119 protein-coding genes, 2 pseudogenes and 1 other annotated feature (2 of these 122 only partly in view) are annotated in these 115,343 nt (G+C 36.1%); of the genes and pseudogenes, 73 read left to right on the plus strand and 48 right to left on the minus strand.

Features of this window, described 5'->3' with window-relative positions:
• On the plus strand, positions 1-219 hold the 3' portion of the coding sequence (locus tag ACVWY7_RS05305) for a LacI family DNA-binding transcriptional regulator (RefSeq protein ID WP_073530670.1). Its footprint begins 795 nt before the window's first position; the window shows 219 of its 1,014 coding nt (coding positions 796-1,014); the start codon falls outside the window, past its left edge; it ends in the stop codon at positions 217-219.
• Positions 220-258: 39 nt separating this feature from the next.
• Here ACVWY7_RS05305 and yhfH read toward each other — a convergent pair whose 3' ends face one another.
• Complete coding sequence (gene yhfH, locus ACVWY7_RS05310) at positions 259-387, minus strand: protein YhfH (RefSeq protein WP_000567010.1); 129 nt, start codon at positions 385-387, stop codon at positions 259-261.
• 179 nt (positions 388-566) lie between these two features.
• On the opposite strand from yhfH, the gene ACVWY7_RS05315 reads away from it, so the two are divergent.
• The 6 genes from ACVWY7_RS05315 to ACVWY7_RS05340 all read left to right on the plus strand — a co-directional run bounded on the left by ACVWY7_RS05315 (position 567) and on the right by ACVWY7_RS05340 (position 6,153).
• Positions 567-1,301: an MBL fold metallo-hydrolase gene (locus tag ACVWY7_RS05315; protein WP_000784654.1), complete on the plus strand. Its 735-nt coding sequence runs from the start codon at positions 567-569 to the stop codon at positions 1,299-1,301.
• A 9-nt stretch (positions 1,302-1,310) separates the two neighbouring features.
• Positions 1,311-2,300, plus strand: a complete 990-nt coding sequence (locus ACVWY7_RS05320) for a lipoate--protein ligase (RefSeq protein ID WP_000897260.1) — start codon at positions 1,311-1,313, stop codon at positions 2,298-2,300.
• Between the two features lie 254 nt (positions 2,301-2,554).
• Positions 2,555-2,983 carry a hypothetical protein gene (locus tag ACVWY7_RS05325; RefSeq protein ID WP_000832621.1) on the plus strand — a complete coding sequence of 143 codons (429 nt, stop codon included), beginning with the start codon at positions 2,555-2,557 and terminating at the stop codon, positions 2,981-2,983.
• Between the two features lie 161 nt (positions 2,984-3,144).
• Complete coding sequence (locus ACVWY7_RS05330; RefSeq protein WP_001055160.1) at positions 3,145-4,677, plus strand: fatty acid--CoA ligase family protein; 1,533 nt, start codon at positions 3,145-3,147, stop codon at positions 4,675-4,677.
• A gap of 112 nt (positions 4,678-4,789) precedes the next feature.
• Positions 4,790-5,041 (plus strand): hypothetical protein, encoded by a 252-nt coding sequence (locus tag ACVWY7_RS05335; protein ID WP_000435474.1) that lies wholly within the window; start codon positions 4,790-4,792, stop codon positions 5,039-5,041.
• 89 nt (positions 5,042-5,130) lie between these two features.
• Positions 5,131-6,153 carry an S-layer homology domain-containing protein gene (locus ACVWY7_RS05340; RefSeq protein WP_033682346.1) on the plus strand — a complete coding sequence of 341 codons (1,023 nt, stop codon included), beginning with the start codon at positions 5,131-5,133 and terminating at the stop codon, positions 6,151-6,153.
• Positions 6,154-6,297: 144 nt separating this feature from the next.
• On the opposite strand, the gene cytK2 is transcribed toward ACVWY7_RS05340, so the two are convergent.
• Positions 6,298-7,308 carry a beta-channel forming cytolysin CytK2 gene (cytK2, locus tag ACVWY7_RS05345; protein WP_000830621.1) on the minus strand — a complete coding sequence of 337 codons (1,011 nt, stop codon included), beginning with the start codon at positions 7,306-7,308 and terminating at the stop codon, positions 6,298-6,300.
• Positions 7,309-7,622: 314 nt separating this feature from the next.
• Between cytK2 and ACVWY7_RS05350 the strand changes: the two genes are divergently transcribed.
• The gene (locus ACVWY7_RS05350; RefSeq protein WP_000793755.1) at positions 7,623-8,729 is read left to right on the plus strand and encodes a metallophosphoesterase; all 1,107 of its coding nucleotides are present in this window, start codon (positions 7,623-7,625) and stop codon (positions 8,727-8,729) included.
• Between the two features lie 41 nt (positions 8,730-8,770).
• Here ACVWY7_RS05350 and ACVWY7_RS05355 read toward each other — a convergent pair whose 3' ends face one another.
• Positions 8,771-9,124, minus strand: coding sequence for a DUF5412 family protein (locus tag ACVWY7_RS05355; RefSeq protein ID WP_000718000.1), 354 nt, complete (start codon positions 9,122-9,124; stop codon positions 8,771-8,773).
• A gap of 359 nt (positions 9,125-9,483) precedes the next feature.
• Here ACVWY7_RS05355 and ACVWY7_RS05360 point away from each other — a divergent pair, with 359 nt between their 5' ends.
• Complete coding sequence (locus ACVWY7_RS05360) at positions 9,484-10,461, plus strand: HD domain-containing protein (protein ID WP_105988975.1); 978 nt, start codon at positions 9,484-9,486, stop codon at positions 10,459-10,461.
• A 73-nt stretch (positions 10,462-10,534) separates the two neighbouring features.
• On the opposite strand, the gene ACVWY7_RS05365 is transcribed toward ACVWY7_RS05360, so the two are convergent.
• From ACVWY7_RS05365 to ACVWY7_RS05375, 3 genes are read right to left on the minus strand one after another with little or no spacing between them, the layout of a single operon-like run.
• Positions 10,535-11,995: an ABC transporter ATP-binding protein gene (locus tag ACVWY7_RS05365; protein WP_000631364.1), complete on the minus strand. Its 1,461-nt coding sequence runs from the start codon at positions 11,993-11,995 to the stop codon at positions 10,535-10,537.
• A 12-nt stretch (positions 11,996-12,007) separates the two neighbouring features.
• Positions 12,008-12,679 (minus strand): energy-coupling factor transporter transmembrane component T family protein, encoded by a 672-nt coding sequence (locus tag ACVWY7_RS05370; protein WP_000460688.1) that lies wholly within the window; start codon positions 12,677-12,679, stop codon positions 12,008-12,010.
• A gap of 19 nt (positions 12,680-12,698) precedes the next feature.
• Positions 12,699-13,304, minus strand: a complete 606-nt coding sequence (locus tag ACVWY7_RS05375) for an MptD family putative ECF transporter S component (RefSeq protein WP_001022102.1) — start codon at positions 13,302-13,304, stop codon at positions 12,699-12,701.
• A 147-nt stretch (positions 13,305-13,451) separates the two neighbouring features.
• Here ACVWY7_RS05375 and ACVWY7_RS05380 point away from each other — a divergent pair, with 147 nt between their 5' ends.
• On the plus strand, positions 13,452-14,348 hold the full coding sequence (locus ACVWY7_RS05380) for a helix-turn-helix transcriptional regulator (RefSeq protein ID WP_456523699.1): 897 nt from the start codon (positions 13,452-13,454) through the stop codon (positions 14,346-14,348).
• A gap of 263 nt (positions 14,349-14,611) precedes the next feature.
• Here ACVWY7_RS05380 and ACVWY7_RS05385 read toward each other — a convergent pair whose 3' ends face one another.
• Positions 14,612-14,941, minus strand: coding sequence for a winged helix-turn-helix transcriptional regulator (locus tag ACVWY7_RS05385; RefSeq protein WP_000432592.1), 330 nt, complete (start codon positions 14,939-14,941; stop codon positions 14,612-14,614).
• Positions 14,942-15,076: 135 nt separating this feature from the next.
• Here ACVWY7_RS05385 and ACVWY7_RS05390 point away from each other — a divergent pair, with 135 nt between their 5' ends.
• A complete protein-coding gene (locus ACVWY7_RS05390; protein ID WP_326969162.1) occupies positions 15,077-16,456 on the plus strand; it encodes an MFS transporter in 1,380 nt (459 codons plus the stop codon).
• A gap of 40 nt (positions 16,457-16,496) precedes the next feature.
• On the opposite strand, the gene ACVWY7_RS05395 is transcribed toward ACVWY7_RS05390, so the two are convergent.
• Both ACVWY7_RS05395 and ACVWY7_RS05400 read right to left on the minus strand, forming a co-directional pair.
• Positions 16,497-17,615, minus strand: a complete 1,119-nt coding sequence (locus ACVWY7_RS05395) for an anti-sigma factor (RefSeq protein ID WP_000501936.1) — start codon at positions 17,613-17,615, stop codon at positions 16,497-16,499.
• A 5-nt stretch (positions 17,616-17,620) separates the two neighbouring features.
• Positions 17,621-18,106, minus strand: a complete 486-nt coding sequence (locus ACVWY7_RS05400; protein ID WP_000824000.1) for an RNA polymerase sigma factor — start codon at positions 18,104-18,106, stop codon at positions 17,621-17,623.
• Positions 18,107-18,243: 137 nt separating this feature from the next.
• Between ACVWY7_RS05400 and ACVWY7_RS05405 the strand changes: the two genes are divergently transcribed.
• From ACVWY7_RS05405 to ACVWY7_RS05415, 3 genes and pseudogenes are all read left to right on the plus strand, one after another.
• A complete protein-coding gene (locus ACVWY7_RS05405) occupies positions 18,244-19,146 on the plus strand; it encodes an AraC family transcriptional regulator (RefSeq protein WP_073525473.1) in 903 nt (300 codons plus the stop codon).
• A gap of 59 nt (positions 19,147-19,205) precedes the next feature.
• Positions 19,206-19,572: pseudogene (locus ACVWY7_RS05410) on the plus strand (VOC family protein).
• A 177-nt stretch (positions 19,573-19,749) separates the two neighbouring features.
• Entirely contained in the window at positions 19,750-19,902 is a 153-nt protein-coding gene (locus ACVWY7_RS05415) for a hypothetical protein (protein ID WP_000394950.1), read from the plus strand.
• Positions 19,903-20,274: 372 nt separating this feature from the next.
• Here ACVWY7_RS05415 and ACVWY7_RS05420 read toward each other — a convergent pair whose 3' ends face one another.
• Together ACVWY7_RS05420 and ACVWY7_RS05425 are read right to left on the minus strand one after the other, a co-directional pair.
• Positions 20,275-22,017, minus strand: coding sequence for a sensor histidine kinase (locus ACVWY7_RS05420; RefSeq protein WP_001010471.1), 1,743 nt, complete (start codon positions 22,015-22,017; stop codon positions 20,275-20,277).
• Between the two features lie 9 nt (positions 22,018-22,026).
• A complete protein-coding gene (locus ACVWY7_RS05425) occupies positions 22,027-22,731 on the minus strand; it encodes a response regulator transcription factor (RefSeq protein WP_000272701.1) in 705 nt (234 codons plus the stop codon).
• A gap of 141 nt (positions 22,732-22,872) precedes the next feature.
• Between ACVWY7_RS05425 and ACVWY7_RS05430 the strand changes: the two genes are divergently transcribed.
• From ACVWY7_RS05430 to aceA, 13 genes and pseudogenes are all read left to right on the plus strand, one after another.
• Positions 22,873-23,721, plus strand: coding sequence for a CPBP family intramembrane glutamic endopeptidase (locus ACVWY7_RS05430; RefSeq protein ID WP_001067959.1), 849 nt, complete (start codon positions 22,873-22,875; stop codon positions 23,719-23,721).
• Between the two features lies 1 nt (position 23,722).
• Positions 23,723-24,079 (plus strand): hypothetical protein, encoded by a 357-nt coding sequence (locus tag ACVWY7_RS05435; RefSeq protein ID WP_000750875.1) that lies wholly within the window; start codon positions 23,723-23,725, stop codon positions 24,077-24,079.
• Between the two features lie 31 nt (positions 24,080-24,110).
• Positions 24,111-24,410, plus strand: a complete 300-nt coding sequence (locus ACVWY7_RS05440; RefSeq protein ID WP_001006052.1) for a hypothetical protein — start codon at positions 24,111-24,113, stop codon at positions 24,408-24,410.
• An 11-nt stretch (positions 24,411-24,421) separates the two neighbouring features.
• Complete coding sequence (locus ACVWY7_RS05445) at positions 24,422-24,610, plus strand: hypothetical protein (RefSeq protein WP_000949425.1); 189 nt, start codon at positions 24,422-24,424, stop codon at positions 24,608-24,610.
• Positions 24,611-24,744: 134 nt separating this feature from the next.
• A complete protein-coding gene (locus tag ACVWY7_RS05450; RefSeq protein WP_001233294.1) occupies positions 24,745-26,013 on the plus strand; it encodes a M48 family metallopeptidase in 1,269 nt (422 codons plus the stop codon).
• A 136-nt stretch (positions 26,014-26,149) separates the two neighbouring features.
• Positions 26,150-26,929: pseudogene (locus ACVWY7_RS05455) on the plus strand (MCP four helix bundle domain-containing protein); the annotation flags it as partial.
• A gap of 156 nt (positions 26,930-27,085) precedes the next feature.
• Complete coding sequence (locus ACVWY7_RS05460) at positions 27,086-27,877, plus strand: methyl-accepting chemotaxis protein (RefSeq protein ID WP_419146066.1); 792 nt, start codon at positions 27,086-27,088, stop codon at positions 27,875-27,877.
• 211 nt (positions 27,878-28,088) lie between these two features.
• The gene (locus ACVWY7_RS05465) at positions 28,089-28,991 is read left to right on the plus strand and encodes a DMT family transporter (protein ID WP_000482324.1); all 903 of its coding nucleotides are present in this window, start codon (positions 28,089-28,091) and stop codon (positions 28,989-28,991) included.
• Between the two features lie 93 nt (positions 28,992-29,084).
• Positions 29,085-29,747: an S-layer homology domain-containing protein gene (locus tag ACVWY7_RS05470; protein WP_000737525.1), complete on the plus strand. Its 663-nt coding sequence runs from the start codon at positions 29,085-29,087 to the stop codon at positions 29,745-29,747.
• A 411-nt stretch (positions 29,748-30,158) separates the two neighbouring features.
• Positions 30,159-30,815 (plus strand): S-layer homology domain-containing protein, encoded by a 657-nt coding sequence (locus tag ACVWY7_RS05475; protein ID WP_073526194.1) that lies wholly within the window; start codon positions 30,159-30,161, stop codon positions 30,813-30,815.
• Positions 30,816-31,275: 460 nt separating this feature from the next.
• Entirely contained in the window at positions 31,276-31,932 is a 657-nt protein-coding gene (locus ACVWY7_RS05480; protein WP_000731025.1) for an S-layer homology domain-containing protein, read from the plus strand.
• 183 nt (positions 31,933-32,115) lie between these two features.
• Complete coding sequence (aceB, locus tag ACVWY7_RS05485; protein ID WP_000107328.1) at positions 32,116-33,705, plus strand: malate synthase A; 1,590 nt, start codon at positions 32,116-32,118, stop codon at positions 33,703-33,705.
• 23 nt (positions 33,706-33,728) lie between these two features.
• Entirely contained in the window at positions 33,729-35,006 is a 1,278-nt protein-coding gene (aceA, locus tag ACVWY7_RS05490; protein ID WP_000787350.1) for an isocitrate lyase, read from the plus strand.
• A 173-nt stretch (positions 35,007-35,179) separates the two neighbouring features.
• On the opposite strand, the gene ACVWY7_RS05495 is transcribed toward aceA, so the two are convergent.
• Positions 35,180-35,971: a phosphotransferase gene (locus ACVWY7_RS05495; RefSeq protein ID WP_105988979.1), complete on the minus strand. Its 792-nt coding sequence runs from the start codon at positions 35,969-35,971 to the stop codon at positions 35,180-35,182.
• Between the two features lie 351 nt (positions 35,972-36,322).
• Between ACVWY7_RS05495 and cspA the strand changes: the two genes are divergently transcribed.
• A complete protein-coding gene (gene cspA / locus ACVWY7_RS05500) occupies positions 36,323-36,526 on the plus strand; it encodes an RNA chaperone/antiterminator CspA (RefSeq protein WP_000301518.1) in 204 nt (67 codons plus the stop codon).
• Positions 36,527-36,714: 188 nt separating this feature from the next.
• Here cspA and ACVWY7_RS05505 read toward each other — a convergent pair whose 3' ends face one another.
• Complete coding sequence (locus tag ACVWY7_RS05505; RefSeq protein WP_000412670.1) at positions 36,715-36,927, minus strand: hypothetical protein; 213 nt, start codon at positions 36,925-36,927, stop codon at positions 36,715-36,717.
• A 283-nt stretch (positions 36,928-37,210) separates the two neighbouring features.
• The gene (locus ACVWY7_RS05510; protein ID WP_000391435.1) at positions 37,211-37,396 is read right to left on the minus strand and encodes a hypothetical protein; all 186 of its coding nucleotides are present in this window, start codon (positions 37,394-37,396) and stop codon (positions 37,211-37,213) included.
• Between the two features lie 281 nt (positions 37,397-37,677).
• Here ACVWY7_RS05510 and ACVWY7_RS05515 point away from each other — a divergent pair, with 281 nt between their 5' ends.
• The 6 genes from ACVWY7_RS05515 to ACVWY7_RS05540 all read left to right on the plus strand — a co-directional run bounded on the left by ACVWY7_RS05515 (position 37,678) and on the right by ACVWY7_RS05540 (position 47,400).
• Positions 37,678-38,259, plus strand: coding sequence for a competence protein ComK (locus tag ACVWY7_RS05515; RefSeq protein WP_073526161.1), 582 nt, complete (start codon positions 37,678-37,680; stop codon positions 38,257-38,259).
• A gap of 273 nt (positions 38,260-38,532) precedes the next feature.
• On the plus strand, positions 38,533-39,126 hold the full coding sequence (locus tag ACVWY7_RS05520) for a TVP38/TMEM64 family protein (RefSeq protein ID WP_000347517.1): 594 nt from the start codon (positions 38,533-38,535) through the stop codon (positions 39,124-39,126).
• Positions 39,127-39,182: 56 nt separating this feature from the next.
• Positions 39,183-39,746 carry a signal peptidase I gene (lepB, locus tag ACVWY7_RS05525; protein WP_000751905.1) on the plus strand — a complete coding sequence of 188 codons (564 nt, stop codon included), beginning with the start codon at positions 39,183-39,185 and terminating at the stop codon, positions 39,744-39,746.
• Positions 39,747-39,862: 116 nt separating this feature from the next.
• Entirely contained in the window at positions 39,863-43,378 is a 3,516-nt protein-coding gene (gene addB / locus ACVWY7_RS05530) for a helicase-exonuclease AddAB subunit AddB (RefSeq protein ID WP_105988981.1), read from the plus strand.
• On the plus strand, positions 43,375-47,100 hold the full coding sequence (gene addA / locus ACVWY7_RS05535) for a helicase-exonuclease AddAB subunit AddA (protein WP_073526153.1): 3,726 nt from the start codon (positions 43,375-43,377) through the stop codon (positions 47,098-47,100). The genes addB and addA overlap by 4 nt, the downstream gene beginning before the upstream one ends.
• A 12-nt stretch (positions 47,101-47,112) precedes the next feature.
• Positions 47,113-47,400, plus strand: coding sequence for an RNA polymerase alpha subunit C-terminal domain-containing protein (locus ACVWY7_RS05540; protein WP_000179960.1), 288 nt, complete (start codon positions 47,113-47,115; stop codon positions 47,398-47,400).
• 36 nt (positions 47,401-47,436) lie between these two features.
• Here the strand turns inward: ACVWY7_RS05540 and gerPF are convergent, their stop codons facing one another.
• From gerPF to ACVWY7_RS05575, 7 genes are all read right to left on the minus strand, one after another.
• Complete coding sequence (gene gerPF / locus ACVWY7_RS05545; protein WP_001141566.1) at positions 47,437-47,652, minus strand: spore germination protein GerPF; 216 nt, start codon at positions 47,650-47,652, stop codon at positions 47,437-47,439.
• A 42-nt stretch (positions 47,653-47,694) separates the two neighbouring features.
• Positions 47,695-48,081, minus strand: a complete 387-nt coding sequence (locus ACVWY7_RS05550) for a spore germination protein GerPE (protein WP_000902315.1) — start codon at positions 48,079-48,081, stop codon at positions 47,695-47,697.
• Between the two features lie 15 nt (positions 48,082-48,096).
• Entirely contained in the window at positions 48,097-48,291 is a 195-nt protein-coding gene (gene gerPD, locus ACVWY7_RS05555) for a spore germination protein GerPD (protein ID WP_001052802.1), read from the minus strand.
• A 6-nt stretch (positions 48,292-48,297) separates the two neighbouring features.
• Positions 48,298-48,912, minus strand: coding sequence for a spore germination protein GerPC (gerPC, locus tag ACVWY7_RS05560; RefSeq protein WP_001070766.1), 615 nt, complete (start codon positions 48,910-48,912; stop codon positions 48,298-48,300).
• A 67-nt stretch (positions 48,913-48,979) separates the two neighbouring features.
• Positions 48,980-49,186: a spore germination protein GerPB gene (gerPB, locus tag ACVWY7_RS05565; RefSeq protein WP_001012512.1), complete on the minus strand. Its 207-nt coding sequence runs from the start codon at positions 49,184-49,186 to the stop codon at positions 48,980-48,982.
• Between the two features lie 14 nt (positions 49,187-49,200).
• On the minus strand, positions 49,201-49,422 hold the full coding sequence (gene gerPA, locus ACVWY7_RS05570; RefSeq protein WP_001111188.1) for a spore germination protein GerPA: 222 nt from the start codon (positions 49,420-49,422) through the stop codon (positions 49,201-49,203).
• A gap of 96 nt (positions 49,423-49,518) precedes the next feature.
• Positions 49,519-49,698 (minus strand): aspartyl-phosphate phosphatase Spo0E family protein, encoded by a 180-nt coding sequence (locus tag ACVWY7_RS05575; protein WP_000462851.1) that lies wholly within the window; start codon positions 49,696-49,698, stop codon positions 49,519-49,521.
• Between the two features lie 247 nt (positions 49,699-49,945).
• Between ACVWY7_RS05575 and ACVWY7_RS05580 the strand changes: the two genes are divergently transcribed.
• Positions 49,946-50,845: a fumarylacetoacetate hydrolase family protein gene (locus ACVWY7_RS05580; protein WP_001241726.1), complete on the plus strand. Its 900-nt coding sequence runs from the start codon at positions 49,946-49,948 to the stop codon at positions 50,843-50,845.
• A gap of 36 nt (positions 50,846-50,881) precedes the next feature.
• Here ACVWY7_RS05580 and ACVWY7_RS05585 read toward each other — a convergent pair whose 3' ends face one another.
• A complete protein-coding gene (locus tag ACVWY7_RS05585; protein WP_000925338.1) occupies positions 50,882-51,166 on the minus strand; it encodes a hypothetical protein in 285 nt (94 codons plus the stop codon).
• 104 nt (positions 51,167-51,270) lie between these two features.
• Positions 51,271-52,461: an ornithine aminotransferase gene (gene rocD / locus ACVWY7_RS05590; protein ID WP_000616652.1), complete on the minus strand. Its 1,191-nt coding sequence runs from the start codon at positions 52,459-52,461 to the stop codon at positions 51,271-51,273.
• A 150-nt stretch (positions 52,462-52,611) separates the two neighbouring features.
• Between rocD and ACVWY7_RS05595 the strand changes: the two genes are divergently transcribed.
• Positions 52,612-52,977 (plus strand): YisL family protein, encoded by a 366-nt coding sequence (locus ACVWY7_RS05595; protein WP_000233490.1) that lies wholly within the window; start codon positions 52,612-52,614, stop codon positions 52,975-52,977.
• A 58-nt stretch (positions 52,978-53,035) separates the two neighbouring features.
• On the opposite strand, the gene ACVWY7_RS05600 is transcribed toward ACVWY7_RS05595, so the two are convergent.
• Positions 53,036-53,590 (minus strand): DUF2777 domain-containing protein, encoded by a 555-nt coding sequence (locus tag ACVWY7_RS05600; protein ID WP_000616043.1) that lies wholly within the window; start codon positions 53,588-53,590, stop codon positions 53,036-53,038.
• A 238-nt stretch (positions 53,591-53,828) separates the two neighbouring features.
• Between ACVWY7_RS05600 and asnB the strand changes: the two genes are divergently transcribed.
• From asnB to katB, 3 genes are all read left to right on the plus strand, one after another.
• Positions 53,829-55,676, plus strand: coding sequence for an asparagine synthase (glutamine-hydrolyzing) (gene asnB / locus ACVWY7_RS05605; RefSeq protein ID WP_000333968.1), 1,848 nt, complete (start codon positions 53,829-53,831; stop codon positions 55,674-55,676).
• A gap of 188 nt (positions 55,677-55,864) precedes the next feature.
• Positions 55,865-56,824 (plus strand): ferrochelatase, encoded by a 960-nt coding sequence (gene hemH, locus ACVWY7_RS05610; RefSeq protein ID WP_000727360.1) that lies wholly within the window; start codon positions 55,865-55,867, stop codon positions 56,822-56,824.
• 59 nt (positions 56,825-56,883) lie between these two features.
• Positions 56,884-58,350 carry a catalase KatB gene (gene katB, locus ACVWY7_RS05615; RefSeq protein WP_105988983.1) on the plus strand — a complete coding sequence of 489 codons (1,467 nt, stop codon included), beginning with the start codon at positions 56,884-56,886 and terminating at the stop codon, positions 58,348-58,350.
• A gap of 275 nt (positions 58,351-58,625) precedes the next feature.
• Here the strand turns inward: katB and ACVWY7_RS05620 are convergent, their stop codons facing one another.
• The gene (locus ACVWY7_RS05620; RefSeq protein WP_001055843.1) at positions 58,626-59,858 is read right to left on the minus strand and encodes an ammonium transporter; all 1,233 of its coding nucleotides are present in this window, start codon (positions 59,856-59,858) and stop codon (positions 58,626-58,628) included.
• Positions 59,859-60,016: 158 nt separating this feature from the next.
• Here ACVWY7_RS05620 and ACVWY7_RS05625 point away from each other — a divergent pair, with 158 nt between their 5' ends.
• Together ACVWY7_RS05625 and ACVWY7_RS05630 are read left to right on the plus strand one after the other, a co-directional pair.
• Positions 60,017-61,372 (plus strand): alpha-amylase family glycosyl hydrolase, encoded by a 1,356-nt coding sequence (locus tag ACVWY7_RS05625; protein WP_142395509.1) that lies wholly within the window; start codon positions 60,017-60,019, stop codon positions 61,370-61,372.
• A 250-nt stretch (positions 61,373-61,622) separates the two neighbouring features.
• Positions 61,623-62,507 carry a helix-turn-helix domain-containing protein gene (locus tag ACVWY7_RS05630; protein WP_073526149.1) on the plus strand — a complete coding sequence of 295 codons (885 nt, stop codon included), beginning with the start codon at positions 61,623-61,625 and terminating at the stop codon, positions 62,505-62,507.
• Between the two features lie 837 nt (positions 62,508-63,344).
• Here the strand turns inward: ACVWY7_RS05630 and ACVWY7_RS05635 are convergent.
• On the minus strand, positions 63,345-63,836 hold the full coding sequence (locus ACVWY7_RS05635) for a YajQ family cyclic di-GMP-binding protein (protein ID WP_001040153.1): 492 nt from the start codon (positions 63,834-63,836) through the stop codon (positions 63,345-63,347).
• A 239-nt stretch (positions 63,837-64,075) separates the two neighbouring features.
• Between ACVWY7_RS05635 and ACVWY7_RS05640 the strand changes: the two genes are divergently transcribed.
• A complete protein-coding gene (locus ACVWY7_RS05640; protein WP_000281269.1) occupies positions 64,076-64,930 on the plus strand; it encodes a CvfB family protein in 855 nt (284 codons plus the stop codon).
• A 48-nt stretch (positions 64,931-64,978) separates the two neighbouring features.
• Here the strand turns inward: ACVWY7_RS05640 and prsA are convergent, their stop codons facing one another.
• On the minus strand, positions 64,979-65,836 hold the full coding sequence (gene prsA, locus ACVWY7_RS05645) for a peptidylprolyl isomerase PrsA (RefSeq protein WP_001214197.1): 858 nt from the start codon (positions 65,834-65,836) through the stop codon (positions 64,979-64,981).
• Positions 65,837-65,965: 129 nt separating this feature from the next.
• Complete coding sequence (locus ACVWY7_RS05650; protein ID WP_001120845.1) at positions 65,966-66,097, minus strand: DUF3941 domain-containing protein; 132 nt, start codon at positions 66,095-66,097, stop codon at positions 65,966-65,968.
• Between the two features lie 100 nt (positions 66,098-66,197).
• On the opposite strand from ACVWY7_RS05650, the gene ACVWY7_RS05655 reads away from it, so the two are divergent.
• The gene (locus ACVWY7_RS05655) at positions 66,198-67,055 is read left to right on the plus strand and encodes a YitT family protein (RefSeq protein WP_000364443.1); all 858 of its coding nucleotides are present in this window, start codon (positions 66,198-66,200) and stop codon (positions 67,053-67,055) included.
• A 25-nt stretch (positions 67,056-67,080) separates the two neighbouring features.
• Here the strand turns inward: ACVWY7_RS05655 and ACVWY7_RS05660 are convergent, their stop codons facing one another.
• The 3 genes from ACVWY7_RS05660 to ACVWY7_RS05670 form a co-directional block, all read right to left on the minus strand.
• Entirely contained in the window at positions 67,081-67,278 is a 198-nt protein-coding gene (locus ACVWY7_RS05660) for a DUF3813 domain-containing protein (protein WP_000527402.1), read from the minus strand.
• The gene (locus ACVWY7_RS05665) at positions 67,279-67,419 is read right to left on the minus strand and encodes a hypothetical protein (RefSeq protein ID WP_000516816.1); all 141 of its coding nucleotides are present in this window, start codon (positions 67,417-67,419) and stop codon (positions 67,279-67,281) included.
• A 105-nt stretch (positions 67,420-67,524) separates the two neighbouring features.
• Positions 67,525-68,334 (minus strand): Cof-type HAD-IIB family hydrolase, encoded by an 810-nt coding sequence (locus tag ACVWY7_RS05670; RefSeq protein ID WP_001041235.1) that lies wholly within the window; start codon positions 68,332-68,334, stop codon positions 67,525-67,527.
• 492 nt (positions 68,335-68,826) lie between these two features.
• Between ACVWY7_RS05670 and ACVWY7_RS05675 the strand changes: the two genes are divergently transcribed.
• Together ACVWY7_RS05675 and clpB are read left to right on the plus strand one after the other, a co-directional pair.
• Positions 68,827-69,006, plus strand: coding sequence for a YjzC family protein (locus tag ACVWY7_RS05675; RefSeq protein WP_000531418.1), 180 nt, complete (start codon positions 68,827-68,829; stop codon positions 69,004-69,006).
• A gap of 211 nt (positions 69,007-69,217) precedes the next feature.
• The gene (gene clpB, locus ACVWY7_RS05680; RefSeq protein WP_073526146.1) at positions 69,218-71,818 is read left to right on the plus strand and encodes an ATP-dependent chaperone ClpB; all 2,601 of its coding nucleotides are present in this window, start codon (positions 69,218-69,220) and stop codon (positions 71,816-71,818) included.
• A gap of 37 nt (positions 71,819-71,855) precedes the next feature.
• On the opposite strand, the gene ACVWY7_RS05685 is transcribed toward clpB, so the two are convergent.
• Positions 71,856-72,038, minus strand: a complete 183-nt coding sequence (locus ACVWY7_RS05685) for a YjzD family protein (RefSeq protein ID WP_001211116.1) — start codon at positions 72,036-72,038, stop codon at positions 71,856-71,858.
• A gap of 157 nt (positions 72,039-72,195) precedes the next feature.
• Here ACVWY7_RS05685 and ACVWY7_RS05690 point away from each other — a divergent pair, with 157 nt between their 5' ends.
• The 7 genes from ACVWY7_RS05690 (at position 72,196) to ACVWY7_RS05720 (ending at position 78,449) form a co-directional block, all read left to right on the plus strand.
• The gene (locus ACVWY7_RS05690) at positions 72,196-72,930 is read left to right on the plus strand and encodes a lipase family protein (protein WP_000028701.1); all 735 of its coding nucleotides are present in this window, start codon (positions 72,196-72,198) and stop codon (positions 72,928-72,930) included.
• A gap of 29 nt (positions 72,931-72,959) precedes the next feature.
• Positions 72,960-73,832 carry an NAD-dependent epimerase/dehydratase family protein gene (locus ACVWY7_RS05695; protein ID WP_033668777.1) on the plus strand — a complete coding sequence of 291 codons (873 nt, stop codon included), beginning with the start codon at positions 72,960-72,962 and terminating at the stop codon, positions 73,830-73,832.
• Between the two features lie 53 nt (positions 73,833-73,885).
• Positions 73,886-74,062, plus strand: coding sequence for a ComZ family protein (locus tag ACVWY7_RS05700; RefSeq protein ID WP_009879752.1), 177 nt, complete (start codon positions 73,886-73,888; stop codon positions 74,060-74,062).
• Positions 74,063-74,462: 400 nt separating this feature from the next.
• Entirely contained in the window at positions 74,463-75,395 is a 933-nt protein-coding gene (gene fabH / locus ACVWY7_RS05705) for a beta-ketoacyl-ACP synthase III (protein WP_001100539.1), read from the plus strand.
• Between the two features lie 31 nt (positions 75,396-75,426).
• Positions 75,427-76,665, plus strand: a complete 1,239-nt coding sequence (gene fabF / locus ACVWY7_RS05710; RefSeq protein ID WP_000412652.1) for a beta-ketoacyl-ACP synthase II — start codon at positions 75,427-75,429, stop codon at positions 76,663-76,665.
• A 105-nt stretch (positions 76,666-76,770) separates the two neighbouring features.
• A complete protein-coding gene (locus ACVWY7_RS05715; protein WP_073526144.1) occupies positions 76,771-77,559 on the plus strand; it encodes a DUF2268 domain-containing protein in 789 nt (262 codons plus the stop codon).
• A 143-nt stretch (positions 77,560-77,702) separates the two neighbouring features.
• Positions 77,703-78,449 (plus strand): YjbA family protein, encoded by a 747-nt coding sequence (locus ACVWY7_RS05720; RefSeq protein WP_000966134.1) that lies wholly within the window; start codon positions 77,703-77,705, stop codon positions 78,447-78,449.
• A 278-nt stretch (positions 78,450-78,727) separates the two neighbouring features.
• Here ACVWY7_RS05720 and trpS read toward each other — a convergent pair whose 3' ends face one another.
• Positions 78,728-79,717, minus strand: coding sequence for a tryptophan--tRNA ligase (trpS, locus tag ACVWY7_RS05725; protein WP_000110985.1), 990 nt, complete (start codon positions 79,715-79,717; stop codon positions 78,728-78,730).
• 76 nt (positions 79,718-79,793) lie between these two features.
• Positions 79,794-80,010: a binding site (T-box leader), on the minus strand.
• A 105-nt stretch (positions 80,011-80,115) separates the two neighbouring features.
• A complete protein-coding gene (locus ACVWY7_RS05730) occupies positions 80,116-80,496 on the minus strand; it encodes a DUF3899 domain-containing protein (RefSeq protein WP_001044990.1) in 381 nt (126 codons plus the stop codon).
• Between the two features lie 319 nt (positions 80,497-80,815).
• Here ACVWY7_RS05730 and ACVWY7_RS05735 point away from each other — a divergent pair, with 319 nt between their 5' ends.
• The 5 genes from ACVWY7_RS05735 to ACVWY7_RS05755 all read left to right on the plus strand — a co-directional run bounded on the left by ACVWY7_RS05735 (position 80,816) and on the right by ACVWY7_RS05755 (position 86,507).
• Entirely contained in the window at positions 80,816-82,447 is a 1,632-nt protein-coding gene (locus ACVWY7_RS05735) for a peptide ABC transporter substrate-binding protein (RefSeq protein ID WP_105988987.1), read from the plus strand.
• A gap of 127 nt (positions 82,448-82,574) precedes the next feature.
• On the plus strand, positions 82,575-83,504 hold the full coding sequence (opp3b, locus tag ACVWY7_RS05740; RefSeq protein ID WP_000534165.1) for an oligopeptide ABC transporter permease: 930 nt from the start codon (positions 82,575-82,577) through the stop codon (positions 83,502-83,504).
• A complete protein-coding gene (opp3C, locus tag ACVWY7_RS05745) occupies positions 83,501-84,517 on the plus strand; it encodes an oligopeptide ABC transporter permease (protein WP_000974102.1) in 1,017 nt (338 codons plus the stop codon). Before opp3b ends, opp3C begins: the two co-directional genes overlap by 4 nt.
• Positions 84,518-84,535: 18 nt before the next feature.
• The gene (locus ACVWY7_RS05750) at positions 84,536-85,579 is read left to right on the plus strand and encodes an ABC transporter ATP-binding protein (RefSeq protein ID WP_000854348.1); all 1,044 of its coding nucleotides are present in this window, start codon (positions 84,536-84,538) and stop codon (positions 85,577-85,579) included.
• Positions 85,572-86,507: an ABC transporter ATP-binding protein gene (locus ACVWY7_RS05755; RefSeq protein ID WP_000166346.1), complete on the plus strand. Its 936-nt coding sequence runs from the start codon at positions 85,572-85,574 to the stop codon at positions 86,505-86,507. Before ACVWY7_RS05750 ends, ACVWY7_RS05755 begins: the two co-directional genes overlap by 8 nt.
• A 149-nt stretch (positions 86,508-86,656) precedes the next feature.
• On the opposite strand, the gene ACVWY7_RS05760 is transcribed toward ACVWY7_RS05755, so the two are convergent.
• Positions 86,657-88,102, minus strand: a complete 1,446-nt coding sequence (locus tag ACVWY7_RS05760; RefSeq protein WP_142395510.1) for an MATE family efflux transporter — start codon at positions 88,100-88,102, stop codon at positions 86,657-86,659.
• Positions 88,103-88,454: 352 nt separating this feature from the next.
• Between ACVWY7_RS05760 and ACVWY7_RS05765 the strand changes: the two genes are divergently transcribed.
• Positions 88,455-90,101 (plus strand): peptide ABC transporter substrate-binding protein, encoded by a 1,647-nt coding sequence (locus ACVWY7_RS05765; RefSeq protein ID WP_088119295.1) that lies wholly within the window; start codon positions 88,455-88,457, stop codon positions 90,099-90,101.
• Positions 90,102-90,129: 28 nt separating this feature from the next.
• Here the strand turns inward: ACVWY7_RS05765 and ACVWY7_RS05770 are convergent, their stop codons facing one another.
• Positions 90,130-90,333: a hypothetical protein gene (locus tag ACVWY7_RS05770; protein WP_000559980.1), complete on the minus strand. Its 204-nt coding sequence runs from the start codon at positions 90,331-90,333 to the stop codon at positions 90,130-90,132.
• A gap of 592 nt (positions 90,334-90,925) precedes the next feature.
• On the opposite strand from ACVWY7_RS05770, the gene spx reads away from it, so the two are divergent.
• Positions 90,926-91,321, plus strand: coding sequence for a transcriptional regulator Spx (gene spx / locus ACVWY7_RS05775; protein WP_000258267.1), 396 nt, complete (start codon positions 90,926-90,928; stop codon positions 91,319-91,321).
• 49 nt (positions 91,322-91,370) lie between these two features.
• Here the strand turns inward: spx and ACVWY7_RS05780 are convergent, their stop codons facing one another.
• Positions 91,371-92,045, minus strand: a complete 675-nt coding sequence (locus ACVWY7_RS05780; protein WP_000362619.1) for a TerC family protein — start codon at positions 92,043-92,045, stop codon at positions 91,371-91,373.
• A 326-nt stretch (positions 92,046-92,371) separates the two neighbouring features.
• On the opposite strand from ACVWY7_RS05780, the gene mecA reads away from it, so the two are divergent.
• The 4 genes from mecA (at position 92,372) to pepF (ending at position 97,875) form a co-directional block, all read left to right on the plus strand.
• Complete coding sequence (gene mecA / locus ACVWY7_RS05785; RefSeq protein WP_000350710.1) at positions 92,372-93,055, plus strand: adaptor protein MecA; 684 nt, start codon at positions 92,372-92,374, stop codon at positions 93,053-93,055.
• A gap of 72 nt (positions 93,056-93,127) precedes the next feature.
• Positions 93,128-94,672 carry a cardiolipin synthase gene (locus tag ACVWY7_RS05790; RefSeq protein ID WP_000799204.1) on the plus strand — a complete coding sequence of 515 codons (1,545 nt, stop codon included), beginning with the start codon at positions 93,128-93,130 and terminating at the stop codon, positions 94,670-94,672.
• 81 nt (positions 94,673-94,753) lie between these two features.
• Positions 94,754-95,998, plus strand: a complete 1,245-nt coding sequence (locus ACVWY7_RS05795) for a competence protein CoiA (RefSeq protein ID WP_000612260.1) — start codon at positions 94,754-94,756, stop codon at positions 95,996-95,998.
• Positions 95,999-96,048: 50 nt separating this feature from the next.
• Positions 96,049-97,875, plus strand: coding sequence for an oligoendopeptidase F (gene pepF, locus ACVWY7_RS05800; protein WP_000003389.1), 1,827 nt, complete (start codon positions 96,049-96,051; stop codon positions 97,873-97,875).
• Positions 97,876-97,994: 119 nt separating this feature from the next.
• On the opposite strand, the gene ACVWY7_RS05805 is transcribed toward pepF, so the two are convergent.
• The 4 genes from ACVWY7_RS05805 to ACVWY7_RS05820 form a co-directional block, all read right to left on the minus strand.
• A complete protein-coding gene (locus ACVWY7_RS05805; RefSeq protein WP_002051510.1) occupies positions 97,995-98,168 on the minus strand; it encodes a hypothetical protein in 174 nt (57 codons plus the stop codon).
• 229 nt (positions 98,169-98,397) lie between these two features.
• Positions 98,398-99,291: a ClpXP adapter SpxH family protein gene (locus ACVWY7_RS05810; protein ID WP_000360639.1), complete on the minus strand. Its 894-nt coding sequence runs from the start codon at positions 99,289-99,291 to the stop codon at positions 98,398-98,400.
• Positions 99,291-99,689, minus strand: a complete 399-nt coding sequence (locus ACVWY7_RS05815) for a globin domain-containing protein (protein ID WP_000043381.1) — start codon at positions 99,687-99,689, stop codon at positions 99,291-99,293. Before ACVWY7_RS05815 ends, ACVWY7_RS05810 begins: the two co-directional genes overlap by 1 nt.
• 180 nt (positions 99,690-99,869) lie before the next feature.
• Positions 99,870-100,448, minus strand: a complete 579-nt coding sequence (locus ACVWY7_RS05820) for a CYTH domain-containing protein (RefSeq protein WP_000191105.1) — start codon at positions 100,446-100,448, stop codon at positions 99,870-99,872.
• Between the two features lie 146 nt (positions 100,449-100,594).
• Between ACVWY7_RS05820 and ACVWY7_RS05825 the strand changes: the two genes are divergently transcribed.
• The 4 genes from ACVWY7_RS05825 to ACVWY7_RS05840 are packed head-to-tail and all read left to right on the plus strand — an operon-like array spanning position 100,595 to position 103,360.
• Positions 100,595-100,966 carry a UPF0738 family protein gene (locus tag ACVWY7_RS05825; RefSeq protein WP_001180009.1) on the plus strand — a complete coding sequence of 124 codons (372 nt, stop codon included), beginning with the start codon at positions 100,595-100,597 and terminating at the stop codon, positions 100,964-100,966.
• Positions 100,967-100,996: 30 nt separating this feature from the next.
• Positions 100,997-101,635 (plus strand): GTP pyrophosphokinase, encoded by a 639-nt coding sequence (locus tag ACVWY7_RS05830; protein WP_001081482.1) that lies wholly within the window; start codon positions 100,997-100,999, stop codon positions 101,633-101,635.
• An 18-nt stretch (positions 101,636-101,653) separates the two neighbouring features.
• On the plus strand, positions 101,654-102,451 hold the full coding sequence (locus ACVWY7_RS05835; RefSeq protein ID WP_000673194.1) for an NAD kinase: 798 nt from the start codon (positions 101,654-101,656) through the stop codon (positions 102,449-102,451).
• Between the two features lie 15 nt (positions 102,452-102,466).
• On the plus strand, positions 102,467-103,360 hold the full coding sequence (locus ACVWY7_RS05840) for an RluA family pseudouridine synthase (protein ID WP_001079112.1): 894 nt from the start codon (positions 102,467-102,469) through the stop codon (positions 103,358-103,360).
• Between the two features lie 48 nt (positions 103,361-103,408).
• Here ACVWY7_RS05840 and ACVWY7_RS05845 read toward each other — a convergent pair whose 3' ends face one another.
• The 7 genes from ACVWY7_RS05845 to ACVWY7_RS05875 form a co-directional block, all read right to left on the minus strand.
• Positions 103,409-104,881, minus strand: coding sequence for a peptidase G2 autoproteolytic cleavage domain-containing protein (locus ACVWY7_RS05845; RefSeq protein ID WP_212113937.1), 1,473 nt, complete (start codon positions 104,879-104,881; stop codon positions 103,409-103,411).
• A 141-nt stretch (positions 104,882-105,022) separates the two neighbouring features.
• Positions 105,023-105,763 carry a bis(5'-nucleosyl)-tetraphosphatase PrpE gene (gene prpE, locus ACVWY7_RS05850; RefSeq protein WP_000872717.1) on the minus strand — a complete coding sequence of 247 codons (741 nt, stop codon included), beginning with the start codon at positions 105,761-105,763 and terminating at the stop codon, positions 105,023-105,025.
• A 74-nt stretch (positions 105,764-105,837) separates the two neighbouring features.
• Positions 105,838-106,998 (minus strand): FtsW/RodA/SpoVE family cell cycle protein, encoded by a 1,161-nt coding sequence (locus ACVWY7_RS05855; RefSeq protein WP_073526135.1) that lies wholly within the window; start codon positions 106,996-106,998, stop codon positions 105,838-105,840.
• 118 nt (positions 106,999-107,116) lie between these two features.
• Positions 107,117-108,043 (minus strand): glycosyltransferase family 2 protein, encoded by a 927-nt coding sequence (locus tag ACVWY7_RS05860; protein ID WP_033682378.1) that lies wholly within the window; start codon positions 108,041-108,043, stop codon positions 107,117-107,119.
• 13 nt (positions 108,044-108,056) lie between these two features.
• The gene (locus tag ACVWY7_RS05865; RefSeq protein ID WP_062922364.1) at positions 108,057-108,809 is read right to left on the minus strand and encodes a class I SAM-dependent methyltransferase; all 753 of its coding nucleotides are present in this window, start codon (positions 108,807-108,809) and stop codon (positions 108,057-108,059) included.
• Positions 108,810-109,023: 214 nt separating this feature from the next.
• On the minus strand, positions 109,024-109,869 hold the full coding sequence (locus tag ACVWY7_RS05870) for a TylF/MycF family methyltransferase (protein ID WP_000444380.1): 846 nt from the start codon (positions 109,867-109,869) through the stop codon (positions 109,024-109,026).
• A gap of 122 nt (positions 109,870-109,991) precedes the next feature.
• On the minus strand, positions 109,992-110,897 hold the full coding sequence (locus ACVWY7_RS05875) for a BclA C-terminal domain-containing protein (RefSeq protein WP_000069739.1): 906 nt from the start codon (positions 110,895-110,897) through the stop codon (positions 109,992-109,994).
• 165 nt (positions 110,898-111,062) lie between these two features.
• On the opposite strand from ACVWY7_RS05875, the gene ACVWY7_RS05880 reads away from it, so the two are divergent.
• The 6 genes from ACVWY7_RS05880 to rfbC all read left to right on the plus strand — a co-directional run.
• Positions 111,063-112,160, plus strand: coding sequence for a glycosyltransferase (locus tag ACVWY7_RS05880; protein ID WP_073526131.1), 1,098 nt, complete (start codon positions 111,063-111,065; stop codon positions 112,158-112,160).
• A 210-nt stretch (positions 112,161-112,370) separates the two neighbouring features.
• Positions 112,371-113,060 (plus strand): class I SAM-dependent methyltransferase, encoded by a 690-nt coding sequence (locus ACVWY7_RS05885; RefSeq protein ID WP_001078426.1) that lies wholly within the window; start codon positions 112,371-112,373, stop codon positions 113,058-113,060.
• Positions 113,057-113,743, plus strand: coding sequence for a glycosyltransferase family protein (locus ACVWY7_RS05890; protein ID WP_000100682.1), 687 nt, complete (start codon positions 113,057-113,059; stop codon positions 113,741-113,743). Before ACVWY7_RS05885 ends, ACVWY7_RS05890 begins: the two co-directional genes overlap by 4 nt.
• 14 nt (positions 113,744-113,757) lie before the next feature.
• Positions 113,758-114,438: a glycosyltransferase family protein gene (locus ACVWY7_RS05895; protein WP_000651527.1), complete on the plus strand. Its 681-nt coding sequence runs from the start codon at positions 113,758-113,760 to the stop codon at positions 114,436-114,438.
• Positions 114,439-114,452: 14 nt separating this feature from the next.
• Positions 114,453-115,190, plus strand: a complete 738-nt coding sequence (locus tag ACVWY7_RS05900) for a sugar phosphate nucleotidyltransferase (protein ID WP_000676176.1) — start codon at positions 114,453-114,455, stop codon at positions 115,188-115,190.
• Positions 115,191-115,198: 8 nt separating this feature from the next.
• Positions 115,199-115,343: the 5' portion of a dTDP-4-dehydrorhamnose 3,5-epimerase gene (gene rfbC / locus ACVWY7_RS05905; RefSeq protein WP_000864159.1), read on the plus strand. 401 nt of this gene lie beyond the right edge of the window; 145 of the gene's 546 nt are visible here — the first part of the coding sequence; it begins with the start codon at positions 115,199-115,201; its stop codon lies off the right edge, out of view.

The raw sequence follows: 115,343 nt of genomic DNA on the forward strand, positions 1-115,343 counted from the left end.
CTCGCTGTTATCGGTTTTGATAATCAAATTTTATCACAGATTACAGAACCAGGTATTACGACAATTGAACAGCCAATCGATGAGATGGCCCGAAAAGTTGTCGACCTAATGATGGATAAAATCCATACGAAAAATTATCGAAAAAAAGAATTGTATGAGTTTGAACTGGAGCTCTTGGTGAAAGGTTCAACGATGAAGGATACGATGTTATTAGCCTAGTAGACTATGTCTGCTAGGTTTTTTTCTGTTCACAAACTACTATTCTTCGTGAACGCAGTCATCACATTTGTTATGGTAAGCTTCGTGCTGCTCATCAATTTCTTTCCCGCAGTGCGCACAAGTTTTCGTCGGTAAATTTCTGAAAAACTCCATTGGTTGATCGATCATGTCAATCCCTCCATTTCCATTTCTTACTATCATTGTATTAGTACAAAAAATAAAAGTCAACAACTGTTTTATAACAAAATGAAAATTAATGAAAAAGTTTAGGAAATGGATTATAGTTAACAATGTAGGATGTAAGCAAAACATGCATTTCTACTCGGTTTTAGAAAGGATGGATACATATGAAAATGACTGTTGTCGGCTTTTGGGGCGGCTTTCCAGAAGCGGGAGAAGCAACGTCGGGGTATTTGTTTGAACACGATGGTTTTCGTTTACTTGTAGACTGTGGTAGTGGTGTACTAGCACAGCTTCAAAAATATATAACACCATCTGATATAGATGCAGTTGTACTTTCGCATTATCATCACGATCATGTTGCAGACATTGGGGTATTGCAATATGCGAGACTAATTACGAGTGCGACAAAGGGACAACTACCGGAACTACCAATATACGGTCATACATTTGATGAGAATGGATTCCATTCTTTAACGCATGAACCACATACGAAAGGAATCCCATACAATCCAGAAGAAACACTTCAAATTGGACCGTTCTCGATTTCATTCTTAAAAACTGTTCATCCTGTTACATGCTTTGCGATGCGTATTACAGCAGGTAATGATATCGTAGTGTACAGCGCTGATTCCAGTTATATTCCTGAATTTATTCCATTCACGAAAGATGCTGATTTGTTCATTTGTGAGTGTAATATGTATGCACATCAAGAGGCTGCAAAAGCGGGACATATGAATAGCACAGAAGTAGCAAGTATTGCGAAAGATGCAAATGTAAAAGAACTTTTATTAACGCACTTACCGCATACAGGCAATCCAGCTGATTTAGTAACAGAAGCAAAACAAATTTTCAGTGGCCATATTACGCTAGCGCATAGTGGCTACGTATGGAACTCATGAGGTGATATGATGTTATTTATTGATAATAAAGGGATTACAGATCCTAGAATAAACTTAGCAATTGAAGAATATTGTGTGAAGAATTTAGATATTAACGAAACGTATTTACTGTTCTATATTAATGAGCCTTCGATTATTATTGGTAAAAACCAAAACACAGTAGAAGAAATTAATGCAGATTACGTAAAAGAAAAAGGTATTCATGTCGTTCGTCGTCTATCAGGCGGAGGCGCAGTATATCATGATTTAGGAAACTTAAACTTCAGCTTTATTACGAAAGATGATGGGGACAGTTTCAGCAACTTCAAAAAATTCACAGAGCCTGTAACGAAAGCGCTTGGTAAATTAGGCGTAAATGCAGAACTAAGTGGTCGTAACGACATTTTAGCTGAAGGCAGAAAAATTTCAGGTAACGCACAGTTCTCAACGAAAGGCCGTATGTTCAGTCACGGTACGTTACTATTTGACTCTGAAATCGATCACGTTGTATCAGCACTTAAAGTGAAAATGGATAAAATTCAATCAAAAGGAATTAAATCAATTCGTAGCCGCGTTGCGAACATTACAGAGTTCCTAAACGAAGAAATGACGACAGAAGAGTTTAGACAACTTCTTCTAGAAACAATTTTCGAAGGAGAAACAGAAATCCCAACGTATGAATTAACAGAAGAGGATTGGAAAGAAATCCACAAACTTTCTGAAGAGCGCTACCGCAATTGGGACTGGAACTACGGAAAATCTCCGAAGTTCAACTTACAACATTCACACCGATTCCCAGTTGGACAAGTTGACGTTCGTCTTGAAGTGAAAAAAGGAACAGTAACAGAATGTAAAATTTACGGTGACTTCTTCGGTTCACTAGATGTACATGATATTGAAGAACGTCTAACAGGCGTACAATTTGATAAAGATGCATTCACTACAGCTTTAGAAGGCGTAGATATCGCACGTTATTTCGGTAACATTACAACAGAAGATTTCTTACATTTGTTCTTCTAAAAATAAGGGAGGCTACCGTAACTGGCAGCCTCTTTCTTTTTGCGTAGATTGCCATGTTTTGTCGGTAAGTTGATATATTTAAAAAATCGCTGATATATTTCGAGTTACGACCGATATATTTGGAAAATCGCTGATATATTTCGAGTTGCGCTGATATATCTGAAAAATCGCCGATATAATTTTATATACGATAAAATCACAGGACATCTGCCTCTTATAAAGGAATATATATATTCAAAAGGAGGCGGATCGAAATGAAAAGAGTAATGTACGTTGTATTATTGCTCAGCTTCGTCATTGGAATAGCAGCTTGTAACGATGAAACTTCCTCAAGTCGTACACTTTTATCTATTGGAAAACCAGCGAAAGATAATGTTATATATTTTACGCATACAGATAACAAGCGAAAGATACAGGAAATACAAGACATGTTTCAAAATAAGAAGTGGAAAAGAAATGAAACATTCAGCACGGTTAATAAAACACCAGATGTCGTCTTTTCAATAGATGAAGACAATACAGGGTTACCGGCACTATATGTTACGGTGTATTTTCATGAAGATGGAGCGGACGCGATCAACTTGTTTGGAGAGCATACGACGTTAAATAAAGAGGAACTTACTAAACTGAGAGAAAAGATGAGTGCATATTATCCTAAAATGATTTTTGGTCTAGTTTCATAAATTGCTTGTAAACAAAATTCATTTATCCTTTCAAAGTAAACGAAGAGGAGGTGATCTGTTTATATGCAGTTAATAGAATATCACTTGCCACTTTAATTTTCTTTTAATATAATTAATTTAGAATTTTTAAATATTCTAAATTTTATAAAGGTGGGGTTTGTGTGAATCTCGTTCAATCTTTGGCTGAAACGGCGAAAAAGAAGGGGGATAAACCGGCTTATATATTTATGGATCAGTCGGTCTCATATGACCAATTAAACAAAATGGTCACAAGGTTTTCTAGCAATTTAGCAGAAATGGGCATTGGAAAAGGGGACAATGTCGCATTAGTTGTTGGAAATTCACCACATTTTTTGGTCGGTTTATACGGAACAATGAAAGCGGGAGCAACTGTTATTCCAGTTAATCCAATTTATACAGCAGACGAAATGCATTACATTTTACAAAATGGAGATGTAAAAACAATCATCGTACTCGACGTCCTTCTACCTGTTATACAATCTCTTACAACAAGACTTCCTTCACTTGAGAACATCATCATATGCGAAACCTCATCAGATTTTAACCATACAGAAACTGAAAAAATGAAAACGTTTACCAGGATGATAGGGGCTGGAGATTTAACTTACGAAGGCCCAGAGCTAGATGAAGAAGATGTAGCGGTTATTCTATACACTTCGGGCACAACTGGAAAACCGAAAGGCGCTATGTTAACACATAAAAATTTATATAGTAATGCGAACGATGTAGCGTCGTATTTACAATACACGGCTGATGACCGCGTCGTTGCGGCATTGCCGATGTTCCACGTGTTCTGTTTAACAGTGGCGGTCAATGCACCAATTGTGAACGGAGCGACTATTTTAATGTTACCGAAATTTAGTCCGAAAGAAGTATTCCGTATTTGTCGCACGTATGAACCGACAATTTTTGCCGGTGTACCGACAATGTACAATTATTTATATTTATTCGAAGAAGCAAGCGCAGAAGATGTGAAGACACTTCGCCTTTGTATTTCAGGTGGTGCGTCAATGCCTGTTGCTCTTCTACAAAACTTTGAAAAACGTTTTGACGTAATTGTTTCAGAAGGATACGGTTTATCAGAAGCATCACCAGTTACTTGTTTTAACCCGCTAGATCGTCCGCGTAAGCCAGGATCAATCGGTACAAATATTTGGCATGTGGAAAATAAAATTGTAAATGAACTTGGGGAAGAAGTACCAGTCGGCGCAGTCGGTGAATTAATTGTTCGCGGGCCTAACGTTATGAAAGGATATTATAACGCGCCAGAAGATACAGCTGCGACATTGAAAGATGGCTGGCTGTATACAGGAGACTTAGCAAAAATGGACGAAGAAGGTTACTTCTATATCGTTGATCGTAAAAAGGATATCGTCTTAGTTGGCGGTTATAACGTATACCCTCGTGAAGTAGAAGAAGTATTGTACATGCACGAATCAGTGGCGGAAGTTGTCGTAATCGGTGTTCCTGATGAAAACTTAGGAGAAGCAGTGCGAGCGTACGTCGTTCTGAAACAAACGAACGTAACAGAAGAAGAACTGATGCATTACTGTACGTTACATTTAGCGAAATATAAAGTACCAAAGAGTATTGAGTTTTTAACAGAACTGCCGAAGAATACGACAGGCAAGTTGCTGAGAAGAGCTTTGAGAGAAAAAGCGATGCAAGTTTAAAAATAGGGGCAACCATCTTTATGAAGATGGTTGCCTTTCTATTTTTTAGCATTGGTTAAGCTATGGTGCCATATATTTAAACCGTAATATGACTAATAAGGAGGAGATATAAGTGGAACAGAAGGAATTACGTTTACGGCGAGTGCAGTATCTTATTTGTGATATTATGGATGAAATGAATGCTGAAAGTGAGAAGAACAACTTAGAAATACTGCAGCAAGTCATTGATCACCTTTCAGGAGCGATAGGTGATTTAGTTGATCCGTCAAGCTCGTATTCTATCGATTATTTAGAACGGAAAGTTCATACAGCGCATTATTTACTTTTTAAAAATGAGCGGAAAGCGTACTTATGTAGGAAATAATATTATTATTTTCATTTGACATTGATAATCATTATCAATATGATAGTTGTGTTAGGTATATTTATATAAAGGGAGATGTCATATTGATAATGATTAAGAAAAAATATATGAATGCATTCGTTATAGCAGCAACTTTAGCAGTTCCATTTAGTAGTATTATGGCACCGATTGCGAAGGCAGAAGCGGCGGTTGAAATGAAAGCAGCTAGCAAATTAGCAGATGGCACTTATGACGTTATTTTAAAGACTTATAAAGATAAAACGAATGATACATCAGTTGCGTCTACATATTTAAAAAATCCAAAAGTAACCATTCAAGGTGATAAAAAAATCGTTACGTTAACAGTTCAAGATAGTAGCTATTTCCAGTACCTTAGAGTAGAAGATACGAATAAAGTAGGGATATTCCATGATGTAAAAGTAATTTCCGAAGATAAAGCAAATAACGGTACGAAAGTTGTTCAATTTGAAATCGATGAGTTCTCGAAAAAATATAATATGCAAATGCATATATTAATTCCAGCAATTAAATATGATCATACATATCAAGTACAGTTTGAAATCGACGCGAGTGCAATTGAACAGAGGCCTAAATTCTCAGATGTACCAACTTGGGCACAAGAGTCAGTTCAATATTTAGTAGATAAAGAGGCAGTGCACGGTAAACCAGATGGTACGTTTGCTCCAGCTGAAAGTATTGATCGTAGTTCAGCTGCAAAAATATTAGCAACTGTTTTAGGATTAGAAATTAAGAAAGATGCAAAGCCATCATTCCCTGATGCACAAAACCACTGGGCAACTCCATATATTGCTGCTGTTGAAAAAGCAGGTATTGTAAAAGGTGATGAGAAGGGAAACTTTAATCCAAGCGGGTTAATTAACCGTGCATCAATGGCTTCTATGTTAGTAAATGCATATAAATTAGAAAGAAATGAAAATATAAAACTACCGAAAGAATTTGCTGACTTAAACAATCATTGGGGTGCGAAGTATGCCAATATTTTAATCCAAGAAAAGATTTCAATTGGAACAGATAATGGCTGGGCTCCAAATAAAGCGGTAAGCCGTGCGGAAGCAGCGCAATTTATTGCGAAGGCGGATAAGCTGAAGTAAAGTACCGACATTAGCTTTAAGTAGAAAGGCACATGAGTCTATTCATGAAATGAAAAAAGGTCTGTTTATGTTACCGAAAGAACTGAAAGATTTTTTATTTCAATAAAAAACCGAACCACCATCTAAATGGCAGTTCGGTTTTATTTATTTTTTCTCAACTAATTTCTTATTCTTCCAATCTAGTGTAAACGATTTATTAAATGTTTTTTGATCAACATCTTTTACGTTGTTTCCAACCCAGTTTGCAGTTCCAAATGTGTAGCCTGGACGAAGTTGGTAGTCGTCGGCATGTTTTGTATAAGCGACTTGTAGGTTAGATTGGTCTGTATTTTTTTCAGAGATAACAACAGCGATCATACCAGGAGAGAAACCACTATTTGTTAGCGCTGGAAGTTGATCCATCGGTATTAAATTACCTTTTGCATCAGATTCATATAAGTATGTGCGAGAGTACATGAACAGTTGGTTTCCATATAAAGAATGGTAGGAATCACGTGTGTAAATACCCCAGTTTTGATTATTATATCCGTTAAAGAATACGTTCCATTTTACGTTTTTATTTGTTTGGTCAATTAAGTTTGTTTTATAACTAGTTTGTTTATAGCTTACAGAGTCAGACCAAGTTACTTGACCAGTTGCGCCAGCTTCAGCGCTAGGGCCATTTGGCGTTGCAGAAGCTTTAACAGAACCACCAAGTTGATATGATACACTAGATGTTACAGTCGTTTCTTCTACAGCATTTGTAGGTGCTACGTTAAAGAAACGAGCGCTGTTATCTTGAAGATTAAAGGCAATATCATATTGTGAAGGATAGCGTAATGTTGCACTAGCGCCAGGGATTGGGTAGTTATCAATAGGCGCACTACTTATAGTAGGATTTGCTTTTAGAAAACTACCAGTTGTATTAATAACGGCAATCTGTTTATCAGCGCTTGGATCATCGATGAAAGTTACCTTTAAAGACATTGTCATATTATCAGTTTGATCATTATTAAATGTATTATAGCTCGTATGTGTTTTTGCATTTTGTCCGATATCTGTTACAACTTGTGACGTCGTTTGAGCGTAAGCAGCAGGTGTTGAGAGCACTAAAGCGCTACTAGCAAAAACAGCGGATAATGCTAAACATTTTAAATATGTTTTAGAACGTTTCATACGATCACTTCCTTTTATTTTTGTCGATATATGTCGTATTTCGTTTATATCGTAACATAAAAATAAAGCGGAAGGCATGATTATGCATAATTGCATAGGTGAGTTTTGGATAGTGAAATTTTATGAATCCTTCTCAAGGGAATCGCCGCTGTATTGTTTATATATTCCTCCTCATCAACTCCCCAACTTGCGTCGTAACAAACGCAACAACACTAAACAGTTAGAGGTTTTTATTGTGAAGATCATTGTGCTTAATATTTACGCTATAAGTGCATAACAAGTTATAATAGAAGAAATGAATAAGGAGGCTAGTTGTGAAGAATCTTCGTTATCTCAATATATTTACGATATTAATTATATACACACTACTTATGCTTTACATAGGCTGGAACGGCTGGGTTTGGCTTCATGCGGTATTTGGCTGGGAGTCTTGGGGATATTACGCTTTCATAGTTGGCTTCATTTCGTATGCGTACATTCTTGTGCAAGTGTTTAAGTTTTTGCCATTTCTACGAACGATAGGTTCGATTTGGTTTGCGGTCATCCAATACGCGCTTATGTTATTGCCGTTAGCTAATATTACAGTCTTTCTTTTACAGTTTTCAGTAAAGAAAGAAGCGGCAATTATTTGGACAGGGGTGGCTGTGTTAGCGGCATTTATTTTTATCTTTGCGTACGGAGTATTTAATGCATATAGCCCAGTAGTAAGAAAGTATGAGGTGCACATTCCGAAAAAAGTAGAGGGACGTAAAAGCTTACGCATTGCGATGGCTTCTGATATGCATTTCGGTAAATTATCTGGCGTTTCGCATTTGAAAAGGCTTGTTCGTCATGTAAATGAAATGGAGCCGGATATTATTTTACTGCCAGGTGATATTATCGATGATCATCCAGGGGTGTTCATTCAAAAAAATATGGGGCCAATTATGAAACAAATGAAAGCTCCATTAGGCGTATATGGTGTGTTAGGAAACCATGAATATTATGGACGGGCAGTTCCTGAATTTTTACAAGAGATGGATAAGATTGATATTCGTATTTTGTTAGATGAAGTGATCACAATTGAAGATGACTTTTACCTCGTTGGAAGAAGAGATAAAACAGAGCGAAATCGCCAAAGCTTTGAAAAACTTATGAGTACAGTGGATAAATCGATGCCAGTTATCGCAATGGATCACCAACCCTTTGAATTAAAACAAGCAGCGGATGCTGGTGTAGATTTACTATTATCCGGTCACACGCATCGCGGACAAATGGCACCAAATCATATTGTAACGAGAAGAATGTACGAACTAGACTGGGGCTACGCACAAAAAGGTGCATTCCACGCAATTGTTTCTTCTGGTTTCGGATTTTGGGGACCACCATTAAGACTTGGAAGTAGGTCGGAGATTGTACAGGTGGAGGTTACGTTTGAATAGTAGGATAAAGGGCCAACTAATAACAGTTGGCCCTTTCCTCTTTAGTTTTTTCTAAAATCATATGTGTCCGTCTCTACATTTAGTTTATGTTTATTAATTAGCACTGTATGATCGTCTAACCATTGTACAGTTGCAGTTTCTTCACGATAATTCCAGTATATATTTTTCTTATTTATAAACTTTTTATTATTTGCTACAAGCTCTCCTCTTATAGCATAGCTAGTCGTTGCTCCGCCATTATGCCTGTATATATGTAACGTATATGTTTTATTTGGTGAGTGTATGGTTTGAATTTCTTCACCGCCTGAAAGCCCAGATAAAGTGAAGAATTTCCAATATCCTAAACTAATTAATACAATAATGATTAATAGAATGGTAAAGAAAATCTTTTTCATATTTCCCCTCTTTCCCTTAATAGCTATATCTGTATTAAATCAAAAAAGAATGAAACTAACAATATTATCCTTTTTGAACTAGAATATGTATGTTCCCATTTTTAGCGTCCTGTTCACTATATAAATGAATCCTTTCTCGTGCTTGATTTGAATGAGATTCTTTATTTTTTTCAATAAAAAAAGGCTCCACATAAGGAGCACTCAATAAAAATAAATGAATTAAAACAAATAACAGACATGTATAATATACAACATTTATAATTTAATATCAATATATTTAGATTTAAAATATTAATTAGTTTCGATTTTATAAAAGAGGTATGATTATAAGAGACGGCTGAGATAAAGGGGGATTATAAGTGATCATATCAGATGTACTATACGGAGAATTTAAAGTCGATCCAGTAGTAGAAGAATTAATCTTAAGTAAGTCTGTGCAAAGACTAAAAGGTATTCATCAAACTGGCGCAAGTTATTTAGTGAACAAGGAATGGAATGTAACGCGCTTTGATCATTCAGTTGGTGTTATGTTGTTAGTTAAAAAACTAGGTGGTTCAGTAGAAGAGCAAATTGCAGGTTTACTGCACGACGTATCGCATACTGCTTTTTCTCATGTGATTGATTACGTTTTTGATAATAGAAATGAAAGTTATCATGAAGAGATATTTAGTTCTGTTGTGAAAAACTCAGAAATTCCAGCGATTCTTGCGAAGTATGCTTATAACTATGAAGATATTTTATTAGATGATTCGAAGTGGACGTTACTGGAACGGTCAGCGCCCGAATTATGCGCAGATCGAGTGGATTATACGTTACGAGATAGGTATACATATGGGTATATTTCTTTAGAAGAAGCTCACAGTTTTTTAGAGGATCTCATCGTAGTAAATGGGAAAATGATCCTTCAAAATATCGAAATGGCAGAGTGGTTTACAGAAACGTATTACAAAGAAGTCATTGATTTCTTTATGAAACCAATGAATATTTACGGAAATGATATGTTAGCGAAAACGCTAAAGTTAGCGCTACACAAAAAGGTTATTCATGTAGATGATTTCCTTCTTGAAGATGATGAGCTTATTTCGAAATTGCAGCAATGTAATAATCCAGAAGTACATGCTTTATTAAGCAAAGTTCATCCGAATGTAAAAGTAAAAGAAGATAGAAACGATTATGATTTACATCAGAACAATAAAGTACGCCTTATTGATCCTCCGTTACTTCGTGAAGGGGAAGTCGTCCCATCGTCTGTTGTGTCAGAAAACATAAGACGGATGAGTGATAGAGCTTATGAAAAAGCAGTGAGAGGGATGTATGTGAAAGTGATTTCGGATTAAATAGAAAAGGTTACCCTAAAATAGTGATGTAGCTATTTTGAGGGTAACTTTTTTTGTATTGTACTCTATTAATTTACTCAATTTCATACATAAAATCTACAAGTTCTCTATAAGAGAATGTACGAGTCAGGACATCAGTTGTAATCTTTCCATCTCTTAGTTTTAGAACGCGCTGACAAGCACCTGCAACGAGCTCGTGATCATGAGTAATGATAAGCACGTGACAGAATCGTTTGGCAAGTTGTTGAATTACTTTGATAACACGTCTTAAGTTCATCCCATCTAAACCTGAGGTCGGCTCATCTAGTATGAAAATAGAAGCTTCATTCATTAAACCGATTGCGAGAACGAGCCGTTGTTTTTCACCGCCTGATAAAGTGGCAGGATGATTGTCTCTCAAATGCCATAGATGGAGGGTCTTTAGAACATTTTCAGCCATTTCCTCCTGATTAGGGTGGTTGAGTAACACTTCATTCCATACGCTATCGGTAAATAGTTGGTAAACTGTATCTTGCATAACGAACCAAATTTTTTGCATTCGTTTATTGGCTTTTAGTCTCATGTTATCGATGTGGATGTTGCCTGCACATTCTTTTTTTAATCCTATTAATGTGCGAGCGAACGTCGTTTTACCTGCACCATTTTTTCCGATTAACGCCGTTACTTCATTTGCATAAAGTGTAATGTTTAAATTTTGCAGTATCCAATCTTTTGCACCTTTATGTTTGACGTGCAAGTCTTCAATTTGCAGTTTTTCTAATTTTGAAGGAGAAGTGAGGTTGTTCATTTTGCCTTTTTCAATAAAAGGAGAACGTAATCCTAATTCTTCTATTTCTTCGCAAGAGAGAGCGAGCAACTCATGTGGTGTATAAATGTTTTGGATTTCACCATTATCCATATAAATAATACGGTCTACAAGGTTCATTAAGTAATACAGTCGATGTTCTACAATGACAATTGTTTTCTTTTTTTCTCGTAAAGAGAGCAATTCTTCTTTGAGAATATTGGTTGCCTGTAAATCTAAATTTGCAGAAGGCTCATCCATTACGAACAAAGGCGGATTAATCAATTGCGCTGCTGCAATGGCAACTTTTTGTTTTTGTCCGCTAGAAAGACTCATGACGTGTTGATGTTGAATCGACACTAATTCCATTTGGTGTAACACATCTTGTAATCGTTGTTCAATTATACCTCGCTCTATTCCGTAATTTTCAAGTTCGAAAGCGAGTTCATCTTGAACGATAGAAGTGAAAAATTGAGATTTTGGATCTTGAAAGACACTACCAATCTTTTTACTAAGCTCCCATATTGGAATATCCTTCGTATGGACATTATCAATAATAATTTCACCTTGCAAATTTCCTTCATAAAAGTTTGGTATTAAACCATTTAATATTCGTCCTAGTGTCGTTTTTCCAGATCCTGAAGGACCGGTAATAAGAACGCATTCTCCTTCCTGAATTGTTAAATTGATATTTTTTAAAAGCGGTTTCCCCGCTTGGTATTCAAATTGAACATTTTTGAGTGTAATCATAGCCAATTCTCCTTATGAAATCCAAAGTGCGCCAAACATGCATAAACCGAGGAGAAGAGCAATGCTATCTTTCGGACAGAAGGCGATCGCATAGTGACTTGTTTTTTTGCATGGTGCATCAATTCCGCGAGTTGTTGCTGAGGCGCTCAAATCATCAGCCAGTCGAATTGTTCTCATCAATAAAGGGATAATTGCATATTCAAACACTTGATTTAAACGAATCCAATTTTTCGGGCTTTTTAATGAAATACCACGAATACGCACATTTTCTCTGATGATTTTGGACTCAGCACGTAAAATAGGAAAGAAACGCAAGGCAACTGTAAGAGTTAATAAAACACTTTCAGGAATTTTTAATTTTTGTAAACTTGCTAGTAGTTGTCCAGATGGAACTTTCGATAATCCAGATGCGATAATAAAAGTTGGTAATGTTTTTAAAGCAATGAGTAATACCAATAAAAGTGTGTTTAAAATGGGAGCATTCATATAAGTTGAAATGAAATGGTATGCTAAGAACAGACAACTGTATAGAATGAACCATTTGACACCTAAACGATATTGATTTTGACAAATGAGTAGAAGAACGGCGAACAACGCGAGTACGAGTGAGCCAGTGTTTGTAACAGAAATTGTCAGAAATCCACAAAGGATTAATAGAGTAAATTGTAAACGTACATCGAACATAAAAATCTCTCCTAATGTGTTACTTCATATATAAATAACCAGCTTTAACAAAGTGTTTTTGTAGTAATTTTGTTGCGAAGTAGCAACCTGATAAAGATAAAAGAAATCCGCCAATAAGACCTATTGTCATCCATTCAGGTGAATAAGCGAAATAAATTAATTCATTGATTGCTTCCTTTGAGTAACGCATTTTTTCTAATTGATTCCTACCAAGTAAGTAGATTGTGATATAGGAACCAATGCTGAAGAATGCACCGTACATACCGTATGCAATTGCTTGGCGGTGACGATTGTTATATTGTGTACCATCACCTTTTAGTAAAGTAAGTTCAGCGATGAAAGCAATTAGAATGCAATAAGGTAGAATAACAGGCGTTCCCATTAGTGCAAAGAAAATACCTGTTAATGTTCCCATTAACAACAGTGTGCCTCTCTTACTCACACGCAAGGCCATTAACATATAGACGATGCCACCAAAGAACATACCGATAGCTGGGGTAAGTGGTGGGGCAAATGTCAAGAATGGACTTGCGATGACAATGACAATAGACTGTACGATAAATAAGAGAACAGTATATAATCCAATTGTAATTAAATCTTTTGCTGCAAATTTTTTTATATTCATTCGATTCATCTCCTAGTGATTGATAATCCAAATGATAAACATTATCAGTAGTTATAACTACTCCAATATCGAAAAAATAGCCCGAAACCGTAATTTGAGGCGGAGGTGAAGAAAATGAAAAATATATTAAATACCTTTTTTACGGAAATGAAAAGAAGCAATGATGCTGTTCATCACGAAAGTTGGCTAGGAACGACGTATCATTTTGTAAATGGTAAAGTGAGGCGGTTGTATATTGAAGAAGGGGTCGAAATGCAGATTTTTGATAACTGTACATTCCAACGCCCCAAAATACCTATATTGAAAAAAATATTAGAGATTACAGTTATATTGGATGGACAAATTACAAAAAAGGGAAACACTTTATTAGCCACACAATATGACTCGAAAACTTTGTTGTTCTTTAATGAGATTGAAGAACAGCTTCAATATGATCAGCTCACAGGAATGAGTGTTTTTCTCGACTTAAATTGGTTGGAGCGGTATCTCATTCAAGAAAATCAGCTCCATATTTGGAAGGAAATCGAGCAGTTTTTTCTTCATTCAAGAAAAATTATTTTTCAAAAAGAGAGTGAGACGATTCATCGTTCTATTGCGCGTTATTTACAAAACGAATTTAAAGAAAATGCTATGAACCATTTATTAATTAAAGCAAAAGTTTTAGAGTTTTTAGCACATAGCCTTCAAAAAATTTGGCCAGAAGTTGTAGATCAACGAATAGAGGGGATACTTGATGTAATTCATCAGCAATTTCACCTACCGATTCAAGTACAGAACTTAGCTGAAATGGCGAATATGAGTGAATCAAGTATGCAAAGTTATTTTAAAGCGTCGTTTGGAATGTCAGTCTATCAATATATTCAGCGTAAACGTGTAGAGTACGCAGCGGAATTACTTATTCATACAAATGAGTCCATTACGGAAATTTCAATGCAGGTTGGATACGATAATCCAAGTAAGTTTGCAAAAATTTTCAAGAGAATTTACGGAGAAACGCCTTTGCATTATCGGAAGAAATATACGGAGTATAATCGATTTAAATAATGATATTGATTTAGGGGAATGGTTAACATTTATAACCTTGAAAAATTAATGATTATAAAGGGAGTTATAAGAGTAGAACGTGAGGGAGAGAAATGCAATTTCTGATATTGAAACGAAATGTTTGCGTATGGGAAAGTAACGTATTGCATGTTTTATTACAGGGTTCGGTTGGTAAAATATAAAATAAGTACGTAGTTTATAATATATGATAAGGGTTGCTAAGAAAATGCGGTGTTACTATTTTCTTAGCAACCTCTTTCATTTTACTCTAATATTTTCCACTTGTTTCCCCAATCCTTCATCGCGTCAAAAATAGGACGAAGTGTTTCGCCTTTTTTTGTTAGTGAGTATTCCACGTGAGGTGGCATAGTTGAGTAGATTGTTCTTTTTATAATATTTTCTTGTTCAAGTTCTTTTAAGCGAAGAGATAGGGTGCGTGGGCTAATACCGTTTAGGCATCTTTCAAGCTCAGCAAAACGTTTAGGACCATAGAACAAATCTCTTAAAATTAAAAAAGTCCACTTTCCACCTATTACAGACATTGTTTTTTCAATGGGGCATTTTAATAAAATTTCTTCATTTACATTTTCCATATAAACACTCCTTACTATATAAAAGTATAGGTACTATATAAAAAATCAGTACTTTTATAAATGAAGTACTTTATTTATTATAGTCCTAAAGGAATATATAGGTAAATCACTAGTTTTTGAAAGGGGAGTAAGCAAGTGAATGGGGTGGCTAGCAGAAATTTAGATGTTCAAACAGAAGAAAAATCAGGTATTATCATTTTAATCGCTTTGGCAATGGGATTTATTATGGCAACATTAGACGTAACAGTAGTAAATGTTGCAGTGGTAAATATTCAAGAAACATTAGGGCTGACATTATATAGTTCGACATGGATTGTTGACGGATATATTTTATCTTTTGCGGCATTATTATTAGCTGGAGGGGCGTTGGCCAATCGATTTGGAGCAAAAAGAATATATTTAATTGGTTTAATTATTTTTGTGTTCGCCTCTCTTTTATGTACGGTTGCTATAACGGGGAACACTCTTGTTATTGGGCGGATAATTCAAGGTGTTGGAGCAGCTTTATTTATGCCAAGTTCACTTAGTTTATTAGTAGTATCGTTTCCGGATGAAAAGAAGAGAGCTAAAATGTTTGGGATATGGTCCGCAATTGTCTCCATTGCTTCTGGTACGGGTCCTTTTATTGGTGGCCTTTTAGTAAATACATTTGGCTGGCGAAGCATTTTTATTATAAACCTTCCAATTGGGATGATTGGTATTTTAATGGCCTTTGTAATTATTCCAAACGTTTTACCGAAAAAGGAGAAAATAAACGTATTAAATCATTTAATCGGTATAATTGCAATAACATTATTGGCGTTTACTCTAATTGAAGGGCCAAGTTATGGATGGTCTTCGCCTCAAATTTTAGGCGGAGTAGTGGGGACGGTATTAACTACTATTCTCTTTGTTTATGCAGAACGAAAATCAAAAAACTCAGTTGTACCAAGAGTATTGTTACAAAACGAGACATTTATCTTGGCGAATATAGTTGGATTTCTAATAAACTTTTCGTTATTTGGCGGCATATTTATGTTTGGATTCTTTTTACAAAAAGCATATGGAGCAAGCCCATTTGTAGCAGGATTACAACTATTGCCGATGATGAGCGTATTTGTTATTGGGAATGTATTATTTGCAAAAATGGTGAGTAAGTTTAGCTCAAAATGGTTATTATTCATAGCGTTATTTATAGCTAGTATAGGATCTGTATTATTAATGCTTCTAGTAAATAATGTGAGTTATATAGGAATTTCAATCATTTATAGTGTTGTTAATCTTGGAATCGGTATAGCAGTACCTGCCATGACTACAATTGTAATGAAATCTGCCGGTCGTGAAAATGGGAATATGGCTGGAGCAACTTTAAATGTAAATCGTCAAATTGGTGCATTAGTTGGTATAGCAATTATGGGAATCATTTTAAATGAATCATCCAATTGGTACAAAGGGGCAAGCTATAGCTTTTTAGTTATTGGGCTTTCCTATCTATGTGCAGCATTTTTAGTTTGGAAGTTTGTGGGGAGGGAATAAAGAAGTAGAGCATCACTCCTAGATGCTCTACTTTTTCTCATTACTGATCAAACCAATTCCAAACCTCGATATCTCCAAGAGTCGCATAACGTACGTGAGGCGAGTTTTGTAACTTTAACAATTCTTTCGACGGCCCAGTAATGACGATTCCGTATACTCTCACACCGTTATCTTTTACATAATCATAGCGTTTATCTAAGTTCAGCTCTTTTTCAGGAGTCCAAGTAGTTTTACTTACAGTTTCTTTATGTTCAGAAAGAATGCGCATCATTTCGATTACTTCATCTTCTTTTGTCTTCGGTCGTTTTGCTTCATTATCAGGGAGATTTATATGTTCTGGAAATCCGATAACCTCTCCGCCATGTAGGATGAAATCTTCTTCATCTATTCTTTCTTGCCCTGTGTCTAAAGCGTACCATATAGGAGTTGGCGGCATTTCTTGTGCTTCAAATGCGCTATATAGAATGGATTCTAGTTCTTTTAACGTATATGGTTTGTCAAAAGAAATCGCTACTTCAGCAACGGTGCCCTCATGTATCTTTCCAAGTGTATCCCAAACTTTTTTAGATATTTCTTTCAAATGATCATCTTGCTTGATTCTCGGGTGAACAAAGGAAAGTTTGTTGGAATAGGGTTTATTTGCCCATGATTGATTTGTGTCAGTTACAGATGATAAGAAACTACGCGTTGTTACTGTGCCAATTGGAAGTTCTTTTTTGCCGACAGTTTTAACTAAATTCATTTCATTTTCTGTACGGAAAAAGGGTTTGATTTTTGTACTGCCTCCAGTGGAACGACTATTTGGAATTGTTGCTTCTAGTGCGAGTGCTGGAATCTCATTTACTTCGGCTAACTTTTTCATATTATAGAAGTAAAGAGAAGATGAAAAATGATCGACAAAATAGATTGCAATACAAACGGCAAGGACAAAACTAACGGTGTGCCAACGTTGTTTCCATTTTATTTTCCAAAATGGGACTTTCAGTTTTTGTGGTGGTAGTTTTTTCTTTATTGGTTCACTCTCCGAAAGCAATTGATCTAAGTAAGCTTCACATTCTTCACATGTCTCAATATGATTTTCTAACAGTTCTTGTTCATTATGCGTGAGCGTTCCGTTTTCGTATCTCTCCCATAGTTTTTTAAATTCTGTACAACCCATCCGTATCACTCCTTTATGCTTTTCATTTCTTTTCGACCACGGTGTAATTCAATTTTCACTTTTGCTAGTGAGAGACCAGTCATCACTGCTATTTCCTTATAAGAGAATCCGTAGTAATCTCGTAGTAACAGAACATTTCGTCTCTCGAGCGGAAGAGAAGATAAACTGTCTAACCAACTAGCAATCTCATGTTTTACGAAATAAGAGTGCTCTGTACTTGGCACGTTTGGTAAATGGAATTCTGTAATTGTCGTCGTTTTATATCTTTTTTCTTTTCGATACCAATCGATAAAGGCGTTGTAGGCAATTGTAAATAACCACGGCCTAATTTCTTCTCCTTTATAATAGTCAATATGGACGAGCATTCGGTAAAAGGTTTCTTGCATGAGATCTTCAGCAAAATGGGAATCGCCGGTTAGGGAGAGAAGATAGCGAAATAAATCTTGCATATGTTCTGAGTAAATTTCTTCTAATGATTGTTTACGTTTCACTACATTTCCCTCCCTTCATACATAACAACGAAATACATATAAAAAAGTTACAATTTTTTATGGAATTATAGTAAAAAACGTCAAGAATTGGATAAGATTCTCTTTTATCATAATACATATAAGGCGGGTGAACAGAGATGGAAAGCTATGAAACACAAATTCAAAGGTCCATTGATTATATTGAGGAAGATGTAATGGAAAAACAGACACTGCGTAATTTAGCTCGCATTGCAGGTTTTTCTGAGTCGCATTTTCATCGTGTATTCCAGGCGTTAGTAGGTGATACGGTAATGGAGTATGTTCGGAAGAGGAGGTTAGCCCGGGCAGCTTATCAACTTTCTCATACGGATGAAAAAATTATTGATATCGCATTTGAACATGGCTTTCAATCTCACGAAACGTTCACGAGAGCCTTTAAAAAATTATTTCAAATGACACCGAGTGAATATCGAAAGCAAGAAATAGAAACACCGATGTATTACAGCGTGAATGTAAAGCAAAGAAAATTAAATCCGTATTTAGGAGGCATACAAATGGAATATCGTATTGTAAATAAACCAGAATTTTTAATGGCGGGTTATGAACTGAAGACGACAAGTAAAGAAGGGAAGAACCATCAAGACATTCCAGCATTTTGGCAAGAATATTTACAAAAAGATCTTGGAACGACGATTCCAAATCGTAAAGATACGAGCCAATGGGTAGAGCTTGGATTATGTACTGATTTTAATTTAGAAACAGGGGAATTCACTTATATTATCGGAATGGAAGTTACAGACTTTGAAAATGTACCAAATGAAATTGCAAAGCGTACGTTCCCAGCAGCAACATATGCAGTATTTACAACGCCGAAAGTTCCTCATGAAGAAATGGTATCGTCTATTCACCAAACATGGAATGCAGTATTCTCAGAGTGGTTCCCGCATTCAGGATACGAACATTGCGGCGTTAATGAGTTTGAGCTATACGATGAGCGTTCCCATGCAGATAAAAGTGAGTTCGCTCAAATTGAACTTTGGATACCGGTGAAGAAGAAATAATAGATTGAGAGCGAGTCATTGAGAAATGGTTCGCTTTTTTATAAAGGGGGAGTGGGAATATGTTCCAAAAACTAGAATGTGTATCTATACATACGAAGGATATAGAAAAATCCGTTTCTTTTTATAAAGAAATGGGAATGGAGCAAAACTGGGTTATAAGAAAGAGAATTAGAAGAAGGGGCTATTTGGACGTTAATAGGATTGAAGTTTCCAGATGAGAAAAGTTCGGAGTTAGTAATAAGCAATCATCCGGATATTAATTTTATAGAAGTCGAAGTATTGGTAGAAGATGTGCAACAAACGTATGAAAGTTTAAAAGATAATAAAGATGTAAAATGGATTCGCGAACCATTTCCAACAGAATCAGGACACGTTGCGGTAATGGAAGTACCTGATGAGAATGTGTTTGTGTTGGTAGGAAAATAACTGAAATATGGAGTGACCTTTCATAGTGAGTTATGAACGGTTATTTTTTATGAGTGGATTGTTAAATTTGTATTGCTTTATCTGTAATACATTTGAAAATGGTAAAATGGCAATTAAATATTGCGGGTGGAAGGTTATGCCCTTTCTTCATTTGGTGAAGAAAGGAGATGTAATCGTATGGAATTTCTTTTGCAAATTTTGTTGGAAATCACAAAAACGATAGCTAGAGAAGGTATAGTTATGGGATTTAAGAAATTAACGGCAAAAAAGCGCAAAAAGAAGACGACCCGTCTGCCTGCGAAGCGTGGGAAGTCTTCTAAGCGCAAATAAGCTTTAGTTGCAACCTTCCACCTTGCGGTAATTAGTTGCAGTGACGGGGTGTTGGAAGCACCTCGTCTACTTCATTTTATGCAAAACTTAGTTAGTTTATACTTCTATTTATAGTATAACAGTTTAGAAATGTATTTGTTAATAGTTTTATTTTTACTTTGTATAGTAGAGGAAGTAGGTTATAGTTGTCGGTTTTTGTCGGTAAGTCGATATATTTAGAAAATCGCTGATATAATTTGAGTTGCGCCGATATATTCAAAAAATCGCCGATATAATTTCATATACCGCTAAAACACTTTAAAAAACGATCCGTATAATTTCATATACCGCTGAACTCTCCCCAAAAAGAAAAGACGCCACATAGCGCCTTTTCTACGAACGAAACGGAAACACAAGTATAATCGTCGTTCCTTTTCCTAGTTCACTATCAATAGAAATCGCTCCGTTATGAGCATGAACGAGTTGCTTTGTAATAGCGAGGCCAAGTCCAGTTCCGATGTTGCTTTCTTCTGTATTTGTTCCTCTGTAATATCGCTCAAATAGAAGCTCTTTCGTTTTATCATCCATTCCTTTTCCGTTATCTGAAATAGAGAGTGTGAATGAAGTAGCATTTTGTGAAAGCTTTACAATGACATTAGTTGTTTCATTATTATGTTTTACAGCGTTTACGAGTAAGTTTTCGATAATGCGTTGGAACCATTTTTCTTCAATGAAATATTGAATTTTGTTTGAGCTTGGTACGAATTCAATATTTTGATTTTGAAGTGTCGGATTATTAATGAATTGTAATAATACTTTTTGGACGAATTGATTCATTTCAATGTTTACGTGCTGCGCAGGAAGACTATTATTCTTTAATTGATACGTTAAGCTTAAGTCATCAATTAGTGTGGTCATATATTGAGATTTCTCTTTCATAACGCTGCCGAATTGCTGAATGTCACGATCAGTCCAGTTATACTGTTTTGATTCTAGTAATAATGCGTAGCCGTATATAGAACTTAGTGGTGTTTTTAAATCGTGCGTTAGACCAGTAATCCATTCTTCACGTGTTTGCTGCAGTACTTGCCTCATTGCATCATTTTTTTTGAGTGTAATAGAAAGGTGCTCTAGTGAATTTGTAACATCACTAAATAAGCGGAATGACCATTTTTCTTTACCCGATTTCCTGAACCTGATAGGTTTCCCTTTTTTACTAACAGGCTCTTCGTACTTTCCACCAGCAATATTTTTAAGCCAGCGCATCGCATGTAATAACGGTTTTCCAAATTTATTACCGTACCAAATAGAAAGAATGACTAAATAGACAAATACGATAAGAAGGATTAATCCGCATCCGATTAGAAACTTTTTAGTAAATACATCGTCTATTTCATCGTCTGGGTAGTAGTGCTCATTTTTTGCTGTTACAACAAGGAGATGATTGCTATTTGTGTCGTAAAAGCTAGACGTGTTTTCTTTATGATTCCACGGTTCCCTTTCATTAAGAGCAGCTTGTATAACAGAAAACGTTTTTTTCTTTCCGTTTGGATAGGAGAATACTTCATCGCCCTTACTATTAAAGATTTGAAGTGTTGCTTTTTCTTTAGAAAGTAACTGTTGTTCTTCTTCTGTTAATGTGAACGAATCGGTAGATACAGAAGGGTGCGCTTTCTGAATTGTTTTTAGTAGTGCATTGCTTTTTAACATGCCGCCGTAAATAACGAGTACGTTCTTTTCTTCTAATTCAATTTCCCAATATGTAAATGTATAAGGATTTTCTATATGATTTTGTATATACGAGAATAAAGATGCTTTCGTATAAGATGTTGGTACGTCACTAGGTGTATTAAAGTGATAGAGAACTTTTCCGTTTTCCTCGACAACTTGAATCCAATCATTTTTCTCTTTAATTAAGTCTTTTACTTCAGCTTTTAACGAAATATTGCCATCTTCTGAAGAGATGTATCTTGCAATCATAAAATTTTCAGCATCTGGAATGTTCGGTTCGTATGAAGTACTCGTAACAAGAAAAATTAAATACGTGAATGCAGCTACTACAGCAATCAGTAATGTAACTAAAACAAATACGTGTTGCATGATAAACTGGATAATAAGTCGTTTATTAAAGTTCATATCGTCACCCTACTTTGTAATGAACTTATAGCCAAGTCCGCGAACGGTTTTTATATATTCTGGTTTACTTGGGTCTTGTTCGATTTTTTCACGTAGTTTTCGAATGTGGACCATAACGGTATTGTCATCGCCATTGTAGGCAGGTGCTCCCCAAACTTTCTCGTATATTTCTTCTTTTGAAAATACGTAGTTCGGATTCTCGCAAAAGAAGAGTAATAGCTGAAATAGCTGGGCGGAACATTCGACAACACGCCCATTTACTGTAAGCTCTGCGGAATATCGATCAATTTCAAATCTGCCAAATGAACTAGAGTGTGCTTTTTGTTCGTGTGGCATGACTTGCTTCATATGTCTTCGGAGTTGTGCTTTCATACGAGCTACCACTTCAAGTGGATTAAATGGCTTCGTAATATAATCATCTGCACCGTGTGAAAATCCAGATATTTTATCTAAATCAGATGTTTTAGCTGTGAGGAAGAAGATAGGACAATCTGTTTTTTGACGAATGATTGGACAAATATCAAAACCAGATTGTCCAGGAAGCATGACATCTAAAATAATTAAATCGTAATCGTTTTGCTGAGTGAGAGATAAAGCCATTTCAGCTGATGTTGCAGTTGTAATATGAGAAAAACCTTCTTTTTCAAGAATGGTAGTTAGTAATTGTAAAATTGCTGTTTCATCATCAACGAGCAAAATATTTGCTTCATACATAAAAAATCCCTCCTAATTTCCTCGAATATCATATCATCTTTCTGTAACTTATGGAATTTTTAAGGAAATTTTAAGGTTTTCTTTCTCAAAAAATTAAGAATCAAATGATATGATAAAAGTAACATAGGGGAGGAGATGAGTGTGAATCCGTTTCAAACGATGCGAGCTAGATATTTTTTAATTGTATTTGCACTATTAACGTTAGTTGCAAGAGCCAGTAATGAATTGATAGAACATACATTTCATATGCAAAATTCTACTTTTATAAATATCCTTATATTCTATATCCTGCCGATGACGTGGATTTTTTTTGAGTATAGAAAATATCGTGTTTCATTTTCATTATTTATTAATAAAAATGAAACATTTAACTTGGTGCAAGTTTTATACATTACGATTATGTTATGCGTGTTTAGTTATGGATATCTTATTTTATACATGTATAGTTTTGCATGGATTACACCAGCATTTATTATGAACGCATTACGTGAACCGATCATAGATAGCACTGGGGGATATGTCTATCAAGTTATTATGGTCGTGTTCATCGCACCAATTATTGGTGAATTTGTTTTTCGAGGATTTTTACTACAACGCTTTGCAGCAAAATGGGGAACGAGTATAGCGATCATTGTAGTAGCGATATTATTTGCATTGTTACACGTTGATTTCCTAGGTGCAGTTGTATTTAGCGTTGTACTATCAATCGTATATATTCGTACGAATAGTTTACTCATGCCAATTGCTATTCACATGTTAAACAATGCATTTGTAATTGGCCTTTCTTTTTTAATAAATAAAGAAGAGATAATGAGTTTTGCAGATTTCTCAAATTATACGACGTTCTTTCCAGGGCTTATTATTTTTATAACAGGATTAAACTTAGTACTCATCTTCTTATTTGTTAACCGCAAATATTGGAGTAAAGAAATGCCCGCTATATATGTAGAGCAGGAAAAAAGCTTTTCAGACGTAGTGGGGAGTAAATGAGATGAAGAAGACGATTGAAAAAATATTGAAAGACATTATAGATGCTACATCTGTTACAGATATGTGTGATAGAAACGTTTGCCATTGGCTGCAACCTGTAGTAGATACGATTGTGTTTCCAGAGTATTATTTATTTTCTAGTACGCATGTAAAAGAAAATATTATTTCTCTTCTTATTGTGTTAGGGGTTTTACTAATATTTGGTCTAATTGTAGAAGAAATGATGAAGCGCATCTTCAGAAAGAATGAAGAGAAGTATATGTGGGTTCAAAAAATATTTGAGAAAGTAATAGTGGCTTTCCTTTTGTTTTATAGTATGAAAACAATCATTTACTTTATAGCTTTGAAACATCATTAATTCTAAATTTGAAAGGGATGTATAAAATTATATGAATGAAACGATATCATCAAATAAGTTTTTTTATTTGATTGTGCTTAGCATAGTACTAATAACAACAGTCAATGTTATTCTTCGCTGGGAGGAAGCTTATTTCTTTATGTATTTAGCACTCCATTTGTTAGGAATTCTATGTATTAGTGGCGGCGTAGTTGCTGAAAAAAAGAGTGAAGAAAGCATTAATTATATGTGTGTAACCGGCCTTATTTTACTTTTAGCTGTACAAGGGATTATGAAATATAGTTCTTTTTCTCTGCAAGATTTTAGCTTATTAATGGATGTACTTCCTTAAGGGGGCGCGTTATGTTGTCTAAGAAGCAAATAGGATACGTACTAGTTTTAGTCGGTTTTTTTACGCTTATTGTAACAACGTTATTTTTTCAGGACTATGAATATATACGCTATATAAAAGGTGCTGGTTTAATATGTTGGGTTGTAAGTATATTTCTTATCCCAGATTATGAACCGAATAAAGTGTCTAAAGGTAGGTAAAACTCTTCTTTATGTAGAAGAGTTTTTTTATGTAAATAGAGGGTTCTTGAGCAATTTGCATAATAAGCTTGTTCTAATTTAGCATGTACGAACTTACAATAATAATAGACAGGCAGCATAGAGGAGGGAATAGCGTGAGGAAGGTTATTGGGTGGTCGCTTTTTTTGTACGTTGGGTTTGCGTTATTTATATATTGGTATTTATTTGGATGGAGTCATGAACTGATTCCGGACATGTATAAAGGAACGAGTGCAGATCCAGAAACGTTTATGAATGCAAGAGAGCTTACGCTAAGCCAAGATTATTCGCGCGTGAAAAATTTATTGTACTTTTTAGCGACGCCTCTTGAATGGATTATATTATTATTTGTACTTGTGCTCGGTATTTCAAAAAAGTTTGAGAAATGGTCGAAGGAAACGACGAAAATAAGTGTCCTGCAAGTTGCGATTTATTTCTTTTATTTATCACTACTTACAACAGTTCTTGCCCTGCCGATGCAATGGATTAGCCGAAAAGTTTCCGTTGATTACGGCATTTCAACGCAAAGTACACAAAGCTGGATAAAAGATCATGTTATCGGTTTTTGGGAAAGTTATGCGACGATGTTAATCGTAGTTACCGTTCTGTTATGGCTTATCCGTAAATTCCCAAAGAGATGGTGGCTAGCAGGATGGGCGCTCTCTGTTCCGTTTACAATCTTTTTAACATTCATACAGCCTGTTGTGATTGATCCACTGTATGACGACTTCTCGACTCTGAAAAATAAAGAGTTAGAAACGAAAATTTTAGCGATGGCAGACAAAGCCGATATTCCGGCTAAACACGTATATGAAGTAAATATGTCGGAAAAAACGAATGCGTTAAATGCATATGTAACAGGAATAGGACCTAATTCACGTATTGTAATGTGGGATACAACGCTTAAGCAATTAAAAGATAAAGAGATTTTATTTATAATGGCCCATGAAATGGGGCATTATGTTATGAAACATATATATTGGGGCGTTGCGAGTTATGTATTGTTATCGTTTATAGGGATGTATCTCATTAGTCGTATTATAAATATGTGTATTCGAAAATGGGGAGATACGCTGCAAGTTTCAAAAGCAGCATGTTTCTCAATTTTACCTTTATTTTTCTTAATTTCTTCTGTACTCTCTTTTGCATCACAGCCAGCAACAAACTATGTTTCTCGTATAGAAGAACGAGCGGCAGATCAATATGCTTTAGACATGACGAAAGACGGGAAATCTGGTGTAAAGACGTTTCAATATTTATCAAAAACGAGTTTAAGCCAAGTAAATCCGCCTGCGTTAGTAAAGTTTTTCTTATATACACACCCACCAATTTTTGAAAGAATTCATGCGTTTGAACAATATAAGAAACAAAGCAAAAAGAAGTAGCTATTATGCTACTTCTTTTTTTATAGAGATATAAGTTTGATATTGGGAATATTTATCATTGCTTTTTATTGTGATTTTGTAAATAATAAGCTATAAAATTCTAAAAATCTATATATAAAGGAATAAAGGTGGAAAAATGTATTTTTTACAAAATTTAAAAGTGAAATATAAATTATTGTCACTTATTTCATTAGCAGTTTTAGGCATGGTAATTATGAGCTATGTAGCAATTCAGTCTATTAATAAGATTAAGCACAATACAGAGGTTGTAGTAGATGATTATCAATATTCTACAATTTTATTAGAAGGGATGCTTCGTACACAAAATTCACTAGAATATAACTTATTAGAATTAATTACGACATCACAAAATGAAGGGACAAATAAAGAGGAGATAATTGATAATATTGAAAAGGATCTTAAAAAATATGATTCTTTATTAAAAGAATATGATGATGGCTTTAATTTAAGTAAGCAAGAGGATGAACTGTTTCAGGAGATGAAGAAATCTTTGCCAATTTATATGGGTACATATAAAAAATTGTTTGAAAAGGCGAAGGTAAAAAACGAGTCACAAATGGTAAACGAATTTCAGAAGGAATTAAAACCGAGGGGAGTAGAGTTAGCTGGATATGCGGTGGATCTAGAATCGTATGTTTCAAACTTAGCTGATCAAGTATTTAATGATTCTCAAAAAATGATAGATCGGTCAGTTATTACTTTTATCATTCTCGTAGTAGTTACTACAATCGTTATATGTATAGTAAGTTATAGTATTAGCAGGCTTATAGTTGCTCCTTTACAAACGGTTAGTCGTATGATGGAAAGAGCAAAAAATGGGGATTTAACTGTACATGGTGAGTATAATGCTAAAGATGAATTAGGTGTATTAGTAAGTGATTTTAATGAAATGATTACAGGGCTAAGAACAAATATGAAAGAAGTAGATAATAACATTCAGCTTTTATTCCAACATGCAGACGGAGTAGTATCTGCATCAGAAGTATCTAGCAGTGCGGCGGAGAAAATAACGATGGATATTGAAGAAGTTGCAAATGGTGCAGAGAGCCAAATGCAAGCAATGGAACAAACTGCAGGTGCGATGGAAGAGTTGACACAGGGAATGCAGAGTATAGTGAATACATCATCATCTGTAAATGAATTGTCTGCTCAATCAGCATTAGATGCAGAGAGTGGTAATAAGTTAATGAAACAAATGATTCAACAGATGAATATAATCCAAAATTCAGTACATAGCGGTGTTAAACAAGTAGAGACTATGAAAGAACAATCAGAAGAAATTGTTAAAATCATTGATGTTATGCAAGGTATTGCCTCTCAGATTAACTTATTAGCATTAAATGCCGCAATTGAGGCTGCCCGTGCTGGGGAAAGTGGTAGAGGTTTTGCAATTGTCGCAGATGAAGTGCGGAAATTAGCGGAACAATCTAGTAATTCTGCAAAACAAATTGAGAAGCTTATTAATCAAGTTATGGGAACAACGAGCCATACGGTACATATGATGGAGAGAGTAGATAATGAGGTACAGGCAGGTACACAAGTGGTAATGGATACAGAAAAAGTATTTGGAAAAATTACAGAAAAAGTACATCAAGTATCTGAGCAAATTCAAACGGTATCTATGTCTACAGATGAAATTGCAGCAAGTAGTGAGGAGATTTCGGCTTCGGCAGAAGACATGGCTCAAATTTCCCAAAGATCATCTGACCGAACTGATAGGGTAAAAGAGTCTATTCAACAGCAAGAAAAATCTGTTCAAGAGATCTCGACTTCAATTGAACATGTGCATAACGCAGCAGGAAAACTAAAACAAATAGTTGCCCAATTTACTCTTCAAAAGTAGTAGTATATTTCAGTTTTAATATAGAGAAATTCCTCTCAATAAATAAAAAAATCATCCCATGTAAAAAGGATGATTTTTTTATGGAAATTTTGTACGGTTATTACTTATTATATTCTAATTTTTTACAATTTTCCGATTGTAATATATAATAATACGTAATGTTTTGGAGATTTTTCGTTTGTAAAAGATTGATTTTAGGAGGAGAGAAAGGGTGTTCAATAAAAAATCAATGCCGGCTATAAAAATGATCCTTTCGATGTCTATTTTCGGATCAATTGGATTTTTTTCTGTTCAAACAGGTTTACCGTCTTTCGAATTAGTATTCGTTCGTTGTATTTGTGCGACTATATTTTTAGCATTATGTTGGCTTGTAACAGGACAGTATAAAACTGAAAAATGGAATAAAAAAGAAGTTATACAAATATTAGCATGCGGTATATTTCTCGTTTTTAACTGGGTATTTTTATTTAAAGCGTTTGAAGTTATGTCGATTACAATTGCGATTTCAGTTTACCATCTTGCACCCATTATTGTATTAATGATTGGTAGTATCGTATTTAAAGAGAGACTTACAATGTTTGCTGTTCTGTCTATTGTCATTTGTTTTATCGGTACAGTTTTAGTAGCTGGTGTAGATGGAAATGTATCGCTTGAGAAACTGATGTCATCTGGTATGGTATGGGCACTTCTTGCGGCACTATTTTATGCTTTTACTACTTTACTAGGAAAGGGGATTCAGCATACGAGCGCATATGCGATGACATTTTTACAAACATTTTTAGGTATATTTTTATTGCTACCATTCGTAGACTTTGGCAAGTTTCAAGGGTTAACAGAGATGAACTGGATGATGATTACAGCGACAGGTCTTATACATACTGGATTTGTATATTACTTATTTTTTGACAGTTTAAGAGATTTATCTACTAGAATGATTTCTGTGTTAGTATTTTTAGATCCTGCTGTTGCGATATTATTAGATACAGTCTTTACTGGATTTAGACCGACTAGTATGCAAGTAGTAGGGATTATTCTTATATTTGTAGGAATGGCCTTTACTTTTCGAAAAACGAAGGATGAGGAAATAGCAGTAAAAGAAAAATTGTATTCGTAATTGTAAATAATTAGATAATATTCTATTGATAATTTTCTTATTTTTTGTACAATATAATCTGTAGGAAAATAAAGGAAAAGGCAGGTGAGAGAGATGAAAAAACTAGTAAAGATCGCGACAGCACTAACTTTAATGGGGGGAATATTTGTAAGTGCAAATGGTGTGTCTGCAAATACAGATGTTGTCCAAAAATCTAGTCCTGATATTATGATAAAGTTTGATGATGTAACAACAGATCATTGGGCATATGATGAAATTACAAATTTAGTATATCATCGCATTATGTATGGCTATGGAAATGGTAAGTTTGGGACAGAAGATAATATAACACGTGAACAAGCGGCAGCAGTTCTATATCGTGCACTTGGTTTAAAAAGAAGTGCATTTAATGAGAATCCATATGGAGATATTAGTGGGAAATCAACAATGTTTCCTTACGAAATTTTACACTTAACAAAGATTGGTATTTTTAAAGGCGACGAAAATGGAAATTTCCGTCCGAAAGATACACTGACTCGTGGAGAATTAGCACAAGTTTTAACGAAAGCATATGAATTGAAAACAAAGCGTCCGCATACATTTACAGATATACCAGAAAACTATTGGGCAAGGGATGCAATTAGCGCATTGCAGTCTAATAAAGTAGCGGTAGGAACGGGAGATGGCAAGTTCCAGCCTGAAATGCTCGTTACACGCGGACAATTTGCGAAGTTTTTACAACGATCAATTGATAATTCTCCAGGGAAAATGGAATAGATAGAGAGAAAGCTCATAATGTGTAGAAGAGGTATCTTCCGCTTATTATGAGCTTTTATTAATAGAGAGATTACTATTGTCGTATGTTGTAGGTAAGTCGATATAATTGCATTTTTTGTCTAGAAAATGAACTTTTAAAATGTGAAGGATTTCTTTTGCAAAAAGTAGAATATTTAATGTATAGAAACACCTTTAAATGACTAAAAGAAAGGGAAATGATTTGCGTACAATTCGGTATAAAAATTGAAATTGAGAGCGAATTGGCTCTCCTTTAGTAGTGATTTTCACAATAATAGATTTTTTAAATGTAATATATTGCATAATGGGTTCGAAGGAAACATATGTAATATTGGAAAGGATTTCAGTCTATTATTTTCCGTTTTTTCAAATGGAGGTAAAGGGGAGAGGGCAATGAAGAAGAACATGTTACGTATAATGGCAACGGTAACTATTATGGGCGGCTTGCTTGCAAGTACGAATGTTCCAAGCGTAAAAGCAGAAGAATATCCAGAAATGATTGTGTTTGATGATGTTCCAGTAAACTACTGGGCATATGACGATATAATGGACGTAGTATACAACAAAGTAATGCTAGGGTATGGAAATGGTAAGTTTGGTGTAGGTGATAATGTAACACGAGAACAAGTAGCAGCAGTGCTGTATCGTACATTGAATTTGAAAAAGGAAGGACCTTTAAAAAATCCATACAAAGATATTTCTGAAAGAGCAACAATGTTTTTAGATGAAATTTTAGTATTAACAAAGCATGGTATTTTTAAAGGTGATGAAAAAGGAAACTTTAGACCAGCCGCACCAGTAACACGCGCAGAAATGGCGCAAATTCTTACGAATGCATTTACATTTGAAGTGAAGAAGAACCATACATTTAAAGATGTACCAAATAATCATTGGGCAAAAAATGCGATTAGTGCACTGCAGTCTAATCATGTCATAGTAGGAACAGGAAAAGGGAATTTTGAACCGAATACAGTTGTAACACGTGAGCAATATGCAACGTTTTTAAATAGAGCTGTTATTAATTTTAATTTGAAAGATGAAGATTATTAAAATACAAAAACCGTTTAATTTAATATTAGGTTATAATTAATATTTTGATATAACGAATAAAGAGGGGGATGTGATTTTTTACATTCCTCCTCTTTATTTTTAATCTATATTATGTGTTTTTATAATTATATGTATAATGGAGTACCATTTGAAATAATCGGGTGTTGACGGGGAGTTGATCTTCAAGTCATCTCGCGTATTCTCCGGTTTTTTTTGTCGGAATTTTATTGCAGCCAAATAGCGGGAGAAAGGAAAAAAAGCGTGAAAATTAATTTTTTATATACTTATTTTATACGTAAAAAAGTATGCTGTAGTACCTTGATTATCAATGAAGTGTAAAGAGAAGTAAGTGAAATATGATTCACAATTTGGACATAATTCAACTGAATAAATGTATTGTTACTCTTTTGCTAATTCTTTATATTAGAAAAAAATAAGTTTTAATTAGGGAGAGAATACTTTGAAGAAAAAAGTTTTAAAAGTAGCAACAGCTTTAACAATTATGGGGGGAGTAGCATTTAGTGCTGAAGGGACTACAGCAAAAGCTGAATTAGCTGCAAAGCCACAACAAGCAAGTCAGGCAATCTTTAAAGATGTGCCAGCAGGACATTGGTCTTATGAAGCAATTCAAACTTTAGCAGAACAAGAAATTATGCTTGGTTATGGAAATGGTGTGTTCGGTTTTGGACATAATGTAACTCGTGAACAAGTAGCTGCTTTAATTTATCGTGCACTTGATCTTGATGAAGAATTTGGTGAAGATGAGGAATTAGAAAGCCCGTATAATGATATTGTTGATGATAACTCAACGATGTTTCCTTTCGAAGTGTTAGCAGTAACAGAATTAGGTATCTTTACAGGTGACGAGAAAGGAAACTTCAGACCAAAAGATACGTTAACACGTGCAGAAATGGCGCAAGTTCTTACGAGAGCATTTGGATTACAGGTACAAGGACTAGCAGGATTTAAAGATGTACCAAAGGGACATTGGGCAGAAAATGCGATTAATGCAGTAGGTTCAAATGGTATTTCAGTGGGAGATGGGAATGGTAACTTCGCTCCGAACATGAAAGTAACACGTGAACAATATGCGCAGTTCTTATTTAGAGCGCTTTAATAAAAAGGGGTCAGTGTTGTATAACACTGGCCTTTTTTTTATGTGCAATGCCGGTGGCAGGATACAGTTTTATAAAAAATCAATTAAATTTTCAAAAAAAACTTCCTTTTCTGAAGATTTGTTATATAATATAAAACATAAAATCAAATCTGTTATAAGACAGTTTAAGAAGGGGATGCTAATATGTCGACGCAAACTTCACGGGTTACACTCGTGGGAGAAATGTTACCAGCGTACAACGAAATATTGACACCTGAGGCGCTTAGTTTTTTAAAGGAACTACATGAAAATTTTAATGAGCGCCGCATAGAACTTTTACAAAAACGTGTGAAAAAACAACAGAAAATTGATGCAGGAGAGTTTCCGAAGTTTTTAGAAGAAACAAAGCGTATACGTGAAGCGGATTGGACAATTGCTAAATTGCCAAAAGATTTAGAGGATCGCCGCGTAGAGATTACTGGCCCAGTAGATAGAAAGATGGTTATTAACGCTTTAAATTCAGGAGCACATCTTTTTATGGCGGATTTTGAAGATTCGAATTCACCAACTTGGGAAAATGCGATTGAAGGTCAAATAAACTTACGAGATGCAGTAAAGGGAACGATTTCACATAAAAATGAAAACGGAAAAGAATATCGTTTAAATAGTAAAACAGCTGTATTAATTGTGCGTCCAAGGGGATGGCATTTAGAAGAAAAACATATGCAAGTTGACGGAAAGAATATGTCTGGTAGCTTAGTAGATTTCGGACTTTACTTTTTCCATAATGCGAAAGCTCTTTTAGAAAAAGGAAGCGGTCCATACTTTTACTTACCGAAAATGGAAAGCTATTTAGAAGCAAGATTATGGAATGATGTTTTCGTATTTGCTCAAAAATATATCGGTATTCCAAATGGAACGATCAAAGCAACGGTGTTACTGGAAACGATTCACGCTTCGTTTGAAATGGATGAAATTTTGTATGAGCTTAAAGATCATTCTGCTGGATTAAATTGCGGAAGATGGGATTATATTTTTAGCTTTCTAAAGGGTTTTCGTAATCATAATGAATTTTTACTTCCAGATAGAGCGCAAGTTACGATGACGGCGCCGTTTATGCGTGCTTATTCTTTGAAAGTCATTCAAACTTGTCATCGCCGTAATGCACCAGCTATTGGAGGGATGGCGGCACAAATTCCGATTAAAAACAATCCTGAAGCGAATGAAGCTGCTTTTGAAAAAGTGCGTGCTGATAAGGAGCGAGAAGCTTTAGACGGTCATGACGGGACTTGGGTTGCCCACCCGGGACTTGTACCAGTCGCAATGGAAGTATTTAATCACATTATGAAAACACCGAATCAAATTTTTAGAAAACGAGAAGAAATACATGTTACAGAAAAGGATTTATTAGAAGTACCAGTGGGAACGATTACAGAAGAGGGTCTTCGTATGAATATTAGTGTAGGTATTCAATATATTGCATCTTGGTTAAGCGGACGGGGAGCAGCGCCAATTTATAACTTAATGGAAGATGCGGCAACAGCTGAAATCTCAAGAGCACAAGTATGGCAATGGATTCGTCATGAAGGTGGAAAACTAAATGATGGTCGTAATATTACGCTTGAATTAATGGAAGAGTTAAAAGAAGAAGAATTAGCAAAAATAGAAAGAGAGATTGGTAAGGAAGCCTTTAAGAAAGGGAGATTCCAAGAGGCGACAACGTTGTTTATAAATCTCGTTCGAAATGATGAATTCGTACCATTTTTAACATTACCGGGTTATGAAATTTTATAAAAAGTGAAAAGGGGATGGAACAAATGAAAAACGAAAGAATCGAGAAATTACAAGAGAGCTGGGAATTAGATACGCGTTGGAAAGGGATTACACGTCCATATTCGGCAGAAGATGTAATTCGCCTGCGCGGATCAATTGATATCGAGCATACATTAGCGTGCCGCGGTGCTGAAAAGCTTTGGGCGTCGCTTCATACAGAAGATTACATTAACGCACTTGGGGCATTAACAGGAAACCAAGCGATGCAACAAGTAAAAGCTGGGTTAAAAGCAATTTATTTAAGTGGATGGCAAGTAGCGGCCGATGCAAACCTGTCTGGACATATGTATCCAGACCAAAGTTTATATCCAGCGAACAGCGTACCTGCTGTCGTAAAACGAATTAATCAAACACTTCAACGTGCGGATCAAATTCAGCATATGGAAGGAAGCGGTGATACAGATTACTTCGTGCCGATTGTAGCAGATGCAGAAGCTGGGTTTGGCGGACAATTAAACGTATTTGAACTGATGAAAGGTATGATTGAAGCGGGTGCGTCTGGCGTGCACTTTGAAGATCAATTATCTTCAGAGAAGAAATGCGGTCATTTAGGCGGAAAAGTATTACTACCAACGCAAACAGCAGTGCGTAATTTAATTTCGGCACGCCTTGCGGCAGACGTAATGGGAGTGCCGACAATTATCGTTGCAAGAACAGATGCGGATGCAGCAGATTTAATTACGAGCGATATCGATCCTGTTGATAAAGCGTTTATTACAGGCGAAAGAACACCAGAAGGATTTTACCGTACGAAAGCAGGTCTTGACCAAGCGATTGCACGTGGTTTAGCATACGCTCCTTACGCAGACCTCGTTTGGTGTGAAACATCTGAACCAAATTTAGAAGATGCAAAACGATTTGCGGACGCAATTCATAAAGAGCATCCAGGGAAATTGCTTGCATATAACTGTTCACCTTCATTTAACTGGAAACAAAAACTAGATGAGAAAACAATTGCGAGCTTCCAAAAAGAAATCGCATCTTACGGTTATAAGTTCCAGTTCGTAACACTTGCTGGATTCCATTCATTAAACTACGGCATGTTCGAATTAGCACGCGGCTATAAAGAGCGCGGCATGGCAGCGTACTCTGAACTACAACAAGCAGAATTCGCAGCAGAAAAACATGGCTACTCTGCAACTCGTCACCAACGAGAAGTAGGAACAGGTTACTTTGATGAAGTAGCACAAGTCATTACAGGCGGTACTTCATCAACAACAGCGCTAAAAGGATCTACGGAAGAAGCACAGTTTACGAAATAAAAGGAAGGGGCACCTTTTGAAATGGTGCCCCTTGTTATTTTTTGAACGATGCGAGAGTAAGTGAAATGATATCAACGATTTTTTCGATATATCTACCGTAACTTAAAGTATATCAACGATTCGACAAAGGATATCGACTTACCGACACAAAATGACAATATCATCATAGCTTATCAAATCCACTCAGCTCTATGCTCACGAATAAACTTCATATCTTTCTCATAATGCTCTAAATGTCCTTCATCAATCATTCTTTTAAAATTTACGTCGCCTTCGTTTGCTTTTCTTTTCATATATGTACATAATGCTTCTAATCGTAGTAACACCATTCCTAAGTAATCTTCGTCCATACTTTTACCGTAGGACTGGACAAATAATTTCACTCTTTCTTTTATAGAGTCAGCATGTTGTGCCGATTCATAATGAATTGCCTCGCCTGATTCTGTATAATACACTCTACTTAAAGGCACACAAGTATACAATGTATAAGCGATATCCCAAATTCTTGGTCCAGGAGCAGCAACATCGAAATCAATAATGCCTACTGATTTCTCGTCATTAAAAATAATGTTATATATAGCAAAATCGTTATGGCATAAAACTTCAATGTTATTTGGGGTATGATCCATCGGTTTCCAATCATCTAATAACGGAAAGTCACTTACAGCATCATGGTACAGCCGAAGCATCTTTGATATTTCTTTTAACACATTATTAGACCACATATATTCTTTTAAAGGATAATTCCCGGCTTCTCCTTCAATAAAAGATAAAATCTCTCTATTTTTCTCATCAATACCTAAAAACTTTGGTGCGTAATGAAAACCTTTGTTTTCTAAGTGCTGTAATACCTTGTGAATTTTTGCACTGTCTGGCTTCAATTCTCGCCGAACAGTATTTTTAGAACGATATACGTTTGAGACGTTTCCCCCTGTAAGCTTTTCTTCGTTTGTGTAGTTTGACATTTCATCCCCTCCAGTAAGTACTGTCAGATTACATTTTAACACTTAGAAGAAGGAGTATAGTGGCATTCGAAAGATTTGTTTATTTTTATTCAAATAAGATATTGATAATTGCATACGTGATTTAATTTGTCAGTTATTTTCAAAAAAGATTGTACATTTTATTTTAATGTGCTATGATAATGTCAGTTGAATAGTTAAATTAAGCAATCCATATGTTATCAAGTGCTGAAAACGAACGAGAAAAAGTATGTGAGAATTAGTTTATGTTTCGTATTTGATAATGTGTGGATTCTTTTTTTAGATAGGAAAACTAAAAATTTAAAAAAATGTTTTTCTTAGGAGGAAATAATTATGGCAGTAACAGGACAAGTAAAATGGTTTAACAACGAAAAAGGCTTCGGTTTCATCGAAGTTCCAGGCGAAAACGATGTATTCGTACATTTCTCTGCAATCGAAACTGACGGTTTCAAATCTCTAGAAGAAGGTCAAAAAGTTAGCTTCGAAATCGAAGACGGTAACCGTGGACCTCAAGCTAAAAACGTAATCAAACTATAATTTTATAGTTTATTATGAAAAAAAGGATGGCAGCTGCCATCCTTTTTTTTGTTGTGGAGAAAGTCTTTCTATCTTAAAATTCGGCGGGAGACCAACTGCTTGTTAAAGCTCAATTATTGAGGGCTGAATAAAGTTTTACTTTCTAAATGAGAAAGTAAAACTTTATTTGTTCTTAATTTTTTTGCAATTCATTTTTTATTTGTTGTTCTGTCTACATCTGAAATGGGTAAATCTGCGCCATATAGGCTTTGATTCATATCTTTTTTGTTAGCATTGTTGTTAGAATTTTGTTCGTCTTGAGATGATGTTTCTAACATTTGTTCTTGCTCCTTACTCGGAGTATTCAGAGCATCTGATGGGGCGCTATTAATCTGTTGGCTTAATAGACTTTTTTTCTCCATATTATACGGCTCCTTTTTGGAATGAAATAAAAAACGAATGTAATCATAAATAATCACTTACATATTTTGTGTTTTGAAGTGGAATTATATACAAAACTTATATTGCAGATTTAACAATTAAAAAGTTGAAGATCTTACTAAAAAATAAAAACGGGTAACACGTACAAGTACTTTTTAACGTAGTGGATCATTTTTTTATGTAATAATCTTTTAAAAATGGGATATATGGACACTAGGAAGAAAACATGAAAAGAGTAAAAGACCTTCCAAAGTGGAAGGTCTTTTACTCTTCTTTTTCAACCTTTTTCTTCTCACGTTTTTTACATTCAGAGCATTTCGATTTACGAAAAGGTTTTGCAAAGAATAATAGTATGAAACATAAGCCGATTATAATACTAGCTGGATTTTTCACGATCACAATGCTACTATTTTTCATTTGAATCGTTGGTTGCATTTCCTTTTCTTCCATAGTGGACCTCCATATATTGGTTTTTTATTTTTATTATAGCAAAGTTAATTGCCGTAATGATGCGGAATGAGGAAGCGATTGTAAATATTTATAGGTAGTATAAATATATTTTACGTATAGATTATTTATTAATTACTATATTATTGTTTTTGAATTTGAAAGATATTTGATAAATAATAAAGTATTGTAAAAAAGCGGAATCTGTAAGCCATTTCCTTTTCATAGATGCTAAAATTATACATGCAGCTGCTAATATAAATAGAAAAAGGAGATAGTGGAATATGGAGAATAAAGTGGAACGCTACGTCGAAAACTATGTGGTAAATAAAAATACAATGGCCTTACTTCCTGTAATTCTCAGTGAAAAGAAAATTGTCACGCGAGTTGTTGAAGTGCAAGACTCTTTTTTCGTATTTCAAAAGCCTCTAGATATTATAGAAAGAAGTTGTCGCAAGCATGGTTCTAGTTTTTTAGGTAGAAAAGAAGGAACGAAAGAGTTAACTCATATTACCCATAAAGCTCCAATTGCGATTAGTCCAACCGATCAGCTTTATTTTTTCCCTACTTATTCTTATTCTAGAAAAGAATGCGCGTGGCTGTCTCATTTTTATATTGAAAGCAATAAAGAATTAAAAGATGGAAACCTTATTATTCGATTTATAAATGGCTTTGCGGTGAAGTTAGAGATATCGAAAACTAGCTTTGAAAATCAACAAAATCGTACAGCAAAATTGCGTACTGAGTATGAAGATCGTAGGAAAAAACAAGGGAATCCTTGTTTTAAAGAGGTTGATAAAAAGGAAGAATCTAGATTAAAACCAGCATATGAGAGTGTGTATTTTGTGAAAGAAGACGAGGTGTGAAAGGATGGGGAACCCCCATCCTTTTTATTTGTTAGTAAGTGGATATATTGGAGAAATCGCAAATGCAAAAAAATGCCATTCCCTAAATAACCAAATTCACGACACGTCCTGTCGAATATTGATAGATTATCATAGCATAATAATGAAGGAATTCTTATGAAAGGTATGGAAACTTAATAATTACATCTCCATATGTCGTATCTACCATTTCCTCTTTCATATAGGCAATGATACAGTAGAGGTAGTACTTAGAGTAAAGGGGTAAAGTGTAGAATGGATTTTCAGACGATCAAAGAGTATTTTTCACCAGAAAATATGGATCATATTGTTGAAAGCTATAAAGCGTTCGGACCACTTCTTGGTATTGGGTTACCGATGATAGAGGCGCTAATTCCAGCATTGCCACTCATCGTATTTGTACTGGCGAATGCTGTTGCATTTGGATTTTGGCTCGGTTTTCTTTATTCTTGGCTTGGATCAGTAATGGGTGCCTTACTTGTCTTTTTCATTATCCGCCATTTTGGCCGAAGTCGTTTCTTTTCTTTTGTAAATAAGCATGAGAGAGTACGAAAGGCAATGGGGTGGATTGAAAGGAAAGGGTTCGCGCCGATTTTCGTCATATTTTGTTTTCCGTTTACACCGTCTGCGCTTATAAATGTTGTTGCTGGTCTATCTCGCATTAGTGTAAAACAGTTTGGCCTTGCGCTCGCGTTCGGAAAACTTGTGATGATTTTTATTTTAACGTATATCGGTCATGATTTAATGTCATTTATTCATAATCCGGTGAAATCAGTCATTGTAGCAATTGGTATTTTTATTTTATGGTATGTTGGTAAGAAAATCGAAGTAAAATTAGAACTACATTAAGAATAGTCTTCTTTGTAAAGGAAAGCTTCATTATTAAAGGAGAAGGGGAGAAGCGGATGAAGAAAACTTTGAAAAAAGAAGGCATAGAGTGGATACGAACAATTTTAATTGGTGTATTATTAGCTGTATTTTTTCGAACGTTTTTCTTTTCAACGTACGTTGTAGAGGGGAAGTCAATGATGCCGACATTACAAGATGGCAATATGCTCGTTGTAAATAAGGTGAGTTATCAAGTAGGGGACTTGAATAGATTTGACGTTGTTGTGTTTCATGCGAACAAAAAAGAGGATTACGTAAAACGAATTATCGGTTTACCTGGGGATCATATTGAATATAAGCATGATAAGCTATATGTAAATGGACAATTCGTAGATGAACCTTATTTAGAGACGTATAAGAAAGAGATAGATGGACGACAACTAACAGGCGATTTTAAACTAGAAGAGTTAACGAAGGAAAAATCGGTGCCACCTGGATATATTTTTGTAGTGGGTGATAACCGTCTCGGAAGCTGGGATAGTAGACACTTTGGGTTTGTAAAAGCTGATACAGTTGTCGGTAAAGTTGATTTACGATATTGGCCAATTCAAGAGGTACAAACGAATTTTTCAAAAGGTTGATATAATAGGTAGAAGTATAGAAAAAGACAAACTACTCTGTTTGTCTTTTTTCGTGTCCTATAATACAATTATAGTAGCAAACTAACGTTCGTTATGTAAGTGAAAGGTGGGGTTACATGTCACTTCGATTTGTGATTGGTAGAGCGGGAAGTGGAAAAAGTACACTTTGTTTACACGAAGTGCAGGAAGAGTTAAAACAGCGTCCAAGAGGGGAAACAATATTATATCTTGTGCCAGAACAGATGACATTCCAGACGCAGCAGGCGTTAATTGGCAGTGAGGATGTTAGAGGTTCTATTCGGGCACAAGTTTTTAGTTTTTCACGATTAGCGTGGAAGGTATTGCAAGAAGTTGGCGGAGCGAGTCGTCTTCACATTGATGAAGCGGGCGTTCATATGTTACTTCGTAAAATTGTAGAGTCTCGTAAAGATGGATTATCGGTGTTCCAAAAAGCAGCGGAACAAAACGGCTTCTTTGAACATCTCGGCAGTATGATTGCAGAGTTTAAACGATATAACGTGACGCCATCAAACGTATATGAAATGTGGCAACAATTAGATGCGCATAGTAGCAGTGCAGAACAAAAGTTACTAGCGAATAAAGTGTATGATTTACAACTACTATATGATGATTTTGAGCGTGCTTTAATCGGAAAATATTTAGATTCAGAAGACTACCTGCAATTGCTAGTCGAAAAGCTTCCTCAATCTGAATATGTAAAGGGAGCTGAAGTTTATATAGATGGATTTCACTCATTTTCACCGCAAGAGTTAGAAATTGTAAGACAGCTTATGATTTGCGGAGCGAGAGTTACGATCACGTTAACGATAGATGAAAAAACGTTAGCGCAGCCAGTAAATGAATTAGATTTATTTTATGAAACGACATTAACGTATGAAAAAATAAAACAAGTAGCGCGTGAAGAGAAAATAGAAATTGAAAAAACGATTCCACTTATGGAACAGCCGCGTTTTCATTCTCCGGCATTAGCGCATTTAGAAATGCATTACGAAGCGCGTCCAAATGAAAAGTTTCACGGTGAAGCAAGTGTAACGATTCATACAGCAGCTAATTTACGAGCGGAAGTAGAAGGCGTTGCTCGTGAAATTCGTAGACTTGTGGCTGAAGAAAACTATCGTTACCGAGATATTGCGGTTCTTCTTCGTAACGGGGAAAGTTATTACGATGTAATGCGGACACTATTTACAGATTATAATATCCCGCACTTCATCGATGAAAAACGCCCGATGTCACATCATCCGTTAGTAGAATGCATTCGTTCTGCACTCGAGATTATTAGCGGGAATTGGCGTTATGATGCAGTCTTTCGCTGCGTGAAAACAGAGCTTTTATATCCACTAGACGTAAGAAAAGAAACGATGCGCGAAGAGATGGATGAGTTTGAAAACTATTGCTTAGCATACGGTGTACAAGGGAAGAGATGGACTTCTGAGGATCCGTGGATGTATCGTCGCTATCGTTCTCTTGACGATACGAACGGGATGATCACAGACAGTGAACGTGAAATGGAAGAGAAAATAAATCGATTGCGTGACGTTGTAAGAACGCCAGTTATTCGTATGCAAAAAAGACTGAAGCGCGCGGGAACAGTTATGCAAATGTGCGAAGCTGTTTACTTATTTTTAGAAGAGCTGGACGTTCCAAAAAAATTAGAAGCATTACGTATTCGTGCAGAAGAGAGTGGGGATTTCTTATTTGCGACAGATCATGAACAAGTATGGGAAGAAGTTATGAGTCTTCTTGATACGTTCGTTGAGATGCTTGGCGAAGAGAAAATGTCACTTTCTATGTTCACAGACGTTATGTCGACAGGTCTTGAGGCGCTTCAATTCGCAAACATTCCGCCGTCATTAGACCAAGTGTTGATTGCTAATATTGATCGTTCAAGATTATCAAATGTGAAAGCAACATTTGTTATTGGCGTGAATGAAGGTGTCATTCCAGCAGCACCGATGGATGAAGGTATGCTTTCTGATGAGGAAAGAGATGTTTTGAGCGCTGCAGGTATTGAACTCGCACCAACGACGAGACAAACTTTATTAGAAGAACAGTTCGTTATGTACCAAATGGTAACGAGAGCAACTGAGAAATTATATATTTCATGCCCGCTTGCAGATGAGGAAGGGAAGACGTTACTTGCGTCTAGCTTTATTAAGAAAATAAAAAGAATGTTCCCTGATGTGAAAGATACATTTATTACGAATGACGTAAATGATTTATCACGTTCGGAACAAATTTCATACGTAGCAACGCCGGAAGTAACACTGTCATATGTTATGCAGCAACTTCAAACGTGGAAGCGATATGGATTTGAAGGGAATTTAGACTTTTGGTGGGATGTATATAATTTCTACGTAACTTCGGATGAATGGAAGCAAAAAAGTAGCCGCGTATTATCAAGTTTATTCTACCGAAATCGTGCGCAAAAGCTAAGTACAGCTGTAAGTAGAGATTTATACGGAGACAAAATAAAAGGAAGCGTTTCTCGTATGGAACTATTTAATCGTTGTGCGTACGCTCATTTTGCACAGCACGGTTTATCGTTAAGAGAGCGTGATATTTTTAAACTTGATGCGCCAGATATCGGGGAGCTTTTCCATGCAGCGCTGAAGAGAATTGCAGACAGGCTATTACGTGAAAATCGTACTTGGGCAGATTTATCAATAAAAGAGTGTGAGCATCTTTCTACTGTAGTAATAGAAGAGATTGCACCGTTATTACAAAGGCAAATTTTATTAAGTTCAAATCGTCATTTCTATTTAAAACAAAAACTACAACAAATTATTTTCCGTACGTCAATCATTCTTCGTGAGCACGCGAAATCGAGTGGTTTCGTACCAGTTGATTTAGAAGTACCATTCGGTATGGGCGGTACAGGATCCCTTCCGCCGATGGAATTCTCATTACCAAATGGTGTGAAGATGGAAGTAGTTGGCCGTATTGACCGCGTTGATAAGGCAGAAGATGAAAACGGAACATTCCTACGTATTATTGACTATAAATCAAGTTCAAAAGCGTTAGACTTAACGGAAGTGTATTACGGATTAGCACTTCAAATGTTAACGTATTTAGATGTTGTTACTTCAAATGCACAGACGTGGATGAAAAAAGGCCACGCAGCATCACCAGCTGGTGTACTGTACTTCCACATTCATAACCCGATTGTTGAGGTGAAAGGTGACGCATCTGAAGCAGAAATTGAAAAGGAAATTTTAAAGAAATTCAAAATGAAAGGTCTCGTACTAGGAGATGCTGACGTTGTTCGTTTAATGGATAACAAACTTTCAACAGGGAGCTCTGATATTATTTCTGCTGGTCTGAAAAAAGACGGTAGCTTTAGTGCGCGTTCAAGTATTGCCAGTGAACAAGAGTTTAACGTCCTGCAAAAATACGTACACCATACGTTTGAAAATATTGGAAAAGATATTACAGAAGGCGTTATCGATATTGCTCCTTACAAAAAGGGAAATAAAGCGGCATGTACGTTCTGTAACTTCAAAGCAGTTTGTCAGTTCGATGAATCACTTGAAGATAACCAATTCCGTACGCTAAAAGATATGAAAGATAGTGAAGCGATGGAGAAAATTAGAGAGGAGGTTGGCGGAGAATGATTGAAAATTGGCCTAAAAAACCAGAAGGTAGTCAGTGGACAGATGATCAGTGGAAAGCGGTTGTAGCGAACGGACGTGATATTTTAGTCGCAGCAGCAGCTGGATCAGGGAAAACAGCAGTATTAGTTGAACGTATTATTAAAAAGATTATAAATGAAGAAAATCCAGTCGATGTCGACCGCCTGCTCGTTGTAACATTTACGAATGCAGCGGCGCAAGAGATGAAAAACAGAATTGGGGAAGCGTTAGAAAAAGTATTAATTGATGAACCAGGATCTCAGCACATTAGAAAGCAGCTGAGCTTATTAAATAAAGCTTCCATTTCAACGATCCATTCATTTTGTTTACAAGTTATTAGAGGATACTATTACATGCTTGATGTTGATCCTCGTTTCCGCATTGCGAATCAAACAGAAAATGAATTATTAAAAGAAGAAGTGTTAGATGACATATTAGAAGAAGAGTATGGAATAGAAGATAATACGATATTCTTTGAACTCGTTGATCGTTATACGAGTGACCGTAGTGACGATGATTTACAACGTATGATTTTAGCGCTTCATACAGAATCAAGAGCGCATCCAAATCCGGAAAAATGGCTCGATAAATTAGTAGAAGCATATGACGTCGAAGGAAAGACAATTGAAGATTTAGTGTACGCCTCTTACTTATTAGAAGATGTGAAATTCCAGCTTGAAACAGCGGAACAGCATATTCGTAAAGCAACGGAGCTCGCAATGCTTCCTGACGGTCCGGCGCCTCGCGTTGAAACGCTGCAAGCAGATTTAGCTTTACTTGGAACGTTATCATCAGCTGCTCGTGAGTCGTGGACAAGCGTGTATGAAGCGATGCAAAACGTATCGTGGCAAACGTTAAAGCGCATTAAGAAAAGCGATTATAACGAGGATATTGTAAAACAAGTAGACTCTCTTCGTAATAAAGCAAAAGATGAAGTGAAGAAATTACAAGAAGAGCTATTTAGCCGCAGGCCTGAAAGTTTCTTACGAGATTTTCAAGATATGCATCCTGTATTAGAAAAGCTCGTTCAACTTGTAAAAGTATTTACAGAGCGTTTCCAAGCGATGAAGCGAGATAAAGGCATGGTCGATTTCACAGATTTAGAGCATTTCTGTTTACAAATTTTAAGTGAACAAAGTGAAGATGGTGAAATGAAGCCATCAGCAGTAGCACTTCAATATCGTAATAAATTTGCTGAAGTATTAGTCGATGAATATCAAGATACGAACTTCGTACAAGAATCAATTATTAAATTCGTAACGAAAGATTCTGAGAGTAAAGGAAACTTATTCATGGTTGGTGACGTGAAGCAGTCGATTTATCGTTTCCGACTAGCAGAACCAGGATTATTCTTAGGAAAGTATAAACGTTTCACACAAGAAGGATTAGGCGGCGGAATGAAAATTGACTTAGCGAAAAACTTCCGTAGTCGTCATGAAGTGTTAGCGGGTACAAACTTTATCTTCAAACAAATTATGGGCGAAGAAGTTGGGGAAATTGATTACGATGCTGACGCTGAATTAAAGCTAGGTGCTAGCTATCCAGAAGGTGAAGATGTAGCAGCTGAACTATTGTGCATTCAGCAAACAGAAGAAGAAGTAATAGACGGTGAAGAAGGTGCGGAAGTAGAAAAAGCACAGCTTGAAGCACGTCTTATGGCGCAGCGCATTAAAGCGATGGTTGATTCAGGTTATGAAGTGTATGATCGTAAAACGGATAGTATGCGCCCTGTACAATACCGTGACTTTGTTATTTTACTTCGCTCCATGCCATGGGCACCGCAAATTATGGAAGAGTTAAAATTGCAAGGAATTCCAGTATACGCTGACCTTGCCACTGGTTACTTTGAAGCGACAGAAGTAAATATTATGATGAACGTATTCCGCGTTATTGATAATCCGATGCAAGATATTCCGCTTGCAGCAGTACTTCGTTCCCCAATCGTTGGATTAAATGATGAAGAACTTGCAACACTTCGTGCTCACGGGAAGAAAGGCTCGTTTTATGAAGTAATGAGCTCATTCTTAAAAGGAGCACCGCTTGAAGAAGAAAAAGAACTACATGATAAATTAGAATGGTTCTATAACTTACTGCAAGGATGGCGTGAATTCGCGCGCCAACAGTCTCTTTCTGATTTAATTTGGAAAGTGTACGGTGAGACAGGTTATTATGACTTTGTCGGTGGTTTACCAGCTGGAAAGCAAAGGCAAGCAAACCTGCGTGTGCTATATGACCGCGCAAGACAATATGAAGCAACATCGTTTAGAGGACTATTCCGCTTCTTACGCTTTATTGAGCGTATTTTAGAACGCGGTGATGATATGGGTACGGCGAGAGCTTTAGGTGAACAAGAAGATGTCGTTCGCATTATGACAATTCATAAAAGTAAAGGACTTGAGTTCCCAGTCGTATTTGTCGCTGGACTTGGTCGTCGTTTTAATATGCAAGACTTAATGAAACGTTTCTTACTTCATAAAGACCTCGGTTTCGGTTCGCAATTTATCGATCCGCGTAAACGAATTAAATATACGACATTATCACAACTTGCAATTAAGCGTAAAATGAAAATGGAATTAATTGCGGAAGAAATGCGCGTCTTATACGTAGCGTTAACACGGGCAAAAGAGAAGTTAATTTTAATTGGAACGGTTAAGGATGCAACTAAGGAAATGGAAAAATGGCTGGATGCGAGGGAGCATAGTGAATGGTTATTACCAGATCATATACGTGCCGGAGCATCTTGTTATTTAGACTGGATTGCACCTTCCTTATATAGACATCGTGATAGTGAGATGCTTCTTGAATTAGGACAAGGAAGCATTCCAGATGAAATTTATGGGTATGACACTAGCTGGAAAGTAGAAGTTGTTGATGGTAACACGTTACTTGCGCCAGAACCCGTTCAAGAAGAGAAACAAGAATTGTTAGAAGCACTTCGTGAGAAAAAGGCTGTTCCGTTAGAGAGTGAACGGAAAGAAGAAGTGTACGATAGATTAATGTGGAAGTACGGATATGGAGAAGCGACATCTCATCGTGCGAAGCAATCTGTTACAGAAATAAAGAGAAATTATCAATCTGAAGAAGGTAGCGATAACGCCTTTATTAAAAAACTACGTGCACCAATTAGAACACGTCCTCGTTTTATGGAGAAAAAAGGGTTAACGTACGCAGAGCGCGGAACAGCAGTCCATGCCGTTATGCAGCATGTTGATTTGAAGAAACCGATTACGGTTGAAGTTCTTCAAGAGCAAATTGCAGGAATGGTAAATAAGGAATTATTAACATTTGAACAAGCAGAAGAAATAGCAATTGAAAAAGTGATTTCATTCTTTGACAGTGACCTAGGTAAAAGGGTATTAGCGGCGAAAAGTGTTGAGCGTGAAGTGCCATTTACGATGATGCTTGCAGCAGAAGAAGCGTATCAAGATTGGCAAGGGCAGAGCGGGGAATCAATTCTTGTCCAAGGGGTTATCGACTGCATGATTGAAGAGGAAGATGGTATTACTTTAATCGACTTTAAAACGGATACGATTGAAGGGAAGTTCCCAGGTGGATTTGATCAAGCGAAACCAATTTTAGAAGAGCGATATAAAGTGCAGCTTTCGTTATATGCAAAGGCACTTGAGAAAAGCTTACAACATCCTGTGAAAGAGAAATGTTTATACTTCTTTGATGGTAATCATGTTATAAAAGTTGAGGAATAGAGGGGCTTGCAAATGGCAACGGAAAAAACGTTAAGAACTTGTGAAAAAGGACATGAGTACTATAAAAGTAGCGATTGTCCAACTTGCCCAACCTGTGAGAAAGAGAGAACGCCAAAAGAAGGGTTTCTTTCACTTCTTTCAGCACCAGCAAGAAGAGCGCTAGAGCATCATGGAATTCATACTGTAGAAGAACTCTCAAAGTATAGCGAGAAAGAAATTTTAAAGCTACATGGTATGGGACCGGCATCTTTGCCTAAATTGAGAGCGGCTCTAGAGAAAAAAGGATTATCATTTAAATAAAATAAAAGAAAAAGTAGGAGATATCTCCTACTTTTTTTACGCTGTTCCAATTTGATCTTGATCGGCTACATCAGAATCAAACGTATTTGTTGCACTAACACCGTTAAACGTATTCACGACAAATCCAACATTAGAGGCTCCGGATCCATTATACGCTTTCGTGTTTTCTTTCGGAGACACGTTATAAAAATCTCCTAAATTGAAAGAACCGTTACTGTTTTGAACGACGAGATTTCCAACAACGGAAGGCATACCATCCACCTACTTTACTAAGCTTTTTAATTACTATATGAATTATTGTGCGGAAGGTTCATCCGTAATATATTGGCGAATTTGCATAATACGAGAGTTATTAAAAACATAATCCACATTTCCAATTTGAAATCCACCAGAGTTTAAAAGTGTGCGCAATTCAACGTTATTCACTTCAATAAAAGGACATTCATTTACAATGTTTAATTTTACATCTGTCGTTCGTTTCGGGATTGTGATGTATTCATCTGTAAAGATTTCAAATGCATCTAAGCGGCCTTCGTCTTTTATATAACAAGGGAATTCCCGGTGGACGGCAAGAGCTCGACTTTTTAATTCCATTTGATTGGCATCTCCAACTTGAAACACAGCAGCAATTCCTAACGAAACAATAGAAACATTTTGGACAGCAGACACATGATGTAACATAATTTATCAGTCTCCTTAACCTGGAGTAGGAGGGACATCTGTTACTAATGGTACAAATGGCCCCTCTGTAACAGTTTCGAATGGTGTATCAAGAATAGAAGATAGTATGAGGAAATTTGCATCCCCAATTAAAAAGAGTGCAGACGATGATACACCGTTCATTTTAATCTGTCCGACTTTGAACTCGCGATTTACAACGTTAAGGTTCATACATACTTACTCCTTTCGGAAATTGCCCGGTATGTGTTGAATAAAAGATAGAAAGGCTTTGTCGATATCATGTTTCATTGCTTGGATAATGATATCTCGTAAATAATCTGGATCCGTTGAAATCCCTTCATATGATTGTGCTTGTGATAAGTAATAAGGAAGTCGATGCTCCATCTGTTTTTTTATGTCATCAACCATCATTTGTCGATACATTTCATCGAGTGGCGTTCTCTCTTCTTGTTCAAAATGGAGAATTCGATTATATGCTTCTTCATCTAAGTAACGATGCATTTCCTGAAGGATACCTTGGTAAAAGTCTGGGTTTGTATCTGTTTCAGGATTGACCTTCAAAGTTTCTGTATCAACTTGAAAATCCTCAATTTGTTGCTCTTTTGTTGAAAATGGATTTAATCCAATATTTAAAGTGCCATTTAAATTTTCTACTTTTAATTGATCGAATTTGTATTCCACTTTTCCTATAGAAGAGGAGGGGCGATTTTTTAATTCATTAAGCTCTTCTTGTAATTGACGAACTTGATCTTCTAAGTTAAGAATAGTTGCTTGTTGTACTTGAAGAGCTTGTTGAAGTTGGTGTAAGTAAGTATATATATCTTGATTCATTTGTGAAACCTCCTTTTCAATAGGGAGGGTAAATATATTCCTACTATATATTTATGACAAGGATGTCTTAAGAAGAACTAGTTGATGGTTTGATAGAAATAATTTGTCCTTTCGCCTGTAATGGGCGAAGGGGCTCTGTAAATCCGCCAGTATTTGAGAATTTAGATAGGGATTTAATACTTCCAGCAGTACCAATTTGGAATACAGAAGACGTTGTAATGCTATCAATTTTAATGCTGTTAATGATGATGCTTTGGTTTACGTAAAAATTCAATACAATCGCCCCCTTTAAGTTGAACCAATTATCGCTTGATCGACGACATCTGAATCATTAACAGTCGTTGCACTTTGATAATTGTAGACAGAAACGTTATCTCCAACGTTAAAAGAGCCGGCCCCCGCGAAAGCGCGTGAATAACTAATAGGCCTAATCGCAAATACATCTCCAATATGAAAAATACCACTTGATCCAATATTGACGATACGAATATGTCCGACCATAGCTGGCATACAAAACACCTTTCGTTTTTAAAGTTTTCTTTTCTATTATTGTATGGGCGTTTTCAATAAAATGTGTGTTTTTTTGAAATAAAAGAAACACACACGTTATTGCGTGTGCGTATCGAGTGTTTGGTTAGGGTGAACATCCGTATGTACATGCCAAATTACATTTAAGAGCCTGTCCAGTTCTTGGCTACAATCCACTGTTTTTTGAGAAGTCATTCCATAGCGTTCAGCAAAATAAATCATTTTTTCACGTTTTTTTTCAATCGCTTGCTCAAACATTGAAATCGGCTCCATCTCTAAATGAAATTTTTTGTATATATGTAGTACATATTATACAAAAACTTCATAAAAAAGAAATGCCTTCGCTAAAAAAAGTAAAATTTCTACATTTTATGCCAAATGATAAAGGAGTAACGAATAGGGTATGAGAAGAATATTGTAAAAATTAGCGTGTATGAGAAGGTTTTTTTCTTACGGATGCGAATACAATTAAAAGGTATGAGTTTTAGGATGGAGAGTGGAAATATTGCGTTTGGTAACGGCGAAAAAAGAAGAAAAGGTATTTGTAGGTATTGTGGATGAAGAGGAAGAAAAGGTATTGCACTTAAGAGAAGCGCAAAGGCAAAAGGGAGAAAAGGTTACAATCCCCATTACAATGTTAGAGTGTATTGAAAGAGGAACCGAATGTTTTGAAAAAATATGTGATATTGTAAATTGGGCGAAGGAAAATGGAGAGACGGCGTACTATCCGTTAACTGAAGTGAAAATATTAGCTCCAATTCCAAGGCCAAGAAAAAATATTTTGTGCGTTGGAAAAAACTATCGTGAGCATGCGATAGAAATGGGCGGAGTAGAGTCAATTCCAGAAAATATAATGATCTTTACGAAAGCGCCAACGACAGTTATTGGAATGGATGAAAAAATTAATAGTCATCCCCACGCAACAAATGAATTAGACTATGAAGGAGAATTAGCTATCGTTATTGGTAAGCGAGGGAAACAAATAAAAAAAGAAAAAGCGCTTGAGCATGTTTTTGGTTATACCATTATAAATGATATAACTGCTCGCGACATTCAAAGGAAGCATAAACAATTTTTCCTTGGAAAAAGTTTCGATACATTTTGTCCGATGGGACCGTATTTAATTCATAAATCGATAGTTAATGCGCCAAATGCGTTACACATTGAAACGATAGTAAATGGGGAAGTAAGGCAAACTTCAAATACAAATAAAATGATTTTTTCAATAGAAGAAATCATTTCAACGATAAGTAAAGGAATGACATTAGAACCTGGAGATATTATCGCAACAGGAACCCCAGCTGGTGTCGGAAAAGGTTTCACACCACCGAAGTTTTTACATGCGGGTGATGAAGTGGTCATTACGGTAGAAGGAATTGGTACTTTGCGAAATGTAGTGAAGTGAAGAAAAGAGCTATCTTATTACTAGATAGCTCTTTTTTTATGGCTGTGGGATATTGAAAAAATCTAAAATAGCAACAATATATAATCCGATGAGTATTAATGTACAAATTCCGATTAGTATAACGGCAAGAGAGCTTCTTTCGCGACCAAACCCGATAGCTGTAAGGAAAACGGCAGCCCAAAATGAAATTTTAAGTAGCATGAATGTATGAGGCGTTGAGTAGTGACTGAGTAATGTTGTGGATAATAGGAATCCGATGAATGTAATGGAAATAAGAATAGTAGCTAAATAGTTAATATGTTTGCCGTATTTCAAAAGCATATAACTACCCCTTTCGTAAAAAGACAGAATATTAAATTTATTTTACGATAAACTACTAAAAAAAGAAAGAGTCTGTCCTAACGTGTAGGACAGACTCTCTATTATTACGATAATACCGCTTTAATTTTTTGGAACGCCCACTCTAAATCTTCTTCAGAGATTACTAGTGGTGGTGCGATACGAATTACATTTTCGTGTGTTTCTTTACATAATAGACCAGCTGCTTTTAGTTGTTCACAGTAAGGACGAGCTGGCTCGTTTAATTCGATACCGATGAATAAACCTTTACCGCGAACTTCAGTGATCATTGGGTTATCAATCTCTTTTAATTGCCCAACTAATTTTTCACCTAATTGAAGAGAACGCTCTGTTAATTTTTCTTCTTCTAACACTTCAAGAGCTGCGATAGAAACAGCACATGCAAGTGGGTTACCACCGAATGTAGAACCGTGAGAACCTGGCTCGAATACGCCTAAAATGTCGCGGTTTGCTGCTACGCAAGAGATTGGGAATACGCCGCCGCCAAGTGCTTTACCAAGTATGTACATGTCAGGAGTTACATTGTCCCAATCACAAGCAAATACTTTACCAGTACGGCCTAAACCTGTTTGGATCTCATCTGCTACGAATAAAACGTTTTCTTTTTTACATACTTCAAGAGCTTCTTTTAAGAAACCAGCTGGTGGGATGTTAATTCCTGCTTCACCTTGGATTGGCTCTAAAATGAATGCAGCTGTGTTTGGTGTAATAGCAGCTTTTAACGCTTCTAAATCACCGTAAGGAATTACGATAATGCCAGGAAGCATTGGACCGAATCCACGCTTGTACTCTTCGTTTGAAGACATAGAAACAGCACCCATCGTACGTCCGTGGAAATTATCTTCACAAACGATAATCTCAGCACGATTTGCTTCTACTTTCTTCACATCATAAGCCCAGCGGCGAGCTGTTTTAATTGCAGTTTCAACAGCTTCTGCACCTGTATTCATTGGAAGTACCATTTCTTTATTAGTTAGTTTCGCAACTTTTTCGTACCAAGGACCTAATTGATCGCTATGGAAAGCACGAGAAGTTAACGTAACACGATTAGCTTGGTCAATTAAAGCGTTAATAATTTTTGGGTGACGATGACCTTGGTTTACTGCCGAATATGCACTTAATAAGTCCATATAGCGGTTTCCTTCAGGATCTTCTACCCAAACGCCTTCTGCTTTAGAAATAACGATTGGAAGTGGGTGATAGTTATTTGCCCCGTATGTGTCTGTAAGTTCGATGATATCCTTAGTTTGAATCATGATTGTTCCCCCTTTTGTTATTACAAGAAGTTTGTAAATACTCTAAATATTATATCATTTAAATGTAAAAAAGCGAAACATTTCCTGAAAATAAATGAACATGTTATCATATAGAGTGAAAAAGTGTGAAAAGAGGAGGTAAGGGATACGATGGTACATATGCATATTACAGCATGGGCGTTAGGTTTAATTTTATTCTTTGTTGCGTATTCACTTTATTCAGCAGGAAGAAAAGGTAAAGGTGTACATATGGGGCTTCGTCTTATGTACATTATCATTATTGTGACAGGTTTCATGTTGTACATGGGTATTATGAAGACTGCAACAAGTAACATGCACATGTGGTATGGTTTAAAAATGATAGCTGGTATTTTAGTTATCGGTGGAATGGAAATGGTTCTTGTGAAAATGAGCAAGAACAAAGCAACAGGGGCAGTTTGGGGGCTATTTATTGTTGCACTAGTAGCAGTATTTTACCTTGGACTGAAATTACCGATTGGTTGGCAAGTATTCTAATAAAAAATAAAACCACCTTATAATCTCAAATGTTTGGGAGATAAGGTGGTTTTTTATTTTAGGTTGCATCGATATGCAACTCTTCTCCGTTTACTTTCGTAAAACGGAACATATTTTTGTTTGAAGAAGAGTGACGGACGAAATGGTGCTGCAGTGAACAAATCATTTCTTCGTTATCGAATAAAAGAATATTTACTCCTTCACATGTTTCCTCTTTCGGTAAGAAGGATAAATAATTATGACAATACATGCAATCATATAAAGAGTAATGAAGGGATTGCAATGATTCTGTTAATAAGGTAAAAACAGAATCAGGTAACTCCTCAAGCCATTCCTTATAGCTAAGAAGTAATTTTTTTCGAATTCGTATCATTTCCCCGTTTTGTAAATGATGCTGTTCGTCGGCGATTTGTAATACATCTTGTTCATAGAAACGCGCTGGTAGCCAGTTGTTGTTATATAAAATCTCAAAGCCATCTTCGGCAATCTCTTCTAATAAAAATGCTTCCTCATTTTCGTCATCAAAGAATATCCATTCATTGTTTATATATTCTACATTACCGACTGTATGAGCGCGGGGCTGGTTATATAAAATATGTTTACGTTGTATCATACACGATTTCTCCTTTATGAAAAGTAGTTATCTCTGTTATAGACAGTTCGTGCATTCTTTATAACTAGACACATCCGGACATAGGTGGGCATACAATAAAACACGTTTTACTGAGTGAAAATGCTATTCCGTATGTGGATAGTAGGTTATCGTCAAGTTTGTCATTTTTTTGATCCGCACTTTTAGAGTGGGGTTACTGTACGTTCAAGAAAAGAAATAAGATGGAAGGATGATTTATATGTGCGGGATTACAGGATGGGTGGATTATAAACGCTCATTAGAAGGAGAACGGGACGTCGTTACGAAGATGGCTGAGACGTTAGCGAAGCGTGGCCCGGATGATAATAAAGTTTGGATTAAAGGCAATGTCGCATTTGGGCATAAACGGTTAATCGTTGTTGATCCTGAAGGTGGTAAACAGCCGATGACTTGTTTAAAGGATGAAGCAAATTATGCAATTTGCTATAACGGCGAACTGTATAACACGGAAGACATTCGAAAGGAACTATTAAGAAGAGGATATACGTTCAAAGGTCACTCTGATACGGAAGTATTATTAGCTTCTTATATCGAATGGAAAGAAGAATGTGTCGATCATTTAAACGGTATATATGCGTTTGCTGTATGGGATGAACAGAAAGAACAAGTGTTTATTGCGCGCGATCGATTAGGGGTAAAACCACTATTTTATAAATATGACAGTGGGCGATTACTATTTGGCTCAGAGTTAAAAGCGATATTGGCGCATCCAGATGTGAAGGCGGAAGTGACGTTAGAAGGATTATCTGAAATATTTGGCCTTGGACCATCTAGAACGCCTGGTCACGGTATTTATGCTGGTATAAAAGAATTACGTCCAGGTCATGCGATGACATTTTCGAAGAACGGTTTATGTATATGGAGATATTGGAATGTAGAAAGTAAAAAGCATGAAGATTCTTTTGAAGAAACAGTAGAAAAAACACGCTTTTTATTACAAGATGCGATTACAAGGCAGCTCGTTTCTGATGTACCATTATGCACTTTTTTATCAGGTGGTGTAGATTCAAGCGCTATAACAGCAATTGCTGCGAAAGAATACGAAAAATCGGGAAAAGGTCAATTACACACGTATTCGGTTGATTACGAAGATAATGACAAATACTTTAAAGCAAATGCGTTTCAGCCAAATTCAGATGCACCATTTATTCATTTGATGACTGAGACGTTTCAAACGATCCATCATCGCTGCGTCATTTCAAATGAACAATTAGCGCAGTATTTAACAGAAGCAGTACTCGTTCGTGATTTGCCTGGTATGGCAGATATTGATTCGTCATTATTATGGTTTTGCCGCGAAATTAAAAAAGATTTTGTCGTCGGTTTATCTGGGGAATGTGCAGATGAAATATTTGGTGGTTATCCATGGTTTTATAGAGAAGATGATTTACAATCGAGTGCATTTCCGTGGATGCGTTCTACAGAAGCGCGTGAACAATTGCTAAAGAAAGAATGGAGAAATAAATTAAATTTACAACAATATGTACAGCAGCGCTATGAAGAATCCATTCAAGAAGTTCCTATTTTAGATGGGGAAAGTCCGCTAGAAGCAAAAAGACGCCAATTATTTTATTTAAATATGGTATGGTTTATGACAACATTATTAGACAGAAAAGACCGCATGAGTATGGGGGCAAGCTTAGAAGTGCGCGTTCCATTTGCGGATCACCGACTTGTCGAATATGCGTGGAATATTCCTTGGGAAATGAAAATGTATAAAAACCGCGAAAAAGGTCTATTGCGTAAAGCGTTAGAAGGGTTACTTCCAAATGAGATCTTATATAGAAAGAAGAGCCCGTATCCAAAAACACATAATCCGCACTATACGAAAGCAGTAACAGTATGGATAAAAGATTTATTAACGGATAAAGGCTCAATTTTACACGAGCTATTTGATAAAGAACAGCTGAGTGGATTAATTGAGTCAGGCGGCAGTGCATTCCAAACGCCATGGTATGGTCAATTAATGACTGGGCCACAGCTTTTAGCTCATTTAGCGCAAATTCATGTTTGGTTTAAAGAATATGGAGTAAATATTAAAGAATAGGAGAAAAGCGACTTACTTTATAAGTAAGTCGCTTTTTATTAAATAAATTGTCATATAAAATTCAAAATCATATTAGAAAAAATACTTATTTAGAATAATTATCTTTACGTACTTATTATTAGTTGTTATAATTGGAAACAAATGTTCTTGAAAAAGATTCTCATTTATAAAATTGAGGTGTTATATAGATGAAAAAGAAAAAAATAGGTTTACTCGTAATGGCGTATGGAACGCCGGATTCATTAGATGAAGTAGAAGCATATTATACACATATTCGTCATGGGCGTAAGCCATCCGAAGAAGCGCTCCAAGATTTAATCGGGCGCTATAAAGCAATTGGCGGAATTTCACCGCTTGCAAAAATTACGAAAGAGCAAGCGCATAAATTAACAGACTCAATGAATAATATGTTTACAGAGTATGAATTTAATTGTTACTTAGGCTTAAAACATACTGCGCCGTTTATAGAAGATGCAGTAGAAGAGATGAAGCGCGATGGAATTGAGCAAGCGATTAGTATCGTATTAGCGCCGCATTATTCTACCTTTAGCATTAAGGCATATAACGAGCGTGCAATTCGTCTTTCGGAGGAAATAGGTGGTCCTGTTATTGAGCCGATTGACCAATGGTACGATGAACCGAAGTTTATTTCGTATTGGGCAGATCAAATAAAAGAAACATTTACAAAAATTGAAGATAAAGAGAAAGCGATCGTAATTTTTTCAGCGCATAGTTTACCAGAAAAAATTATTGCAGCAGGTGACCCTTATGTGGAGCAATTGCAGCATACAGCGGATTTAATCGCAGCAGCTGCAAATATTCAAAACTATACAATTGGTTGGCAAAGTGCCGGAAATACATCTGATCCATGGATTGGACCGGATGTACAAGATTTAACGAGAGATTTATTTGAAGAGCATAGATATGAATCTTTCATATATTGTCCAGTCGGTTTTGTGGCAGAGCATTTAGAAGTTTTATATGACAACGATTACGAGTGTAAAGTTGTGACGGATGAATTAAATGCTGCGTATTTTAGACCAAATATGCCGAATGCACAATCTTCATTTATTGATTGTTTAGCTACAATTGTTTCCAAAAAAATGAAAGAAATAGTTGACAAAGAACTAATTTTGAATAATAATTAATTTATAATAATTTTAAATAAATAATAATTACTATGAAAGAAAGAGGAGGATCCCCCTAGATGAATCCAAATAATCGCTTAACAACAAACCAAGGTGCTCCGGTCGGAGATAACCAAAATTCTCGTACAGCTGGTCGCCGTGGACCAGTATTATTAGAAGACTATCATTTAGTAGAAAAACTAGCTCACTTTGATCGTGAACGTATTCCAGAGCGTGTTGTGCATGCACGTGGTGCAGGTGCTCACGGTGTATTCGTAACGAAAAACAGCATGAAGAAATATACGAAAGCAGCATTTTTACAAAATGAAGGAACTGAAACACCTGTGTTTGTTCGTTTTTCAACGGTTATTCATGGTCAAGGTTCTCCTGAAACAGCACGTGATCCACGCGGTTTCGCTGTTAAATTTTATACAGAAGAAGGAAATTACGATATTGTAGGTAACCATTTACCAGTCTTCTTCATTCGTGATGCAATTAAATTCCCTGATATGGTGCATTCTTTAAAACCAGCACCTGATACAAATATTCAAACACCAGATCGTTACTGGGATTTCATGACGTTAAGTCCAGAATCTACACATATGATGACATGGGTATTTTCTGATTACGGTACACCAGCAAGCTATCGTGAAATGGAAGGTTTCGGTGTACATTCATTTAAATGGATTAATGCAGAAGGTAAAATCGTCTACATTAAATATCACTGGAAACCACAGCAAGGTGTACGTAACTTAAGTGCAAAAGAGGTGCAAGAAGTACAAGGAAAAGACTTCAACCATGCAACTCGTGACTTGTTCGATGCAATCGAAAAAGGAAATTACCCGAAATGGGATTTACACGTACAAGTAATGCAATTAGAGGAAACAGATTCTTTAGATTTCGATCCGTTAGATCCGACGAAAGTATGGCCAGAAGATCGCTTCCCATTAATGGAAGTAGGAACAATGACGTTAAATCGTAACCCGAAAAACTTCTTCGCAGAAGTAGAACAAGTAGCGTTCTCTCCAAGTGCAACTGTAAATGGTATTGAACCATCTGAAGATAAATTATTACAAGGTCGTTTATTCTCTTATCCAGATACACAGCGTTACCGTCTTGGTGTGAACTACTTACAAATTCCTGTAAACTGCCCGTACGCAGCTGTTCATAATCAACAACGTGATGGTGCGATGCAAATCAATCAAAACCCATCTACAATTAACTACGAACCGAGCCGTCATACTGAAAATCCAGTTGAAGACCCAACTTACCGCGATTCAACTATGAAAGTAGAAGGCTATGTATCTCGTGAAAAAATTGACAAACCAAATGATTTCAAACAAGCAGGTGAGCGTTACCGTTCATTCTCTAAAGAAGAGCAAGACAACTTAATTGCAAACTTAACAAGTGACTTAAAAGACGTAAATGAACGTACGAAATTACTAGCTGTATGTAACTTCTTCCGTGCAGATCAAGAGTACGGTATGCGTTTAGCGCAAGCATTAAACGTTGATATTACGCAATATGTAGGAAATGCTCCGAAATAAATAGGAAAAGACGACTGTTATGAAACGGTCGTCTTTTTTTAAGTGTAAAGTTACAAGCGGGTATTCTTCATTTTCTTTATGTCGGAATTTGGTGGTAAATCGATATCTTGTGTCGAAACGTCGATATATTGAAATAATCGCTGATATATTTGAAAAATCGTCGATATATCCGAAGAATCGCTGATATATTTACAGTAATACCGCTTAGGGTATGCAGTGCCGACAAATGCAAAAAAAGAGATGCAATCTATTATCAATAGATTGCATCTCTTTTTTTAGTTCACTCGCTCAGTATACTCATAAGCTTTCTCCCCATGCATCGAAATATCAAGTCCCATATGTTCCTCATGCTCATCGACCCGGACAGGGAGGAAGAAGTTGATTGCTTTAATAATGGCGTACGTCATTATAATTGTGAATGCATATGTTGCGCCGATTGCTACAAGTTGTTTAAATAGCAACGCGGCGTTTCCGTAAAATAATCCGTTAGCGCCATCGCCGTTTACGGCAGTAGTTGCAAATAGTCCTGTCGCAATTCCGCCCCAAGTTCCGCCGATGCCGTGACATCCGAATGCATCGAGTGTATCGTCGTATCCGAATTTTGTTTTTAAGAAAAAGACTGCCCCGAAGCATAATACGCCGCCAATCGCTCCGATAAGAAGAGCGGAAAAAGGTGTAACGAACCCGCAAGCTGGTGTAATAGCGACTAGACCGGAAACGGCGCCACAGGCAGCTCCCATCGCAGTCGGTTTTGATTGAAAGAACCACTCTGAAAGCATCCAAGTTAATGCGGAGGCAGCAGCGGCTATATTCGTATTAATAAATGCTGTTAAAGCTACATCATTTAAAGATAATGCGCTTCCGACGTTAAAACCGAACCAACCGAACCATAGCAGCCCAGCGCCTAGCATCGTAAATGGTAAATGATGAGGAGAAGTACCGTTTATGTTTTTTCGTTTTCCAAGGAAAATAGCTAATACGAGGCCAGCCACACCAGATGTAATATGAACGACATTACCGCCAGCGAAGTCTAACGCGCCCAGTTCTCTTAGCCATCCGCCAACGCCCCATACCCAATGAGCGACAGGATTGTAAACGATCGTTGTCCATAGAAGGATGAAAATAAGGAAAGCTGAAAATCGCATTCTTTCGGCAAATGCACCTGAAATTAAAGCAGGAGTTAAAATAGCGAACATGAGTTGAAACATCATAAATAAATTGTGAGGAATAGTAGATGAATAGTCTGGATTTGGTGCGTAGGTAACTCCATTTAAACCGAACCAATCGAGTGTGCCGATAAGTCCATGCCAATCTGGTCCGAATGATAAAGAATAACCAATTACAATCCATTGAATCGAAACGATAGCCATCGCGCTATAACTATGCATTGTCGTACTGAGTACGTTTTTACTGCGAACCATCCCTCCATAAAAAAGTGCTAATCCTGGTGTCATTAACATGACCATTACTGTCGCTACAAACATAAAAACCGTATCTCCCATATTCATTCTCTCTCCTCCTGTAATGTTAGAAAAAATAACATCAATTTGTTATGTTTCATATCATATTCGAAGTGAAAAGAAAAATCAACTAAAAATTCAGAAAATTTCATGTGTTATGTCAGAAAATCTAACGTGTATTAATTTAATAAGAATGAAATCAACGTATGCGATTCGTTCGGATAATTGGTATAATATTCTTACAATTAAAAACGTGGGGGATGCGTGTGGGGAAAATACATACTAGGAAACTATTCATTTGTTTTTGTTTAGCTGTCGTTTTGTTTGTACCAATACATACATTTGCAGACGAAAAAAGAGAGTGGCGAGATGAAGTTATATATTCCATTATGATTGATCGTTTCAATAATGGGGAACCGAAAAATGACAAACAGTTAGAAGTTGGTAATTTAGAAGGATATCAGGGCGGAGATATAAGAGGCATTATAAAAAGACTGGATTACATAAAAGAAATAGGATTTACCACTGTTATGCTTTCGCCGCTGTTTGAAAGTGTAAAATACGATGGAGTAGACGTGCGCAATTTTCAGAAGGTAAATGAACATTTCGGAACAGAAAATGATGTAAAAGAACTTGTGCAAGAAGCTCATGCAAAAGGAATGAAAGTTATACTTCAATTTCCGCTTGGAGAAAACGAACAACAAGTAATCGACTCGATGAAATGGTGGGTCAAAGAAGTTGATTTAGATGCAAGTTATGTAATGCATAGTGAAAAAAAGTCTCCTGCTTTTTGGGATGATGTGCAAAAAGATATGCAAGTGATAAAAAAAGATTTTCGAGTTATGACAAAAGAAGATAGTGAATACAACGAAAAAATAGTAGAATCGTTTTCTAAAGCGGACGTATCGGTAAAATCTTTATATGATGTGAGTAAAAAAGACGAGGAATTCATTACATTTTTAGATAATCAAGATACAAAAAGATTTGCTCGTATTGTAAAGGAAAATATGAATTATCCGCCATCGCGTTTGAAACTAGCTCTTACATATTTATTGACATCACCAGGCATTCCGAATTTTTATTACGGGACTGAAATTGCATTAGATGGAGGGGATACTCCAGATAATAGACGATTAATGGATTTCAAATCGGATGAAAAGTTTATGCAGCATATAACAAAACTTGGTGAACTCAGACAAACGAGACCATCTTTACGACGCGGTACATTTGAACTCTTATACGATAAAAATGGAATGAGTGTACTAAAACGAAAGTATAAAGGTGAAGTCACATTAGTAGCGATTAATAATACGAAAGAGACGCAAAAAGTTGCTTTACCTGCAAGTACGATTGGTGAAAAACAAGAGTTAAGAGGATTGTTAGAAGATGAAATTATAAGAGAAGAAAATGGAAAGTTTTATCTCGTTTTAAAGCGTGAAGAATCAAATGTGTATAAAGTTAATAGAGAAACAGGTGTGAATTGGTTATTTATCTCCTTAATAGTTGGTGTGAACGTATTATTTATTACTTTTTTAATTGCGGTTAAAAAGAGACGGAAATGAGTGACGATTTTCTTTAGTAGATCGTCTTCAGTTTAAGGTAAGGCGTTGCTCCTAAGATCAGGTTAAAGAGAAGACTTTCTCCTTAACCTGTTTTTCTGTGAAGTAAGACTCGCGCCTCGAAATGCATCTGAGCAAAGAAGTGAAAAGAACATATAGAAGAAACAATAATTGCAACTATACTAATTTTACATTACATTAAAAGATGAAAAATAATTTTATACTCATTAAGGGTTATATTTGAGGAGAGAAAATGGAATTTTACGATTTGGGTATTACCATTAAAGAACTTAGAATTAAAAAAAATATATCACAATCCGAATTATGTCATGGAATATGTTCACAAAGTCAAATTAGCAAGATTGAAAAAGGTGTGATTTATCCATCTAGTATATTGTTATATCAATTATCAGAAAGGCTTGGTATTGATCCAAATAATATATTTGCACTAACTCAAAACAAAAAATTAAAATATATAGAAAATGCAAAATGCGTAATGAAAGACTGTATAAGACAACATCAATATAAAGAGCTTTATGAAATAGTAACAAAAGAAAAAAACTTAAATAATTTTCGAATGAAAGAAGATAAACAATTTCTAATATGGCATGAAGCAATTGCTATATATCGTATGAATAACTCAATAAAAACAGCTTTAACTCTTTTGAATAATGCATTAAAAATAACTGTAACGAATATTGATTTTTTAACAGAGAGAGAAATAGATATTATGCAGACAATGGCTATATTTCATGCAGAAAATAAAGAATATAAAGAGAGTATTAATATATTAAAAAGATGTTTAAATAATTTTGATAAGTTAGATTTTCCTAGAGATAAAGAAATTAAATTAAAAATTATTTATAATTTAGCAAAATGTTTAAATTACACATATCAATACGAAGAAGCAAAAAAATACATTGATAAGGGTATCAAATTAGCTATTAATCTAAATACTTTATACTTATTGGGTGAACTATACTATGAAAAAGGTTCGAATTTATTAAAGCTTGAACAATCTAATAAAGAAGAAGTTGCTGATAACATGAAAACAGCGTTATTTATATTTGAATTAACAAAAAACGAAAAAAAATTACAAATAATTAAAGAAGGATATTTCGAAAAACATAATTGCTAAATAACTACTTATAGTACAATAAAACCTACAGGAAAAGTTCCTGTAGGTTTTACACTTATAAACCTCTTAATATTTTTTATAAACTTAATTCTAAAATATTATTACTTAATATGAATTTTTTAATGAAAGTTTACTTAACGTACTTTCTATTTTGAAATCTGCATCCTTATTAACACTTTATACTTCTTTTCCTTCCATATTAAAGTTAAGATGGTTCAAGTAAGAGGAAGGCAACTTAAAGTGTGTTTTTTTTATGAGCTTTATCATCAACTATTTAGTGTTTCTTTAAATTATTACATAACGTAGTTTTTTTGTACCAAGCTTTGTGAATGCAATTAGATTTATCCTTTGGTGTAGTTATATTATTAGAACATCCTGTCATATTTAGAGAGAGTATAGCCAATAAAAAACATAATATTAACTTCTTCAAATAACCACTTCTAACTCTTTTATAATTAACTTTTTTTACGGAATAAGATTCCTTATTAATTTTACATTACATTGAAGGGTGGAAAATATTCTTATACTCATAAATTGTTACGCTTGAGTAGGAAGAGGGATTTTGGTTTGGGATTCAATTGATAAAGAAAGTGCTTCAAGTTGAAGGGAAATGTTCTAAGGTGTCTTTTCCTTATTTTTAAAAGGACATGCTCAATTCCATGTATAAAAAAATTCTACAATGAGACCTAGCCTAACGACGCGGTCACCTGTAAGATATTCGCATGAATAAACATTGTTCACTCAGCAATTTTCACCACAAATACCTTCTTGTCCTCGTCATATTGTTTCTACCCGCTAAAAAGAAAAACATCCTCTGTGCAGAGGATGTTTTTCTTTTTAGCGGTAGTTAATAAATTGTACGTCAATCGGTAAATCAGCGCTGCGAACTGCTGCGATAACTGCTTGTAAGTCATCGCGGCTTTTTGCTGTAACACGTACTTGATCATCTTGTACTTGTGTTTTTACTTTTAATTTCATTTCTTTAATGATGTTGTTAATTTTTTTCGCGTTATCTTTATCGATACCTTGTTGAAGTGTTGCGCGTTGGCGAACAGTGTTACCAGCTGCCGCTTCAACTTTTCCGTAATCTAAGTTCTTAATTGGAACGTTACGTTTTACAAGTTTAGAAATTAGAACGTCTTTTACTTGCTCTAATTTGAACTCGTCGTCAGAAGTTAAAACAAGTACTTCTTTTTCAAGTTTAATATCACTTTTACTTCCTTTAAAGTCATATCGATTTTGGATTTCTTTTAATGCAGTGTTAATTGCGTTTGTTACTTCAGGTAATTCTACTTTCGAAACGATGTCAAAAGAACTATCTTTTGCCATAGTTAGCACCTCCAAATAAATTTCTAATCTTTTTATGTATTGTACATACTAAAGTATAGCTGAAAACGAGCTTAGACTTAAGTGTTTTCGTACTTATAATGATGTAACCTCATTTTATTATAGTGAATTTTGGGCAGTTGGACAAATAAAGGAAAAATCGTGTTATAATTAACTTTTGTTTGGAATGATAAAAAGATAAAAAAGTTAATTTTATATATATAGAAGGGAATTAAAAAAATATGTATTTACAAATAGGATCGATTGAACAGGTAACTGTTTTACGCGAAACGGAAATTGGATATATGGTTGGAAATGAAGAAGAAGAAATTTTCCTACATAAAAATGAAGTAGCTGGAGAAATTGAAGAAGGCGATACGATTGATGTATTCTTATACCTTGACCACCAAAATCGTATTTCGGCAACAATGAAGGAGCCAATTATTACGACGTATGATTGGAACTGGGTAAAGGTTGTAGAAGTTATTCCTAGTTTAGGTGTGTTTGTTGATATTGGTGTATCAAAAGATATACTAATTCCAGCTGATGAATTCCCAATTTATATGCCAGTATGGCCAGAAGTTGGAGATGAATTATATTGTACGTTAAAATTAACGAATCGTGATCGTTTAATTGCTCTTCCGGCAAGAGATAGTGATATGCAAGAAATCGTTGTAGAGGCGACGCCATCTATGCGTAATAAAAATGTAAATGGACGTGTGTATCGTTCACTTCAAGTTGGTTCATTCGTATTAACAGATGAGCATTTCCGTGCATTTTTACACCATACAGAAAGAAAAGAACAAGTCCGCATCGGCCAGCGCGTAACAGGTCGTATTATTGACGTAAAAGATGACGGTACAATTAACATTTCGCTTCTTCCTCGTAAAGAAGAAGGAATGGAAGATGATGCTGCAGTGATTTATGCATATATGGAAGAACGAGGCGGAGCAATGCCGTTTTGGGATAAGAGCTATCCAGAAGACATTAAAGAACGTTTCAATATGAGTAAAGCTGCATTTAAGCGTGCGCTTGGTAAGTTGATGAAAGAAGAAAAGGTTTACCAAGAAGAAGGTTGGACGTACTTTAAGAAATAAAGGAAATAAAAAGCACAACCTTATTTAAAAAGATAAGGTTGTGCTTTTTTAATTTCCTTGCGAAGAAACAATAGTAAATGTATCTTCCAACTCACTATCGTTTATTTTAATATTTGCCTTTTTTAATTCCTTTTGTAGTAATTTGTGACTGAATGTAGGATCAGCAATACGTTCTTCTTCTAAGTTTTTACGAATAGAGTCTTTCACTTCATCATAGGGCTTTAACTCTTTTTTATCAGTTAATTTAATAATATGATAACCGTTTGGTGATGTAACGGGATTGCTAATTTGTCCGACCTTTAGTTTATAGGCAGCAGTTTCAAATTCAGGTGCCATTCTACCTGAATTAAAATATCCAAGGTCTCCGCCTTTTTCTTTTGATAGTAGGTCTTGCGATTCTTGTTTTGCTAGTTCTTCAAATGATGCACCCGCATCTAATTTTTTCTTTATTTCTTTTGCTTCATTTTCGTCACTTACTAAAATGTGGCTCGCTTTAATTTCTGGTTTGTAGTGGTCTTTCACGTCTTTTTCTGTAACACTTTTTTTAATTGCTTCATTCATAGCAAGTTTGAACTTAATTTGTTTTTTAAAATCAGCTTCATCTTTTAAACGATTGTTTTCTAGTACAGCTGTGAATTGATCTCCGTATTGATTTTTCACTTTTTGTACTTCTTTCTCTACATCATCGTCAGATACTTTATATTTTTTCGTGATAACGTCTTGCGCTATCATTTCGTATAACATGTCTTTTCCGTAACGATCTTTCAACTGTTTTTCGAAGTCGCTCTTCGTAATGGTTGAGTCTGTTGCCGTAGCGACTGTAGCCGAGCTATTTTTTTGCCCGCAAGCAGCTAGCATTAATATACTTATTAGTGCAGTAATAATGAAAATGTGTTTCCCTCTCATGCTAACACCTCATCCGAATATGTTATCGCTATTGTAGAATATAGAAGTGAACATGAAGTGAATTTTCAATGTTTTTTCCTGTAAAATGTAAAAAAAGTACATCAACAATATTGTTGATGTACGATGGGATCAAAGGTGATCGGTCTTTTTAGAATAAGCACGCTTACCTTGTTCTATATTCTTTTGTTCTTGCTCATTTTTTTGCGCACGCTTTGCATTGTTATCGCGTGCTTTTTTGTCGTTATCACTTGTATGTGGCATATGTATCAACTCCATTTCTAAACGTTGTACGTTTATCATTTCCTTTTTCGTAAAGACTATGTATAGCAGTGTATTCATGAATAATAAGGGTGGATTGGAAATGGATTTGAAGTTGAATTATACCGAACTTATAAAGAAGTTAATCGTTGTAATCATCGCAGGTTTGTTAAACGCGATTGGAATGAATTTATTTTTAACGCCAGCGAAAGTGTATGCGAGTGGCTTTGCTGGATTGTCTCAATTGTTATCGCAAATATTAGGTGATTTTTTATCCATTCATATATCAACGGGGGTATTGTTTAGTTTGTTTAATATTCCTGTCGTTATTTTAGCGTGGAAAAAGGTCGGGAAGGCTTTTACTTTCTTTAGTTTTCTTTGTGTTATATTTATGACTTTGTTTTTAGAAATTATCCCAGTTCGGGCTGTTTCGAACGATATCATATTAAATGCGATTTTTGGCGGGCTTATTTCGGCAATTGGGGTAGGGATTGCGTTAAAGTGGGGGGCTTCTACAGGTGGTTTAGATATTATTGCTATGATTTTGTCAAAGATTAAAGACAAGCCTGTCGGTACGTATTTTTTCTTCTTTAATGCACTGATTATTATCGCCGCTGGTTATGTGTATGGATGGGAAAAAGCATTATATACTTTGGTGACTTTGTATGTTTCAACGCGAATCATCGATGCGATTCATACGCGTCATGTGAAGATTACGGCGTTAATCGTTACGAAGAATGGGGCGGATGTACGAAAGGCGATTCACTCACGCTTAGTGAGGGGGATTACAACTCTACCGGCAACGGGTGCTTATACGAATGAAAATAAGGAAATGTTAATGATTGTTATTACTCGTTACGAACTGTATGAATTAGAGAGGGTTATTAAACAAGTGGACCCAGGTGCATTTACAAATGTACTGCAAACGGTTGGGGTATTTGGATTGTTTCGAAAAGATTAAAGAGGACCAAAGTTGGTCCTCTTTTTTAATGTAAATTCGTAATAGTTTGCAACTGCTCCTGCATTTCACGTAGCTGAACTTTTTCAGCAGTTGAAGAATTTGCGTAAGCGGATTGCAAAGCATTTTTTGCTCTATATACGAGATCTTGTTGCTCGACGCCGCTCGAACAAGATACGGCATTTGCAACAGCATCTCTAGCTTGTTGAAATAGTAAGTTCCCCATTTAGACCCCTCCAAAAGAAGAGTTACTTCTCGCTTTTTCTGCCTCAGCTAATGTACCTCTGTACGGGAATCTTGCATCATGCTTCATAACAGCATCGGCTCCTTGTTGGATAAAACGTTTTGATTTGTTCTTTTTACCCATTCGAAAAACCCCCTTTATTTAGCTGAAAACAATCGACGCGCTGACTTGTGCGTCTAATCATAGTATGAGCGTTTGGCGAGAAACTATAAGCAGGGAATTTTTAGATTACAACCCAAGAACCTCTTCTAAATATAGTGCAATACCATCTTCTTCGTTCGTTAGCGTCGTATGGTTTGCGAGTGATTTTAATTCAGGAATGGCATTTCCCATTGCGATGCCGTGACCAGCAAATTCAATCATTTCAAAGTCGTTATCTTCATCACCGAAAGCGATAATTCGCTCTTGTGGAATGTTGTAATGGCTAGAAATTTTTTGTAGTCCAACAGCTTTATTTAATCCGCTTTTTACAATTTCAATAATTGGCCAAGGTGCGCCCCATTTTCTATGGTCGATTACTTCAGCGTGCATATCAGTTAAATGTTGACGTATTGCACTGGAATGCTCGTCATGTGCGTCAATTAATAAGCAAGTTGGATGATCGTTTAAAATATTTAATAAGTCTCCTGTAAAAATATTTGGAGAACCGAATTCGAAAATATGTTTTTTATCTTCATCAATTTCACGAACATACACATCGTCCATTACTTCAGCGTATATATTTTTTACGCCAAAATCAAAGCAAGCTCGGACAATTTCTTGCGCTGTTGCTAGCTCAAGAGGAGAGTGATGTGTGCCCCATTTTGAATCAAGAGGGTGATGTACGTAAGCGCCATTAAAGTTTACGATTGGTGTATTTAGACCAAGTTCTTTATAGTAATCATAACTAGCGCGGAATGGACGTCCTGTTGAAATAACGACAATATGTCCTTGTTCCTTTGCTTTTGCAATTGTATGTTTCGTTCGAGTGGAAATTATTTTGTTGTCTGTTAATAAAGTGCCGTCTAAGTCTAGTGCGATTAAATGTTGTTTGTTCATAATTTCACCTCTTATAATATTTTTTTGTTTTTATCTGTATTTCCGTTTTTTATATGCAGAAATAAGAGGTTAGACTGGGTGAGACCACCAAAGATGGAAAGTTCACTATATATCCATCTTACGTCGCAAAGTGCTGCGGTGTCTACTATTTCTCGCTGGAAATTAAGAAAAGTCAACATCTTTTTAGAAAGTTCAAACAATGTTTCTTTCATTATGTACAAATTGTGAAAAGGGTTACATTGCTCGTGTGATGAGGCTTATAATGAACATGTAATCTTCTCGTATATGTTTGACTCTCCTTTGAAACTGGCCTATAGTAGGTTGGTTTCTTTTTTTTCTACAAATAGGAACGAAATCCCTGCTTTAAGCTTGTGTCATTCATGTATATGTACAAGAACGGAATGTAGTACTTGTTTCCTAAACATGACAGAAAAGCTTTCTTTTAAAATGGATATACTAATGAGGCAAAGACGTCATGGAAGGAGAATGGAAATGGGACAAAATCGCAGGTTTCGTTCTGGACAAAAAGCGCCGAATGATGGCATTTACGTGGAAATTGGTGAAACGGGAAGTATGGTGAAAGATCCGCAAATGGTGAAACTAACTGCTGGTGACAAGTTTCCAGATAACACGAATCATAACCGTCAGTGGACGTATAAAAGAAAACCGTAACAGGAGCCGCAATCGTTATTGCGGCTTTTTTTCATTACGCATTATAATTTCATTTACCGTATTGTTTTGAACTGCATCAATGCATGTTCCTGTTTTCTTTTTCTAATAATAAGTTTGAAAATACATAAGCAAAATTATTGTATAAAAAAGTCAGTTGGCGTATAATCAAATCAAAGGTCAAAGAAAGTCAAACATTTGGAGGACTGTAAAGATGGACTTAAATCAAATGACAACAAAAACACAAGAGGCGATTATGAGTGCCCAATCTTTAGCGGTATCTCATCACCATCAAGAAGTAGATACTGTTCATCTCTTGTTTACATTATTAGAAGAGCAAGATGGGCTAGCAGTACGTATTTTTCAAAAAATGAATGTCGATATAGAAGCATTAAAACAAGGCGTAGAAAATTTAATTAAGAAAAAGCCTTCCGTAACGGGAAGCGGTGCAGAAGCAGGTAAATTATATATAACAGGTGCCCTGCAACAACTGCTTGTAAGAGCAGGAAAAGAAGCAGAGAAATTGCAAGATGATTACATTTCAGTTGAACATGTATTGCTTGCTTTTACTGAAGAAAAAGGCGATATAAGCCAATTATTCACAAGATTTCATATTACGAAAGACAACTTATTACAGTCTTTAATGACAGTTCGGGGGAATCAAAGAGTGACTAGTCAAAATCCAGAAGCAACTTATGAAGCGTTAGAAAAATATGGTCGTGATTTAGTGGCAGAAGTGAAAGCAGGGAAAATTGACCCTGTTATCGGCCGCGATAGTGAAATCCGCCGCGTGATCCGCATTCTTTCACGTAAAACGAAAAACAACCCTGTTTTAATTGGTGAGCCAGGTGTTGGTAAAACAGCAATCGTTGAAGGGTTAGCACAGCGTATTGTGAAGAAGGATGTACCTGAAGGGTTAAAAGATAGAACAATTTTTGCGTTAGATATGAGTGCGCTTGTAGCCGGTGCGAAATTCCGCGGTGAGTTTGAAGAGCGTTTGCAAGCTGTATTAAATGAAATTAAAAAGAGTGAAGGTCGCATTTTATTATTCATTGATGAACTTCACACAATCGTCGGTGCTGGAAAAACAGAAGGTGCGATGGATGCAGGGAATATGTTAAAACCGATGCTTGCGCGTGGTGAACTGCATTGTATCGGGGCGACAACACTAGATGAATATCGTAAATATATTGAGAAAGATCCAGCACTAGAAAGACGTTTCCAACAAGTATTAGCAGAAGAACCAACTGTTGAAGATACCATTTCTATTTTACGTGGTTTAAAAGAGCGTTTTGAAATTTATCATGGTGTAAATATTCATGACCGCGCAATTGTAGCGGCATCCGTTTTATCAGATCGATATATTTCGGATCGTTTCTTACCGGATAAAGCAATTGATCTTGTTGACGAAGCGTGCGCAACAATTCGTACAGAAATTGATTCTATGCCGACAGAATTAGATGAAGTAACGCGCCGTATTATGCAGCTGGAAATTGAAGAAGCGGCTCTTGGAAAAGAGAAGGACTTTGGTAGCCAAGAACGCCTCAAAACATTGCAACGTGAATTATCGGATTTAAAAGAAGTGGCAAGTAGCATGAGAGCGAAATGGGAGAAAGAAAAAGAAGATATTCACAAAGTTCGTGACTTACGTGAACATTTAGAGCGTCTGCGCCGTGAATTAGAAGAAGCAGAAGGTAATTACGATTTAAATAGAGCAGCGGAACTTCGCCACGGAAAAATTCCTGCAATTGAAAAAGAGTTAAAAGAAGCAGAAGAAATGGGCGCAAATAATAAACAAGAAAATCGTTTATTACGTGAGGAAGTAAGTGAAGAAGAGATTGCTGATATTGTTTCACGCTGGACTGGTATTCCTGTTGCTAAACTTGTTGAAGGTGAACGCGAGAAATTATTACGCTTAGAGCAAATCTTATCAGAGCGTGTCATTGGACAAGAGGAAGCAGTAAGCTTAGTGTCAGACGCGGTTCTTCGTGCTCGCGCTGGTATTAAAGATCCGAACCGTCCAATTGGTTCCTTCATCTTCTTAGGACCGACAGGGGTTGGTAAAACAGAGCTTGCCAAAACGTTAGCGCAGTCTTTATTTGATAGTGAAGAGCAAATGATTCGTATTGATATGTCTGAGTATATGGAGAAACACGCTGTGTCACGCTTAATTGGTGCCCCTCCTGGATATGTTGGATATGAAGAGGGCGGTCAATTAACAGAAGCAGTAAGACGTAAACCGTATTCCGTTATTTTATTAGACGAAATCGAAAAAGCACATCCAGAAGTATTCAACATTTTATTACAAATGTTAGATGATGGACGCATTACAGATTCGCAAGGTCGTACAGTGGACTTTAAAAATACAGTTATTATTATGACTTCAAATATTGGATCTGCTCATTTACTAGATGGATTAGAAGAAGATGGTTCGATTAAAGAGGAATCAAGAGACCTTGTAATGGGGCAATTGAGAGGACATTTCCGACCAGAGTTCTTAAACCGCGTCGACGAAATTATTTTATTCAAACCTCTTACAACGAATGAAATTAAAGGTATTGTTGATAAAATTGTAAAAGAATTACAAGGTCGTTTAGCTGACCGTCATATTACGGTACAATTAACAGAAGCAGCGAAAGAATTTGTTGTAGAAGCCGGCTTTGATCCGATGTATGGAGCTCGCCCGTTAAAACGATATGTACAGCGTCAAGTGGAAACGAAATTAGCGAGAGAATTAATTGCAGGTACGATTACTGACAATAGTCATGTAGTGGTTGATGTAGAAAATAACGAATTAGTCGTTCATGTGAAGTAAAATAAAAAAGAGTTCGGATAAAATCCGGACTCTTTTTTTAGTGCTGTTCTACTGGCTCGTTTGGAATTGCAGCTGAAATCGCTAGTACTAATACTGCAAGAACAACTGAGAAAATAGACGCTTGGTTAAAATCGTATGTACCGCCAGTCATAGAGCCGATTACGTAGCTCATCATATGTACAAGCAAGAACGACCAAATTAATGCCCAAATGAAACGCATATTTTACACCTCTATTCGTTCAATCTGTCCTTATTGTAACACAATTGAAAAAAGAATATAGAAAAATATTTGTAGATTTTTCAACGCAAATTTGCATTCTGTTCATACATTATAAAAGAGTACTTTTTATACGTTTAGAAAATAAGGCGGGGGAAAAATGAGTATTACGGAACGTTTTTTTTACTTAGAAAAAGAACCATGCGTTATTTATTTACCGGAGAAGCCAAATGGATTTTCTGTCATGCTTCTTGGGGATTACAACTACTTTATTGAGAATGGTACAAGTTTATGGACACAACATGCGGGTAGATCTTATTTTTTACACGGCCTTATTGAGGAAGGCTATACGGTCTTTTCTTCTAATTTATACGGAAGACATTGGGGAAACGATCAATCTGTTCGTCTAGCAAAACGCCTATATGACGTTGTTTTGAGAAAAGAGACATTAAATGCAAAAATGCACATTATGGCAGATGGTATGGGGGCACTTGTAGCGCTTGAAATGATGAACAAATACCCTGAATGTATACGTTCTGTCATTATGTTAAATCCGTGTTTAGATTTACCAGAATATGTGGAGTTTGAGAAAGAGCATAAGTTTTTTTATAAGAGACTCTTGAAGGAATTAAGTTTGGCGTATGATTCCAAAGAAGAAGAATTAGAAGCAAAAATAAATAAGAAATCATTTACGCTTCTTCCGTCTTGTGTACCTGTTAAAATTTTTGTATCAACACAAGAAAAAAGAGGAAGAAAACAGTTGTTACGTAAATACGAGAAAATGAGGCAATTGAATCAATGTGATACTTCTGTTTTATTCCATCTGCAAGATGTGAAATATAAAATGGTTAGGCAAACGACTGATTTCTTTAAAAAATATGAAGAAGAATTGTGAAGCTCCCATATACATAAATGAGGAGCTATTTGTTTCAAGGAGAAAGGGTGGGTGGTATGGAACGCGTGCTAATTATAGGTGCACTTACGTTTGTAGGTTATCACCTTGTGAATAAAATGATTGCAGAAGAAGTAGAAGTATATGGTCTTGATTTTGATGAATTTGATAGTATGACAAAAATTAATGAAGAGAAGTTATTGTTAATTGGGCGAAATGCGTTATTTACGTATTATTCAATAAGAGATGAAGACGGATGGAGATCCGTAGAGGAAGAGAAATTTGATGCCGTTTACTTTTGTCTGTATGAGCCTAACCAACAAAGTGGCTTTCGAAATGAAAGAGTTATATTACAGTATTTAAAGCGAATCATAAGACTGTGTGAAGAACATAAAGTGAAGTTAAATCTAATTTCTTCTATTGAAGTAGGAAACGCAGATGAGTCCGAAAATAAACGTTTATTTGCGAAAGTGGAAGAAGGATTGAAAAAAGGAGAGGTACAATATAGTGTATTTCGAGTTCCTACATTATATGGGCCATGGCAACCATCTTTTATGATGTATCATCAGCTCATTTTATCAGAGCTAGGTGAGAAAGAGTGCCATTATGCCAGCGAGGAAAACGGAAGTGATCTACTGTACGTTGAAGATGTATGTGAATACTTATGGGAAAATGGAATGAACGAGGAGCAACTCGGCATATATAATTTACTTAGTGGTAAAAAGTCATTATGGAAAAAGGGTATGAACCTTTTACGTGCAGAGGATAAAGTGAATAAAGAGAATGCGGAAGAAAGAGATGGGGCGGCCGAGGATATTTCGATAAAAAGAAATACCCCGTTAGAATACGGTTTAAATAAACAATTGGCACATATGAAAAAATATAAAGAGTTATACGAAGGATAGCGAGCGTGTTACACTATGTATGTGAAAGTTTTAATGGAGAGGAAGAACGTAATATGAATGAGAAAAGCATGCAATTTTTACAAATCGCAATGAAGCATTTACCAGAAGCAAAGGCCATTTTAGATGATAATGGAATTGCGCTTGATATGGAGAAAGCTCAACCAGTATTAGAGTTATTGATGAAAGTTATGAATGAAGCATATGAGCTTGGGAAAGCAGATCAAGAATAAAAGAATAGAAAGCATCTTTTAAGATGGAAGAGAGGCCCGAACCGTGGATAGAAGCGGTCAGGGCCTTTTTTTATTCTCGCCTGGGGGAAAACCAGAGATATGAAGAGGATAAAGGAAAAGTAGTGAGGAGAACTCTCTAGTTTAGAAGGAAAGCATAAAAAGAATAAAAAGCATCTTTTAAGATGGAAGAGAGGCCCGAACCGTAAGTAGAAACGGTTCGAGCCTTTTTGTATTTCGAAAGAAACAGGGAAAGGTATGTTTCCGTTTCATTTCATAAACAATAAGGTGAATAATGCGCTAGCTTTATGTTTTAGCTGAAATATATTCTAGACAAAAATACATTTATGTTTTAAAATTAGTACCAAGTCATAATAATTGATATAAAACGGAGGGCTGCGATGTGAACGTGGGCATTTTAGGGATCGGAAGATATGTGCCGGAAAAAGTAGTCACAAATCACGATTTAGAAAAAATAATGGATACATCCGATGAATGGATTCGTACGAGAACAGGTATTGCGGAAAGACGCATTGCCGATGATACAATAGATACTTCATATATGGCCGTAGAGGCTTCTAAAAAAGCACTTGAAGATGCAGGGATTAGCGGAGAGGATATCGATCTTATTTTAGTAGCAACAGTAACGCCGGATCGTGCTTTTCCAGCAGTAGCTTGTGTCATTCAAGAAGCAATTGGCGCAAAACATGCAGCTGCAATGGATTTAAGTGCAGCGTGTGCTGGTTTTATGTACGGAATGATTACAGCGCAGCAATTTATTCAAACGGGAACTTATAAAAATGTACTAGTAGTTGGTAGTGATAAGCTATCTAAAATTGTAGACTGGAACGATCGAAATACAGCAGTACTATTTGGAGACGGAGCTGGTGCTATCGTAATGGGGGCTGTTTCAGAAGGTAAAGGCGTTCTATCTTTCGAATTAGGAGCGGACGGAAGTGGTGGTAAGCATCTTTATCAAGACGAGTATGTTATGATGAATGGCAGAGAAGTCTTTAAATTTGCCGTTCGTCAACTTGGGGATTCTTGTCTTCGCGTTTTAGATAAAGCTGGTCTTACGAAAGAAGATGTGGATTTCTTAGTACCGCATCAAGCGAACATTCGTATTATGGAATCTGCAAGAGAGAGATTAAATTTACCACAAGAAAAAATGAGTATGACAATTGAGAAGTTCGGTAATACATCAGCTTCTTCCATTCCGATTGCAATGGTAGAGGAATTGCAAAATGGACGTATTCAAGATGGTGATTTAATTATACTTGTTGGTTTTGGCGGTGGATTAACATGGGGAGCAGTCGCTCTTCGTTGGGGTAAATAAGGACTGAGAGAAAAAAAGGAGTGTATTTTGTATGGAAAAAAAGAGGGTCGTAATTACAGGACTAGGAGCTGTTACACCGGTCGGTACAGATGTTGAAACAGCGTGGGAAAACATTAAAAAGGGTGTATCTGGAATCGGACGACTTACAAGAATTGATCCGGAACTATTTCCAGCAAAAGTAGCAGCAGAAATTAACGACTTTGAAGTCGAGAAATATATTGATAAAAAAGAAGCGCGCCGTATGGATCGCTTTACACAATATGCAGTAGCAGCAGCGAAAATGGCAGTTGCAGATGCAAAGCTTGAGATTACAGAAGAAAACGGACCTCGAATTGGTGTATGGATTGGTTCTGGTATTGGCGGTATGGAAACATACGAAGAACAATTTAAAATTTTTACTGAGAAAGGCCCGCGCCGCGTGAGCCCATTCTTCGTACCGATGATGATTCCAGATATGGCAGCAGGCCAAGTATCAATCGCAACAGGAGCAAAAGGAATTAACACTTGTTCTGTAACGGCTTGTGCATCTGGTGCAAACTCAATTGGTGATGCATTTAAAGCGATTCAGCGTGGGGATGCTGATGCAATGATTACAGGTGGAGCAGAGGCACCGTTAACAAGTATGGCATTCGCAGGATTTAGCTCAGCGAAAGCATTAACATTCAATGAAGACCCAGCAACAGCTTGCCGTCCATTTGATAAAAACCGTAGCGGTTTCGTAATGGGTGAAGGTTCAGGTATTTTAATTCTTGAAGAATTAGAGCACGCATTAGCTCGTGGTGCTCATATTTATGCGGAAATCGCTGGTTACGGTGCAACTGGTGATGCATTCCATATTACAATGCCTGCTCCTGGCGGTGAAGGCGGCGTGCGCGCAATGCGTCAAGCTTTAGCGGATGCAGGTCTACAGCCAGAAGATATTGATTACATTAATGCGCATGGTACAAGTACGGATGCGAATGAAAAGTATGAAACGATGGCAATTAAAGAAACGTTCGGTGAGCACGCGTATAAAGTAGCGATCAGCTCAACGAAATCAATGACAGGTCACTTATTAGGAGCAGCAGGTGCTGTTGAAGCGATCTTCTCTATTAAATCAATTACAGATGGAGTAATTCCTCCAACAATTAACTATGAAACACCAGATCCAGAATGTGACTTAGATTACGTACCAAATAACGCGAGACATCAAGAAGTAAACGCAGTGTTAAGTAATTCATTAGGATTCGGTGGTCATAACGCAGTATTAGTATTTAAATCGTATAAATAATAGATAAAATAAGGAGTTTTTTCGCAACATATTGCGAAAAACTCCTTATTTATTTTTACGCCTTTTTCTCCTTTTGCATATACATAAGAAAAAGGAGGGATAAAGATGGGGATTGTTGAAACTGCTGAATGGTTACATCTATATTATGGACGGCCAGAAAAGCTGTGTGAGAAGTTTACGAAATATATCCCGCTGCCAAAAGAAAGGTTGTATCGCTTTTTAATTTCTAAAGGTATGTATCGCCCTGTTATACGAGGAGAACGAGAAATTAAAGAGTTAGAGAAAAAGGAAGTTTGGAAAGAGTTACGTGCGGAGTATGAGAAACTGAAAAATTGGTTAAAAGGTCCGGATGTCCCTGTCTTTATTTTATTATCAGACTCCTATAATCGAACGGTACAAGAAGAGTATAATGGCAGGGCTGGATTATCTATGCGCCACGTTATTTTCTTATTCGTATGTGGACGGAATTCGGTGGAAGAATTAAAAGTGCTATTGGCGCATGAATATCATCACATATGCAGGTTACATCAAATTGAGACGAAAGAAACAGAATATACATTACTTGATACGATGATTATGGAAGGATTAGCTGAGCAAGCGGTAACGGAAAGATATTCAGAAAAAAACAATGCACCGTGGACGACGTATCTTTCAAAGGAAGAGGCTATATATTATTGGAAAAATGTTGTACATGAAAGAATAAGTATAAAGCGAGGAACAAGGGAGCATGACATCTTATTAAATGGATTTCACTCTTATCCGAAGTTGCTTGGCTATGCGCTTGGATTTCATATTGTCAAAGATTGTGTAACTTTGCAAGGAGAAGATACACTTTCTTTATTGCCTATAGATGCGAAAGAAATATTAAATAAAGCCAATACATTTCATATATAAAAAAACAGGAGCTCTCTTTCCTGTTTTTTTAGTATTAATAGAAGAAAAAATAATAATTAGAATATATTTCCTTAGGTGGAATAAAGTTAAGAAAAATTGAACATAATGATGGATACAAACAGTAGTGAAGTGAGGGGTAGTGAATGTTATATCTACATGATGTATGGGTAAATTGGTTTGAAGGTGAAGAAAATGGGTATAACGTTTGTCATTTTTACGAATGGCGGAAAGATGATACGATTGAGCTATTAGATCAAGTGCCATTATTAAAAGTAGATTCCACATTATATCATTACATCGAGAACGAATTGTTAGAGCTTCCGCAAAAATTGTTGGAAGACGTACATCATAAGGCTTATATTCGTAAAAATCATGAACGTTTGCAGCAAGAGTATTGCTTTGTAGTTACAGATGGAAAAGGAATTATTGCGATCGATACAATTGGTTACAATGTACCGATTCGAAAAAGTAGACTTATACCGCGCCAAGAGCAGATGGTATATGAGATGGTAGAAAACGTACAAGCAGAAAAGTATGAGTTCCAAGTAGAAGAAATGGAAAAAGAACATCATATTTTATCACCATCGCCTTTCGTTATGAATGGCTTAACTCGTAAAGAAAGACAGCTTAAACAATTATTATTTATGGCGTTAGATCAATTACATACAACGAAAAACACAGCAGAAATTCGCTATTGGTTCACAGAGTGGGATCCATCAGCATACGGAATGGTTCAACATATGGAATTTGAAGATATTTGGGCTAAGCTGTATGATGAAGCGAAAACAGGTTGGTCTGAGAAGCACGAACAATTATGCGAGCGTCTCGTAAAAGGACAGCCATTTTTTGAAAAGTTATGGGAAATGGAAAACGAGCAAAAGGTAAATTAAAAAACCGCCGATTGGCGGTTTTTTTTATTTGTTGTAGTCTAGCTCCAGCGGCAAGCTCTTTGTGTCTAAGAACCTTCCCCACGAGAAGGTAAAAAGCACCTTCTGTGGGAAAGAACCTTAGCCGTCAGGCCTAAACAGCCGCCTCCGCTTTATATGAAATCCAGCTCCAGCGGCAAGAATGTTCGGTGGCTTCGCGCCTTCCTGCGAGGCAAAAAACGCCTCTACGTCAGGAGCTCCATCCCCCTCACATTCTAAGCGAGCCGCTTCCGCTTTATAAGTTACCTACGTTTTCTACTTAGTCCCATTGCGTTTTCTACTTTGCGTAGTTGTTTGAATGCAACGCGGTTTGCTTTTTCGGCACCTTTGTCTAGAATTTCGTCTAGTTCTGGTGAGTTGATTAGTTCGTTATATTTGTCTTGGATTGGACGAATTGCCTCTACGACTACTTGCGCTAAGTCGCCTTTAAAGTCGCCGTATCCTTTTCCTTCGTACATTGCTTCAATTTCTTCAACTGTTTTTCCAGAGAATGAAGAGTAGATTGTTAATAAGTTAGAGATGCCAGGTTTGTTTTCTTTATCAAATTTCACGATACCTTCAGAATCAGTTACAGCACTCTTAATTTTCTTTTCAATTGTTTTTGGTTCGTCAAGCATGCTGATCATTGATTTTGGATTCGGATCAGATTTGCTCATTTTTTTCGTAGGCTCTGTTAGTGACATAACGCGAGCTCCTACTTTTGGAATGCGGATTTCAGGAATTGTGAATACTTCACGGAAGCGTTTGTTGAAACGCTCTGCTAGGTCACGTGTTAATTCCATATGTTGCTTTTGGTCATCACCAACAGGCACGATCTCAGTGTTGTAAAGTAAAATATCAGCAGCCATTAATGGTGGGTAAGTTAGTAATCCAGCTGGAACTGAATCTCTACCTGATGCTTTATCTTTATATTGCGTCATACGCTCTAATTCTCCAACGTAAGCAACGGATTGCATAATCCATCCTAGTTGAGCGTGTGCTGGTACTTCTGACTGTACAAATAAAGTAGCTTTTTCAGGATCGATACCGCATGCTACATAAAGTGCAGCAAGACTGCGGATGTTTTTACGAAGCCCGACGGGATCTTGAGGTACTGTAATCGCATGTTGATTTACAATACAGAAATAACAGTCGTGTTCGTTCTGAAGCTCTGTAAATTGCTTCATAGCTCCTAAATAGTTTCCAAGTGTAATCGTTCCACTCGGCTGAATACCAGAAAAGATAACTGACATAAGTAATTCCTCCTAAATTTGAATGCGTGATAGGGAAGAGAAAGCAAACAAAAAAAGCCCATTCATCCCAAAAAACTATAGGGACGAATGGACCGCGGTACCACCCTAATTATTTCACTACTGTGAAATCTCTCTAATCCATAATAACGTTTGGATATAACGCCAAAGCCTACTACTTTCGGTTCGGTTTGGAGCTCAAAAGCCCATTCCATACTGTACAATTACTTGTTCACACCAGCCACAAGCTCTCTGAAATTGCCTCAATATGTACTCTTCTTTATCATCGCATACATATAAATTTATTTATTGTTACCTGAGCTCTTTAAATATGAAAGAACTAAAGTTTTATAACAAAATGTTTTGCTGATTATTATATCATATGGGATAGTGTTTGCAAACTACATCAAAATAGTAAAGCTAATGAAGGTCGAGAACAACCCAAGAACGATACCGGTAATGCAAATTGGATACGTCCATTTGAATGAATATGTTTTATAAATACGTTCTTTCTTATCGATAGGTTCCTCTACTTCTTCAATTAAAGAGTCGATTTTTTTATTCGTACCAAATACTCTTTGGAAGGCGTAAATTGTTACATTAAAAAATCCATTTTGAAATATGAATAAAAAACCGCCTATAAGAATAAAAAATAGTGCGATATAGAACGAGATGTTGACAAAATTCAACAAAAACTGCGATGAAACAAGGAATGCACCAATACTAGAAGCAATTATCGCTATGAAAATTAGTATACAAGTATGAAAAAAAACTTTATTCAAAATGTTCCCCTCCGTCAAAATATTACTAGAATTATTATACTATAAAAGCTATAATATGTACTAGAATTAATTTTTTGAAAATTATACGCAATTAAAGGTCTGATTGCAAGATGATGGTAGCAATGTTAACGTATCCCTTTACAAAAAAATAAAAATATAAACATTTTATTAAAAATTTTAACAAAAAAACAAAAAACTATATTCACAATTGTTATATTATATGTATAATGAAAATTGTAGAAACTTGGAGATTATTCTTTCAATTCTACTTTTTTACAAGTGAGGGTACAGGAAGTGCAATTAGGGGAGGCAACACAACATGAAGAAAAAGATACCGTTATTACTTGCATCGACGTTGACTGTCAGTATGTTAGGAGCTTGTAGTTACCAAAAAGAGGATAATAAAGCAGGCGCAAAAGAAAAATCCTCAAACAAGCAAGTGCTAAATCTAACTGAGACAGCTGAAATTCCAACTATGGATACGACGTTATCAACAGATGCAACATCTTCTAACATCATGAATAACACAATGGAAGGGTTATATCGTCTGGGGAAAGATGATAAACTTGTTCCAGGTGTCGCTAAATCTTATGAGAAATCAGAGGATGGCAAAAAGTATGTGTTTAAGTTACGTGAAGATGCGAAATGGTCTAATGGTGAACCGGTAACAGCGAAAGACTTCGTTTATTCTTGGCGAAGAGCTGTAGATTCAAACACGGGTGCCAAGTTTGCTTACATACTATTTGATGTTAAAAATGCGGAGAAAGTTAACAAAAAAGAATTACCAGTTGAAGAACTTGGTGTAAAGGCAATTGATGATCATACACTTGAAGTGGAATTAGATAACCCTGTTCCTTATTTTGTAAGTTTAACAGTCTATCCAACATTGTATCCTTTGAATGAGAAGTTTGTAACAGAACAAGGAGCAAAATTTGGATTAGAATCCAATACGACACTTTATAATGGTCCATTCGTATTAAATGAATGGAAGCATGAACAAAGTTTCCAACTTAAGAAGAATCCATCGTATTGGGAAAATAAAGAAGTAAAACTTGAGGAAATAAACTTCAATATTGTTAAGGATCGTTCAACTGCTATAAATTTATATGAAACAAAAGCAATTGATCGTGTAGTCTTAACATCAGAGTTTGTAGATAAATACAAATCAGATGCTGACTTTAAAACGATTAAGAAACCATCTACACAATTTATTCGCTTAAATGAAAAGAATAAATTTTTAGCAAATAAAAATATCCGAAAAGCAATTGCAATGTCCTTTGAACGTCAAAACATTGGAAAAGTGATTTTAAACGATGGTTCAGAGGGTATATACGGTTTTGTTCCGAAAGGCTTAGCAAAAGGTCCGAATGGAAAAGACTTCCGTGAAGAAAACGGAAAGCTTATAAAAGAGGACATGAAAGAAGCGCAAAAATACTGGGAAGCCGGTAAAAAAGAACTTGGTGTAGACAAAATAGAGTTAGAGCTATTAAACTTTGATACTGATGATGCTAAAAAAATTGGAGAGTATTTAAAAGGCCAATTTGAAAAGAATTTACCAGGTTTAACAGTTCCAACAAAAATGCAGCCATTTGCACAAAAATTAAAACTGGAAGCAAGTGGAGATTATGCAATGTCATATGCGGGATGGAGTCCAGATTATATGGATCCAATGTCATTCCTTGAAATGTATACGACAGGTAATGCGCAAAACAAAGTACATTACGCAAACCCAGCGTATGATGATTTAATTAAAAAAGCAAAAACAGAAGTTGATGTACAAGCTCGCTGGGATGCATTATTACATGCGGAAAAACAACTGCTTGAAGATGCAGCGATTGCTCCGGTATATCAACCTGGAAAAGCATATTTACAACGTGGCTCAATTACTGGCCTATTAGAACATAAATATGGCGGAGAATTTAGCTATAAGTGGGTTGAACTTAAAAACTAAAAATGGTTTCCATCATGAATAAGGGTATATGCCTATGATGGGCATGTGCTCTTATTTTAAAAAAATAAAAGTAAGAATATTTTAAACTATCTTATTGCTTTTGAGAAAAACGGGGAGGTGCTTGACTATGGGACGTTATGTATTAAAACGTTTCGTGTACATGGCTTTGACATTATTTTTAATTACTACACTGACTTTCTTTTTAATGAAATTACTTCCGGGTTCTCCGCTTAAAAACCAGGAGAAGTTATCACCGGCACAAAAAGAAATCATTCTTGAAAAATATGGCTTAAATGATCCAGTACCAGTTCAATATGCACGTTACTTAGGTAACTTAGCAAAAGGTGATTTAGGGGTATCATTCCAATATGATAACCGTCCAGTAACAGACATGATTGTGGATCGCATTGGACCATCAGCACAACTTGGTTTACAAGCGATTATATTAGGTACATTTATCGGTTTAATTTTAGGAATCGTTGCGGCACTTCGTAATAATACGTGGGTCGATTATGGGGCGACAATTATTTCCGTACTCGGGATGTCGGTACCATCATTCGTATTCGCCGCATTACTACAATATTTCGTAGGGGTAAAACTTGGATGGTTCCCAGTAGCATTCTGGAAAGGACCAGAGTTTACAGTAATGCCTACAATTGCTTTATCGATGGCAGTTATTGCAACAATCGCACGTTTCGCTCGTGCAGAGTTAATTGAAGTTATGCAAGCTGACTACATTTTAACAGCGAAAGCGAAAGGAATTAGCCAAGGCGTTATCATTATTAAACACGCACTTCGTAACGCATTAATTCCAGTTGTAACAATTTTAGGACCAATGGTTGCAGGTTTAATTACAGGAACATTAGTTATTGAGCAAATTTATGCTGTACCTGGACTAGGGGAACAGTTCGTTAAATCTATTACAGTGAATGACTATACAGTTATTATGGGAACTACAATCTTCTATAGTGCGATTTTCATCTTAGTTATTTTCATTGTTGATATTTTATACGGAATTATTGATCCTCGAATTCGTTTAGCGGGAGGGAAAAAATGATGAAAGATGTACAAAAATTATCTCCAGATTTATTTCAACAAGCCAATCAAAATAATGTGGATAATGAAGTCATTGCCCGTCCAAGCTTAACGTTTTGGCAAGATGTAAGAAGACGTTTGTTCCAACATAAAGGAGCAATGTTCGGTTTAGTTTTATTAACGCTTATTATCTTACTAGCAATTTTAGGACCGATGGTAAGTAAGCACTCGTATAAAGAGCAAGATTTAGGACGTGCGAAATTACCACCGAAAATTCCTGTTATTGAAAATGTTCATTGGCTACCATTTGACGGTACAGATCAATACGGTGTTGACCAATATGAAAAACGTGATATTAAAGAGTATTTCTGGTTTGGTACAGATGATCTTGGCCGCGATTTATGGACAAGAACATGGGAAGGTACGCGCGTATCATTATATATCGCTCTTTTAGCAGCAGCAATTGACTTAGTAATTGGGGTTGCATATGGAGGTATTTCAGCGTTCTATGGCGGTAGAGTAGATAACATTATGCAACGTATTATGGAGATTATTAACGGTATTCCATACTTAATCATCGTTATTTTAATGGTAATCATTATGGGATCTGGTATATGGTCAATTACACTCGCAATGGCAATTACAGGTTGGATAGGGATGTCGCGTATCGTTCGTGGACAAATCCTAAAATTAAAAAATCAAGAATACGTATTAGCATCGCGTACATTAGGTGCAACAAATACACAATTAATTGTAAAACACTTAATCCCGAACGTAATGGGACCAATTATCGTAATGACAATGTTTACAATCCCAACAGCGGTGTTTGGTGAGGCGTTCTTAAGCTTCATCGGTTTAGGTATTCAGCCACCATTCGCGTCACTTGGTTCTCTTGTAAATGACGGTTATAAATCAATTCAAACGTATCCGCATATGATGTTCATTCCTGCGGTTGTTATCAGTATATTAATCTTAGCGTTTAACTTAATGGCAGACGGATTACGCGACGCGTTAGATCCAAAAATGCGTAAGTAAAAGAGGGGAGAGGCAAAGATGAAAACATTGTTAGAGGTAAAAGATTTACAAGTCTCCTTTGATACACATGCAGGTGAAGTACAAGCTGTCCGCGGCGTTACTTTTGATTTGAAAAAAGGAGAAACATTAGCGATTGTAGGAGAATCTGGTTCTGGTAAATCAGTTACTTCTAAAGCGTTAATGGGATTAATTCCGAATCCTCCTGGACGCATTAAAAATGGTGAAATCGTATTTGAAGGTCGTGACTTAACGAAATTAACAGAAAAAGAAATGCAGCAAGTACGTGGTAAAGATATCGCGATGATTTTCCAAGATCCAATGACATCATTGAACCCAACGATGACAATTGGAAATCAAATTATGGAAGGCCTTATTAAACACCAAGGGATGAGTAAAGCAGACGCACGTAAAGTTGCGTTGGAATTAATCGACCTTGTAGGTATTCCAAATCCAGAAGCTCGTTTAAAACAATATCCGCACCAATTCTCTGGTGGTATGAGACAGCGTGTAGTTATTGCGATGGCGTTAGCTTGTAACCCAAAATTATTGATTGCCGATGAGCCGACAACAGCGCTAGACGTTACAATTCAGGCGCAAATTTTAGAGCTTATGAAGGACATTCAGCAAAAAACAGAAGCAGCAATCATTTTCATTACGCATGACTTAGGTGTAGTGGCAAACGTTGCGGACCGCGTAGCAGTTATGTACGCTGGTAAAGTTGTTGAAATCGGAACTGTAGATGAAATTTTCTACAATCCAAAACATCCGTATACTTGGGGCTTAATCGCATCTATGCCAAGTTTAGATGGCTCAGAGGAAGAGTTATACGCAATTCCTGGAACGCCTCCAGATTTATTGAAGCCGCCAAAGGGAGATGCTTTTGCACCACGTAACCCGCAGGCACTGAAAATTGATTTTGAAATGGACCCACCTTTATTTAAAGTAAGTGATACACACTATGCGGCAACTTGGTTACTTCATGAGCAAGCTCCAGAAGTAAGACCGCCGGCAGTCGTTGAAAAACGCATTCTTCAAATGAAAGCAGGTGAACAACATGACTAAACAACGTGAGAAATTAATTGAAGTAAAAAATGTAAAGCAGCACTTCGACGTGAGTGGTGGTGTTGTCAAAGCGGTTAATGATATTTCATTTGATATTTACCGCGGAGAAACATTTGGTCTTGTAGGAGAATCGGGTTGTGGTAAATCAACAACTGGAAGAACGATTATTCGTTTATATGATGCAACTGCTGGTGAAGTGTTGTTCGACGGTGAAAATGTACATGGTAAAAAATCACGCGCAGAACTGAAGAAATTCAATCGTAAAATGCAAATGATTTTCCAAGATCCATATGCGTCATTAAACCCACGTATGACAGTAGGGGATATTATTGCAGAAGGTATTGATATTCACGGATTAGCGAAAAACAAAAAAGAGCGTATGGACCGTGTTCATGAATTATTAAACACAGTTGGCTTAAATAAAGAGCACGCAAACCGTTTCCCGCATGAATTCTCAGGTGGACAACGTCAGCGTATCGGTATCGCTCGTGCACTTGCTGTAGAGCCTGAATTTATCATTGCCGATGAGCCAATCTCAGCACTTGACGTATCAATTCAGGCGCAAGTTGTAAACTTACTGAAAAAGTTACAAAAAGAAAAAGGTTTAACATACTTATTCATTGCCCATGATTTATCAATGGTAAAATACATTAGTGACCGCATTGGTGTAATGTACCGTGGTCAAATCGTTGAATTAACAACAAGTGATGAGTTATATGCGAATCCAATTCATCCATATACTAAATCACTATTATCAGCGATTCCACTTCCAGATCCAGATTATGAGCGTAATCGTAAACGTATCGTATATGATCCATCTCAGCATAATTATGGTAGTGAAGAACCGACAATGCGTGAAATTCGCCCAGGACATTTCGTACTATGTTCTGAAGCGGAGTATAAGAAATATAAAGAGATTTATCAATAATAAAAAAGGCCATTCTTCTATTATTACTGAAGAATGGCTTTTTTCTACTATATAAAAGAGTTGTCAATATTTCTCGGTAAGTCGATATATTTAAAGAATCGCAAATATAAGTTTCCTATACGAATGACTACACCTTAATTAAACGAGTATTATTGCGCCTGAACAGAAACAATCTCCTCTTGTTCTTCAGGTTTAACAAGTGCATAACGCTCCCACGCTCTACTTTTCCAGCGGAAGAACATAATAATGGCGCGCGTCCATTCATCAATAGCAATTGCTAGCCAAATACCAACGAGTCCCATATCTAAATGGAAGGCGAAAAAATAACCGAGTGGTAAACTCATTAACACCATAGAGAATGCGCCGATTAAAACTGGGTACTTTGCATCACCAGCTGCGCGAAGTGAATTGATGATGACGATGTTCATCGTACGCCCTGTTTCAAGTAGTACACTTAGTAATAGAACTGACGCACCTAACGTAATAATGTGCGGATTATCTGTAAATAGTCCCATTAATTGTGTGCGGAATGTAATAACGAGAGCAACCATACATAAAGTGACACCAATCGCCCACTTTACACTTTTCCATACGCGTTCATACGCTTCATCTTTTTCACCACCGCCAACGAGGCGTCCGATAATAATTGCAGTTCCCATACCGATTGCAATAGCGAATAAATAAGTGAACATAGAAATGTTCGTAGCGTATTGTCTAGCCGCTAACGATTCCGTTCCTAAATATGTTGCATAGTATAAGAAGACAATTTGGCAAGCTTGATACATAACCTGCTCAAATGCAGATGGAATCCCGATTTTTAAAATTTTTCCGATATATTCTTTTGATAAGGTGAAGTAGTATTGTAATTTCACACGGTACTCCATAACGCGGTACAGTAACCAGAAGAAAACGATAAGCGCGATTAGCCTGCTGACAGCAGAAGAAATGGCAGCCCCTTGTACACCGAGTTCTGGGAAACCAAATTTCCCGAAAATGAGTACGTAGTTTCCAGCGATATGAATAATATTCATTCCAAGTGAAATAAACATCGCTTGCTTTGTGAAGCCATGTACACGGATAATTGCGGCTAATGAATTAATAATAGCTTGAAGGAAAATAGCTCCCCCGACGATAGATAAATAGCTTTGTGCATACATAAGTACATCGCCTTGTAAGTTCATTGCCATCATCATATGTTTTGAGAATAAAAGAAAACCAGCGCTTATAACGAGTCCGACCACTAAATTTAATGTGACGGCTAAAGCTGATATTTTAGATGCTTCCATAAAACGTTTGGAACCGAGGTATTGAGATACGACGATAGCTGCGCCGTTCCCGATGACTTCTAGTACCAAAATAGCGATATGGAGATATTGATTCGCTGCACCAACCCCAGATACAGCATCGTCTGATAATGCACTTAACATGAAAGTATCAGCGATCCCCATTAACATAAATAGAAAAACTTCTAGAAAAATAGGCCATGTTAATAAGAATAAACTTAATTTCTCAGTAGGCCCGTTTTTTGCCTGAATTGCTGTCATGTCCGTCCCCTCTTTACCGATATCTATTTTTAGCAAAGTGTATCGTAACATACTTTCTTAACCTTTGCACTCATTTTAACCTACATATCTTTATTATGAAGGGAGTGCTATTTTATGATAAAAAGAGAAGGATAATTATGCATAAAGTATTATAAAATATAAAATTCATTTTTCTCTGATAATTTAGAAAAATCTAAAAATAACTATTTTTAACACTTTAGTAAGAGAAACTAGCAATATGAAACGTTTACAAAGGTTTAAGTTTTAACAGAAAATTTTAATAAAATAGGAATATAAATATACAAAAAATATATTTGTGTGTATAATATGAATTGTTAGAACATATATATATTTCTTTTTGTTTGAAAATGAAAGGGCTAACATTTTTGTGGAGGGTGGAAGTATGAAAAAAAAGATGCCAGTTTTTGTAGTATCAACAGTAGCAATGAGCATGATGTTAGGGGCATGTAGCTACCAAAAAGATGAGCCGCAAGCGAACGCAAAAGGGGATAGCGGGAAAAGCGGTGCGAAGCAAGTTATTAACTTAATTGAAACGCAAGAAATTCCAACGATGGATCCAGCGTTATCAGCTGATGCAGTTTCTTCAAGAGTAATGACTAATACGATGGAAGGCTTATACAGTTTAGGAAAAGACGATAAGCTAGTTCCTGGTGTAGCGAAGGAATTCAAAAAATCAGAAGACGGTAAAAAATATACATTTAAATTACGTGAAGACGCAAAATGGTCAAATGGTGAGCCTGTGACGGCAAAAGATTTCGTATACGCATGGCAAAGGGCAATTAACCCAGATACAGCTGCGAAATCAGCGTACATTATGTATGATATAAAAAATGCAGAGAAAATTAATAAAAAAGAGATGAGTCCAGATCAATTAGGGGTAAAGGCGATTGATGATTATACATTAGAAGTGGAATTAGACAATTCCATTCCATACCTTGTAGATTTAATGGTATATCCAATCTTCTATCCTGTGAATGAAAAGTTTGTGAAAGAGCAAGGTACGAAGTTTGGTTTGGAAGCGAATACAACGCTTTATAACGGACCATTTACATTAAGTGATTGGCAACATGAGCGTAGCTTTAAAATGACAAAGAGTACGTCATATTGGGACAATAAAGAAGTGAAGATTGAGGAAGTAAACTTTAACATTGTAAAAGATACGTCTACGCCAATTAATTTATATGAAACAAACGCAGTCGATCGAGCGACGTTATTAGCAGAGTTCATCGATAAATATAAAGGAAAACCAGATTTCCAAACAGTAGAAGATACATCTGTATTCTTCCTTCGTTTAAATCAAAAAGATCCAGCTTTAGCAAATAAAAATATTCGTAAAGCAATTTCACTTGCTTTTGAACGTAAGCCGTTCGTTGATACATTATTAAATAACGGTTCTAAGCCAGCAACAGGATTAATACCTGATAACTTCATTAAAGGACCGGATAAAAAAGACTTCCGTGCTGTAAATGGAGATATTGTAAAACCAAACGTGAAAGAAGCGAAGAAATATTGGGAAGCTGGTAAAAAAGAGCTTGGTAAAAATGAAATCGAATTAGAACTATTAAATGAAGACGTTGAATTATCGAAGAAAACAGGTGAATATTTAAAAGGGGAGTTAGAGAAGAATTTACCAGGTTTAACAGTGAAAATTAAACAACAGCCATTCGCGCAAAAACTAAAATTAGAAGATGCGGGCGATTATGTCATGTCATTCTCTGGATGGAGTGCAGACTTCCCAGATCCAGTTACATACCTTGATATGTTTGTGACGGATGGATCGCAAAATAAAATGAAATATTCTAATCCAAAATATGATGAAATTATCATGAAAGCGAAGAAAGATGGAAGCGATGTAAATGCTCGTTGGAAAAACTTACTAGAAGCAGAGAAAATGTTACTTGATGACGCTGCGATTGTTCCAGTATATCAACGCGGTAGAGCATACTTACAAAGAGATTCAATTAAAAATATGTACAACCATAAATATGGCGGCGATTTAAGCTTTAAATGGGCATCAGTAGAGAAATAAGAAAAAAGCAGGTAACCACCTGCTTTTTTTAATACGTACGTTTCTTATAAATACCTTTCCCGCCGACCTCGTTCCAGCCGGATTGGACATCCAAACTTTTATTGACAAACTTCATCTTTTCTTTTCCGCCAAAGAGTTTTTCACCAATGCTATTTGTAATGACACCAATCAATGCTGTTATTCCGATGATGAGGGTAGCAACAGTGACAAAATCAATAAAAAAAGCAATCATTTGCAAATTCCCCCTTTGCCTGTCTGTATTTTTATTGTATGAGATAAAAGATAAAAAAGAAAGAAATGTCAGAAAAATAATGGATTTATTTTAGAAATCGTATAGACATGAATGAGAATGTTTGTTAAAATAAGAACAAATGTTCTTTGGAATTCTCACTTATATAGTCTTACATTTCTTAATTGATTTATCAAGAAAAGGTAAGAAAACGTTCTCGTTTTCATAGAAAAGGTTATGGGAAAATAACTATATATCATATGAAAAATCTATGAAAAGCAAGCTTTAAGAGGATTGAGGGTTATTGTTAAAGAACAGTTAATGTAAGTACAAGCATGTTACATAGCAGTGGAATGCACAGAAGAGTTTTCTCAATTAGAAGGAAATTTACTGTATATTTCTTGCAAAATCTATTGTATAATGATTATAGAAGTTACTTATTAAAAGTAATTGTTGTTTACTAAAAGTTGTTGCTTACATGAAATGCAATTTTTTACTTTGTTTTAAGACAAGGTATCGTGAAAAATTGCTGAATTTAGAAATTTAAACTGTAATTAGTACAGAATTTGTACTCTTTAAGGAGAGTGAGCTTTGTATGGTAACATTATATAGTTCTCCAAGCTGTACGTCTTGTAGAAAGGCGAAATTATGGCTAGAGGAAAATCATATTCCTTATACAGAACGTAATATTTTCTCAGATCCATTAACGATTGAGGAAATTAAAGAGATTTTACGTATGACAGAAAGCGGAACGGATGAGATTATTTCTACTCGTTCAAAAGTTTTCCAAGAATTAAATGTAAACTTAGAGTCTTTACCACTTCAAGATTTATATAAGATGATTCGTGACTATCCAGGGATTTTACGTCGTCCAATTATGATTGACGAGAAACGCCTTCAAGTAGGTTACAATGAAGACGAAATCCGCCGTTTCTTACCACGTACAGTAAGAACGTTCCAATTGCGTGAAGCACAGCGTCTTGTAAATTAATTATAATAATATGAAAACCTTCTACCTATTATATAGTAGAAGGTTTTTTTTAATGTTTCAAATTGCGTAATCGAACTTGTTGTACGATAAAGCCGATGCATAAAATAGTGAAAATGAACAAATAGGGAATGCCTGCAGTGAAACTTGGATTGTTATGAAAAAAGGTTGCAAGTCTATCTTCATGTGTGACCATTTTGCCTGCTGTATAAGCGAGAATTGCTGCCCCGCAATAAATGAGGAATGGAAAGCGTTCCATAAGCATTAAAATGAGTTTGCTGCCCCAAATAATAATCGGGATAGAAATGAGCAAGCCGATTATTACGAGTGAAAATCTTCCGTGAGCTGCCCCTGCAATGGCAATAACGTTGTCAAATCCCATAACAAGGTCCGCGAATACAATTGTACGCACAGCTTGAAATAAAGTTGTTTTTCCTTGAATAGAAGAAAGATCATTGCTATTATCAGTTAGTAAATTTACTGCAATCAATGTAAGTAAAACGCCCCCAATAAGTTGCAGAAATGGAATGTCGAGTAAATAGACAGCTAGTATAGTAAGGACAATTCTAAGTACGATTGCTAAAAGAGTACCGATCAAAATGGCTTTATTTCGTTTTGATTCAGGTAAATTTCGGCTAGCTAGTGCGATGACAATTGCGTTGTCACCACCTAATACAACATCGATACCGACAATCATTAGTACAGATGTTAAAAACTCTAAGTCCATTCGTCTGCCTCCATTTATGATGTTTTAATAAGCGAACTATATGTATGTGGTGAATCTTCTCTAATAAAAGTTTCACTTTATTACAGTGTACGGGGGAAGGTGGAAATGTATGTCCAAATTTTTTAGGAGTGAGAAATCGCTATAATGATATATTTGTGTAGATGGTCGATTAAAGATAGGCATATAACTATTTTTGTAAAATAAATCGATTTTATTTCCATTCTGGAGAATCTTATCATAAAATGAGAGTACAAGAATCTATTGATTTGTCATATGAGTGGGGAATCCCTTCATAACAATTCTAAGCAGGAAGGGAGAGTTGTATTTTGGATATTGAAAGAATTAATGATCATACGATGAAGTTTTTTATTACGTACATTGATATAGAGGACAGAGGCTTTAATCGTGAGGAAATTTGGTATGACCGCGAAAGAAGCGAAGAGCTCTTTTGGGAAATGATGGACGAAGCTCGTGATCATGACGATTTCTTTATTGATGGGCCGTTATGGATTCAAGTGCAAGCAGTCGATAAAGGGATTGAAGTACTTGTAACGAAAGCAGAACTTTCAAAGGATGGACAAAAGCTAGAACTACCAATAGGTGTAGATAAAATTATAGACATTCCTCTAGATGAAGGCATTGAATCATTATTCCAGCAAGAATTAGTGGAAGAGGTAGAAGAACAAGCAGGAACAAACTTTAACGAAGATGGTACGTTTGGCTTTTTAATTAAGTTTAATGATTTTGAAGATGTCATTTCATTAAGTCATCGTCTTATCTTTGAAGATATAAAAGATGAGCTGTATTCATTTGAGGACCGCTATTATGTATATGTGGAATTCGATGAAGTGCTACATGATGAGGAAGAAATTGATCGCATTTTAAGTATTGTTTTAGAATACGGAGAAGAATCAACTTTAACAATTCATCGTGTAAGTGAGTATGGGAAACAAATTGTGAAAGAGCATGCGCTTGAAACAATTCGCAATAATTTTCCTGCTAAAACGTAGGCCGATTTCTGTAGTATGAAATCGGCTTTTTATATGAAGAATAGGAAAGCTTTCTTAGCAAGGAGGTAAGAGATGAAAAATACGTTAAAGTTGATTTTCTTTGTTTTACTATTGTTCGCATTATTTGTTTCATTACGTATGTTTATTGATGTGGCATTTTATTCGGATGTAATTGGGATAAAAGATGTTTCGATTTTAGGTATTATTAGTATTTTATTTACGGTATCTGCATTTTTAATTGGCTGCGTTATTTTCTTAGAGAACCGTCATCCGTCAAAAACACTTACATGGCTCATTGTGTTAGGTATTTTTCCGGTATTTGGATTCTTCGCTTATTTATTATTCGGACAAAACTTTCGTAGGAAGAGAATGTTCCAAAAGAAGGCGTTGCTCGATGAACAAGCGTTTTTACAATATAAGGGGCATGAAGATTACGAAGAACGGATTTTGCGCAATCATAAGCATCAAGAGCTGTTATTTCGTTTAGCGGATCGCTTAGGCGCTTTAAATATTTCATTTCAAACTGAAACGAGAACATTAACAAATGGAGATGAAACGTTTCAGGCCATTTTAGATGGATTAAAACGAGCGAAACATCACATTCATATGGAATATTACATTGTGCGTGATGATAAGCTTGGAACAGAAATTAAAGATATTTTAATACAAAAATCAAAAGAGGGCGTAGTCGTTCGTTTTTTATATGATGCGGTTGGAAGTTTTAAATTATCAAAATCGTATATTGAAGAATTAAACGATGCAGGTGTCGAAATGATTCCGTTCTTCCCTGTGCGCTTTCCGATTTTAAACGATAAGATTAATTATAGAAACCACCGAAAAATCGTTATTATTGATGGAAATGAAGGGTTTGTAGGTGGATTAAATATTGGTGATGAATATTTAGGGAAGGATAAGTACTTCGGCTTTTGGCGAGACACACATTTATATTTGCGTGGTGAAGCTGTACAAAGTTTGCAACTTATTTTCCTTCAAGATTGGTTTTATATGACTGGTGAGGCTGTGCTAGCCCCTGAATATTTACAAGCGAAAGCAGTTGAGGGAGAGCATTGGGGAGGCGTGCAGCTCGTTGCAGGTGGGCCGGATAATAAATGGGAAACAATCAAACATTTATATTTTGCTATGATTGCTTCTGCGCGAAAATCCATTTGGATTGCAACGCCGTATTTCATTCCGGATGATGATATTTTATCCGCATTAAAGGTAGCTGCACTTGCTGGTATTGATGTTCGTTTGTTAATGCCGAGTAAGCCTGATAAGCGCACTGTCTTTTACGCATCGAGATCGTATTTCCCAGAGCTTTTAGATGCAGGGGTAAAGATATATGAATACGAGAAAGGTTTTCTCCATAGTAAAGTTGTCATTGTCGATTCTGATTTAGCTTCAATTGGGACAGCGAATATGGATATGAGAAGTTTTCATTTGAACTTTGAAGTAAATGCCTTTTTATATGATACAGATAGCATTCGAAAACTTGTTCAAGATTTTAAAGACGATTTAGAAGAATCGAGTGAAATTCATGTCGATCGTTTTCATAAAAGGCGTCTTCATAGACGAATTGTTGAATCAACGTACCGGTTATTATCCCCTTTATTATAAAGAGAGATGTCCGAAATTGGGACATCTCTTTTTTAAAAAGGAATTTGTAATAAATTGTAGAATATAAGGAGCTGAAAGGGTGTGATTCCGATATTTATCGCAAAAAGAGAAAACGGAGAAAAAATTCATCTACTCGATCATCATGATGAAGAGCTTTTACACCATATGCGTAAAAGGGAAAGTTTCTTTTGCATAGCTTGCGGGAAGGAAGTACTAATGAGATTAGGAAAACAAAAAAAGTGGCATTTTGCTCATAAGAAAGTAGATTCATGTTTAGCCTTTTATGAAGCAGAATCCACATATCATATGTACGGTAAAGAATTGTTATATCGGTGGTTCAAACGTCAAAATGTTCATGTAGAGATAGAACATTATCTGCCAGAGATTCAGCAACGACCGGATATTTTTATAGAGAGAGCAGGGAGAAAAATTGCGATTGAATATCAATGCGCAAATCTTTCCATAGAACAGCTCTGCAAACGAACCTATTCGTATTGGCAAGCTGGTATACAGGTCATTTGGATTATTGGTGGAAATCAATTGAAAAAGCACTCTGCATACTGGATGAAATTCTCCTCAATTATGGCTTTCTCCTTACAATCTTATCCTCAGCCACTTCTTATTTTCTTCTGTTCGAAACAAAAATCATTTATGAAATGCGCGTTTATCACTTCATTTTCTACAAGCGTCTCTTTCTCACACATTATATATTTACCAATTGAAACGACTACTTTTGAAACGCTCTTTTCCTCCGTTCCTTTCCGAAAAGAAACATTAGGTCAAGAATGGAAGAAGCGAAAGGACTATTTTCGTCAAAACGCTTTGCCCATTTGGAATTATAATGATAAGTCACTATTACGCCTCTTATACCAATGTAAATGTAACCCAGCAAATTTTCCTTCAGAAATCGGTTTGCCGCTCCCGTCTTCATTTGCTTTTCAAACAAACCCATTTATATGGCAAGCTTTTCTATATATGAAGTGTATAGGTGAGCTTGCGGTAGGGGATTGTATTTCCCTCAAGTACGTGTGTAGTTATATAAAAAAGTATACGAAAAGGCGTATGCTCCCGTACTTTTCACAGCATATATGGAAAGTGGCAGTTACTGAATATATGACATTTTTATGTTATACAGGTGTGTTGTATAAGGTAGGGACGTATACGTACCGAAAGATAAGGGATGATGTTCCGTTAAAAACAGGGGGAGAGATTATGAAGCATGATGAAATATGTTTAGCGCATGCGCTATCTTTATTTGAGGCAAAATTTAACATGAGAGGAGGAAAAGGGGATATAATAAAGACTGATCGTGAAGGAATTACATAAGAGAAATCGAATTGTATGTAAGTAGAGATATTTAAAGGAGGGCTTAAAGGATGTCTGAACAAAATACAGCAAAAACATTACCAGATCGTAACGAGATTGAAGAATCAAGTACGTGGAGATTGGAAGATATTTTCCAAACGGATGCAGAATGGGAAAAAGAATTCCAAGCTATTAAAGAGCTATTACCGAAGTTAACTGAATTTAAAGGGAAACTTGGTGACTCTGCGAACAATCTACTTGAAGCATTGCAATATGAAGATGAAATTTCAATGCGATTAGGTAAGTTATATACATATGCACATATGCGTTACGATCAAGATACAACAAACTCTGTGTATCAAGCGTTAAATGACCGCGCGACAAATTTATATTCACAAGTATCTAGTAGCACAGCATATATTGTGCCTGAAATTTTATCGATTTCAGAAGACACACTGCAAACATTCTTAAAAGAAAATAGAGACTTAAGTGTATATGAACATGCATTAGAAGAAATTACGCGCCAACGTCCGCACGTATTATCTGAAGCGGAAGAGGCTTTATTAGCAGAAGCATCTGAAGTAATGAGTGCGTCAAGTAATACATTTGGTATGTTGAATAATGCGGATTTGAAATTCCCATCTATTAAAGGTGAGGATGGAGAAGAAGTAGAGATTACACATGGTCGTTACATTCAGTTTTTAGAAAGTGATGATCGTCGTGTGCGCGAAGATGCATTTAAAGCTGTATATGAAACGTACGGAAAATATAAGAACACATTTGCAAGTACGTTAAGCGGAGCTGTGAAGCGTAATAATTTCAATGCGCGCGTTCGTAAATATGATTCTGCTCGCCAAGCTGCACTAAGTAATAATAATATTCCGGAAGCGGTATACGACCAACTCGTTGAAACGGTAAATGACAACTTACATTTATTACACCGTTATATCGATATTCGTAAGCGTGCACTAGGGCTTGATGAGCTTCATATGTATGATTTATATACACCACTTGTACCAGAAGTGAAAATGAACGTGAAGTATGAAGAAGCGCAAGACATGTTATTAAAGTCTTTGCATGTACTTGGTGATGAGTATGTTGATATTTTAAAAGAAGCATATGAAAATCGTTGGGTAGATGTGTATGAGAATAAAGGAAAACGAAGCGGAGCATATTCATCTGGTGCATATGGAACAAATCCTTATATTTTAATGAACTGGCATGATAATGTAAATAATTTATTTACACTTGCTCATGAATTTGGTCATTCTGTGCATAGTTACTATACAAGAAAAACACAGCCGCACGTATACGGTGACTATTCAATCTTTGTTGCGGAAGTAGCATCAACTTGTAATGAGGCGTTGCTAAACGATTATTTATTAAAAACGACAGAAGATAAGAAAGAGCGTCTATACTTATTAAATCATTATTTAGAAGGATTCCGTGGTACTGTATTCCGTCAAACGATGTTCGCAGAGTTTGAGCATATTATTCATAAGAAAGTACAAGAGGGACATGCGGTTACGCCAGACATGTTAACGGAGATCTACTATGATTTAAATAAGAAATATTTCGGTGATGCTTTAGTAATTGATGAAGAAATTGGTTTAGAGTGGTCACGTATTCCGCACTTCTACTACAACTATTACGTATACCAATACGCAACAGGATTTAGTGCAGCAACTGCTCTATCTAAACAAATTTTAGAAGAAGGGCAACCAGCAGTAGAACGCTATATTAATGAGTTCTTAAAGGCAGGAAGTTCGGATTATCCAATTGAAGTGCTGAAAAAAGCTGGAGTAGATATGGCATCTCCAGAACCGGTAAAAGAAGCATTGCAAGTATTTGAAGAGAAATTAAATGAATTAGAAGCATTATTATTTGAAGAGAAGTAATAAAAAGACGAGGGATTTCCCTCGTCTTTTTGTTTACATGTTATTTTGTCGATATTTGTCGAAAAAATAAGACGGATTTTCTTTCTTGTTTCTAAATTAGAAGGCAGTTTTACAGTTTATTAAAACCCTTTAAATCGTTTTTTATGGTTGAAATACGAGAGGGCGATGACAATGACTCCGAATAAAAGAGGAAAGGCAATAATTTTAGGAAAAGCTTGTAGTAGAGAGAGGATGTACAAGAAAAAAGAAACGATGACAGCTAGAATGATAAGTAAAATATATGTTTTTTTCATACAGAACACCTCCAAAATAGCTTTTTTATAGCTTATTCAAAAATGAAAACGTTTAGAATGTGACAAAAGTGTGAAATTCGACAAAAGGGGTTGTCATCTGACGTCGAATCTTGTAATATAATAAGCGTGAACGAATTCACATACAAACATATACCCCTTTGTTTGAACGTGAAAATTTCTCCCATCCCCTTTAATATTTTTATAAGCCGTAAAGAAGAAGACCTGGTGTTTACACCAGGTCTTTTTCTTTTGCTATCCATTTCCAATAACGCTCACATTTTACGTCAATCATTTGTACTTTTCGTTTCAGTTGTAATTTTTTTAATTCACGCTCAATTTCTTGCTTCGAGCAGCCATATATAAAGGCTACTTCTTTTGAAGATATAAATTGCGTCGCTTCTAGTAATACTTCTAAAGGGGGTAATGGTTCTGGCTCAATTTCACATTTTACAAGTTCTTTTAATAATTGTACGTACACATCATAGGAATAAGTTCCAGCGATTTTAATACCTTCTTCATCTGAATTCGCATGAAAAAATACGAGAGAAGGTATTTCGGTAATATGCATCTCATTTGTGAATTTCAAGTCACATTGGAAAGCTTTTTTTGCGCTAGCGGAATATAGGTCTTTTTTAAATTCTTCTACATCAATATCGCTATCTTTTGCGCATGCAAGTAATAATTCGCAGTCGGGATTTGATACATTTTCAAGGAAAATGTATTCTTGGAGTTTTCGCAAAAACTTCGAACCTGCTTTTCGACCCTGCAACTCCGCTGCCTTAATTGCCATCGAAACTAAATATGGTGTTGATGATGCCTCTTGCATATGTACCTTCCCATCACATGAAAAACCGTGTAAACTTGTCGTCTTTTCCCACACAAATCGAATATTAGCAGGTTTATTCCATTTGTGTGAGGAAGCGTTCGTTCCGTCCACTTTTCCTGTTACGATATGACGAATAGAAAAGTATTTCCCGTATTCAAGCCATAGTTTAATAATAAAGGGCTCAATTTCCCAGCAATCTTTACAAAGTGGATCAATAAATAAATATGCTTCTACAGACTTATGCTCACATGCGGAAGGAGATGGCATATTGATATGCTTTGCTTCCTGTTTATCCATTATATTTCACCTGTTTCATTTGGAGTATTAACCATATGCTGAGCAGTTAATGCTAAACGTTCAAAAACGAACTCTCTTATATGACCGTGCACTCCTGTGTCATCCATTGCTTGCTCCATGCATGATAGCCAAGCCTCTGCTCGTTTTGGAGTAATCTCAAACGGGAGATGGCGTGCTCTTAACATAGGATGACCGTGTTCTTCAGTGTACAAATTAGGACCACCTAAATATTGTGTTAAAAATTGTTTCTGCTTCCTAGCTGTTTCTGTTAAATCATCCGGGAAGATGGGAGATAGGTCAGGGTGCTTACTGACATAGGAATAAAATGTGTCTACTAATATTGCAATGCATTGTTCACCGCCAATTGCTTCAAATGGTGTCATCGGTTGCTTGCTCATCCTTTTAAACTCCTTTTTCCATGAAATGTATATCTATTGTAGCAATGGAATGTTAGGGAGGGCAAATAAACAGCCTTCATAACGTTCTTTGCTTATTCTACAGTTGTAAAAGAATCTTTTCCTTTTCAAAAAGTGAGATGTATCCACTAGTAGAACGTATTCACTAGTGGAATTTTCACTTTAGCGTGCTTTGTTTTGTTTGGCAAGGAAAAAGCGTTTTACTTTGTTATTTGTATGACGGATAGGTATGTTATGCTGCTTTAATAAATGAATAAAGGCAGCTTTTCCTGTTTCTTCATCTTGCACTTCAAATTCAATTTCATAATCATCGTGATTGTAATAGAAACTATGATCAAAGACAAGCGTTCCGCCTTCAAATAACGTTTCAGCTCTTTCAGTTGTTAAACTACCCATATAAGTTAGAGCAGAAACAGGAATTTGTAGTTTGCATAGTTGATTCATTACAGCCCCTGAAATAATTACGTTTGTCTCCATCATCATTTTTGCTTCGTTTTCTGTTACAACTTGATGTGTTTCCAACAAGCCGACTTCTGCAGGTTGTTTCAATGTTAATGTATAAGTTTCTCCTTTATGACGAATACGAAGTGCAGAGCCAGCTTCCTTTAATGAGAAGTTCGGTGTTTCAAAATAGTGATTCACTTGTTTCGTAAATACCTCAATAGAAAATGATTTACATAATGCATGGAATTCTTCTTCTGTAACAATATTTTTAAATTCAATTTCAATTTCTTGTGTCATTGTATGCGCGCTCCTTTTGAAAAATAATTCTTTACACATTATCGCTTTTTCACAAATTTGGTTCAATGTTTTATTTGTTTGCGTCCATGTTATGATACAATAATACTGTTAAGTAAGACAGGAAGTTGAGATGGAGGAGTTAGAGCATGCAAAATAAAATCCAAGTTAAGAGCGTAGAAAAGAGAGAGAATGCTCTTATTTTTTGTGCGGAAAATAGTGAAATAGAGGTAAAGGGGTTAAGTGCGCGTAATCACGTACTTGTAGACTCAGACAATTTATCATTTTTATATATCTTAGAAAACGAATCATCTTTCATTTATGTAAGTATTCCGCACACATGCTGGGAAGCGATGCATGAAGCGATGAATAACGATGTGGTTATGTTTGTTCGCGTGAATGACATTGAAATGGAATTAGAAGGATTAAAAGAAGAAGTAGAATATTTAGTTGAAAATATTGAAGGTAATGCAAATTACGGAGAAGAACTAGTAACTGCTGTAGAAAAAGTATTTCTATAAGCAAATGGATTGATTTTGGTGGTGGTTGAAGTGAATCGAAATTGGGAAGAATTTTTAGCACCTTACCATCAAGCGGTGGCAGAGCTGAAAGTGAAACTAAAAGGAATGCGTACTCAATTTGCAATGTTAACAGAGCATTCTCCAATTGAGTTTGTAACAGGGAGGGTAAAGTCGGTTGCAAGCATTATTGATAAAGCGGAGAAGAGAAATGTACCGTTAGACCGACTGAGAGAAGATATGCAAGACATCGCAGGTCTTCGAATGATGTGTCAATTTGTTGATGAGATTAAGCCTGTTGTAGAATATCTTAGAAAACGAAATGACTTTGAAATCGTGGAAGAGCGTGATTATGTCACGCAAAAGAAAGATAGTGGTTATCGTTCTTATCACGTTGTTATTAGTTATCCTGTTCAAACAATTCAAGGAGAACAAAAAGTGTTGGTAGAAATCCAAATACGTACGTTAGCAATGAACTTTTGGGCAACAATTGAGCATTCTTTAAATTATAAATATAGTGGACGTTTTCCTGAAGATATTAAAATACGCTTGCAACGTGCAGCAGAAGCAGCATTTTTATTGGATGAAGAAATGTCTTCTATCCGTCTTGAAATTCAAGAAGCGCAGAAAGCTTTTTCAAGAAAGCAAGAAACGAAAGATTCTGAATCATAAACTAAAGGGTGTTGGGCGATGAAATTTACAATTATGTCAAAGGGAGATCAATCATCAGATACACTGGCAAGCACGATGAAAGAATACTTGCTAGATTTTGGATTTATAATGGATGAACAGGAACCCGATATTGTAATTTCTGTTGGGGGAGATGGAACGCTTTTATATGCGTTTCATCGTTATTATAATCGATTGGATGAAACAGCATTTGTTGGTGTACATACAGGGCATTTAGGTTTCTACGCAGATTGGTTACCGACAGAAGTAGAAAAATTAGTAATTGCAATTGCTAAAACACCATTCCAAGTGGTGGAATATCCACTTTTAGAAGTGATTATTCGCTATATGAATGGGAGTAAAGAGTCACAGTATTTAGCGATGAATGAAGCGACTGTGAAAAGTGCAGAAGGTACATTAGTAACAGAAGTAGAAATACGCGGAGAGTACTTTGAAACGTTCCGCGGGGATGGCCTTTGTATTTCTACTCCTTCGGGAAGTACTGCGTATAATAAGGCGCTTGGCGGAGCAATTATTCACCCTTCTATTGAAGCGATTCAAATTGCAGAAATGGCATCGATTAATAACCGTGTGTTTCGTACGGTAGGTTCGCCACTCGTATTGCCGAAACATCATACATGTGTGTTGAAGCCGACTGCAGGAATGAACTTACAAATTACGGTGGACCATTTAACGATGGTTCATCAAGATGTGAAATCAATTCAGTATCGCGTGGCAAACGAGAAAGTACGATTTGTTCGTTTCCGTCCATTTCCGTTCTGGAAACGAGTTCGTGACTCGTTTGTTGCAGATAAATAGAAAGGGTTTATATATTTGAACAGATTTACATTGAAATGGGATATAGAATCGGCTGAAGAAGGAACTTTAGTTAGAGAATTTTTAAAAACAAAAGGGATCTCCAAAGCTGCATTAACGGATATAAAGTTTCACGGCGGAGCTATTGAAGTAAATGGCCAACATACGAGTGTTCGTCATCAGTTGCAAGTTGGTGAAGAATTACGTATCTTTTTTCCAGTGGAGGAAAGAAGTGAAGGGATGATTGCAGAAGATATTCCTTTATGTATTGTATACGAAGATGATGCAGTTCTTGTCATAAACAAAGAGGCGAACATGTCAACGATTCCGTCTAGAGAACATCCGTCCGGAAGTGTTGCGAATGCGCTTTTATCTCATTATGATAAGCAATATCTTGCAAGTACAGTGCACATCGTAACGAGGTTAGATCGTGATACTTCAGGGCTTATGCTTATTGCAAAAAATCGTTTCGTGCATCATCTTTTATCGAAACAGCATCAACAAAAAGCTGTGAAAAGAACGTATGAAGCGATCGTTCACGGTGAGATGGTAGAACGAGAAGGAACGATTGATGCACCGATTGGACGAAAATCGGATAGCATTATTGAGCGAACCGTTTGTGAGGAGGGGCAAAGAGCCGTTACTCATTTTAGAGTGATTGATAGTGCCAATCATAAGACGCATGTATCGCTTGAGCTTGATACAGGAAGAACGCATCAAATTCGTGTGCATATGGCACATATAGGACACCCGCTACTTGGCGATAATTTATATGGTGGAAAAAGGGATGAAATGAAACGACAAGCACTTCACAGTACATCTTTGACGTTTTATCACCCTATTTTAGAGAAGGAAATGTCTTTTACTGCAATGATTCCAAGTGATATGCAAGCGGTATTAAGACAGACTTAAAAAGGGAACAAAATTCTTATGTAATGAAGAATTTTGTTCCCTTTTTTCTTAGCGGAATAATATTAAAATTTGATTATCACCCGTGCGCTTTATAACGAAAAAGCCACTTTCGGATTTTGTAGCAATACCATTGTCATTTGGACGACAATATCCATGTGTTTCGCAAGTGCCGTCATCACGTACTAACATTTGTCCAATTAATCCGACAGGAAGCCACTCGGTACGATCTTTCCTTGCTATATATTTGCAAGCTGGATCCCATTCTGTATTTAAAAGTGGTTGTATGTCTTGCGATTCCGTACGTACATATTGACGTTTTCCGAAGCTATCTGTTTTGTAGCGTTTTTGCCAACTTAGAGCACCGCTATTTCCTATAAGGGCCGGGGTAGCACTAGATATTCCTAAGATGAATGAATCGTTTGAAGTAGCGATTCGAATCTTTTCTTCGCTACTAAATGTAACGAAATAACCTACATCAATAAGAGTATTGTCTACTGCTTCAAACATTTGTGCAAAATCAGTTCCGCTTGCATTATAAGAAGCCCCATCAATGTACATTTCTCCATTATGAGCAAGCCACTTTGCACCGATATTATGATCGGTTTCATTTGTGCCGTTTGCAATAAACCAAGAATAAGATTCTTCTGCTGTACCGAAGCGCCCCATAATATGGCTACCTGCAAAGTGAGCTGTTGATGTATGATTACCTTCCGCATGAGAAGAGAATCCGTTAGCGATAGTCGCGGTTCCTTCTGCATGTGCTGCTTCGCCTAAAGCGATTGTATGATTACCTTCCGCATGAGAAGAGAATCCGTTAGCGATAGTCGCGGTTCCTTCTGCATGTGCTGCTTCGCCTAAAGCGATTGTATGTTTACCTTCCGCATGAGAATAAGAGCCACCTGCTGTCGTTTCACTTCCTTCACTATGGGAACTATGTCCAGTTGCTTTCGTTTTTGATCCTTCCGCATGAGAGAAAGAACCTTTTGCATGTGTAAGAAGCCCTTCTGCATGTGAAGCTGTACCCTCTGCATGAGAGTGAAGCCCCTCTGCATGTACATACCGTCCCCCTTTTTTTACTTTTGAATTTTCAGGTGTAGGGGGGTGAATGATGATAGTTTTTTCTGTTTGTCTATCACCTGATGGTGCTAATGCTTCTTTTATTTTTTTTACTTGATTTATAATAGCAGCTGGAATTTCTGATTCCGCTTTTTTATTTATTGCTACAGGGATATTTTCTTCTGTCTTCTTCTCTGCTTGCTCAGAAGGCACAACCTGTTCAGTATGAGTAGAGAGAGGTTTGTTTTTTTGCTGCCTCTTTGTTATTTGATTATCAATGATGCGGCTCATTACAGCATTTTCTAAAGAGACATATTTTGGTCGAGCTTTGTTTTTGGGGGATGCCTCTTGTTCTTCCAGTTCTTCTAAAGCTGCAGCTCGAATGCTACACCAGTTGTTAATTCCGTACATAGGCAGATAAAAAGGCGGGCATTTTCTTTTTTGTTTAGAAGATTTTTTCTTCATTCTGTCACCTCCTGCGACAGTATATGCCGTGTCATTAAAAAAAGACGCACTTTATTGCATCTTTTTTTAATGACTCTACCCATTTTTTATATGAGAGACGCCTAAATGATACGGTAATCCTTCGTAAGTATTACATATGGATTATGAAATTGGGCGAAATTTTTCAGGGACAAAAGGCAGGGAGGAAGGAACGGAAACGGTCTCCATTTCTGGATAACGTAGCGCAGTTAGTCTGCCACCAAATACAGCGCCAGTGTCAATATTGACTGTATGATTTACAAAGCGAGGTTCTTTTACCGGTGTATGTCCATATACAATCCAAGCTGTTCCTTTATACTCCTTCGCCCAGTCGCGACGGACAGGTGAGCCGTCAGCATGTTTTTCTCCTGTAATATCGCCATATAATACAAAGGTTTGTACTTTTTTATCTTGTCTTCCTATGTAATCTTGCCGAATGCCAGCGTGACATACAAGTAATCTTTTCTCATCGAGTACGTGATATAAAGGGGATTGCTCGTAAAGTGTGATGAATTTTTCTTTTATCATGTTTTGTTTATGAGAAGGAAGTGCCTCATATTCAGCGACAGTTGTTTCAAGTCCGTGAGCGACTGTCACATTACGCCCAAGGAAAAATCGGTATAGTTTATTACAGTGGTTTCCAGGAGCGTAATAAGCTTCTTTCTTATGTATGACAAGTTCCCATACAATTTCGATCATACGCAATGAATGAGGACCACGGTCTGTAATATCGCCAACGAATGCAAGTTTACGTTGGTCAGGGTGAACCGGTAGACCGCTACTCCAGTTATACCCTAGCTTCTCTGTTAAATTTTGAAACTCTTGTAAGCATCCATGTATATCCCCTATAATGTCATATTTCATATTTAAACCTCCATCATATTTTTTATTAGTATATCTAAAAAAGGATAGAGATAAAAATATACGGTTTTTGTGCCTTAGTTAAACATAAAGATTTTCGTTCTTGAACGAACGTTTAAAACAAATCCGATCGCTATCATATATGTGAGTAAGGAACTTCCTCCGTAGCTCATAAGAGGTAATGTGATTCCTGTAATAGGTAGTAATCCGATAGTCATCCCGATATTTTGAAATACTTGAAAAGTAAACATTCCGATTGTACCAGCACAAATGTAACTACCGAAAGGGTCGTTACTTTCTAAAGCGATATGAATCATGCGGAAAATAAGTAGGAAAAAAAGTGTAATAATGACACTTGCGCCTAAAAAGCCGAATTGTTCAGCGACATTAGTGAAAATAAAATCTGTATGTGGTTCTGGAAAGTATACTTGTCCATTTTCCCAACCTTTTCCTTGCATTTCCCCTGATCCAGTAGCCAAGAAAGCTTGCCTTAATTGATACCCTTGCGCATCATATTTGTATGGTGCTAACCAGCCGTAGAAACGGTTTAGTTGATATTCTTGTAAAATATGTGCTTTAAAGAATTTTGTATGAGTAAAAAAAATATACGTTAATGTAACGGCAGTTGCAAAAATACCGGAAACTAATCCGAAAATAAAACGCCAACGTATACCAGAAACTAGTATCATTGCTGCGAGCATAGCTGAAATTACCATTGTGTTTCCTAAATCAGGTTCCTTTGCGATAAGTAGTAGGGGCGGCAAACTTGTTGCGCATATTTTTCCGAGTAATAAAAAATCGTCGTGTATTGTTCGATAAAAATATTTCTCATTGTGATTTGCTATAATTCGTCCGGTGACGATAATTAAAAACAATTTCATAATTTCGGAAGGCTGGAAATTTCCGATGCTTGGGAGCCTGTACCAAGCGGTAGCACCTTTTATTGTAATGGCACCTGGTACTTGAAATTCTAGTCCAATAAGTAGTACCAATGCAAAGCTATATAAATACCAAGCAATTTTTTGATAACGATCGAAATCAATAATCATAATGATACCAATGGCTATAAATCCAATGAAGTACCATTGGATTTGCTTTAATACAAAATTTACATTTTGCAAAAATGGTGGTAAAGAAACTTGTGCACTTGCAATTGCAAAGCAACTAACAGTCCCAATGGCAAATAAGATGAATAGTAATACGTAGTCTATTTGATATTGAGAATTTGGATCTTTCAATGTATGTATTCCTTTCTACTGCTCTTTATAGTAATGGATTTTATAGTATGAGAAAAAATGTATGGACTATACGAATAATGCACAAATAGTCCATACATTTTTGATTTTGCAGAGTAGTTTAATTGTTTAACTCTTTAATAATTATAACCAAACAATGGGAAAGACGTACATGTGCGTCAGGAAAAATATCTAGTTGATGAAGGTAGTATTTTAAGGAACTTTTACACCATTTGTAAGCACTAAGTAGGGCTGTTCTATAGTCTGTAGTATTTTGTAAAAATCCATATTCTTTTGCCGTTATGACGAGGTGTGTGAAATCTTCACACCCTTGAAGGAGCTTATTGTGTATTTGTTGTCCAGCGTGATATCGAAATTGACTTAAGGGCTCGGAAATGTATACTGCATCTCCTTTAGAAAGTAAAGAAATCCATGAGGCCATATCAACACTACAAGAATACTGTCGCTCTTTAAGCGTGCCAAAAGGTTCAGTAAGCAATTCTTTTCGGAACAAAGTAGTTGTAGGTTCACCGATAATGTTGTGGCCCTCCTTTAGCATCCAGTCGCCTAAAAACATTCCGTTTAATGGGGTATCTTCGCTATATAACCTTTGTGTTGGATGGGCATCGCCTATTAAGTCGCCGTGATCATCAATACGTACTCGGTAAGAAGTAACAAGAGCCAGAGCTTTATTGGTATCTTGCTCAAAATAGGCCATCATTTTTTGTATTTTATGTTTATAAAATACATCATCGTCCATTAGAAAATTTATATACTCACCATTCGATTTCTCTAGGAGCATAAGGTCATTGTGAAATTGTCCTAGGGAAGGGGTGTTTCGAATGTAGGTGACGTTTTTATAATGTGGTAAATACTGTTCATGTATTAAAGTTTCTGTCTCATCATTTGTACTATCATCACCGATGATGATTTCAATATTTGAGTAAGTTTGTGCTAAAGCACTTTCTAGAGCGATTTTGAAATAATGAGGCCGATTATAAGTGGGAATAAGAATGGAAACAAGCGGTAGATCCTTTTCGCTCGTCATACGTAACTTCCTTTCAGACTCTTTTTTTTGTAATAACAATATCTTGATAACTTGTATATTCATGTCTACCGCACCATAAACCGTAATATGGTTTATTTATTACTTCTAAGCCGTATTGATTTAATAGAGAATAAATATTTGTTTCAGGATAAGCAACTGCAAAATTAGGAATATCTTTATTTACGACATAACAATTTTCAATTTGATGATAAAATCCTAATGTACTTAGTCCTGCATTCAAATAATAGGATGACTCCGGGTTTATTAAAAAGAACGTAATAAAACATCGCCCGTCTTTTTTTAACACGCGTACAATCTCAGATAGGTAATGTTCTAATTCTTTTGGAAGAAGATGCGTAAATACAGAAGTTAAAAAAATGAAATCAAATGTCTCATCTTCGTATGGAAAACGATATTGAGAGGCATCTTCTTTTCCTTCTGGATTATAGAATTGATTATATATGTCAACATGTTCAAAATGAAAATTATTACGTATAGTTGCAATATTATTTTGACACCAAGTAATTCCATCTTTAAATAAATCAAATCCATAATACGCTCCATCATCAGTTAAATAATTCATTAATGGTACAGCCATGCGACCGACACCACAGCCTACATCTAATACTTTTTCATTTGATTTTAAAGCGCCAATTTGAATAAAATGTGTTAGGAACTCTTTTCCAACTTCTTTGAAGTCGCCACCTACATATTGGACGAGTTCAGGAGGAGGGAGCAAAGTTATTTCTTTGTTAAGTTCGCTCATGAGTATACCCCTTTCTTGTGTGAAAATATGCAGCAAACAGTATACGCTTCATCTATTTATTCCCAGTAATGCTATTGATAAAATTTTCAATGTGTAGTGAGAGAACACAGGGAAACAATTGTAATATGTAAGGAGATTCCGAAACAAATATTTTATTAGGTTAGAAGTGAGAGAGGGATGAGTAAAAATGGGATCTCCTATAGATTAAATCTTTTTATTCTTTTCTCCAATAAACTCCAAATACATCAATTTTAGTAATAGGGGCTTTTAAATTTCGGTGATTTCTAAAGTCTGTCACAGCCTCAGCGCATGGCGGTAGCCCATAGTCATCGATAATTATATAGCCCCCTTTAGAAACTTTATCATATAAGTTCACGAGACCATCCATAGTGGATTCGTACATATCACCATCAAGCCGTGCAATTGCTATTTTTTCAATTGGTGCTGTTGGTAAAGTATCTTTAAACCAACCTTTTAAAAATTTCACTTGATCATTTAGTAAATCATATTTTTTGAAATTCTCTTGTACTTGTTCTAAAGAGACGCGTAAGTAATCGAATGTGTGTAAATAATCACCGTAATCTTTTGGATATTGTTCTAGATTCGGTGCTGGTAAACCTTCAAATGAATCTGCGACCCACACATTACGATCCGTAATGTTGTTTGCTTGTAAAAACCCATTCATAAAAATGCATGATCCTCCGCGCCATACACCTGTTTCAATAAAATCACCTTCTATATTTTCACGAACAACGGTTTCCATCGCCTCTTGTAATTGGTTCATACGTTCTCGACCAATCATGCTATGTGCTGCTCTTGGCCAATCCATTCCATCATGACGTTCACTTTTTGAGACATTTGGTTTTACAATTTTTAAGTTATGGTTTTCGGCATATTGCTTAATGAATAAAGGGAGAGGGACTGTAACTGGTTCGAATTCTAGTTCTTTCGAAATATGTAGAGATGCCGGTAAGTATGCCTCATATTCTAACCATATTTCAAATAAAATTGTCTTCTTTAGCAATTCGAGATAAAGCTGAACAGCAGATTTACTTTCCATATTTGTGCCTCCTGCAAAATGTCATACAACAATATGATTATGTAGGTACTGAATGTTTCATGATTGAATTTGAAATTGAAAAAGCAGTAAAACTGATATCAGTTTTACTGCTAAGTAAAAAATTAAGCGATTTTTTCAATAATAATAGATGCACTCGTACCAAGAGCTAATGATAGCCCAAGCCCTGTAACAATTACTTCAACTAATGATGGAGTTGTCGTAATTTGTGTAATCGCTTGAATAACGATAGGTGCTCCAAGTGAGATTAAACTTGTTCCAGTACCTGGTACAGGTACTCCATTTACTTGAATTGTAAGACCACCTAATAGGCTGACTGCCGCAGTATATACGATAACAGTAATTTTATAGAATCCAGTTTCACTAATTACGAAAGTATCAGCATCTAATTGAGAAATTGCTGTACCAAACTGAGATCCAACAGTATTAAATGGTACTGGATCATTAATTCCTAGATCTAAAGAAATCCCACCGGAGTTAAATGCATATAGTCCTGCTGGAAGTCCTAGTCCGGATGGCCCAGTCGGCCCAGTCGGTCCAGTCAGTCCGGTAGCACCAGTTGGCCCAGTCAGTCCAGTAGCACCAGTGTCTCCAGTTGGCCCAGTCAGTCCAGTAGCACCAGTGTCTCCAGTTGGCCCAGTCGGTCCAGTAGTACCAGTGTCTCCAGTTGGCCCAGTCAGTCCAGTAGCACCAGTGTCTCCAGTTGGCCCAGTTGGTCCAGTAGTACCAGTGTCTCCAGTTGGTCCAGTTGGTCCAGTCGGTCCAGTAGCACCAGTTGGCCCAGTTGGTCCAGTTGGTACAGTTGGCCCAGTCGGTCCAGTCGGCCCAGTCGGTCCAGTCGGCCCAGTTGGTACAGTTGGCCCAGTCGGTCCAGTCGGCCCAGTTGGTCCGGTAGGAAGGGTAAACGGTGGTATCGGTGGTAATGTAGGTCCTACAAGATTAGGGTCAAATGCACTAGCTGATAAAGATTCATCGGGGTTTAATCCATTTGAATAATTATTATTTGACATAAATTCACCTCCATAAAGCGTTCATTATATAGTAGATGCAAAACCGAAAGAAAATGACACGGACATTTGAATTATTGAAAAGAAATCTTAAACTACTTGAACAATTTAAAAAAATGGAAAGTTTAGTATATGTATAACATATGATTGATTTGGAAGAGGGTGATTATGTTGAACAAGCAAGGAATTACAATTAGTTTATGTATGATTGTTCGAGATGAGGAGAAGACAATAGCCCGTTGTTTAGACTCAGTTGAAAAAATTGTGGATGAAATTATAGTGGTTGATACAGGTTCCGTCGATCGAACGAAAGAAATCGTAGAGAAATACACTTCTAACATATATGATTTCCAGTGGATTGATGATTTTGCAGCAGCAAGAAATTTTTCTTTTTCAAAAGCGACGCAAGAGTATATATTGTGGCTAGATGCAGATGACGTATTATTAGAAGATGCTCAAGAAGCATTGAAACTTTTAAAAAGAGAAATAGATCCTAAAATTGATGCTGTTTCGATGCCTTATCACCTTGCAATGGATTCTAACGGGAAACCTTTATATTGTACAAAAAGAAATCGACTTGTAAAGCGTGAAAAACAATTTCAATGGTTTGGAAAGGTTCATGAGTATTTAGCTATCTCTGGTGAGGTTTTTAGTAGTAATGTTGCTATTACACATAAAAAAGAAAAAAAAGTAACAGATCGTAATTTGAAAATTTTTCAAAATACTGTAGCTGCAGGTGAAGAATTGAGTCCGAGAGATTTATTTTATTACGCAAATGAATCTACGGATAACCAAAAATATGATGATGCAGTTCTTCTATATGAAACATTTCTTAATCAAGACGAAGGATGGTATGAAGAAAAAATTTATGCATGTGGTAAGCTAGGAGATTGCTATGCGAAGCTCGGAATGTGGGAGAAGGCAATCGAATCTTGTGTGAAGTCGTTTCGGTATGACGTCCCTAGAGGAGAGAATTGTACAAGAATAGGATATATATATATGGAACAAGAAAAATATAATGAAGCGATATTTTGGTTTAAACTTGCAACGGAAGTACCAATGGCAACGGAAAGTCCTTTCCATAGTCCAGCTAGCTACACATGGCTACCTTATTTACAAATGTGTATTTGTTATAGCAGGTTAGGAGAGCAGGATAAAGCGTATTATTACAATGAATTAGCAGCTTCTTATGTTCCGAATAATGCTGCAATTGAATATAACCGTAAATATTTTCGGGGGGTTTTTGATAAACCATATAAAGTGTAATAGGTTTCATTTTTTAGAAATGATTTATCTTTATTCTAACTCTAATAGATTGGTTATATATTAGAGTATCAGTAACGTAACCAATATAGATAAAAGATTTTATACTGCTATTTGTGGGCTAATAATCAGTGGAGGATGACAAAATCTGCACTTTATAGAATTCATATGAGATTTATATTTCTAATTCAATTTGCATAAGGAGTGTGTGAAATGAATCGCGAAAAAAGTTCTTTATATGAAGAAAAATCTGAGCATTATTATAATGCAGCGAATCCGAATTTATTAAAGCATATAAAAAAGGAATGGAAAGAAGTTCTTGATATTGGTTGCTCGGGCGGTGCATTGGGAGCAGCTATTAAAGAAAATGGTACACGTGTATCAGGAATTGAGGCATTTCCAGAGGCGGCAGAAAAAGCGAAAGAAAGACTAGATCATGTTATTTTAGGGGATATAGAAAAAATAGATCTTCCTTATGAGGAGGGACAATTTGATTGCGTCATATTTGGAGATGTATTAGAGCATTTATTTGATCCGTGGGCTGTGATAGAAAAAGTAAAGCCATATATAAAGAAAAATGGTGTGATTTTAGCAAGTATACCAAACGTTGCTCATATTTCAGTATTAGCTCCCTTACTTGCCGGAAACTGGACGTATACAGAATATGGTTTATTAGATAAAACACATATTCGTTTCTTTACATTTAATGAAATGCTCCGAATGTTTTTAAAAGCAGGATATATTATTAGTAAAGTAGATCGTGTATATGTTGATCATAAAATGTATGAACCGCTTATTGAGGAGTTATATGGAATTTGTAAAAAATATCGTCTTGGAAGTGGCTTCATGGCTGAGACAGTTGTATTTCAGTATATTATTGAAGCTGAAAAATCACAATTATGAGTACTGCAGACAAAACAATATTATTTGTTACATGTATAAATGATCGGAAATTGTATGCAAACTGCGTGCGACATATATTGCAATTGTTAGTACCGCCAGGGTATATTGTACAATTTATGCCGATTCGAAATGCGAAAAGTATGACGAGTGGATACAATCAAGCTATTTCGCATCCAGCGAAGTATAAAGTGTATTTACATCAAGATGTTTTTATTATAAATAGAGCTTTTTTATACAGATTACTTCAATTATTTGAGGAACATGAACACCTTGGTATGATTGGGATGGTTGGAGCGCAATATGTTCCTCCGACTGGTGTATGGAACGAAGGGCGTGGAATTGTAGGAAAGGTCATTGGTTATATGAATGATTTGTTTTATATGGCAAGTTTAGAACAACCGTATCATGAATCAAAAACATTTATTCCTGTAGAATGTATTGATGGTTTATTAATGGCGACACAATATGATGTTCCGTGGCGAGAAGACTTATTTGACGGATTCGATTTTTATGATGTATCTCAATCATTTGAATTTAAAAAAGCAGGATATACAGTTGGTGTACCTGTACAGCGCGATGCTTGGTGTATCCATTATCATTTTGATGTGAATATGACGAACTATGAAAAGTATCGGAAAATATTTGTGGAACAATATATGTCAGATGTAAATAAGGAAGAATAAAAGGGGGGACAAAAATGAAAGATCATACAATATTAGTCGTTGTTTGTGTAAATAATGAGGAGCTTTTCAAACAATGTGAGAGCCAAATAAGAAACATTTTTGTTCCCCCAGGTTATGTGGTGCAAATTTTTCCGATACGAGATGCACAAAGTATGGCAAGTGCATACAACCGAGCCCTTTCATATCCAGCGAAATACAAAGTGTATATACATCAAGATACATATCTTATTAATCGAGACATGTTTTCTACACTTATATCTCTTTTTAAAGAAAATGAAAAGCTTGGTTTAATAGGAGTCGCTGGGGCTCAGTTTTTACCGAATAACGGGATATGGTGGGAAGGGAAAAATTTAGTAGGGAAAGTGATTGAGTATAGAAGACGGAATTATCAATTATTAAATTTAGATCAGGTTTTTTATGGTAATCAACCATTTTTGTCAGTTCAGGCAATTGATGGCTTATTCATGGCAACGCAGTATGATATTCCGTGGCGAGAAGATTTGTTTCAAGGGTTTCACTTTTATGATGTATCACAGTCTTTAGAATTTCAAAGGGCTGGTTATTTAATCGGTATTCCAAATCAAGCGAATTTATGGTGTATTCATTACAACGGGGATGAGTTTGATGCGGATACATATGAGAAGTACCGGAAAGTGTTTGTAGAACATTACAAAGATATATTATCTCCATCATAAAGGAGAGATGCAAAGTGAAAGGAATTATTTTAGCAGGTGGTACTGGATCGAGATTATATCCAATAACAAAAGTAACGAATAAACATTTACTTCCTGTTGGTCGGTATCCGATGATTTATCATGCGGTATATAAGCTAAAACAATGCGAAATTACAGATATTATGATTATTACAGGTAAAGAACATATGGGAGATGTTGTTAGTTTTTTAGGGAGCGGTCAAGAGTTTGGCGTGTCCTTTACGTATCGTGTGCAAGATAAAGCTGGCGGAATTGCACAAGCATTAGGGCTTTGTGAAGATTTTGTTGGGAATGATCGCATGGTAGTTATATTAGGTGATAATATTTTTTCAGATGATATTCGTCCGTATGTTGAAGAGTTTACAAATCAAAAAGAAGGTGCGAAAGTACTGCTGCAATCTGTAGATGATCCGGAGAGATTTGGCGTGGCAAATATTCAAAACCGAAAAATAATTGAAATTGAAGAAAAGCCGAAAGAGCCGAAAAGTTCCTATGCAGTTACAGGAATTTATTTGTATGATTCGAAAGTTTTTTCTTATATAAAAGAATTAAAACCTTCCGCAAGGGGAGAACTTGAAATTACAGATATCAATAATTGGTATTTAAAGCGAGGGGTACTTACTTATAATGAAATGAGCGGTTGGTGGACTGATGCGGGAACTCATGTTTCTCTTCAAAGAGCGAATGCGTTAGCACGGGATATAAACTTTGGTAAACAGTTTAACGGAGAATAGGTGAGAATATGAAAGTTATAGAAACAAACTTTACCGACGCAAAATTGTTGGAACCGAGGTTATTTGGAGATGATCGTGGCTTTTTTACTGAAAGTTATAATAAGAAGGTGCTAGAAACATTAGGGGTTACGCATTCATTTGTACAGGATAATG

It is taken from the genome of Bacillus sp. TE9106W (assembly GCF_054062215.1).

Coding starts and splice junctions, on each gene's coding strand:
- cspA (WP_000301518.1), top strand. CDS start 36,323: ATGGCAGTAACAGGACAAGTAAAATGGTTTAACAACGAAAAAGGCTTC.
- ACVWY7_RS05630 (WP_073526149.1), top strand. CDS start 61,623: ATGGAATTTTACGATTTGGGTATTACCATTAAAGAACTTAGAATTAAA.
- opp3b (WP_000534165.1), top strand. CDS start 82,575: ATGGGACGTTATGTATTAAAACGTTTCGTGTACATGGCTTTGACATTA.
- katB (WP_105988983.1), top strand. CDS start 56,884: ATGAATCCAAATAATCGCTTAACAACAAACCAAGGTGCTCCGGTCGGA.
- ACVWY7_RS05750 (WP_000854348.1), top strand. CDS start 84,536: ATGAAAACATTGTTAGAGGTAAAAGATTTACAAGTCTCCTTTGATACA.
- ACVWY7_RS05815 (WP_000043381.1), bottom strand. CDS start 99,689: ATGAGCAAGCAACCGATGACACCATTTGAAGCAATTGGCGGTGAACAA.
- ACVWY7_RS05685 (WP_001211116.1), bottom strand. CDS start 72,038: ATGCGTTTCATTTGGGCATTAATTTGGTCGTTCTTGCTTGTACATATG.
- ACVWY7_RS05505 (WP_000412670.1), bottom strand. CDS start 36,927: ATGGAGAAAAAAAGTCTATTAAGCCAACAGATTAATAGCGCCCCATCA.
- ACVWY7_RS05890 (WP_000100682.1), top strand. CDS start 113,057: ATGAGTACTGCAGACAAAACAATATTATTTGTTACATGTATAAATGAT.
- ACVWY7_RS05675 (WP_000531418.1), top strand. CDS start 68,827: ATGGGACAAAATCGCAGGTTTCGTTCTGGACAAAAAGCGCCGAATGAT.
- ACVWY7_RS05365 (WP_000631364.1), bottom strand. CDS start 11,995: ATGATTACACTCAAAAATGTTCAATTTGAATACCAAGCGGGGAAACCG.
- ACVWY7_RS05715 (WP_073526144.1), top strand. CDS start 76,771: ATGGGGATTGTTGAAACTGCTGAATGGTTACATCTATATTATGGACGG.
- ACVWY7_RS05370 (WP_000460688.1), bottom strand. CDS start 12,679: ATGTTCGATGTACGTTTACAATTTACTCTATTAATCCTTTGTGGATTT.
- opp3C (WP_000974102.1), top strand. CDS start 83,501: ATGATGAAAGATGTACAAAAATTATCTCCAGATTTATTTCAACAAGCC.
- ACVWY7_RS05415 (WP_000394950.1), top strand. CDS start 19,750: ATGGAATTTCTTTTGCAAATTTTGTTGGAAATCACAAAAACGATAGCT.
- ACVWY7_RS05385 (WP_000432592.1), bottom strand. CDS start 14,941: ATGGAAAATGTAAATGAAGAAATTTTATTAAAATGCCCCATTGAAAAA.
- ACVWY7_RS05340 (WP_033682346.1), top strand. CDS start 5,131: ATGATTAAGAAAAAATATATGAATGCATTCGTTATAGCAGCAACTTTA.
- rocD (WP_000616652.1), bottom strand. CDS start 52,461: ATGATTCAAACTAAGGATATCATCGAACTTACAGACACATACGGGGCA.
- ACVWY7_RS05665 (WP_000516816.1), bottom strand. CDS start 67,419: ATGGGTAAAAAGAACAAATCAAAACGTTTTATCCAACAAGGAGCCGAT.
- ACVWY7_RS05355 (WP_000718000.1), bottom strand. CDS start 9,124: ATGAAAAAGATTTTCTTTACCATTCTATTAATCATTATTGTATTAATT.
- ACVWY7_RS05575 (WP_000462851.1), bottom strand. CDS start 49,698: ATGTTTGAGCAAGCGATTGAAAAAAAACGTGAAAAAATGATTTATTTT.
- ACVWY7_RS05755 (WP_000166346.1), top strand. CDS start 85,572: ATGACTAAACAACGTGAGAAATTAATTGAAGTAAAAAATGTAAAGCAG.
- ACVWY7_RS05700 (WP_009879752.1), top strand. CDS start 73,886: ATGAATGAGAAAAGCATGCAATTTTTACAAATCGCAATGAAGCATTTA.
- ACVWY7_RS05870 (WP_000444380.1), bottom strand. CDS start 109,869: ATGGAAAGTAAATCTGCTGTTCAGCTTTATCTCGAATTGCTAAAGAAG.
- ACVWY7_RS05470 (WP_000737525.1), top strand. CDS start 29,085: ATGAAAAAACTAGTAAAGATCGCGACAGCACTAACTTTAATGGGGGGA.
- ACVWY7_RS05625 (WP_142395509.1), top strand. CDS start 60,017: ATGCGATTCGTTCGGATAATTGGTATAATATTCTTACAATTAAAAACG.
- ACVWY7_RS05375 (WP_001022102.1), bottom strand. CDS start 13,304: ATGAATATAAAAAAATTTGCAGCAAAAGATTTAATTACAATTGGATTA.
- ACVWY7_RS05515 (WP_073526161.1), top strand. CDS start 37,678: ATGGAGAATAAAGTGGAACGCTACGTCGAAAACTATGTGGTAAATAAA.
- ACVWY7_RS05475 (WP_073526194.1), top strand. CDS start 30,159: ATGAAGAAGAACATGTTACGTATAATGGCAACGGTAACTATTATGGGC.
- ACVWY7_RS05315 (WP_000784654.1), top strand. CDS start 567: ATGAAAATGACTGTTGTCGGCTTTTGGGGCGGCTTTCCAGAAGCGGGA.
- ACVWY7_RS05860 (WP_033682378.1), bottom strand. CDS start 108,043: ATGACGAGCGAAAAGGATCTACCGCTTGTTTCCATTCTTATTCCCACT.
- prpE (WP_000872717.1), bottom strand. CDS start 105,763: ATGAAATATGACATTATAGGGGATATACATGGATGCTTACAAGAGTTT.
- ACVWY7_RS05895 (WP_000651527.1), top strand. CDS start 113,758: ATGAAAGATCATACAATATTAGTCGTTGTTTGTGTAAATAATGAGGAG.
- ACVWY7_RS05825 (WP_001180009.1), top strand. CDS start 100,595: ATGCAAAATAAAATCCAAGTTAAGAGCGTAGAAAAGAGAGAGAATGCT.
- fabF (WP_000412652.1), top strand. CDS start 75,427: ATGGAAAAAAAGAGGGTCGTAATTACAGGACTAGGAGCTGTTACACCG.
- ACVWY7_RS05885 (WP_001078426.1), top strand. CDS start 112,371: ATGAATCGCGAAAAAAGTTCTTTATATGAAGAAAAATCTGAGCATTAT.
- lepB (WP_000751905.1), top strand. CDS start 39,183: ATGAAGAAAACTTTGAAAAAAGAAGGCATAGAGTGGATACGAACAATT.
- ACVWY7_RS05720 (WP_000966134.1), top strand. CDS start 77,703: ATGTTATATCTACATGATGTATGGGTAAATTGGTTTGAAGGTGAAGAA.
- ACVWY7_RS05425 (WP_000272701.1), bottom strand. CDS start 22,731: ATGTATGAAGCAAATATTTTGCTCGTTGATGATGAAACAGCAATTTTA.
- yhfH (WP_000567010.1), bottom strand. CDS start 387: ATGATCGATCAACCAATGGAGTTTTTCAGAAATTTACCGACGAAAACT.
- ACVWY7_RS05770 (WP_000559980.1), bottom strand. CDS start 90,333: ATGATTGCTTTTTTTATTGATTTTGTCACTGTTGCTACCCTCATCATC.
- ACVWY7_RS05320 (WP_000897260.1), top strand. CDS start 1,311: ATGTTATTTATTGATAATAAAGGGATTACAGATCCTAGAATAAACTTA.
- ACVWY7_RS05880 (WP_073526131.1), top strand. CDS start 111,063: ATGTTGAACAAGCAAGGAATTACAATTAGTTTATGTATGATTGTTCGA.
- ACVWY7_RS05650 (WP_001120845.1), bottom strand. CDS start 66,097: ATGCCACATACAAGTGATAACGACAAAAAAGCACGCGATAACAATGCA.
- ACVWY7_RS05440 (WP_001006052.1), top strand. CDS start 24,111: ATGAATGAAACGATATCATCAAATAAGTTTTTTTATTTGATTGTGCTT.
- cytK2 (WP_000830621.1), bottom strand. CDS start 7,308: ATGAAACGTTCTAAAACATATTTAAAATGTTTAGCATTATCCGCTGTT.
- ACVWY7_RS05495 (WP_105988979.1), bottom strand. CDS start 35,971: ATGTCAAACTACACAAACGAAGAAAAGCTTACAGGGGGAAACGTCTCA.
- ACVWY7_RS05635 (WP_001040153.1), bottom strand. CDS start 63,836: ATGGCAAAAGATAGTTCTTTTGACATCGTTTCGAAAGTAGAATTACCT.
- ACVWY7_RS05445 (WP_000949425.1), top strand. CDS start 24,422: ATGTTGTCTAAGAAGCAAATAGGATACGTACTAGTTTTAGTCGGTTTT.
- ACVWY7_RS05600 (WP_000616043.1), bottom strand. CDS start 53,590: ATGATACAACGTAAACATATTTTATATAACCAGCCCCGCGCTCATACA.
- pepF (WP_000003389.1), top strand. CDS start 96,049: ATGTCTGAACAAAATACAGCAAAAACATTACCAGATCGTAACGAGATT.
- ACVWY7_RS05805 (WP_002051510.1), bottom strand. CDS start 98,168: ATGAAAAAAACATATATTTTACTTATCATTCTAGCTGTCATCGTTTCT.
- addA (WP_073526153.1), top strand. CDS start 43,375: ATGATTGAAAATTGGCCTAAAAAACCAGAAGGTAGTCAGTGGACAGAT.
- ACVWY7_RS05655 (WP_000364443.1), top strand. CDS start 66,198: ATGGATTTGAAGTTGAATTATACCGAACTTATAAAGAAGTTAATCGTT.
- asnB (WP_000333968.1), top strand. CDS start 53,829: ATGTGCGGGATTACAGGATGGGTGGATTATAAACGCTCATTAGAAGGA.
- ACVWY7_RS05520 (WP_000347517.1), top strand. CDS start 38,533: ATGGATTTTCAGACGATCAAAGAGTATTTTTCACCAGAAAATATGGAT.
- ACVWY7_RS05325 (WP_000832621.1), top strand. CDS start 2,555: ATGAAAAGAGTAATGTACGTTGTATTATTGCTCAGCTTCGTCATTGGA.
- ACVWY7_RS05550 (WP_000902315.1), bottom strand. CDS start 48,081: ATGTTACATCATGTGTCTGCTGTCCAAAATGTTTCTATTGTTTCGTTA.
- ACVWY7_RS05395 (WP_000501936.1), bottom strand. CDS start 17,615: ATGGGTTGTACAGAATTTAAAAAACTATGGGAGAGATACGAAAACGGA.
- gerPD (WP_001052802.1), bottom strand. CDS start 48,291: ATGAACCTTAACGTTGTAAATCGCGAGTTCAAAGTCGGACAGATTAAA.
- ACVWY7_RS05420 (WP_001010471.1), bottom strand. CDS start 22,017: ATGAACTTTAATAAACGACTTATTATCCAGTTTATCATGCAACACGTA.
- spx (WP_000258267.1), top strand. CDS start 90,926: ATGGTAACATTATATAGTTCTCCAAGCTGTACGTCTTGTAGAAAGGCG.
- gerPC (WP_001070766.1), bottom strand. CDS start 48,912: ATGAATCAAGATATATATACTTACTTACACCAACTTCAACAAGCTCTT.
- ACVWY7_RS05690 (WP_000028701.1), top strand. CDS start 72,196: ATGAGTATTACGGAACGTTTTTTTTACTTAGAAAAAGAACCATGCGTT.
- hemH (WP_000727360.1), top strand. CDS start 55,865: ATGAAAAAGAAAAAAATAGGTTTACTCGTAATGGCGTATGGAACGCCG.
- trpS (WP_000110985.1), bottom strand. CDS start 79,717: ATGTCAGTTATCTTTTCTGGTATTCAGCCGAGTGGAACGATTACACTT.
- ACVWY7_RS05460 (WP_419146066.1), top strand. CDS start 27,086: ATGCAAGCAATGGAACAAACTGCAGGTGCGATGGAAGAGTTGACACAG.
- ACVWY7_RS05540 (WP_000179960.1), top strand. CDS start 47,113: ATGGCAACGGAAAAAACGTTAAGAACTTGTGAAAAAGGACATGAGTAC.
- gerPA (WP_001111188.1), bottom strand. CDS start 49,422: ATGCCAGCTATGGTCGGACATATTCGTATCGTCAATATTGGATCAAGT.
- ACVWY7_RS05765 (WP_088119295.1), top strand. CDS start 88,455: ATGAAAAAAAAGATGCCAGTTTTTGTAGTATCAACAGTAGCAATGAGC.
- ACVWY7_RS05435 (WP_000750875.1), top strand. CDS start 23,723: ATGAAGAAGACGATTGAAAAAATATTGAAAGACATTATAGATGCTACA.
- ACVWY7_RS05735 (WP_105988987.1), top strand. CDS start 80,816: ATGAAGAAAAAGATACCGTTATTACTTGCATCGACGTTGACTGTCAGT.
- ACVWY7_RS05595 (WP_000233490.1), top strand. CDS start 52,612: ATGGTACATATGCATATTACAGCATGGGCGTTAGGTTTAATTTTATTC.
- prsA (WP_001214197.1), bottom strand. CDS start 65,836: ATGAGAGGGAAACACATTTTCATTATTACTGCACTAATAAGTATATTA.
- ACVWY7_RS05835 (WP_000673194.1), top strand. CDS start 101,654: ATGAAATTTACAATTATGTCAAAGGGAGATCAATCATCAGATACACTG.
- ACVWY7_RS05510 (WP_000391435.1), bottom strand. CDS start 37,396: ATGGAAGAAAAGGAAATGCAACCAACGATTCAAATGAAAAATAGTAGC.
- ACVWY7_RS05640 (WP_000281269.1), top strand. CDS start 64,076: ATGTATTTACAAATAGGATCGATTGAACAGGTAACTGTTTTACGCGAA.
- ACVWY7_RS05660 (WP_000527402.1), bottom strand. CDS start 67,278: ATGGGGAACTTACTATTTCAACAAGCTAGAGATGCTGTTGCAAATGCC.
- ACVWY7_RS05620 (WP_001055843.1), bottom strand. CDS start 59,858: ATGAATATGGGAGATACGGTTTTTATGTTTGTAGCGACAGTAATGGTC.
- ACVWY7_RS05760 (WP_142395510.1), bottom strand. CDS start 88,102: ATGTTACGATACACTTTGCTAAAAATAGATATCGGTAAAGAGGGGACG.
- addB (WP_105988981.1), top strand. CDS start 39,863: ATGTCACTTCGATTTGTGATTGGTAGAGCGGGAAGTGGAAAAAGTACA.
- ACVWY7_RS05670 (WP_001041235.1), bottom strand. CDS start 68,334: ATGAACAAACAACATTTAATCGCACTAGACTTAGACGGCACTTTATTA.
- clpB (WP_073526146.1), top strand. CDS start 69,218: ATGGACTTAAATCAAATGACAACAAAAACACAAGAGGCGATTATGAGT.
- ACVWY7_RS05810 (WP_000360639.1), bottom strand. CDS start 99,291: ATGGATAAACAGGAAGCAAAGCATATCAATATGCCATCTCCTTCCGCA.
- ACVWY7_RS05790 (WP_000799204.1), top strand. CDS start 93,128: ATGAAAAATACGTTAAAGTTGATTTTCTTTGTTTTACTATTGTTCGCA.
- ACVWY7_RS05380 (WP_456523699.1), top strand. CDS start 13,452: ATGAAAAGAAGCAATGATGCTGTTCATCACGAAAGTTGGCTAGGAACG.
- aceB (WP_000107328.1), top strand. CDS start 32,116: ATGTCGACGCAAACTTCACGGGTTACACTCGTGGGAGAAATGTTACCA.
- aceA (WP_000787350.1), top strand. CDS start 33,729: ATGAAAAACGAAAGAATCGAGAAATTACAAGAGAGCTGGGAATTAGAT.
- ACVWY7_RS05585 (WP_000925338.1), bottom strand. CDS start 51,166: ATGCTTTTGAAATACGGCAAACATATTAACTATTTAGCTACTATTCTT.
- gerPF (WP_001141566.1), bottom strand. CDS start 47,652: ATGCCTTCCGTTGTTGGAAATCTCGTCGTTCAAAACAGTAACGGTTCT.
- ACVWY7_RS05875 (WP_000069739.1), bottom strand. CDS start 110,897: ATGTCAAATAATAATTATTCAAATGGATTAAACCCCGATGAATCTTTA.
- ACVWY7_RS05865 (WP_062922364.1), bottom strand. CDS start 108,809: ATGAGCGAACTTAACAAAGAAATAACTTTGCTCCCTCCTCCTGAACTC.
- ACVWY7_RS05845 (WP_212113937.1), bottom strand. CDS start 104,881: ATGAAGAAAAAATCTTCTAAACAAAAAAGAAAATGCCCGCCTTTTTAT.
- ACVWY7_RS05405 (WP_073525473.1), top strand. CDS start 18,244: ATGGAAAGCTATGAAACACAAATTCAAAGGTCCATTGATTATATTGAG.
- ACVWY7_RS05820 (WP_000191105.1), bottom strand. CDS start 100,448: ATGACACAAGAAATTGAAATTGAATTTAAAAATATTGTTACAGAAGAA.
- ACVWY7_RS05780 (WP_000362619.1), bottom strand. CDS start 92,045: ATGGACTTAGAGTTTTTAACATCTGTACTAATGATTGTCGGTATCGAT.